The sequence below is a fragment of the Paenibacillus sp. 10L310 genome (genome assembly GCF_056395745.1).
This window is the reverse complement of record NZ_JBFTKC010000021.1, coordinates 1-82,817: the sequence shown is the minus strand read 5'-3', so window position 1 is coordinate 82,817 and position 82,817 is coordinate 1. Positions and strand designations below refer to the sequence as shown.

General features: G+C 46.6%; 70 protein-coding genes. 40 read left to right on the top strand and 30 right to left on the bottom strand.

Annotated features, from left to right (window positions below; genetic code table 11):
* Window positions 1-198: 198 nt before the first annotated feature.
* The 3 genes from AC1DE7_RS27670 to AC1DE7_RS27660 form a co-directional block, all read right to left on the bottom strand.
* Window positions 199-390: a hypothetical protein gene (locus AC1DE7_RS27670; RefSeq protein ID WP_076327356.1), complete on the bottom strand. Its 192-nt coding sequence runs from the start codon at window positions 388-390 to the stop codon at window positions 199-201.
* A gap of 39 nt (window positions 391-429) precedes the next feature.
* Window positions 430-801 (bottom strand): hypothetical protein, encoded by a 372-nt coding sequence (locus AC1DE7_RS27665; RefSeq protein WP_036611534.1) that lies wholly within the window; start codon window positions 799-801, stop codon window positions 430-432.
* Between the two features lie 121 nt (window positions 802-922).
* Window positions 923-1,084, bottom strand: a complete 162-nt coding sequence (locus AC1DE7_RS27660) for a hypothetical protein (RefSeq protein WP_017690239.1) — start codon at window positions 1,082-1,084, stop codon at window positions 923-925.
* A 144-nt stretch (window positions 1,085-1,228) separates the two neighbouring features.
* Here AC1DE7_RS27660 and AC1DE7_RS27655 point away from each other — a divergent pair, with 144 nt between their 5' ends.
* Both AC1DE7_RS27655 and AC1DE7_RS27650 read left to right on the top strand, forming a co-directional pair.
* A complete protein-coding gene (locus tag AC1DE7_RS27655) occupies window positions 1,229-1,510 on the top strand; it encodes a hypothetical protein (protein ID WP_282319167.1) in 282 nt (93 codons plus the stop codon).
* A gap of 153 nt (window positions 1,511-1,663) precedes the next feature.
* Window positions 1,664-3,562, top strand: coding sequence for a HAMP domain-containing sensor histidine kinase (locus AC1DE7_RS27650; protein WP_339285872.1), 1,899 nt, complete (start codon window positions 1,664-1,666; stop codon window positions 3,560-3,562).
* A 77-nt stretch (window positions 3,563-3,639) separates the two neighbouring features.
* Here AC1DE7_RS27650 and AC1DE7_RS27645 read toward each other — a convergent pair whose 3' ends face one another.
* Window positions 3,640-3,900, bottom strand: a complete 261-nt coding sequence (locus tag AC1DE7_RS27645; RefSeq protein WP_223199858.1) for an NHLP leader peptide family RiPP precursor — start codon at window positions 3,898-3,900, stop codon at window positions 3,640-3,642.
* A 36-nt stretch (window positions 3,901-3,936) separates the two neighbouring features.
* Window positions 3,937-4,884, bottom strand: coding sequence for a hypothetical protein (locus tag AC1DE7_RS27640; protein WP_340983249.1), 948 nt, complete (start codon window positions 4,882-4,884; stop codon window positions 3,937-3,939).
* A 219-nt stretch (window positions 4,885-5,103) separates the two neighbouring features.
* Here AC1DE7_RS27640 and AC1DE7_RS27635 point away from each other — a divergent pair, with 219 nt between their 5' ends.
* Window positions 5,104-5,841, top strand: coding sequence for a hypothetical protein (locus tag AC1DE7_RS27635; protein WP_315373220.1), 738 nt, complete (start codon window positions 5,104-5,106; stop codon window positions 5,839-5,841).
* Window positions 5,842-5,878: 37 nt separating this feature from the next.
* On the opposite strand, the gene AC1DE7_RS27630 is transcribed toward AC1DE7_RS27635, so the two are convergent.
* On the bottom strand, window positions 5,879-7,132 hold the full coding sequence (locus AC1DE7_RS27630; RefSeq protein ID WP_340983248.1) for an acyltransferase: 1,254 nt from the start codon (window positions 7,130-7,132) through the stop codon (window positions 5,879-5,881).
* Window positions 7,133-7,271: 139 nt separating this feature from the next.
* Window positions 7,272-8,267, bottom strand: coding sequence for an LCP family protein (locus tag AC1DE7_RS27625; RefSeq protein WP_340983247.1), 996 nt, complete (start codon window positions 8,265-8,267; stop codon window positions 7,272-7,274).
* 184 nt (window positions 8,268-8,451) lie between these two features.
* Between AC1DE7_RS27625 and AC1DE7_RS27620 the strand changes: the two genes are divergently transcribed.
* The 5 genes from AC1DE7_RS27620 to AC1DE7_RS27600 all read left to right on the top strand — a co-directional run bounded on the left by AC1DE7_RS27620 (window position 8,452) and on the right by AC1DE7_RS27600 (window position 18,963).
* Window positions 8,452-9,003, top strand: coding sequence for an undecaprenyl-diphosphatase (locus AC1DE7_RS27620; protein ID WP_076251333.1), 552 nt, complete (start codon window positions 8,452-8,454; stop codon window positions 9,001-9,003).
* 202 nt (window positions 9,004-9,205) lie between these two features.
* Window positions 9,206-10,942 (top strand): methyl-accepting chemotaxis protein, encoded by a 1,737-nt coding sequence (locus tag AC1DE7_RS27615; protein WP_340983245.1) that lies wholly within the window; start codon window positions 9,206-9,208, stop codon window positions 10,940-10,942.
* Between the two features lie 342 nt (window positions 10,943-11,284).
* Window positions 11,285-14,278 (top strand): glycoside hydrolase family 9 protein, encoded by a 2,994-nt coding sequence (locus AC1DE7_RS27610; protein ID WP_340984854.1) that lies wholly within the window; start codon window positions 11,285-11,287, stop codon window positions 14,276-14,278.
* Between the two features lie 88 nt (window positions 14,279-14,366).
* Entirely contained in the window at window positions 14,367-17,642 is a 3,276-nt protein-coding gene (locus AC1DE7_RS27605) for a glycoside hydrolase family 48 protein (RefSeq protein ID WP_315371322.1), read from the top strand.
* A 526-nt stretch (window positions 17,643-18,168) separates the two neighbouring features.
* On the top strand, window positions 18,169-18,963 hold the full coding sequence (locus tag AC1DE7_RS27600; RefSeq protein ID WP_047841902.1) for a C40 family peptidase: 795 nt from the start codon (window positions 18,169-18,171) through the stop codon (window positions 18,961-18,963).
* A gap of 120 nt (window positions 18,964-19,083) precedes the next feature.
* Here AC1DE7_RS27600 and AC1DE7_RS27595 read toward each other — a convergent pair whose 3' ends face one another.
* Window positions 19,084-19,989 (bottom strand): ArsR/SmtB family transcription factor, encoded by a 906-nt coding sequence (locus tag AC1DE7_RS27595; RefSeq protein WP_036611621.1) that lies wholly within the window; start codon window positions 19,987-19,989, stop codon window positions 19,084-19,086.
* A gap of 182 nt (window positions 19,990-20,171) precedes the next feature.
* On the opposite strand from AC1DE7_RS27595, the gene arfA reads away from it, so the two are divergent.
* Window positions 20,172-21,677, top strand: a complete 1,506-nt coding sequence (arfA, locus tag AC1DE7_RS27590; RefSeq protein WP_477535620.1) for an arabinosylfuranosidase ArfA — start codon at window positions 20,172-20,174, stop codon at window positions 21,675-21,677.
* 526 nt (window positions 21,678-22,203) lie between these two features.
* Here arfA and AC1DE7_RS27585 read toward each other — a convergent pair.
* The gene (locus AC1DE7_RS27585) at window positions 22,204-22,956 is read right to left on the bottom strand and encodes an MBL fold metallo-hydrolase (protein ID WP_477535619.1); all 753 of its coding nucleotides are present in this window, start codon (window positions 22,954-22,956) and stop codon (window positions 22,204-22,206) included.
* Between the two features lie 131 nt (window positions 22,957-23,087).
* On the opposite strand from AC1DE7_RS27585, the gene AC1DE7_RS27580 reads away from it, so the two are divergent.
* A complete protein-coding gene (locus AC1DE7_RS27580; RefSeq protein WP_036611514.1) occupies window positions 23,088-23,519 on the top strand; it encodes an Lrp/AsnC family transcriptional regulator in 432 nt (143 codons plus the stop codon).
* Between the two features lie 34 nt (window positions 23,520-23,553).
* On the opposite strand, the gene AC1DE7_RS27575 is transcribed toward AC1DE7_RS27580, so the two are convergent.
* From AC1DE7_RS27575 to AC1DE7_RS27565, 3 genes are all read right to left on the bottom strand, one after another.
* Window positions 23,554-24,054, bottom strand: a complete 501-nt coding sequence (locus AC1DE7_RS27575; RefSeq protein ID WP_340027279.1) for a hypothetical protein — start codon at window positions 24,052-24,054, stop codon at window positions 23,554-23,556.
* A gap of 104 nt (window positions 24,055-24,158) precedes the next feature.
* A complete protein-coding gene (locus tag AC1DE7_RS27570; protein ID WP_477535618.1) occupies window positions 24,159-25,976 on the bottom strand; it encodes an ABC transporter ATP-binding protein in 1,818 nt (605 codons plus the stop codon).
* A complete protein-coding gene (locus AC1DE7_RS27565; RefSeq protein WP_477535617.1) occupies window positions 25,969-27,711 on the bottom strand; it encodes an ABC transporter ATP-binding protein in 1,743 nt (580 codons plus the stop codon). The genes AC1DE7_RS27570 and AC1DE7_RS27565 overlap by 8 nt, the downstream gene beginning before the upstream one ends.
* 361 nt (window positions 27,712-28,072) lie before the next feature.
* Between AC1DE7_RS27565 and AC1DE7_RS27560 the strand changes: the two genes are divergently transcribed.
* The 8 genes from AC1DE7_RS27560 (at window position 28,073) to AC1DE7_RS27525 (ending at window position 39,642) form a co-directional block, all read left to right on the top strand.
* Complete coding sequence (locus AC1DE7_RS27560) at window positions 28,073-28,996, top strand: S-layer homology domain-containing protein (RefSeq protein ID WP_315371906.1); 924 nt, start codon at window positions 28,073-28,075, stop codon at window positions 28,994-28,996.
* A gap of 934 nt (window positions 28,997-29,930) precedes the next feature.
* The gene (locus AC1DE7_RS27555; RefSeq protein ID WP_047841910.1) at window positions 29,931-30,902 is read left to right on the top strand and encodes an ABC transporter permease; all 972 of its coding nucleotides are present in this window, start codon (window positions 29,931-29,933) and stop codon (window positions 30,900-30,902) included.
* Window positions 30,903-30,917: 15 nt separating this feature from the next.
* Window positions 30,918-31,826 (top strand): carbohydrate ABC transporter permease, encoded by a 909-nt coding sequence (locus AC1DE7_RS27550; protein WP_253506155.1) that lies wholly within the window; start codon window positions 30,918-30,920, stop codon window positions 31,824-31,826.
* Between the two features lie 41 nt (window positions 31,827-31,867).
* Entirely contained in the window at window positions 31,868-33,463 is a 1,596-nt protein-coding gene (locus AC1DE7_RS27545; protein ID WP_477535616.1) for an extracellular solute-binding protein, read from the top strand.
* Between the two features lie 107 nt (window positions 33,464-33,570).
* Complete coding sequence (locus AC1DE7_RS27540; RefSeq protein WP_340983237.1) at window positions 33,571-34,857, top strand: alpha-L-fucosidase; 1,287 nt, start codon at window positions 33,571-33,573, stop codon at window positions 34,855-34,857.
* A 63-nt stretch (window positions 34,858-34,920) separates the two neighbouring features.
* Window positions 34,921-35,943 carry a carbohydrate-binding family 9-like protein gene (locus AC1DE7_RS27535; protein ID WP_477535615.1) on the top strand — a complete coding sequence of 341 codons (1,023 nt, stop codon included), beginning with the start codon at window positions 34,921-34,923 and terminating at the stop codon, window positions 35,941-35,943.
* 7 nt (window positions 35,944-35,950) lie between these two features.
* The gene (locus AC1DE7_RS27530; RefSeq protein ID WP_477535614.1) at window positions 35,951-38,584 is read left to right on the top strand and encodes a transglutaminase-like domain-containing protein; all 2,634 of its coding nucleotides are present in this window, start codon (window positions 35,951-35,953) and stop codon (window positions 38,582-38,584) included.
* A 5-nt stretch (window positions 38,585-38,589) separates the two neighbouring features.
* Entirely contained in the window at window positions 38,590-39,642 is a 1,053-nt protein-coding gene (locus AC1DE7_RS27525; protein ID WP_477535613.1) for a glycoside hydrolase family 18 protein, read from the top strand.
* A 151-nt stretch (window positions 39,643-39,793) separates the two neighbouring features.
* On the opposite strand, the gene AC1DE7_RS27520 is transcribed toward AC1DE7_RS27525, so the two are convergent.
* Both AC1DE7_RS27520 and AC1DE7_RS27515 read right to left on the bottom strand, forming a co-directional pair.
* A complete protein-coding gene (locus tag AC1DE7_RS27520) occupies window positions 39,794-42,094 on the bottom strand; it encodes a helix-turn-helix domain-containing protein (protein ID WP_477535612.1) in 2,301 nt (766 codons plus the stop codon).
* A gap of 314 nt (window positions 42,095-42,408) precedes the next feature.
* Window positions 42,409-43,923: a glycoside hydrolase family 43 protein gene (locus tag AC1DE7_RS27515; protein ID WP_477535611.1), complete on the bottom strand. Its 1,515-nt coding sequence runs from the start codon at window positions 43,921-43,923 to the stop codon at window positions 42,409-42,411.
* 170 nt (window positions 43,924-44,093) lie between these two features.
* Here AC1DE7_RS27515 and AC1DE7_RS27510 point away from each other — a divergent pair, with 170 nt between their 5' ends.
* Entirely contained in the window at window positions 44,094-44,960 is an 867-nt protein-coding gene (locus AC1DE7_RS27510) for a helix-turn-helix domain-containing protein (protein ID WP_100528721.1), read from the top strand.
* A 78-nt stretch (window positions 44,961-45,038) separates the two neighbouring features.
* On the opposite strand, the gene AC1DE7_RS27505 is transcribed toward AC1DE7_RS27510, so the two are convergent.
* From AC1DE7_RS27505 to AC1DE7_RS27490, 4 genes are all read right to left on the bottom strand, one after another.
* Window positions 45,039-45,608 (bottom strand): YdeI/OmpD-associated family protein, encoded by a 570-nt coding sequence (locus AC1DE7_RS27505; protein ID WP_477535610.1) that lies wholly within the window; start codon window positions 45,606-45,608, stop codon window positions 45,039-45,041.
* An 11-nt stretch (window positions 45,609-45,619) separates the two neighbouring features.
* Window positions 45,620-46,129: a DinB family protein gene (locus tag AC1DE7_RS27500; protein WP_477535609.1), complete on the bottom strand. Its 510-nt coding sequence runs from the start codon at window positions 46,127-46,129 to the stop codon at window positions 45,620-45,622.
* Window positions 46,130-46,212: 83 nt separating this feature from the next.
* Window positions 46,213-47,130 (bottom strand): helix-turn-helix transcriptional regulator, encoded by a 918-nt coding sequence (locus AC1DE7_RS27495; RefSeq protein ID WP_477535608.1) that lies wholly within the window; start codon window positions 47,128-47,130, stop codon window positions 46,213-46,215.
* A 272-nt stretch (window positions 47,131-47,402) separates the two neighbouring features.
* Window positions 47,403-48,320: an ArsR/SmtB family transcription factor gene (locus AC1DE7_RS27490; RefSeq protein ID WP_036668788.1), complete on the bottom strand. Its 918-nt coding sequence runs from the start codon at window positions 48,318-48,320 to the stop codon at window positions 47,403-47,405.
* 397 nt (window positions 48,321-48,717) lie between these two features.
* On the opposite strand from AC1DE7_RS27490, the gene AC1DE7_RS27485 reads away from it, so the two are divergent.
* From AC1DE7_RS27485 to AC1DE7_RS27450, 8 genes are all read left to right on the top strand, one after another.
* Window positions 48,718-49,629, top strand: a complete 912-nt coding sequence (locus tag AC1DE7_RS27485; RefSeq protein WP_051154000.1) for an arabinan endo-1,5-alpha-L-arabinosidase AbnA — start codon at window positions 48,718-48,720, stop codon at window positions 49,627-49,629.
* A 132-nt stretch (window positions 49,630-49,761) separates the two neighbouring features.
* Window positions 49,762-51,102 (top strand): ABC transporter substrate-binding protein, encoded by a 1,341-nt coding sequence (locus AC1DE7_RS27480; protein ID WP_405143430.1) that lies wholly within the window; start codon window positions 49,762-49,764, stop codon window positions 51,100-51,102.
* A gap of 157 nt (window positions 51,103-51,259) precedes the next feature.
* Window positions 51,260-52,150, top strand: coding sequence for a carbohydrate ABC transporter permease (locus tag AC1DE7_RS27475; protein ID WP_036611613.1), 891 nt, complete (start codon window positions 51,260-51,262; stop codon window positions 52,148-52,150).
* A 26-nt stretch (window positions 52,151-52,176) separates the two neighbouring features.
* Window positions 52,177-53,019 carry a carbohydrate ABC transporter permease gene (locus tag AC1DE7_RS27470; RefSeq protein WP_036611483.1) on the top strand — a complete coding sequence of 281 codons (843 nt, stop codon included), beginning with the start codon at window positions 52,177-52,179 and terminating at the stop codon, window positions 53,017-53,019.
* Between the two features lie 56 nt (window positions 53,020-53,075).
* Entirely contained in the window at window positions 53,076-54,491 is a 1,416-nt protein-coding gene (locus AC1DE7_RS27465) for a family 43 glycosylhydrolase (RefSeq protein ID WP_477535621.1), read from the top strand.
* Between the two features lie 564 nt (window positions 54,492-55,055).
* Window positions 55,056-56,036 (top strand): glycoside hydrolase family 43 protein, encoded by a 981-nt coding sequence (locus AC1DE7_RS27460; RefSeq protein ID WP_047841921.1) that lies wholly within the window; start codon window positions 55,056-55,058, stop codon window positions 56,034-56,036.
* 193 nt (window positions 56,037-56,229) lie between these two features.
* Window positions 56,230-57,075, top strand: a complete 846-nt coding sequence (locus tag AC1DE7_RS27455; RefSeq protein WP_082218996.1) for an EcsC family protein — start codon at window positions 56,230-56,232, stop codon at window positions 57,073-57,075.
* A gap of 58 nt (window positions 57,076-57,133) precedes the next feature.
* Window positions 57,134-57,622 (top strand): prolyl-tRNA synthetase associated domain-containing protein, encoded by a 489-nt coding sequence (locus AC1DE7_RS27450; protein ID WP_282322223.1) that lies wholly within the window; start codon window positions 57,134-57,136, stop codon window positions 57,620-57,622.
* 421 nt (window positions 57,623-58,043) lie between these two features.
* Here AC1DE7_RS27450 and AC1DE7_RS27445 read toward each other — a convergent pair whose 3' ends face one another.
* Window positions 58,044-59,318, bottom strand: a complete 1,275-nt coding sequence (locus tag AC1DE7_RS27445; RefSeq protein WP_036668794.1) for an MFS transporter — start codon at window positions 59,316-59,318, stop codon at window positions 58,044-58,046.
* Between the two features lie 253 nt (window positions 59,319-59,571).
* Between AC1DE7_RS27445 and AC1DE7_RS27440 the strand changes: the two genes are divergently transcribed.
* Window positions 59,572-59,784 (top strand): hypothetical protein, encoded by a 213-nt coding sequence (locus AC1DE7_RS27440; RefSeq protein WP_036611471.1) that lies wholly within the window; start codon window positions 59,572-59,574, stop codon window positions 59,782-59,784.
* A gap of 154 nt (window positions 59,785-59,938) precedes the next feature.
* On the opposite strand, the gene queF is transcribed toward AC1DE7_RS27440, so the two are convergent.
* The 6 genes from queF to AC1DE7_RS27410 all read right to left on the bottom strand — a co-directional run bounded on the left by queF (window position 59,939) and on the right by AC1DE7_RS27410 (window position 64,066).
* Window positions 59,939-60,430, bottom strand: a complete 492-nt coding sequence (queF, locus tag AC1DE7_RS27435; RefSeq protein ID WP_036668798.1) for a preQ(1) synthase — start codon at window positions 60,428-60,430, stop codon at window positions 59,939-59,941.
* Between the two features lie 149 nt (window positions 60,431-60,579).
* The gene (gene queE, locus AC1DE7_RS27430) at window positions 60,580-61,353 is read right to left on the bottom strand and encodes a 7-carboxy-7-deazaguanine synthase QueE (RefSeq protein ID WP_477535607.1); all 774 of its coding nucleotides are present in this window, start codon (window positions 61,351-61,353) and stop codon (window positions 60,580-60,582) included.
* Complete coding sequence (gene queD / locus AC1DE7_RS27425; protein WP_036611465.1) at window positions 61,346-61,837, bottom strand: 6-carboxytetrahydropterin synthase QueD; 492 nt, start codon at window positions 61,835-61,837, stop codon at window positions 61,346-61,348. The genes queE and queD overlap by 8 nt, the downstream gene beginning before the upstream one ends.
* A complete protein-coding gene (gene queC, locus AC1DE7_RS27420) occupies window positions 61,834-62,514 on the bottom strand; it encodes a 7-cyano-7-deazaguanine synthase QueC (RefSeq protein ID WP_282322222.1) in 681 nt (226 codons plus the stop codon). The genes queD and queC overlap by 4 nt, the downstream gene beginning before the upstream one ends.
* A 373-nt stretch (window positions 62,515-62,887) precedes the next feature.
* Window positions 62,888-63,592 carry an AIM24 family protein gene (locus AC1DE7_RS27415; protein ID WP_282319147.1) on the bottom strand — a complete coding sequence of 235 codons (705 nt, stop codon included), beginning with the start codon at window positions 63,590-63,592 and terminating at the stop codon, window positions 62,888-62,890.
* 18 nt (window positions 63,593-63,610) lie between these two features.
* On the bottom strand, window positions 63,611-64,066 hold the full coding sequence (locus AC1DE7_RS27410) for a hypothetical protein (RefSeq protein WP_036611459.1): 456 nt from the start codon (window positions 64,064-64,066) through the stop codon (window positions 63,611-63,613).
* Between the two features lie 330 nt (window positions 64,067-64,396).
* Here AC1DE7_RS27410 and AC1DE7_RS27405 point away from each other — a divergent pair, with 330 nt between their 5' ends.
* From AC1DE7_RS27405 to AC1DE7_RS27395, 3 genes are all read left to right on the top strand, one after another.
* Window positions 64,397-64,564, top strand: coding sequence for a hypothetical protein (locus AC1DE7_RS27405; protein WP_164783260.1), 168 nt, complete (start codon window positions 64,397-64,399; stop codon window positions 64,562-64,564).
* A 207-nt stretch (window positions 64,565-64,771) separates the two neighbouring features.
* Window positions 64,772-65,476, top strand: a complete 705-nt coding sequence (locus AC1DE7_RS27400) for a hypothetical protein (RefSeq protein ID WP_017690195.1) — start codon at window positions 64,772-64,774, stop codon at window positions 65,474-65,476.
* Between the two features lie 151 nt (window positions 65,477-65,627).
* Window positions 65,628-66,599 carry a helix-turn-helix transcriptional regulator gene (locus AC1DE7_RS27395; RefSeq protein WP_036669185.1) on the top strand — a complete coding sequence of 324 codons (972 nt, stop codon included), beginning with the start codon at window positions 65,628-65,630 and terminating at the stop codon, window positions 66,597-66,599.
* A 57-nt stretch (window positions 66,600-66,656) separates the two neighbouring features.
* Here AC1DE7_RS27395 and AC1DE7_RS27390 read toward each other — a convergent pair whose 3' ends face one another.
* Window positions 66,657-67,328, bottom strand: coding sequence for a 3'-5' exonuclease (locus tag AC1DE7_RS27390; RefSeq protein ID WP_017690193.1), 672 nt, complete (start codon window positions 67,326-67,328; stop codon window positions 66,657-66,659).
* 435 nt (window positions 67,329-67,763) lie between these two features.
* Here AC1DE7_RS27390 and AC1DE7_RS27385 point away from each other — a divergent pair, with 435 nt between their 5' ends.
* Both AC1DE7_RS27385 and AC1DE7_RS27380 read left to right on the top strand, forming a co-directional pair.
* Window positions 67,764-69,710, top strand: a complete 1,947-nt coding sequence (locus AC1DE7_RS27385) for an FAD-dependent oxidoreductase (RefSeq protein WP_315373371.1) — start codon at window positions 67,764-67,766, stop codon at window positions 69,708-69,710.
* Between the two features lie 370 nt (window positions 69,711-70,080).
* A complete protein-coding gene (locus tag AC1DE7_RS27380; protein WP_282322221.1) occupies window positions 70,081-71,865 on the top strand; it encodes a proline--tRNA ligase in 1,785 nt (594 codons plus the stop codon).
* A 597-nt stretch (window positions 71,866-72,462) separates the two neighbouring features.
* Here AC1DE7_RS27380 and AC1DE7_RS27375 read toward each other — a convergent pair.
* The 3 genes from AC1DE7_RS27375 to AC1DE7_RS27365 all read right to left on the bottom strand — a co-directional run bounded on the left by AC1DE7_RS27375 (window position 72,463) and on the right by AC1DE7_RS27365 (window position 75,337).
* Window positions 72,463-74,262, bottom strand: coding sequence for a 5'-nucleotidase C-terminal domain-containing protein (locus tag AC1DE7_RS27375; protein WP_036611451.1), 1,800 nt, complete (start codon window positions 74,260-74,262; stop codon window positions 72,463-72,465).
* Window positions 74,263-74,434: 172 nt separating this feature from the next.
* Window positions 74,435-74,851 (bottom strand): ImmA/IrrE family metallo-endopeptidase, encoded by a 417-nt coding sequence (locus tag AC1DE7_RS27370; protein ID WP_017690190.1) that lies wholly within the window; start codon window positions 74,849-74,851, stop codon window positions 74,435-74,437.
* 42 nt (window positions 74,852-74,893) lie between these two features.
* Entirely contained in the window at window positions 74,894-75,337 is a 444-nt protein-coding gene (locus AC1DE7_RS27365; RefSeq protein ID WP_082219000.1) for a helix-turn-helix domain-containing protein, read from the bottom strand.
* Window positions 75,338-76,118: 781 nt separating this feature from the next.
* On the opposite strand from AC1DE7_RS27365, the gene AC1DE7_RS27360 reads away from it, so the two are divergent.
* The 7 genes from AC1DE7_RS27360 to AC1DE7_RS27330 all read left to right on the top strand — a co-directional run bounded on the left by AC1DE7_RS27360 (window position 76,119) and on the right by AC1DE7_RS27330 (window position 82,276).
* Window positions 76,119-76,601, top strand: coding sequence for an ArpU family phage packaging/lysis transcriptional regulator (locus AC1DE7_RS27360; RefSeq protein ID WP_017690187.1), 483 nt, complete (start codon window positions 76,119-76,121; stop codon window positions 76,599-76,601).
* 42 nt (window positions 76,602-76,643) lie between these two features.
* Window positions 76,644-78,368, top strand: coding sequence for a GAF domain-containing sensor histidine kinase (locus AC1DE7_RS27355; protein WP_477535606.1), 1,725 nt, complete (start codon window positions 76,644-76,646; stop codon window positions 78,366-78,368).
* 18 nt (window positions 78,369-78,386) lie between these two features.
* A complete protein-coding gene (locus AC1DE7_RS27350) occupies window positions 78,387-79,121 on the top strand; it encodes a response regulator (RefSeq protein ID WP_169480232.1) in 735 nt (244 codons plus the stop codon).
* Window positions 79,122-79,309: 188 nt separating this feature from the next.
* Window positions 79,310-79,885 (top strand): NADPH-dependent FMN reductase, encoded by a 576-nt coding sequence (locus AC1DE7_RS27345; RefSeq protein WP_076319051.1) that lies wholly within the window; start codon window positions 79,310-79,312, stop codon window positions 79,883-79,885.
* A gap of 47 nt (window positions 79,886-79,932) precedes the next feature.
* Window positions 79,933-80,391, top strand: a complete 459-nt coding sequence (locus AC1DE7_RS27340) for a VOC family protein (RefSeq protein ID WP_076327336.1) — start codon at window positions 79,933-79,935, stop codon at window positions 80,389-80,391.
* Window positions 80,388-81,023, top strand: coding sequence for a VOC family protein (locus AC1DE7_RS27335; RefSeq protein ID WP_477535605.1), 636 nt, complete (start codon window positions 80,388-80,390; stop codon window positions 81,021-81,023). The genes AC1DE7_RS27340 and AC1DE7_RS27335 overlap by 4 nt, the downstream gene beginning before the upstream one ends.
* 293 nt (window positions 81,024-81,316) lie before the next feature.
* Window positions 81,317-82,276 (top strand): hypothetical protein, encoded by a 960-nt coding sequence (locus AC1DE7_RS27330; protein WP_373865022.1) that lies wholly within the window; start codon window positions 81,317-81,319, stop codon window positions 82,274-82,276.
* A 129-nt stretch (window positions 82,277-82,405) separates the two neighbouring features.
* Here the strand turns inward: AC1DE7_RS27330 and AC1DE7_RS27325 are convergent.
* On the bottom strand, window positions 82,406-82,817 hold a 412-nt coding region (locus AC1DE7_RS27325), incomplete at its 5' end, for a hypothetical protein (protein ID WP_477535604.1).

Genomic DNA, 82,817 nt, shown 5'->3' with positions numbered 1-82,817 from the left:
TAATCTCAAGCGAATCATTACACTCATGAAAGACTCAAAGTAAAAGGATAGAGAAAAGGCTATATTCCGCTCCATTGTGAACGAAATATAGCCTTTTTGATTTAAAATAGATCTTAACAAATTAGAATCGTAAGTTTTTCAGTGGCCTCTGAAATTACAGACGTCATCTTTTTTAAGTCTACTACGGATCTATATAAGTTAGTCATCCGAAGAGGGTTTACGAGAAGCCTTCTCTTTGGGAATGGCATGTTCGACCGCATCACGTTGATCCTCATCCTCAAGTGCTTCGGGGAAGGAGTCCTCAGTGAACAGTCCGAAGCCCGGGTCAATATCCCGTTCGGTCACGAGATTATCCGGTTCATGCACATGCTTTTGGCGATCTTCCTTCATCGTGTATGCACCTCCTCATTCAGGATGTCATAACAGCTGTTAATGTCGCGGTGGAATGTCGTTCTCTGGTTTAGCATCCGCACCAGCACCATTAAGCAAGTCGGTACCATGCAACGCATCCGGATCGGGTGCAGCAGGATCAACCGGACTGTTCGGTTGCAGAAGATCTGCATCCGGTACAGATTCCAGCGGTGTCTCAGCCAAACGTGAATCCAATTCCGGCTCATCCACAGCGGTTGCGGCTACGGGTGCCAGATCCGAATCTTCCGTAACAATCCGTCTGCCGGAAACTTCATCAAAGGTGTCCATATCGCCTTCCGGGACTTCCGTCTCTGGTGGAATATCGCGGGACCTCTGATAACGGTCATAATAGCGGTCGCTCTCTTCGTTACTAATTGGTTTGTCAGACATGAGTAACACTTCCTTTCATTGTCGGTTGTCCAAAGCTTCTTACTCCGTAGTTACCCAAAGCGCTAGTGTTGTAATCTTGCACAGGTTATTATCTCCGGGTGTTCACTACGATATGAATGCCTTAGAATTTGGGGAATACATATTTAACCAAGAAGTATAAGAATCCGAAAAAGATAATGATATATGCGGCATATTTAATAAATGTGGAAGCGACCATACTTGAATCCGATTTATGCTGAACATCCTTATGTTCTACCTCAACCGTACGATGGGGCTCATTCATTGTAATCATCTCCTTAGCGTGTTTGTTTGCTTTGAGAAACCATTACACCCGGAGCAAAGGATTGAATCGCAGCCACCGTTTTTACAGCTTTTCCTGTTTTGCCTATGTTATGATGAAGCTTGAATATGTAAGGGAGGGATTCATGTGGACTGGTATACACTGGGTAATATGATCACACGCATCCGTATCGGGCAAAAGGCGTCCACACCCGGGTTCTCCCGTACCGTCATCCGTCGTCCGGATGGTTTGTTTTGGGTAGGCGGTATATGGTCCGGGCAAGTTGTCCAGTTACGGGATTTCCTTTTTTCCGACATATGGACCATCTATGATGATGAGGAGACAGAGCAGTGGCTTGAATTTCGCAGTCAAGTTGAACAGAAAGAACGGGAAATGATAGTGAACCAGTTCGAAGACTTGCATGATTAATCGGATAACTTTAACAATAAAATGGAAATAAGACTATAAATCGACTTAAATGTGAAATTTCATTTTATCTCAAGAAGGTGACGTGACAAACGGTGGCGAATGATAAATGAGAGAATCTAAGATAGGGAAAATTAGAACTTTGAGGTGCTGTGAATGAAAAATGTGCCCAAAGCTATCGTCATCTTATGGATGAGTGTATTGATTATTCTAGGCATGCCACATGGGATAGTCTTTGCAACTACAGGAGTGGTTCAGCAACCTGTATCCATTACAGGATGGGAAGTAAAATGGGGGAACGTTGACGATCAAGGATTCATCAGTGAGGTTAAGGGAGCAGACGAAATATGGGAAAAGCAGGGCAGTGATAAGTTAGAGTATAGCAATACGGATCGATCGAATTCTTTATGGACTCGCCTGACCATTCCTGAGTTGAGTGAGGAAAGTTCAGCCATTCGATTTGAGAACATTAAAGGCAATCATATTGTTGTTTATCTGGAAGACCGCAAGGTCTACGAGAACTATCATTACAATTATGATAATAATGCTGTGTTGCTGCCCTTATCCAGCGAAAATTCAGGTGACACGCTCTATGTATGGTCGCAAAATGAAAAAGGCCGTCTGGGGATACAAGGTATTGTTCAGGTTGGACCTTATGCCGCGTTACAGGAGAAATATATTCATAACGGACTTATTGATGTAATTTTGGGCGCGACCTTTGTGTTCACAGCGATTACGATGCTGAGTTGTACATTCTTCCTTGGCAAATTCCATAAGGGATTATGGATCTCGCTATGCATCGTGATGGGTTCCATCGGCACGATGATCATCACGTACTCGCAATTTTTGTATACGTTCTATCAGGTATATGGTGACCTGTATTCCGTAGTCTTTGATCTGGCGATGCTGCTGGGTATGCCAGCGCTATGTTATTTTTTTGAACAGATTATCGGGCCAGGACTGCATGGAATCTTCACCAAACTGCGAAAAATACTATTCATATATTCAGTTATCGCTGTATTCTCTCTATTTATCTATGTTACTTCAGGTGGGCAATGGGAGATCCTCTACAATCTGCTCGTACAGCGTGTGGTTGGCATTGTGCTGGTCATTCTGCTGACAATCCTGTTAGTTGGTACTATCGCCAAAGCGCTGCAACGAAATCGGGAAGCTATGCTGCTTGCAACGGGATTTGGTACATTTGCCTTGATCAGTGTGGCTGAACTGTTATGGTATTATCAGCGGAGTGGGACGTATCATCTGTTATGGTGGAAATGGTCCATGGTTGCATTTGTGATCTCGTTGATTGCCATTCTCGGAAGTCGTTTTGCCGAAAAACATACTAAAGTTCTAGAGTATTCCAAGGAACTGGAGCTGTTCAACAATGAGTTGCAGCGATCCGAAAAGATGGAGATTATTAGTGAATTGGCCGCTTCCGTTGCCCATGAAGTACGTAATCCACTTCAGGTGACAAGAGGGTTCTTGCAACTTATGACGGAACAGGAAGACAACAAAAATAAGGGGTATGTGCGAATTGCACTGGAAGAACTTGATCGGGCTTCGGGCATCATAACGGATTTTCTTACCTTTGCCAAACCTGAGTTTGATCATATTATCTCGCTCAATATCTCGGATGAGTTCAATCATATTGAAGGCATTCTTGTACCGATGGCTAATCTGGAAGGTGGTAAAATCACCACTGACATTCCGCCAGATCTATATATTCGAGGCAATTCCTCGAAGTTTAAGCAGGCTTTTATCAATATTATTAAGAACAGTATTGAAGCTCTGCAGGGACAAGGCCAGATTGATATCTGGGCGTACAAGCAGGACGGAATGATTAAGGTGCATGTCAGGGATAACGGAGAAGGAATGGACGAGGAAGCACTCTCCCGGTTGGGCGAGCCTTATTTCTCCAATAAAATCAAAGGCACAGGCCTCGGCATGATGGTGACATTCCGTATTGTTGAAGCGATGCAAGGACAGATCAGCTTTACAAGCACCAAAGGGGTAGGAACAGAAGCGGTTGTAACTTTTGTCGAGTTCGTCGATTGACGAACTCACAGAAGGATACAGCGGCTTTTTTTGTTCCTACCCCTAATTTCTTACACTACAAGATTAGCTCACCCGAATTAACTTCTCCAAGGTCCGCAATTCACATCATAATTTACTTTGGAAGGATTGGGAGGTATGACAAGTACATAGTCATTCTGCTGCTCCTCAACAGTACGGACCTGAATGTGCTCCGGAATTACGATGCCAAACGCTTCACGAAGCGCCTGCTTCGGATTGGAGTGCAATTGTTGTCTGAAGTGCTCGTCAGTCCAAGCCTTTTCAATAATATCCTCATGCAACGTTTTCTCTGATACCATCATCGTCAACATTCCCTTCATATTTAAAATTAAACTGAATCAGCTTAGTCGTTATGCTCAGAATCCCAACTGTTGCTCGCTAATCCAGTGATGAAACCCACCTTGGAGGAGCTGTTTCTTCCGTTGTGTAATGTCCTGAACAGCTTTTACTAAAGTGTTGCATAAATAAGAATTAAACGCCTCAAGATGCGATATTCCTAAGTTAGACGATGTTAGTGTACGATTATAGTGATAAGCAATGTCTACGTAAGAGTTCATGAGTTGTGTATTGTATACATTGTCATGTATACGGTCGCTTAGAGGATGAACTGGATAGTTATGATTCAATGCTGCGGATATGTGGGAGAGGTAGCTGTTGTAGTTTCCATGCACAGCATCTTGTTGCGTGTCTGTGAAGTCATCGGTCATCTGGAGTGTCATGAGTGTGATGTTGATGGCAGAACACACCGGGATGATCCGGTCGGACTGATTCAGCAGAAGCAGTGCACCAGTAGCTCCAATGAGGAGAGGGGCAGCCTTTTGCGCAATCAACAAGGGATTCTGTTGGAAATAATCAATGGAATGCTCACCCGTAACACTCACGGCCCAATCCACTACATATTGTCTGAAATAGACCCAGAACGTGGAGGAAGGATTGAATAATACCGAGTAAGATTGAAGTGCATCCATGTAATATAGATTACCAAGAGATAACTTCAATGTGGCATTCTCCGGTTGTTCATCCATCACGTCGTCCTGATTCAGAAAATATAACATATGGATGAGACAGGCTGTACTTAATTGGTGTGCTTTCTCTGGGGGTAGTTTATCTGAGTGTTGCATCCAAAGTGGAGTGATGTACCCGATGTAGCTGTGTCCCGAATCTCGTAACAGCGGATTAACCGAACGAAGCTGCTCTAATGCATGTCCTGACAAGGGTTCGGGATATTCCCGTACGAGTTGTTCCGCTGAAGCAAACACGACCTCCAGATCGGATCTAAACGGATCTAACCAATCTCTCAGCATTATTACATATCGTCCTTCCTGCGATAAGGTGACTAAGGACTGTTCGACTAGATCATGAAGTTACATTTAGTATAGCGGAAATAAACTGAAAAAAATAGGATTTTTTGTGATCAATTGTGAGAAAAATGATGACTTTTTGTATTTTATGGCATAAAAAAGTGGATTTTAGGCTCAAACTAGGAAGGCACAGGATTTCGACATCGGAAAGGCGGCAGAAAAATGAATTTGAAATGGAAAACATGGATGGCAGCCGGATTGGCGGCCGTAGTCATAACAGCAGCAACAGGACATGTAGCTTTTGCTGATTCAACGGTTCGGGCTGAGGAACATGACGATGCGTCAAAAGTTTCTTCCTCCGGTAAACCAGCGAAGCCATGCATGCAGGCAGGACACGGTCTGTTTATGATTGGTGAGACGGCAGACTTGCTTGGGATTGGACTTCGGGATCTGAAAGAACAGATGGAACTTGGCAAGACGTTGTCCCAGATTGCGAAAGAGCGTAAGGGACTTAGTGAGGAACAGTTATTGCAGAAGTTGAAGCCTACACTTGCACAGCGTCTGGATCAAGCTGTGGAAGAAGGTTGTCTCACCAAGGAACAAGCAGCAGCCACGAAGGCGGACATGGATACCAAGTTGAAAAAGGTCATTAATACCCCGCTGCGTGATTTGCGGCGTGAATTTGCCCACCATGGCAAACGTTCCATGGTAGATAAGGGCGAAATTGCCCGGTTTATTGGAGTGACCCCTGCTCAACTGCATGAGCAGCTTCAGGGAGGGAAATCCCTGGCTGAGATTGCTCAGGCAAAAGGCATTAGTGAAACGCAGCTGGTGGACAAGCTGAAGGAACAATTAACGGGTGATCTGAAGAGATTTGTGAATCAGAAGGGCAACGTACATCCAGCCCCGGGTCCCCAGGAACCTGTTCCTGGACGATCAACTTCGAGCGAAGTAAATTAAAGAAGAGCGTCTCCGTGAGGGGACGCTCTTCTTTATTCTAAAACGGCTCACTCGTTCCCGGACTGCGAGTTGAGCCGGGTGACGGAGTTCGCTCAGGTGAATTTCTTTTGTCCATAGCAGCTGATGGATTGGGAGTTAAACGTGGTTTGCGCATTAACCCTACGGTGAAACGTGAGCCAGGAAGCTTGGACAGCGCCCAACTGATTGCAAGAGCAATGCCAACGGTTACAAGGAACGATAGCAACGTTACAGGCAGATGCCATCCACTGAGTTGAAGCGGTCTGGTGACGTAAGCGATCGCGTAGATCACCAGTGCATGAACCAGATATCCACCAAATGAATAGCGGCCAATCCAGGCTAAGAGGCGCTGAAACCATGTATCTTTGCCCCGCATCAGTACAAGGAAACCATACATCATAAACATCTGAGCCATAATGATCAGGAATGTGGTTGGTTTCAGATAGGTGGAGATATTCAGATTAACAACATCCCCGGACCCACGCAGCACATCGTAACCAAGCCATATATACATCCCTATAAACAGACAGATCGTCCATGGCAGGATCTTTGTGGTCCAGCTCCTCCAGCTATCCACTGACCAGGCACATACGGCACCCAGTAAAAAGTAAAACCAGTACATCACCCATGAATAGGAGCGATATTGCAGCAACGTTGACCAAGGCTCAGACATGGATTCTGTCCAGCCCTCCATATTATAGTAGGACCATTGCATAAGCAGGGCATATAGTACTGCTGCAAAGAGAATTAGTCCGATAATGACTTGCATGGGCGTGAAACGTGAGGTGTTCTGGATACGTCTCTGAATGGCTTTTGCTCCTGTCCAGAACAGGGGGAACAGAATATAGAATTGAAACACCATAATGACAAACCAGAGATGATATCCCGTCTGTGGTATAAACAGTTCACGAATCAGACTGCGAAAATCCGGTATGCCTGCAAGCCAGAACGCGGGGGTGAAGATACGGACAGAAAGCCAGTAGATCAGTGTCCATACGACAAACGGCATATAGATATCGCCAAATCGCTTTCGAATGAAGCGAGGATATTCCGGTTTGGTGTTACGATGATGGTAAAACAACATTACACCCGATAGAAATACAAACGTTGGCGTACCAAATCGGGTCAGATGATAAATCATGGTCAGCATAATGGAATCCGGTTGTTCAATATCAGCGCGATAGATATACTCAGCGATACTATGCTGCATGACGATTGCCAGAAAGGCAATGCCCCGCAGTTCGGTCCATTCCGTTATTCGCGGTTTTTTCACATTGTAATCCTCCCTCCAGGAACCGGAGTTCATCATATAAGGGTACCCGTTAAACATTAAGACTGCATTAAATGGAGAAAATAGGTACAAAAAAAGACGGCTTTGGCCGTCTTTTCTATTGATATATCTCATGCTTGTTTTAGTTCTGTTCCTCTGATGATGGAGTCTCTGAGGACTCGGCATCTTCTTCAAACAGTTTCTGAATGTAGGACTGGAGTTTGGTTACATCAACACCCAGCACCTGAGCTGAGCCGACGAGTTCATTGGTGAGTAGTTTGTTCGGTGGAATCTGCTGCTGATCGATATCGTTCACATGGATATCGAAGCCAAGTGATGCGAGTTTTAACATCTGGGTTGGACTGAGGTCCGTCTCAATGTAGGGAGCGATCGCTTCCAGGATATCAGGGATTTTGAAGAGCGACGTAGTGCTCTGCATTTTCTTGGCCAGCTCGGTCATGAAGATCCGCTGCCGTTCGGTACGGGTGAAATCCGATGTGGCATCATGCCGGAACCGAACATATTGCAGGGCGGTTTTGCCGTCCATATGCTGCAATCCTTTTTTCAAGTCAATGTCGTACATATGTTTATCTGCTTTACTGGTGTAATACATGTCTTTCTCCACATCGATCTCAATGCCGCCTACCGCATCAACAAGTGCCATGAAACCTGTAAAGTCTGTGTAGACATAATGCTGAATGGGAATACCGAGCAGATCACTGACGGTTTGTTTGGTCAGCTCCGCACCCCCGTAGGAAAAGGCTGCATTAAGTCTGCTTTTGCCATGCCCGGGAATGGCGACATAGGTATCACGCAGTACGGAGAATAGATGGGCTTTCTTGGTGACCGGATCAATGGAAGCGACCATGACCGAGTCTGAGCGTCCTGCATCGTCGCCTCTCGAGTCTCCACCAAGGAGCAGAATGTTCACTCGTTCCTGGCCCTCCCATCTGGGAATCGTTGTTGTTGGTGTGTCTGAATCGCTGTCTGTGCCGGAAGAGGACGAGTTGGATGAAGTCCCGGAAGCCGTGGAGATGCTATTGGCAAAATGAACAATCGAATATCCGTAATATACAACGACACCTGTAATCGCAAGTGCCAGGGTCAGGGCTGTACCCCATAACCATTTTTTAAGCATAATCTTCACCTTTCTATGATTGAACTGATATGTAACCCAAACTAGTTTAACAAAAAGAAAGCAAAATGTCCTCTTTGATTTCGTAACTTCGGTCAATGTGAGGAATGTTTGACAAATAGTTAGTGTATATTTATTATGTAAAAAATAATCTTGTTTTGTGTAATGGGGGTATTAAAAGCCAGTTATGAATCAATCACTATTTAATTGGATTAATCAGTTTGCAGACCAAATACCGTTTCTGGACTGGTTTATGATCACATCATCCGAGTATGCGGTTTGGGTCATGATTGCACTGCTCGTTATCGTATGGTTTCTCGGCGATCCATCGAAACAACGAATTGTTTTTTATGCCTGTGTGGCTTCCATTGTAGCGCTAGTTCTGGCCAAATGGGGGATATCACCAGCGGTCGGTCATCCAAGACCTTTTGTGGAAGGGACTGTGCATCAGCTGGTTGCCCATGTACCTGATCCTTCTTTTCCAAGTAAACATGCTTCCTTTGTATTTGCTCTAGCGGCTGCTTCATTCTTTATTGGACGTCGCTTCGGGTCATGGATGTTGTTACTCGCTGTGTTGACAGGGGTGTCGCGTGTATATGTTGGTGTGCATTATCCAGGAGATATTCTGGGAGGATTCATTCTCGGAAGTCTGCTTAGTGTGGTTCTGATTACAACCCGCAATTATACCAAGTCGATTCCCGACTTCTTCATTAACATACACCGTCGTGTTTTTCGTTAGCTTTTGAAAGTAATGTCTAGTGAAGTTTTGGTAGTTTATTGAAAGAAGTCTCTTATCTCTGGTTCTGCCAAAGATGGGAGACTTTTTTTGTGTTATGTTCGAAGTTACATGAAATTTATAGAAATTGAATCCTAACATCTACAATTCATGACGATAGGTGACGATATATTATAAATATGTATTATTTTGAGGAGTGGGACACATGGAAGACACGCGGGGGAATAAGTTGGGGATATTGAAGTTAACGATTCGAGGCAAGTTACTGACTGGTTTTCTCATAGTCGTGGCTCTGTTGATTGTTGTAAGCGTTTATGCGTTAATACAGATCCATAATATGTCTGGTAAAGCCAATGATGTGGACCAGACCTGGATGCCGAGTGTAAGCCTGCTAGGTATGATAAATGGTGATGTTTCGGATGTAGAGCGGTTGGCGTTGGCGATTATCGTTGAACAAGACGAAGAAGAAAACGTCAAGGTGAATGAAGCGTTAAAGTTGCTCCTCACGAAGATTGAAGATGAGCGTAAACAGCTGCTAACGTTCATTGAGAGCAATGATGAAGCAATGAAGCTCTACAATGATTTCAGTACGAATTATGATGCTTATGTGGAGAAAATGCCTGCATTCATAGAATTCGGTATTGCAAATAACTATGAAGAAGCAAGTAGACTGCACACTGAAGCCTATCCATTGTGGTATACAGCTAACGACACGATTGCCAAGCTGATCGAATCTGGGAATAAAGGATCGGATGCAGCAACGAATGATTCTGTCGAGTTGGCTGAGAATACATTTAATGTGATTTTGGCCGTGACGATTTTTGCATTCCTGCTAGCTGTGTTCATTGCCTTCTTCATTGCAAGCATCATCTCACGTCCAATCAAAAAGATGAATGAAGCGGCCATGGCTATTGCCAATGGTGATCTGACGGGTGAGACGATTGTACTTAAGAACAAAGACGAATTGGGAACGCTGGCGGCTTCCTTCAATACCATGAGTGGTAATTTGCGCTCCATGATTGAATCGGTATCGATGACTTCTGAACAGGTAGCGGCTTCATCGGAAGAGCTTCTTGCAAGTGCAGAGCAAAATACTCAAGCCTCGGAACAGATTTCCGAAACGGTTGAGGAACTGGCCGTGGGCACGTCAGATCAAGTTGATATTGTGAAGCGCTCTTCACAGGCGATGAATGAGATGGCTCTGGGATCAGAGCAGATTGCCGAGCTTGCTCAGAGTGTATCCGTATCTGCTGTAGATGCGGCGAATCAATCTTCCGAAGGAAATATGATTATTCAGCAAGCGGTTGAACAGATGGGTTCTGTTCGAAATTCCATTGCTTCGCTTACTGAATTGGTTACAGGGCTGGGGGAACGTTCAGCAGAGATTGGAACCATTACCGAGGTAATCAACAACATTGCCCGGCAGACCAATCTGCTTGCACTGAATGCAGCCATTGAAGCCGCACGAGCAGGAGAGCACGGACGTGGTTTCGCCGTAGTTGCGGGAGAAGTGCGTAAGTTGGCTGAGGAATCTTCTACATCTGCGCAAAGAATTACGGATCTCGTTCAATTGATTCAGAAAGATACGGATCATGCTGTTCAGGCAGTGAAAGTGAACAGCAGTGAGACAGAAGCCGGAATCGAGATGGTTACTGCGGCAGGACAAGCCTTCGAGCAGATCTCGGATGCGGTCAACAAAGTAGCGGGGGAAATCCAGGAAGTATCTGCAGGTTCAGAGGAAATGTCGGCGAGTACAACTGAGGTTGTAGGATATGTAAGTCAAATCTCCAACATTGCTGGAGAGGCAGCGGGCGGGGTTCATAATGTATCTGCCGCAACTCAGCAGCAGTTGGCTTCGATGGAAGAGATTGCATCATCCGCAGGTTCATTATCCAAAATGGCCGAAGAACTGCAGGAGCAGATTAACAAGTTCAAAGTGTAACTAAGAGATGTTCTGTGATATCTAAGGTGTACAGAAACATACTGACAGGATGGTCAGAATGCCATTCGATTTGTACTGTTGATGATAACAAGGGCGAGAAGCTGTTTCTCTAACGCGCATATGCGTTAGAGAAACAGCTTTTTTTGTCGCATGACGCAGAGCAGGTCACAACAATGTTATTTCAGAAGTCACCAACGCTTATATAGCTGGTGAAACAAACGGCTATAATGGTAATTAATGGTGGAACTTACACTGAAATACACCATGGGAAGGAGCGATATAAACTTGCAGTCCAGAGTAATGCATACGGAATATTGATGAAGAGGAGATGAATAGTTGAACATGAAGGGGAGCTGGTGGAGACGAGTCGCTATGATCGCGTTATCGGCAGGATTACTGGCAGGGAGTTTATCGATGGGCACAGGAATTCGTAAGGCGGATGCGGCCGCCGGAAATCAGAACTATGCTGAAGCACTACAAAAGGCCATTTACTTCTATGAGGCACAGCGCTCGGGTCCGTTGCCAGCGAGTAATCGGGTCGAATGGCGTGGTAATTCGGGCATGCAGGATGGAGCTGATGTAGGTGTTGATCTGACCGGAGGATGGTATGATGCCGGAGATCACGTGAAGTTTGGTTTTCCGATGGCTGCTTCCGCAACGATGCTCGCCTGGTCTGTCGTGGAATACAGTGACGGATATGAACAGGCCGGACAACTGGAGGAGATCAAGGATAATATCCGATGGGCGACCGACTATTTTATGAAAGCGCATACGAAACCAAATGAATTATGGGGACAAGTGGGGGCAGGTAATACCGACCATGCCTGGTGGGGACCCGCAGAAGTCATGCAGATGAACCGTCCTTCGTTCAAGATTGATGCTTCATGCCCGGGCAGTGATCTGGCGGCAGAAACGGCTGCAGCGCTGGCAGCGTCATCGATTGTATTTGCAGATGATGATCCGGCATATTCGGCCAGACTGCTTCAACATGCGAAAGAGCTGTACAACTTCGCAGATACATATCGGGGGGAATACACCGATTGTATCACTGATGCTGCAGCGTTTTATAATTCGTGGACAGGATACGAAGACGAGTTGGCATGGGGTGGCGCATGGCTTTATTTAGCTACTAATGATAGCGCTTACTTGTCCAAAGCCATTGCAGCTACGGACCGGTGGTCTTCTAGCGGAGGCTCAGCCAATTGGCCCTATACCTGGACACAAGGTTGGGACAGTAAACATTATGGTGCCCAGATTCTGCTTGCCCGTATTACGTCCAGTTTGAACATGCCGGAGGCGACAAGATTTATTCAGTCGACTGAGCGCAATCTGGATTATTGGACGGTTGGAGTCAATGGGACACGAGTCAAGTATACGCCAGGAGGTCTGGCGTGGTTGGATCAGTGGGGATCGCTCCGATATGCAGCGAATGCATCCTTTATTTCTTTTGTATACTCCGACTGGGTCAGTGATCCTGTGAAAAAGTCAAGATATCAGGATTTTGCTGTCTCACAGATGAATTATATTCTGGGCGATAATCCGCGTCAGAGCAGTTATGTGGTCGGATATGGGCAAAATGCACCTCAACATCCGCATCATCGGACCGCTCACAGTTCATGGCTGAATAACGAAGATATCCCGGCTAACCATCGCCACATTCTGTATGGTGCCATGGTCGGTGGCCCGGATGCATCGGATGGATATACCGATGATATCGGGGATTACGTGAGTAATGAGGTCGCAACCGATTACAATGCTGGTTTTACCGGCGCACTGGCAAAGATGAATTTGCTGTTTGGTCAGAATCATCAGCCCCTGGCGAACTTCCCTGCACCTGAGGTGAAGGGAGATGAGTTCTTTGTGGAAGCTGCGATCAAATCATCAGGTGCCAATTATACGGAAATCAGGGCACAGCTTAATAATCGTTCCGCTTGGCCCGCCCGAATGGGAGATCAACTTTCTTTTAAGTATTTCCTGGATTTGAGTGAAGTGTATGCTGCCGGACGTACGGTATCGGACGTGCAAGTGACAACCTCCTATACGGAGGGGGCGACGGTATCTCAACCAGTTGTGGTGAATGCAGCTCAGCATATCTATGCCATTACGGCGAACTTCGGTAATACCAAGATCTATCCAGGTGGGGAAGGAAATTATCGTAAAGAAGTACAGTTCCGCATTACAGGCCCACAGGGTGCATGGAATGCCAGCAATGACCATTCGTTCCAGACGCTGACCACAGGCACTCCTGTGAAGAGCATATACCTTCCAGTCTATGATGCGGGGGTGAAGGTGTATGGACAGGAGCCTGGTGTTACACCAGTCACGGTTCCAGGCGCACCTGCTGGCGTGCAGGCTGTAGCGGGAAGTAGTCAGGTTAACCTGACCTGGGCCGCTGTATCCGGGGCCGAATCGTATACGGTGAAGCGTTCCGAGGTGAGTGGAGGACCATATACAACTGTTGCGACAGGGGTTAATGGATTGACCTACACAAACACGGGACTGACCAACGGGACGGCTTATTATTATGTAGTGACTGCTGTGAATTCAGCAGGGGAATCATCGGGTTCTGTGCAGGTGTCGGCTACCCCGCAAGTAGCTTCGACGGTGCCAGGAGCGCTGACTTTAAGTGGGACAGCTGGTGATGCGCAGTCGGTCCTGACCTGGACAGCAGCCTCGGGCGCTACTAGCTATAAGGTACAACGTTCGGTGGCAGGCGGGACATATGCAGATGTGGCAACCGGATTGTCCGTGTTGACTTACACCGACACAACAGCGCTGAATGGCACCACGTACAATTACCGGATTGCAGCTGTGAATGCGAACGGACAGACACTGTCCAATGTCCTGGCACTGACGCCTTCTGCACCTCCGGTGACGACGGGTACACTCGAAGTGCAGTACCGCAGCGGAGGGTCTGGGAATTCAAGTAATGCGGCGACTCCGCAGTTCAACGTGAAGAATACCGGAACACAGGCGATTGATCTCAGTACCGTGAAGATCCGATATTATTTCACCAAGGATGGTGCGGATCAAATGACCTTCTGGTGTGATTATGCCGAGATGGGCACGGCCAATGTTGAAGGTACATTTGTCGCAGTGAATCCGGCGAAGGGTACCGCAGATACGTATCTGGAGATTAGCTTTAAGCCTGGAGCAGGCAGTTTGGCCGCTGGAGCAGAGACCGGCGTGATTCAAGCACGCTTTTCCAAAAATAACTGGAGTAATTTCGATCAAAGTAATGATTATTCCTATGATGCTTCCAAGACGGCTTTTGCCGTATGGAACAAGGTAACAGGGTATCAGGGAAACACCAAAGTATGGGGCTTGGAGCCGTAACTAGCTCAAGATCATTGGCCGAATAGCAGCATGGGCAGACCAACAGCACTTATATTCAATTTCCACTATTCCAGGGAGGTATATATTAATGTTGAAATCAGCTGCGAAAAAAAGTTTAACAGCCATGCTGGCGGGAACCGTCATGTTGACCGGATACACCGGACTCTGGGCAGGGCCGCAAACAGCACATGCCGCAGATCAGGCCATCGAGATTCAGGCAGACGGCATTAATGAAGCCCGGTTTTTGCAATTATATGATCAGTTGAAAGATCCGGCGAACGGATATTTTTCGCCAGAGGGTCTACCGTATCATTCCATTGAGACCCTGTTGAGTGAGGCCCCGGATTATGGTCATATGACGACGTCAGAGGCATACAGTTACTGGCTGTGGTTGGAAACCATGTATGGTCACTACACTGGAGACTGGTCCCAACTGGAAGCAGCTTGGGACAGTATGGAGAAATACATTATCCCGGTCAACGAAGGTGACGGCAAGGAAGAACAGCCTACGATGAGCTCGTACAATCCGAACAGCCCTGCTACGTATGCAGCGGAAAAACCTTTTCCTGATCAATATCCATCGCCACTTAATGGTCAATATGCAGCGGGTAAAGACCCGATTGATGCCGAACTTAAGGCGACCTATGGTGACAATCAGACTTATCTCATGCACTGGCTGGTCGATGTGGATGACTGGTATGGATATGGAAACCTGTTGAATCCATCACATACGGCTACCTATGTGAACACGTTCCAGCGTGGGGAGCAGGAGTCTGTGTGGGAAGCCATTCCGCATCCATCTCAGGATGATAAATCTTTTGGTAAGGCAAACGAAGGCTTCATGAGCTTGTTCACAAAGGAAACTCAGGTACCGTCAGCGCAATGGCGTTATACAAACGCAACGGATGCGGATGCACGTGCAGTACAGGTGCTGTATTGGGCGAAGGAGATGGGATACAACAATCCGGAATATCTGGATAAAGCGAAGAAGATGGGGGACTATCTGCGCTACGGCATGTATGATAAATACTTCCAGAAAATTGGGAGTGCAAAGAGCGGTACACCAACTCCGGGTACAGGCAAGGATTCCAACATGTATCTCATGGCTTGGTATACGTCTTGGGGAGGTGGCTTGGGTCAAGGTGGGGATTGGGCTTGGCGCATTGGAGCGAGCCATACCCATCAGGCTTATCAAAACCCGGTTGCAGCGTATGCCTTGTCTGACCCGGCTGGCGGCTTGATTCCGGAATCAGCTACAGCGAAGGCAGATTGGAATGCGACGTTGAAACGTCAGTTGGAATTCTACACTTGGCTACAATCCCATGAAGGAGCCATCGGCGGGGGAGCAACGAACAGTCTGGATGGTTCATACAAAGCTTATCCAGCAGGGGTAAGTACATTCTATGACATGGCATATCAGGAGGCGCCTGTATATCGTGATCCGGATTCCAACACCTGGTTTGGATTCCAGGCATGGCCGCTGGAGCGTGTAGCCGAGATGTACTATATTCTTGCGGAGAGCGGGGATTTGACCTCTGAGAACTTCCAGATGGCCAAGAAGGTAATCACGAAGTGGATCGACTGGAGTAAGGATTATGTATTTGTAGGTGAGCGTCCGGTGACGGATGCGCAAGGGTATTATCTGAATTCGGCTGGACAGCGCATTTTGGGAGGAACTAATGTTCAGGTAGCAACAACGCCGGCGCCGGGAGAGTTCTGGATTCCGGGTGGTCAGGAATGGCAGGGTCAACCGGACAAGTGGAATGGATTCAGTTCGTTTACGGAAAATCCGAACTTCCGTGTAACGACCAAAGATCCAGTGCAGGACACAGGAGTTCTGGGAAGTTACGTTAAAGCTCTGACCTTCTTCGCAGCCGGAACACAGGCAGAGAACGGTACACTTAGCGCGGAAGGCCAAGAAGCCAAGGATTTGGCTGAGGCTTTGCTGGATACAGCTTGGGATTACAATGATGGTGTGGGGATTGTTACGGAAGAAGAACGTAAAGACTACTTCCGCTTCTTTGCCAAAGAGATCTATATCCCAGCGAACTGGTCTGGAACCTTTGGTCAAGGCAATACGATTCCAGGTACAGCAGGTGTACCTTCCGATCCGGCGAAAGGTGGCAATGGCGTATACATTGGATACTCCGATCTGCGTCCAGCCATCAAGCAAGATCCGGCATGGGCTTACCTGGATAATCTGTACAAAACGTCATATAACACAACCACGAAACAGTGGGAAAACGGCGCACCTACCTTTACGTATCACCGGTTCTGGTCACAAGTGGATATGGCTACAGCGTACGGCGAGTATGATCGTCTCCTCGGAGATTCGGATAGTCCGGAAGTGGAAGTACCCGATGCTCCTGCTGGCGTAACAGCAACTGGAGGAAGTGAGCAAGTGATTCTGAATTGGAACGCAGCCGCTGGTGCAGCCTCGTATACTGTGAAACGTGCAGCGGTGAATGGTGGTCCTTATACGTCTGTAGCGACAGGGGTCACAGGATCGACATTCACGGATACAGGCTTGACCAACGGCACAACGTATTATTATGTCATCACTGCGGTGAATGCCGTAGGTGAGTCTGCACCGTCGACACAGGCATCTGCAACACCACTCGCAGGTACCGTTGTGCCAGGCGTATTCAACCTTACTGGAACAGCTGGCAATGCCCAGGCGGTACTGACATGGACCGCATCAACTGGAGCAGCGAGTTATAAGGTACAACGTTCGGTTGGTACCGGAGCATATGCTGATCTGGCAACAGGTTTGACCGCACTGACGTATACCGACGCTACAGCGGTGAATGGTACGGCTTATAATTATAGAGTCGTAGCCATTAATACGAGTGGTCAGACGAATTCAAATGTATTGGTGTTGACCCCATTGGCACCTCCAGTTACAACAGGAACGCTTGAAGTACAATACCGTAATGGTAGTTCAGGGGCTTCGGTCAATGCGATTACTCCACAATTTAATGTGAAGAATACAGGTACAACTGCTGTGGACTTGAGCAAAGTGAAGGTCCGGTATTATTTCACCAAGGATAGTGCCGCTGATCTGAGTTTCTGGTGTGATTATGCGCAGATTGGCAGTGGTAACGTGGAAGGGCATTTTGTTTCGATAGATCCGGCCAAGGGCACGGCAGATACGTATCTGGAGATTGAATTCAAAGCAGGTGCTGGCAGTTTGGCCGCGGGTGCCGAAACCGGAATCATCCAGGGACGTTTCTCGAAAAACAACTGGACGAATTTTGATCAAACGAATGATTATTCCTTTGATTCCACCCAATCGGCCTTCAGTGCCTGGACAAAAGTGACAGCTTATCAGGATGGCGCCAAGGTATGGGGAATTGAACCTTAAATGAGTTGATCGACCGATTGTAGAGTGATGTTACTCATCATACAGGTTAAGCCGGGGAGAAATCCCTGGCTTTTCTTTTTTTATGGAAAGCATAAATGAAATACGAAATAATCAAACGGACACTGCTGATAAATCGATCCGTATTGGGGCTGGAGGCAAAAATGTGAATTCGGTGAACGGTAATCGGCAAATGAATCATAGTAATGTTTACCAAATTTGCGATTTTAAACATTAAAATCTAGGTCATATGGCATATAGCCTGAATGAGAAACGACCTAACTCTTTTATCGCGGTAAAATGAAGCATATCAAATAGTTACAATAATTTAACCTTTCAAAAAGAAGGGATCAGCAGTGAATTTTTCCAGTAGATTATGGACGCACCCTGATACTTAGTGCTCAAGTTCGCCTATATCAATACAGGACTTTTGACTGATGAACGTTATGGAGAGCCCGTTTACAATGGGGCAAGCCCGGGAGAACCAAGCCAGGTTAAAATTCTGTAACATCAGGGGGAACTCGACATCATGAACTGGAAAAAAACGATTATTACGGCAAGTGTCACAGCAACGATGCTGATGGGAAGTCTGACGACAGGAGCACTAACGGCACAGGTATCGGCAGCTGCTGTTAACAATTCACAAGTAAAAGTAATTTGGGGCGTAAACTTACGCACAACACCTTCTTCTTCTGCGAAGATTGTTCGCTTGGTCGCTAAAGGGGAAACGGTAACGGTGCTTCAGCAATCCGGTTCGGATTGGTATAAGATTAAGGATTCTGCTAACCGGACAGGCTACATATCTTCTTCATCCAAATACACACAAGCGATTAGTGGCGGCACAAGCGGATCGGGTTCGAATAGTGGTACATCGGTGACCGGCAATGCATCTGTAGAAAAAGTGATTGCAGCGGGAATGAAATATTTGGGAACACCTTATGAGTTCGGAGCCAGTCGTAACAGCACAGCTACTTTTGACTGTTCCAGCTTTGTACGCCAGGCCTTCATTGATGCACTGGGCATCAAGCTTCCAGCGGATTCCCGCAAACAGGGAGACTATGTAAAAGCCAAGGGTACAGTTCAGACGAACTGGAAAAACCTGAAACGCGGCGATCTGATGTATTTCATGTCGTATAAAGGCAGCTCTGCATCATCGTATTCGGGCGTGAATAAATCTAGCGCAACCATTACGCACACAGGGATTTACCTGGGCAACGGCAAGGTATTACATACGTATTCCAACGCTGGCGGTGGTGTAACAACTAGTGATATCTCCGGCAAACACTGGGAGTATCGCTTCCTGTTTGGTGGCAGTGCGCTGTAAGTTAGAACAAGAACTTTCTTAAATAACCTACGCATGTTCATATGCATACAAAACACCTCCCATTCTGCCTTTGACAGGCGACTGGGAGGTGTTTTGGTGTTATTTATTATTTTGAAGAACTCAATCGTGATAGTACAGCCGGAACAGGATATCCTGATTGTAGTTGCCGAATCCCTCGCCATATAAGGTAAGCCCGCCCACATGCTGAGCATCTTCCTCCACCGAAAGACGAAGAGTCCATTGGTTGCGTTCGACCGGGATATCTGCGAGTGTAATGTCGGATAGATGTTGTCCATCAATAAACGTACCCTCATTGGTAATTCGCAGTACCTTGAGCATGCCGTACTGATTGACACTGTCACTCCACCATTCCGGGGTGAACATGCCACGTCCGTTGCCTGAATCTCCAGGGCTTGTCCATTCCCCTAATCGGATGCCATTCAGCATGAATGTAATATCCGAGGGCCAATTTGGATTCACCGAAGGGGCTTCTGATCCGATCTCGAGGGCCAGTTCAATGGCATTGATCTGCTGTCCGGATAAAATATAGTTTGGAATTTTGTACTCCACAAATCCACGGCCAAACCACAGAATATGCGCATGCATCCGCTCGGGGTCGAGAAAATAACGAGGGTCATCATACTGTCCGATAACATGATTGGATGTAGCCAGACCACATGTCGGATAGACGTCAAAGTGAGTATAGTGTCCCACAGGGACGGAAACCTCGTGAAGCTTGCGGGCTGTCCCGCTTTCCTGCGGCATGGAGATGCCAATCCAGTCTACAGCAAGGCTGTTCATTTTATGTGTGCCGCCGTCTTTGCGTATCATTTTGGACTGAATAATGCCCACATCCTGAAGTTTGCGGACATGCATGGTCACGATGGCACTACTCAGACCCAGTGAAGCAGCAAGGTCTTTCACATTCATCGGAGTCTCTGCAACAAGGCGGATGATCTGTAGACGGACTTCACTGGCAAGTGCTTCATATAGGGGTAGCCATTCGGCATCGGTATTTGCTCTGATCACAGTTGTTCCTCCATTTTATCTGTATAGAATTAAGTTAAACATAAATTCAGTAAAAAGAATAACATTTTGCAAAATTCAGGTTGAAATTAAGGCTATAATCGATTTTAATATAAATATGAACGTTGATCCATAGAATATCAATTAATTTTTATATTAATCTTAGGGAGTTGAAATTCATTATGGAAAAAGCAAAAATGACGGTTGATAAAGATTTTACTATTGGTGTAGTGGATAAGCGCTTGTACGGATCATTTATTGAGCATCTGGGACGTGCCGTCTATGGAGGGATTTATGAGCCAGGGCATCCATCAGCGAACGAACAGGGTTTCCGCACGGATGTGCTGGAGATGGTCAAGGAGTTGAATGTACCGATTGTACGTTATCCTGGAGGTAATTTTGTATCCGGTTACAATTGGGAAGATTCGGTTGGACCTGTGTCAGAACGCAAACGCAGACTGGAACTGGCCTGGAGAACGATTGAGACGAATGAATTTGGCTTCAACGAATTCGTGGACTGGGCAAAACAGGCTAATTCTGAAGTGATGATGGCGGTCAATCTGGGAACACGGGGTACGGATGCAGCTCGCAACATTGTGGAGTACAGCAACCATCCGGAAGGTTCGTACTATAGTGATCTTCGCATCAAGCATGGATACAAGCAGCCACATGCGATCAAAACATGGTGTCTGGGCAACGAGATGGATGGTCCTTGGCAGATTGGTCACAAAACGGCAGAAGAGTATGGACGGTTAGCCGTTGAAGCGGCAAAAGTCATGAAGTGGACGGACCCGACGATTGAGCTGGTAGCCTGCGGAAGTTCGAATCTGAATATGCCATCGTTCCCGGAATGGGAAGCAACGGTGCTGGATCATACGTATGATCACGTGGAGTATCTGTCCTTGCATCAATACTACGGCAATCAAGAGCAAGATACGCCAACGTTCCTGGCACGCTCACTTGAAATGGATCGTTTTATCGATACCGTGAAGGCGACTTGTGATTATATCAAAGCGAAGAAACGTAGCAAAAAGACGATGTATCTGTCCTTTGATGAGTGGAATGTATGGTATCACTCCAATGAAAATGATTCGAAGATGGACCCTTGGCAGATTGCTCCGCCACAGCTGGAGGATATCTATAACCACGAGGATGCACTGCTTGTTGGTTGTATGTTGATCAGTATGCTCAAACATGCGGATCGGGTTAAAATGGCTTGTCTGGCACAACTCGTTAACGTAATTGCGCCGATCATGACAGATACGGGCGGTGGTTCATGGAGACAGACGATCTTCTATCCATTCATGCATACGTCTCTCTTCGGACGTGGAACAGCATTGGTGCCATTGATCCATTCTCCAAAATACGATACAAAACAAATCACAGATGTTCCTTATCTGGAAGCTATTGCGGTTCATAACGAAGAGCAGGGTGAAGTGACTGTATTCGCAGTCAACCGTCATCTGGAAGAATCCCTTCCGCTCGAAGTGGACCTGCGCAGCTTCGGGAAGTGTACCGTGATCGAGCATATCGTGCTGGAAAGTGATGATCTCAAAGCATCTAATACGGCAGCACAACCAAACCGCGTTGCTCCTCATAATCGCGGGGGTGCAGTTGTATCTGATACTCTGATTACGGCGAGTTTGGCGAAAGCATCATGGAACGTAATCCGTTTGAAAGTCCAGTAATGGATTAGCATAAAGGGATGGGACACGTGGGAGCGCAATGGCAGGCTTGATGCCTGAGAGGGAAGCCAGTGAACAGCGGATTAGCGTGTTCCTTCAATTAAAAAAGCTGGGTGCGAGTTCATCGCATCCAGCTTTTTTTTCGTTGTATTTTATAGGGAAAAGGAATGCATGGGAGGCATGAGTAATGATGTGGCAGACAAGATAGCATATAAGTTAGGTAACGGCGTGTGTTGAAAATGAAGTGCATGGTCCTGTGCATACGCGCTAACGAATCTAGGACACCTTATTGTGCCGACTATCGTTATAGTAGAAATTTAACGAATCGGAGACACGTTATCCTGGCAAAATGATGGATGAATCTCGGTAAAAGCATTCCCAGAGCGGAAATAAGGTGTCTAGGATTCGTTAGAATATTAGAGTATCCAAAAACAGACTAATAACGTGTGCTGAGTTCGTTACACTCCACCCACCTGTGTGAAAAGTTTATTTCTCTTCCGCTTTGATTCAGCGTAGCTTCCGCTCCAATTCAAAACTCAAAACTTTCGCCGTCACGTGGGATGAGCACCTGACCATCCATCTGCTCGGATGCCAGATAAGTCGCAAAATCCGTACGAGACATCACACAATGGTTAATCGCATCCATGTGCACAGCGATGACATGAGCAGATGGCGCATGGAGCTTCACGGCGACAACGTCAGGCCCGTCCATCGTAATGGGATCACCCTCTACGAAGCGTGCACCTCCGGCATTCACGACAATGACTTCAGGCATATATTGGCGGATGGCCTCAGCAGGTTCTTCACACCAGATGGTATCCCCCGCAATATAGGTGACAGGTTCTCCATCTGCTTCAAGTACGAAGCCGGACACCTTGCCCATACGTTCACCGATTTCACCTGTGCCATGATGCCCGGATGTGCGGGCGAATCGGACAGAGTGATGCTCATGTTTTTTATCTACAGCTGTTACATTCGTGAATCCGGCACCCAGAAATACATTCTCGTCCCCAGGCTGGCAGATCAGGGGAATGTCTTTGCCAAGTTGTTTTGCCGCGGCTTCGTCCCAGTGGTCCACATGGGTGTGTGTCACAATCAACAGATCCGGATTCAGATAATCCGTTTCGGTTTCGGGCAAACTCACTCTTGGATTACGTAGCTCATTCGGTGTGTTTGGAAAAGCGGGCATGACTTCGGCGTCCATCAGCATCGGATCAACGAGAATGTTCAGCCCTCCGTATTCCAGCCACAGTGTAGCATTGCGAATCAATTGAATTTTCATTATATTTGCACTCCTTCGAGTTGTTTAATAGTATTACCCTATATGGTATACAACCTGTTTAACGGCGTACATAACATGATGAATGGAATTAGGCCACGCTAATTTCACCGTGAAAGGATTGCTGAAGCAAGATGAATGAAATGATAGATGACACGGATATACGTATTTTGCAGATTCTGATTCAGGATGCCAAACGTTCTCACAAAGAGATCGGTGAAGAGGTTCATCTCACGGGACAGGCCGTTGGTGCAAGAGTGCGCAAGCTGCAAGATCTGGGTGTGATTGAAGGGTATACGGTAAAATGGAACCCGGAACGCCTTGGCCTTGGTCTACAGGCCTTTGTCACAGTTTTCTTGAACTCCGGCGACAGACATGCCGCCTTTCGTACATTCATTGCTGAACGTGAGGACATCGTTGAAGTCCATCGCGTCAGTGGAGAAGGCTGTTATCTGATGAGAGTGCAGACTGGCACCACAGAGCAGCTTGGCCAACTGCTTGAAGCGTTGTTGCCTTACGGCAATTACAAAGTCAGCCTGTCCATAGGTGTAGAGAAATCACAGTGATGTGTGGGGAGCTTGTCCTCATCCATCCCGGTACTCAACGATCCTGTTGCTGTTCCAGCAAAGTCTCCTGAAGTAAGGACACCGCCTGGTTCAGCTCTTTTTTGCTCAGCAGATGATCTGTCTGAATATGAGACCGTGTGCCGTCTTTTAAGTACAGGACAAACATGGGAGAAGCGGACAGGAGCCACTTGCTGCGGGCAGGTGAGGCGAGTTCGACTTTGCGAATCTGGCTCCAAGCAATCTTACGTTTGCCCGTGCTTAACGCATCATCATCCCAGGATAACAACACGGCAGGGGTTCTGGTTAGTCGTGACACAAACATGAAGAACAGCGGTCCGATCAACCACATACCCAGCACGGCTGCAATGGAATAGTATATGGTCTCCAGTCTTTCGGCTTGTCCGTCCACGATGATCCATAATAAGCTCACGCACAAGAGAAGGAACAGGAAGCATAAACTTCCCTTCCATAGAGCTGTGCTGCGTTGGTAACGAATCTGCTGATGGTCACGCTTGGGTGTTTCGGGTTGTTGCATAGATGTTCCTCCTAATTAACAATGCTGATCGATATGCCAAACGTGCCGCCTGCATGAGCAGAGCGGCATGTTCAACGTTCTGTATTTACTATAACTCAGGTTCATTACCCTGATATAGCTGAATTTTTACCTGCATCACGCGCATGGGTGTACAAGTCTGCATATACACCGTTGGCTGCGATTAGTTCCTGGTGCGGTCCTTCCTCCACAATCTCACCATTTTCCATCACCAGAATTCGATCGGCATGCATCACTGTGGACAGGCGATGAGCAATGACAATGGTGGTGCGTCCCTGGGATACCGATTCCAACGCCTGCTGCACAAGCTGTTCCGTGTGTGAGTCCAGATTGGCGGTTGCCTCATCCAGGATGAGTACTCGGGGCTGGAACACCACGATTCGGGCAAATGAAATCAACTGCCGCTCCCCAGCGGATAGTCCGCTTCCGCGTTCGGATAGATGTGTATCATATCCGTGAGGCAAACGTGAAATCATCGCATGTGCTCCGACAAACCGGCAGGCCTCAATCGCCTGCTCTCGCGTAATATCCTCACGAAACATCCTCACATTATCAATAATGGAACCGGAGAACAGGAAAGGTTCCTGTTGAATCAGACCCACGATCCGATGAAGCTTAGCCTGCGGCAGATGCCGGATATCAGTACCATCAATCTCGATACTGCCCTTGTCTACATCATAGAAGCGATTGAGCAGGGAGATCAGTGTGCTTTTGCCAGCGCCTGTTGTGCCTACAATACCTACCATTTCACCCGGATAGAGGTGCAGGTTCATCTGTTGGATCAAGGGCCGGTCTGCCCGATAACCAAACGACACATCGTTAAAATCAATCTGGCCCATCACATTTTGTGGTTCCAGCGAGGAGGCCATCACGGGTTTGGGATCGGCAACTTCAGGCCGTGTATTCAGAATGTTCCAGATGCGATCCATCGATACGGTCGTGGACTGGAATGTATTCCATTGCATCGTAATCTGGTTAATCGGTTGAAAGAACTGACGAATATAGCTGATAAACGCATACAATACCCCGACTTGCAGGGACTCACCCAGTACGGCGCGACCTCCAAGCCAGACCATCATAACCAGTGCCGCATTGCCAAGGATATCAAACGTCCGGTTGAAGATAACATTGGAGCGGGCTTGAGCAATGTTGGCTTTCAGGTGAAGTGCGTTCTGTTCCGAGAAACGTTTCTTCTGTTCTTCCTCTTGGTGAAAAGCCTGAATCAGAAACATACCGGACAGGTTCTCCGCCGTAAATGCGATCAGACGGGAAAGACGCGTACGGGCATTTTGATAAGCTTTTCGCAGTCGACTACGGAATAATACCGCAACCACCGCAATGACAGGCAGAACGATCAGTGAGTAACTCGCCAGCACAGGATCAAGTTGGAACATAAAGACGATAATGAGCACCAGCATCATACCATCCCGAATCAGACTGAGCAGTACTTGAGTGAAAAAGCTGCTGATGGTCTCCGTATCACTGGATACGTTTGTGACCAGACTGCCGATATGAAAACGGTCAAAGAAGGACATGGACATCTTGGAGATATGCTTGAACAGGTCCTTTCTGATCCGGGATACAATGTTCTGACCCACATGCTGCAACAGATTATTCTGGATATAGGTGAAAATAAAACTGATGACAGCCAGCCCAAGAAAGATGGCTGCGAGCTGAACGAGAAAGCCCACACTGGTCTGGCCCACGGCCAGATGATCATCGATGGCGATCTTCACCAGATAGGGTTGCAGCAGATCTGCCGATATGCCAAGCAGTGAGCAGAAAAAGATACCGGCAAAAGCCCATTTATGCGGTTTGGCGTATGCCATCATTGCCTTAAACGAAGTTCGTTTACTCTGATCGGCCTCTGCATCTGGGTGAAGTTCAGCGTTAGTGTTAGACATGGTGTAATCCCTCCTCCTGCAAACGGTAGGTGGCCGCATATAACCCCTTGGCAGCCATCAACTGCGCATGTGTTCCCTGTTCAGCGACTCGCCCTTCATCCAGAACGATAATATCGTCCGCATGACGGACCGCGCTGATGCGATGAGAGATAATTAATGTAGTCTTGCCCTTGCCGATCTCACGCAGGCTACGCAGAATACCACTCTCGGTGACAGCATCAACCGCGCTCATGCTGTCATCCAGAATAAGTAACTGTGCTTGTTTGATCAGTCCTCTTGCAAGACTGGTTCGCTGACGCTGTCCACCAGACAAGGTGAGTCCACGTTCGCCAAGCAGTGTATCAAAGCGATCAGGAAAACGGACAATATTATCATAGATCATGGCTTGCCGTGCACTATGTTCCACTGTATCCAGCGATACTTCTCGGTCGCTAAATGCGATGTTATCTCGGATGGTGGTACTAAACAGGAATCCATCCTGAGGGACATAGGCGATGCGCGATCTTAGACTTTCCAGCGACAACTGCCGAATATCGGTACCATTGATGCGAATCGTTCCTTCAGGTGGTTCATATGTACGCAGCAATAGCTTAATGAGGGTACTTTTACCTGAGCCGGTCTTGCCTACAATACCGACCGTTCGCCCGGCACGGATATTGAGTTGAATGTTTTGGAGAGCAGGAGATGAACTGCCAGGATAGGAGAAGGTTAGATTCTCCATGGTGATATCTTGTACGGTTTGGAGCGCTGTGGCTTCAGGAAGTTCACGTACATCTGCTACTTCGCTGAGCAGGTCATTCACCCGCTCCAGTGATGCGCCTGAGCGCTGAACGGTATTAATAACATTGCCGATCTGTTGAAGCGGTCCCATAATAATGCGCAGATATAAGGTTAAGGCGACAAAACTCCCGAGTGTAATAGAATTCTGCATGGTCATAATACCTCCGACAAGCAGAGAAACGACCAATGAGATGGCTCCCAGCAGCGGGAGCAATGCTTGAAACAACGAAGACAGACGAACGAGTCGAAGCTGTTTGCTCTTGATCTCATCGACGGTGGTTCCAAAGCGTGCACGAGCACTGTCTTCGATGGCAAACGTCTTGGTTACGCGAATGCCACCCAGCTGCTCTTCCGCCGATTCCGTCATGGTTGCAAGAGCTTCCTGCACGTCGCGAGAGCGCTTGCGAATCCGCGGACCAAAAAACACGACCAGAAATGGGATCGCCAGCAAAGGGACAACACTGATTAAAATGAGCGTCAACGGAATCCCGCTAAGTAGCATCATGACAATGCAGGACAACAGCAGGAAGGTGGCATTGGTCATGAGTGTCACACCATTGGATATCGCTTCACGTACGGAAGTAACGTCATTCATGACATAACTGAGGAGTTTTCCGTTCCCCTGTTTGGAGAAATAATGTTCGCTAAGTTCGGAAAACTTACTGAATATACGCTCACGCGTCATGAATTCGAAGCGTCGACCGAGCTTCATAATCATGAATTGCCCGGTACCGAACAGCAGATTATACCCGATGGCAATAGCTAGAAGGGACAGGCTGTACCTTACGACCGTCTGCATCTGAAGCGTGTTCTGCATCAACTGATCCGTGAAGCTGCCGAGTATGCGGGGCAAGGATGCTTGCCCGACATTGGAGGCAATAATCAGAAGAACAGCAACCAGATAAACAGGCCAGTTCGACACAACATAACCGCGAAGTAATCCTTTCTTGGACATAAGCGTTGTTCTCCTTTTGTTATAGGTGAAGTCAGTTCAGCAGGTGGAGTCAAGAAAAGGGCCGACACCTGTTATTAGCGCGTCGTGCCCTCTTACTGTATGCGATCCAGTTCGTTGTTTATCCGTCATCCGATAGATTTCTCTATTCTTATTTTTGCGCTAATCCGATGGGATGTCAACGAAGCCACTTAGCAAAAAGCAGGTGATTTAGATTATCGGCGTTGGAGAAGGGTTCTATGCCGTGTTCTCGTGTTGTATTCACCAGATGTCGAAATTACTGAAACATTTTCTAAGGATGCCCCGTCTGTAGGAATGAAGAGGTAAAAAATAGGCTTTACTAATCATATGGAGGTGCCAGGAAATGAAACATAAAAAAGGTTTGGCTGCAACACTTGCGCTCTGCGTTTCTTTGACAGCAGGAGGTGCATCGGTATTTGCTTTCACAGATGTGAAGGATGAAGGTCAGAAGTCGATTGTGGATTCATTGAAATCAAAAGGTATTGTTAGCGGAGTAACAGCGGATCTGTTCCGTCCAGATCTTGCATTGTCCGAGCCACAGGGTGTTCAACTGATTGTGAATGCATTTGGTCTGAAAAATGAATTTGCGGAAGCATCCGCTCAGAATAAAATCAGTCCGGATACGTGGTATGCCGATGCGGTGCAGGCCGCTACTCAGAATGGACTGTCCATTCCGGTTGAAGTGAACCCGCAGGGCAAGATGACACGTGAACTGTTTGTCATTTTGCTGAATGAAGGGATTAACACAACCGGGAATTATCCGGTCATCATGAAGTATAATCTTGTTAAGGACGAAAATAAAATCGGTAAGGACGCCATATCTGCAGTCCAGAACCTGCTGAACATGAACATCATTGAACTGGATAAGGACGGTAACTTCCGTCCAGATCAGTCGCTTACCCGTATGGAGGCTGCAAGCATGATCTTTAATGCACTTGAATTTGTGGATAAACACGGCAATGGCGGCTCAGCAGAGCCAACTCCAACCAATCCAGGTGAAGGCCAACAAGCGATTGTACCTGAAGTAACAACGACAAAGGTTGATGACAAAACAACCAAAGTTAAACTCAGTGCTGAAATGCCGCATCCTGGTTATGGATTGAAGATTGATGATGTGAAATTGGAGAAGGATGGACGCGCTATCGTGCTCTATTCCATTATTCAACCTGATCCAGACATGATGTATCCGATGGTTATCACCAATGTGACTGCAGAAACGGATATCCCAACAGGGTATACAGCAGAAGCTCAACCTTCTGGTAAGTAAATTCACTGCAAACCCTACAAACTGAACATGGTTAAAACGGATGTGTATCTTCAAAACCATTCTCCATACATGTATGGAGAGTGGTTTTTTATTTGAGTTGAAACTGTACACAGGTTTTCATATGATTATTTATATTACATTTAGTGTAATTAATCCTGTCGCTTTTTTATAAAGAAATGGATATCTACTTAGGATGTAAAGCCAGTTCGTGTTAGCGGAATGGCTTTTTTTAATGGTCTTTTCCGAAATATCTACTGTTTTCAGATTCCACACCTTGTGCAAAATTTACATATATGACTCCAAATTACTAGTGTTTATAAGCGTTTATGTATCCTGAAGGCAAAGATAAAAACAACATATATACGAAAGAGGGAGGAGAAATATAGAATAAAGGCAAGCCATTACAGGCTTGTAGTTTGTGAGAGATGTATGATAGATAATATTACATTTCATCACGTCGGTAAAACCTTGAAACCTGCAAACCTTAGAATTCAGTATGATGGCTGTAGACATCAATACCATGTCCCATGCGTATATGTGGGTTTTGACTTTAAGGTCTGTTTTCTAACCTAAGTTCGGATCTGACATCTTTCAAGTTCATGTGATGAAACTCTCAATGACAACTACAGGAGGGAAATAGGTCAAATTCTACATGTTTTATACCCGCGAAATGACAATGACAAGCTGGCAACAAAAGTGTAAACCCCTGTTGTAACAGTATATTCCGTGATTTTAGAAGTGAAGATGGAAATGGCATATTTACGGATTCGAAAATGATCCATAAACTCAGTATGTAAGCGTTACCAATTAAGAGGGGGAACAGAGCCGCTCGTTATGGAGACGCGGTTCGGAACTCCTTCTTATATTAAAACAGGAGTGCTTCGCTCTTCCTCACAAACGGCCGGATTTTCATTAGAAAAGGAGGAAACAACTGATGCAGCTAAATGGGGAGTCTCCCTCGACGCAAAACTTATCGGTATACACCAATCCGAGCAGTAAGAAAAATAAATTATGGAGAAGGACGATTCGGAACTGGGAGTTGTATCTGTTTATTGCGCCAGCCTTTTTATACTTTCTGATATTCCATTATGGTCCGATGTACGGCATACAAATTGCATTTAAAAACTTTATCCCAACGCTTGGTGTCACAGGAAGCCCATGGGTCGGATTCGATCATTTCATCCGTTTCTTCAATTCGTATTATTTCTGGGATTTACTATGGAATACCCTTAGCATCAGCTTGTATGAGCTGGCTATAGGTTTTCCACTGCCGATTATTCTGGCGTTAGCGTTCAATGAAGTGAAGGATTCCTTCTTCAAGCGTACTGTGCAGACCGTCACGTATGCACCGCATTTCATTTCGGTCGTGGTGATGTCGGGGATGATCATTACCTTTTTATCACCCTCGTCAGGCATGATTGTCAATTTGGTACAGGCTCTTGGATTCCAGGCACCTCAATTCCTGACGGACCCTGCGTGGTTCAAGACAGTGTATGTACTATCAGGAGTCTGGCAAAGTGCAGGCTGGGGCACCATTATATACCTTGCCGCTCTATCGGGTGTGGACCCGCAACTGCATGAAGCGGCTGTGGTGGATGGTGCGAGCCGTTTCAAACGGATTTTGCATATTAACATTCCAGCGATCATCCCTACGATCACCATCTTGTTAATTCTGAATATGGGCAGTATTCTGGGCGTCGGATTCGAGAAAATCCTGCTGCTGCAAAATCCGCTGAACATGGGCTCGTCCGATGTCATCTCAACATTTGTCTATCGGTCCGGTCTGGTTGATGCGCAGTACAGTTTCTCTACGGCGGTGGGATTGTTCAACTCCGTAGTGAATGCGATTCTGCTTATTACCGTGAATCAGATTGCACGCCGCACCAGTGAAAACAGCCTGTGGTAAAAGGAGGGAATACACATGTCATCCGCTGTGAAAGAAAGCAGAAGTGATAAATTGTTCTTATTGTGCAATTACATCTATCTGACGGTAGCGCTCGTCATTGTGCTGTATCCGCTGTTATACATCATCAGTGCTTCAATCAGTGATCCCAAATATGTAGCCTCTGGTGAGATGTGGCTACTGCCAAAAGGGATTACGTTTGAAGGTTACGCCCGGGTGTTTGAGAACACCAACATCTGGATGGGGTACAAAAATACGATTATCTATACCGTTGTAGGCACCATCGTTAACCTGATTGTTACACTACCGGCAGCCTATGCGCTCAGCCGCTCGGACTTTGTGGGACGTGGATTCTTCATGGCGATGTTTATGGTAACGATGTTCTTCGGCGGAGGGCTTGTCCCAAGTTACCTGCTGGTCAAGGATCTTGGTATGGTGAACAGCATGTGGGCACTTATTCTGCCCGGGGCTGCATCCATCTGGAATATTATCGTATGCCGGACGTTCTTCCAATCGACCATTCCCAAGGAGTTACAGGAAGCGGCGCATATTGATGGGTGTACCAACACCCGGTTGTTCATCAAGATTGTGCTCCCGCTTTCGATGCCAATCATTGCAGTGATGGCGCTCTTCTATGGAGTCGGACACTGGAACAGCTATTTTAGTGCCATGATCTATCTGAATGATTCTTCCAAGTACCCGCTGCAGCTCTTTCTGCGCCAGATTCTGGTGCTTCAAGAAATGGCGGCTCAAGGGGGAGGCGCTATCGATACGTCTTCAGCCACGGCGATGAATACCAAAGCGGAGATCGCTGCACTGGTTAAATATGCCGTCATTATTGTTGCCACCCTACCTGTCATTGCGGTGTATCCATTCCTCCAGCGTTACTTTGTACAGGGTGTTATGATCGGTTCCGTTAAGGGATGATCTTAATCCATATACCACATTAAACAAGGGGAGTTGTTGTTATGAAAAAGCTTCGCAAGGCTTCATCCATTACACTCTGTCTCACCTTATTCGCAACATTGCTTGCAGCTTGTGGTTCAACCAATGAAGATGGAGGCACGACCTCCAAAGTAGAGGGGGTCAAAAAGGAAGGTTTCCCCATTGTAGACAAAACGCTAACGTTGAAGGTCATGTCCCAGGATGCGGGCGTAGCCGATTGGAGCACCATGCCTGTGCTTCAAGAAATGGAGAAACTGTCGGGCATCAAGCTGGAGTACCAGCTCTCACCAATCGACAGCTTTGAAACGAAGAAAAATCTGGTTTTCGCGAGCGGAGACTTGCCGGATATGTTCTATGCTGCGGACCTCAAGCCAGCCGAGCAGGTGACTTATGGCAGCCAGGGCATCCTGATCCCGTTGGAAAAATACATTGACGAAGGTTACGCCCCAAATATCAAAAAGATTCTCGATGAGAACCCGGATGTCCGCAAATCATTTACAACACCTGATGGGCATATGTATGCACTCCCATTCATTGATAAAGCGGCCGTGTGGTATAGAGGCCCAATGTGGTATAACGGGGAATTCTTGAAGGCACTTAACGTAGAAGAGCCCAAGACTACGGAAGAATTGTATACGTATCTCAAGCGTGTAAAAGAAGAAGATCCCAATGGCAATGGCCAGCAAGATGAAATTCCGCTTACTTCTGTAAAACTTGATGATCTTCGCATGTTTTTCTTCGGCTTCTGGGGAATGTACAACGAAGGCATCTATTCCGATAAGGACGGTAAAGTTCACTATCCTTATCAAGAAGAAGGTTACAAAGGTTATCTTATATTCATGAACCGCTTGTGGAAGGAAGACTTGCTGGATCATGAGACCTTCTCTCAAACAGGTGATCAGAAAAAAGCTAAAGGTGAAAGCAACAAACTTGCACTGTTCAACGATTACCATCCATACTTCACACTCGGTGGTGAACCTAGCACGGATCATCCGCTAATGACACCCGTGAAGAGCGAGGTGGCAGACTCTCCAGTATATGGCAAGCATCCGGGCATGTCGGCTCGCGGTACCTTTGCTATTACAAGCAGCAACCCGTCACCCGAGGCGACGATGCGATGGATCGATTACTTATACAGTTATGACGGTGCGACACTGTTCAATCAAGGTCCGGAAGGTGTGCTGTGGAAATTCAAAGACAAGGAAAATCATGTTAAAGAGTGGCTCCCCGTTCCTGGCGGCGGGGATCGTGAGGAATACCGGGGTAAAATCACGCCGAACTTTGGTATCTTGACACCGGGTATTAATGATCCGGATGTAGCGAAGGGTCTTCGCACCGAATTTGATGAGTGGATTGACACGCAAAATCAAGAGAAGTTGGTACCTATCGGAAAAGCACCATTTCCTAACGTTTATTTGACAAATGAAGAGCAAAGCGAAGCAACCGCTCTATTGTCTGACTTGGATACGTACGTTAAACAGATGGAAGCGAAGTTTGTGACCAGCCAGGAACCACTTGAGAACTGGGATAAGTACATTGCACAGATGGAGAAAATGGGCAGTGACCGTATCATCGAACTGTATCAGGGGGCATATGACCGCTGGAATTCGGGGCAATAAAGCCTATCGAGGTACATCCCATGCAGAAAGAGAGCAGTTAGCTTCAATATTGTTAGCTGCATTAAATTTTTCGCATATAAGAATTCTCGCGGGAGGTGTGAACCGTTATGCAGAAATGGTTTGAAGAAGCCAAACTGGGGATATTCATCCACTATGGCATCTATGCGGTGGACGGGGTTGCGGAATCCTGGTCCTTCTATAATGGCAGGATATCCTATGAAGAATATATGAAACAGTTGGATGGTTTTACGGCATCGGAATTCAATGCGGAGAAGTGGGCGGAATTGATTGAGAAGTCTGGTGCCCGGTATGCCGTATTAACAACGAAGCATCATGACGGCGTTGCTCTATGGGATACGCAATATAGTGATCTCAATGTTGTCAAACAGACACCAGCGAATCGGGACATCGTGAAGGAATATGCGGAAGCGATTCGGGAAAAGGGCATTCATCTGGGGATGTATTACTCACTCATTGATTGGTCACACCCGGATTATCCTAGCGTGTATGAAGGTGGAAAAGTGCCTGAGGATCTCAGCAGTGTCAACCGGCACTCAAGTCCTGTGGACGGCGTTCAAGATCAGGAAAAGTGGCAGAAGTTCCTGCAATTCAATAACCATCAACTGGAAGAGGTTTTAACAAATTACGGAAAGGTGGATCTGCTGTGGTTTGATGGGGACTGGGAACGGAGTGCCGAGCAGTGGAATCTGCCGGAGTTCAAGCATTATCTGCAATCTTTTAACCCGGATATCATCATCAACTCCCGCCTTCAAGGTTATGGGGATTACAAAACGCCTGAGCAAGGCATTCCGATCACAAGACCGGAGGGACCCTGGGAATTCTGCACCACGATCAATAGATCTTGGGGTTATGTGCCAACAGATCATAAATACAAATCGTTAAATCAGATCATTCGAATGTTCTGTGACTGCATTTCGATGGGCGGTAATATGTTGCTGGATATCGGTCCGCGTGAAGATGGCACCATCGATCAGAGGCAGGAGGATATTCTGCTTGGACTGGGAGCTTGGATCCGAACCCATGAAGAGGCCGTCTTTGGTACGGGTGAAGGCATTATGCCTCGCTATTATCTGGGGGGAAGCACCGTATCCGAGGATCGAAAGACGCTGTACCTGTTTGTGTATGACGATCCAAAAGAGAATGTGTGCATCAAGGGTCTCTGCAATCCGATCAAGAAAATTACCGTGTTGCATTCGGGCAAAGAGCTGAATCATGAGATTCATGGGGGCGTGCCTTGGTTCAATATCCCGGGGACAACGTGGATCAAGATGACCCCGGAGGACACGCATGAACAGGTGACCGTTCTTAAGCTCGAATTCGATGAGGAGCTGGAAATGTACGGCGGCTCTGGAGCCGTTGTCACCCATAACTAACCATTACGGGGAGGGCGTGTGCTGGTAGATGCATGCCCTCCCTTACGAATTGGAGAGAGTGACATGAACAGAAGTGGAGTACCAGAACCCAGGATTGAGTATGCTCCCAAACATTATATATGCAAGCGTGCGCAGGAACCATTGGTGTTAGACGGTCGTGTGGATAAGGCATTTTGGAATGCGGCTCATTGGACGGAGGATTTCGTTGATATCGAAGGGGATCTTCGTCCGAAGCCAGAGAAACAGACACGGGTAAAAATGCTGTGGGATGACGACTATTTCTATTTTGCTGCCGAGCTGATTGAAGATCAGATCTGGGCTACCCTGACTGAACGTGATTCCGTTATTTTTTATGACAATGACTTCGAGATTTTTATTGATCCCGACGGGGATTCCCATCAATATTATGAGTTCGAGATCAATGCGCTCAATACGGTATGGGACCTGTTATTAGTGAAGCCTTATCGGGATGGTGGGCCTCCGGTTAACGGTTGGGACATCAGTGGTCTCAAGACGGCCGTATATATCGATGGGGAACTAAACAGACCTGGTGCAGAGAACCGGAAATGGAGCGTGGAAGTCGCGATTCCCTGGGCCAGTCTAAAGGAATGTGCCGAAGGAAACCGTCCACCTGAGCCGGGTGAGTTCTGGCGTGTCAACTTCTCGCGTGTGGAGTGGCAAACCGAGGTACAGGACGGTGAGTACCGCAAGGTGCTGAATCCAGATACGGGTAAACCTTATCCGGAGGACAACTGGGTTTGGTCACCTATGGGTATTATCAACATGCATTACCCGGAGTTATGGGGTTATGTTGTATTCTCGGATGACGGAACGGATCAGTCGTTTGAGTTGCCTGAAGACGAACGAATCAAATGGGAGCTTCGCAAGCTCTACTACCGTGAACGTAATTATTATGAAACCCATGGTGAATTTACACAGGATGTGAAGCTGCTTTTGGGTGAGGAATCGTTGAGCTGTGAGCCTGTTATTGAAACGACTCGCAGCCTGTTCCAGATTACTGCATCGTCTTCGGACGGAACGGCCTTGATCTGTATTCGGGAAGACGGAAAGCTGTGGAAGGAGTGATAACGCAATGACCAGCCAAACTTTGGTATTTTCCCTTGATGCACAGTTATTGGAGAGGATCGAGCAGAAGTTCCAGGAGAAGGTACGTTTTGCAGAGGCCCGCAAATCGGAGTTGTTTCATATTTTTCAGCAGGAGCTAACGCAAGAAGAGACATGGGCATTGAAGTATATATATGCCTATATGCCGGTAAACGACCTGGCTGATTATAACGGGGACCTGTTCTTGAGCCATGTACGCCGGGCTTTGGACACCCGTAAACGTGTGCCTTGGGGAGATCGCGTTCCGGATCATCTGTTCCTTCATTTTGTGCTACCTTATCGGATAAATACAGAAAATATTGAAGATTACCGCGGGTTGATGTATGACGAATTAGCCGAGCGGACAGCAAAGTTATCCATGGCGGATGCCATTTTGGAGACCAATTACTGGTGTCATGAGAAAGCGACCTATATTGGCAGCGATCTGCGCACGATATCACCGCTGACGATGATCCGGAATGCTCGTGGTCGATGCGGCGAAGAATCCACGCTGGCAGTGGCCGCTCTTCGCAGCATCGGCATACCAGCCCGCCAGGTCTACACGCCGCGCTGGGCTCACTGTGACAGCAATCATGCATGGGTAGAAGCCTGGGCAGATGGTCAATGGTATTACATCGGGGCATGCGAGCCTGAAGCCCGTCTGAACCAAGGGTGGTTCAGCCCGCCAGCCCGCAGGGCCATGCTGATTAATACGAGGATCTATGCCGACTATCCCGGACCAGAGGATATTACGCTCTCCGAAAAGGGATATACGGAAATTAATTTACTTGAGAACTATACGCCCACACGCAACATCTATGTGAAGGTGAAAAATGAGCAGGGAGCGCCCGTACCCGGAGCTAGCGTCCGCTTTGAGCTGTACAATACGGCTGAATTCTATCCTATTGCCGAGATTAGGACGGAAGCACAAGGGGAAGCGACCTTTAAGACTGGCTGTGGTGACCTTTTGATTCGTGCGGTCAGCGGCGGCAAGTGGAGTGAGATCCTATTCAAGGCTCAGGAAAACAAGGTTATAGAGCTTGTGCTGGACTCGTCAGAGCAGCCAACAGGGAGTGTAGATTTCGATATGGTTCCTCCTCCGGAAAGGGAGGGAGAGGTCGTGGTTGCATTACCGGAAGAGAAGATTGAGATTCATAATCGTCGTCTGGAGGAAGGTACGCAGACCCGGAGCGAGTATGAGGACACGTTCCTGAGTGAGGAGGAAGCTGTCTCGCTGGCTAAAAAGGTTGGACTGCCCTCGGTACGTGTATGGGATATTCTCCGCAAGGCACGGGGGAACAGCCGGGAGATTGCAGCTTTCCTGGAGGAACGTTCCAATCCATACGATGAGTGGCCGCTCCGGTTGCTGGAGTCGATGAATGAAAAAGATTTAATTGATACCTTTCGTCAGACGCTGGATGATCATCTGATTGGTGCGCTCTCGCAGCAAGGATCATGGGCGGAAGATACTTTTGTAAGATACATCCTGTGTCCGCGGATCTCCTATGAGATGCTGGTCCCTTATCGGGGTGTATTCCAGAATGCCTTTTCGGCAGATGAAGCGGCAACTTTCAGGGAGAATCCCTCGCAACTTGCCCGAATACTGGAACAGCAATATGAACACTATGAAGATCTTCCTAATCTAAAAGGCAAAGGGAATCCAATAGGGACGTTTAGTCTAATGAAGGGAGACTTTCAGTCCCTGGATATTTTGTTTGTGGCTGTATGTCGCAGTTTGGGTATTCCGGCCCGATTACATCCCAGCGCACAGAAACCACAGTATCTAAGTGATAGAGGCTGGGAGGATGCAGTGTTTAGTCTCACCTCACCTCTAACTCAGGAGAGCACAAGCTGGGGGATGCTCCAACTTCATAGGGATATAAAAGTTCCGCAGGATACACCTGAAGCATCTTATTTCGAAAATTTCTCGTTTGCCCGTCTGGAAGATGGCGTCTACAAGACGTTGATTTATCCTTATGGCAGTACGGATGTCTATAGTGAGCCATATGAGGTTGAGGCAGGAGCTTATCGCTTAACGACAGGCGTTAGGCTGAACGATGGAACGGCAAAAGTACGATTCGTTTACTTTACCGTGAACGCTGGAGATACCACTGAGGTTGTCTTGTCTTATCGCGAGACTGAGGTTGAGATTCCTGTACTGGGTAAACTGGCACCAGGAAGTATACTGACCCGTCTGGATGGTTCAGAGGTAGAACTGGAGGAACTTCTGGGATCGGAGGGTGCCATTGCTGCCTGGATTGAACCGGAGCGGGAACCGACCAAACATCTGATTCGTGAACTGTGCGAGCTGGCAGAGCCGCTGGATAAGCTGGGTATACCAATCGTACTCATGATTGGAGATATGGAATGGAACGCTTCTTTTGACCCTGTTGGTTATCCAAAACTGCCTGTACGCACGGTTTTTGTACGAGATTCCAGTTATGCTTCCTTGTCAGGCTTCAATTCGAAGCCTGCGGCTTATGAAGCAGGTTATCCACATCTGTTCGTGATGGATACTCAGCATCAAGTTCGTTATTCGGCTTCCGGGTACAAGATTGGTACCGGGAAGGAAGCCTTGCAGATTGCTGCTGCGATATCTCAATCATTGAGCAGATCGGAGTGAAGAGAGTGACGAAATATATCGCTGCGGGTTATGCTGTTGATTCAGTTCTTCCCGACATGACACATGAGGATCTCTTGAAGTTAACACATCTGAACGTAGCCTTTGGACATGTCAAGAATGATGCAATAACAACCGAGCATCTAAAAAACGGTCATGTTATCCAGAACATCAAGCGGGAGCATCCAAATCTTACAGTGCTTCTGTCTGTAGGCGGATGGAGCGCAGGCGGTTTTTCCGAAGCAGCCTCAACCCAGGCGGGGAGGGACAGCATGGCCGCATCGGCAATTCAAGTATTGGAGGAATATCCTTTTGACGGGATCGATCTGGACTGGGAATATCCTTGTTACGGTGAAGCTGGCATCGCATCCAGCCCAGATGATAAACGGAATTTCACCTTACTTCTCAAGACGATGCGGGAGGCACTGAGTACCAAGGGAGAAGCGGATGGCCGTCATTATCTGCTCACCATTGCGGCAGGGGCTGATCAATACTACGTTGATGGTACAGAGATGGCTGAGGTGCAGCAGTACCTAGACTACGTGCAGTTGATGACCTATGATATGCGTGGCGGTTTTCAAGTCCTGACCGGACATCATACGAATCTGTACACGCCAACAGGAGATCTGTTTCGAATCAGTACGGATGCTTCCGTGAACCTGTTTGTTCGCGCAGGCGTTCCGAAGGAGAAAATTGTGATCGGAGCTGCGTTCTATTCCCGGATCTGGAATGAGGTTCCTGACCGAAACCGCGGACTCCATCAAATGGCCGGGAGTACAGGCGGATATGGACCATCATTTGCCGAGCTGGAAGCGAAGTACATTAACAAGAATGGTTACACTCGTTATTGGGATGAAGAAGCCTGTGCACCGTTTCTGTTTAATGGGTCCAGCTTCATATCGTATGACGATGAAGAATCGATCCAATGCAAATGTGATTACGTAAAGGATCAAGGTCTGGCCGGAATCATGTTCTGGGAGTACGGCTGTGATCCAACTCACCGTTTGCTGAGTGCAGTGCATCAAGGGCTGAAGGAAATTTCGGCTGGGAAAATCGGATAAGGTCGCTGGCCGCGACGAATCAGATTATGTCTACGGAATAAAAACATACGAAGGGGCCGTCCTATACGTCATGCTCATGACGTATAGGACGGCCCCTTGTTTGCGTTATTTTGGTCTAATGAATCAGGCACATGTTAGACGATGTCTCCCTTTATCCAATACATTCCTCGTCATCATCATCAGGGGAATCGGCGGAGCCGTTGGGACGGTGCATTTTACGGTATTGCCCTGGGGTATAACCCGTCTCTTTTTTGAATTTACGGATGAAGTTTGGTGTATCCAGGTAACCGACACGCGTGATGATATCTTTTAACGGATCGGTAGTATGAAGCAGTAGTCGAATGACCTCATCCATCCGTTTCTGCCAGATATATTGGGTAAAGTTCATGCCGATCTTTTCTTTAAATGAACGACTGAAATAGGATGAAGAGATCGTGAATTTCGATGAAATCGTACCTAAACTGAGATCATAATCAGAGAAATTGGCATCGATATAAGCCACGATTTCATCCATAAGAGAGCTTTCTTCCGTCTCACTCTTCGCCTCGACATGGGCGCAGATTTCGGCGGCAAGGCCTGTCAGTTTTTTCTCCAAATCCTCTAACGAGTCGTAGGAAGTGATCCTTGGAAGTTGATCAACCACATGATGGATTCCAAGCTCCGAAGCGGTTTTGAGCATTGTATTCAGAATATCAAAGCAGATGCAACGCAGCAGCGGTACAGATGGCATTTCGGATTTCAGGGTATTCAACGCAGTTGACACCATCTGAACCGCCACATCATAGCTGCCTTGTTTTAAGCTCTGAACCAGCTTTAATAACACATCCTTAGGGACCCAGAAGGAAGAATCCTGTACATCGGAACCGGAAAGGTCGTTAAAGTATGTACTGCTGCCCTGTCCATGCAGCATCGATGCTTCCAGAGCGGTCGAGGCTTCAATGTAGGACTGATTCAGCTGTTTCGGATAAGTGTACCGATTGCCTATCCCGATTGCGGGCGCAACTCCGGTGTGTTCAATCACCATCCATTGCAGTTTTTCAACAATAGGCTCCATACGGGTATTCAGGCTACCTTCATGCCCAATTTCGGCATCGTATCCCACGATAAGGGCCAATTGGTCTGCCTGTGGCAGCTCCACGCCGTAAGCATATGCAGACAACTCCGGCAGGTCCACATCGTTCATCAGCTGCATGACAGTAAGTTGCTCGGGGTTATCACCGTTAGGAAAAGCATGCATTTCCCAACCCATGATCATGACAAAATAATGGGATCGGTTAAAACGTATGCCAAGCTTATCCGTAAACTCAGAGGGGAAATCTCCGGTGTGACCGTGCTTCAGCAACATGAGCAAAATATGATTGCGAGCATAGGGCTCCTGAAGATCTACGCGCTGACTATAATCATGCAGTGTTTTCTTGATCCATTCCAGCTCGTTGGTGGTTGAGGATGGATCAGGATCATTCTTCAACCGAATGAACTCCATTAAGTCTGAAATCGGATGGTACTGTCTTCGGGCCAACATAATGGCGAAGAATGTGCCCATCACCACCATGAAGGAGAAAACGAGAACAACAAAGGTGCGGATATGAACGATTCGGCTAAAAAATTGGTTGCTGGGCATAGCGGTTACATAAGTCCAACCCGCATCCGATTTAACGGATACAACCGAATGTGGTTCTTGATTTAAGGAGATGCTGTGCGTGCCGGATTCAAGAGCAAACAGAGCGTTAACTTCCTGTTCGGATATGATTTCTCCCTTGTAATTGGCTGCCAGGACTTGCCCGAAATTATCGAAAATATAAGTCATCCCGTGATAGTCGCTGAGGATGGAATCAATTAAGCCCGTCAGATTGGACTCATGTATCAAGTACATGACGGTTCCATGGGCGGGCGTATTGTTAGGTGCAATCGGTACAAGGTATGCCAGCATGGAATTGGGTATTCTGGTTCCTTGGACGACCTGCTCCGCTGGACGTATTGTGGGGGACTGTACGTTATTCAAATCCCGGATCATGTCTGTTTTGTTCCACGTAGTAAATTTGTAGCGGCCAGTGAATACATCCAGGTTCTCAGAACCTTGAGAAGAATAGATGTTATCATCTTCACGGAAGAACAGGAATAACTCATCGATAATGGAACTGGTGGCTTTGTATTTGACCAATGCGCCGATTGATTCCCGGCTATAGTACGGATGGTGGGTCCAATACCGCGTTAACTGCTCATCGTAGGCGATGCGAAAAGCGATGTCTTGGAGTTCTTTCATGCGATCATCAATGACAGTTTTGGCTTGAGTGAGCTGATTGACATTGGTCTGTTCAATCTCTGAACGGAGCGTGTCCACAGCGTTGTGATAAATAATGATGGTTAAAATAACAAGAGGGATAAGGAAAATGGAGATATAGGATAGGGTGTACTTAAACAGAAGCTTGGACTTGAAGTGATTCCATTTCATATCTGCAACCTCCCGTTTATCTTAGTGCTGCAGCGATAGCGCTCTCATATGGGCAGTGAAGTTATTGCCAAGATGGGAGCTGCTGGGGTGTTCCTTCTAAAAATACTAGGAGAACTTCTCTAATAAAGCAATGGTTCTTTTATAAATTCCAGTGCAATCCGTAAGAAAGATATAGCTATAGCAAAATCCCCTCAAAGTTCACTCATTTCCTTATGCTACCACACAAGGCTTTTCAAAGAGTAACTACTTTAAGGGGATAATTCTAGCTGATCATATATTATATTTTCTATTACTGAATATAGGAGTTACAACGATTATTCGTCCAGAGGTTCATAGTCAAACCAATCGAAACTTGCAGGCGTACACTCCCCCGATGGAGCATAAGCGTACATGGCGATCATCACACCTGTGAAACCACTTGCCACTTCGGTAGATAACAGATGTGTTTCTCCTGAACCCACTTCGATGGCATCGGATGAACCTTGCTGATAGAGGAACGTAAAGTGATTACGGTCAGCTTTGATTTGTAATACAACCGGCCCCGTGTCACAGTCAAGCACCTGTTCGGTTCGCAGAGAGCCGACGGTTCGCCGCAATACGATTTTCTTCTGACCGTCGATCTGTGTTACAGCCAAATCGTAATGATATTTATCATTCATAAATAAGGTTAATCCGGCTTCCTCACCGCTCGCATTTGGCTCATAACGTAGCTCGGTTGCCATATTGCATAAGAAATGGCTCAATCGACGCCCGACAAAGGCTGGATTTTGTCCGTCATCGAGTGAAACCGAATGACCACGGAGGATGAGCTGCCCGGGATTTTCAGTGAGCGTCCAACTACCTGGAGCCGGGTTACGTAAGAAGATCCAGTTCATGTCCAAAGTTGGTTCGTCAAAATGATCCCGTATAGCCCGAGGTGACCAAGGATGCTCAGGCAATGAAGGTCCGGTCATCTCTGGTTCAATATGTCCGTCCACACCGATCATCGGCCAACCAGTGTCCGTCCAAGTGACAGGGGCCAGGAACGTTTCGCGTCCCAGATGGTGTCGCATGGGGTAACCTGCTGGACGAAGGCCCAGACATAAGGCCCACCAGCTTCCATCCTGGATCTGGACAAGGTCTGCATGACCGGTTGCGTGAATGCTGGATTTCATGCTCCGATTGGACAGAATCGGATTATGAGGACACGGATCAAATGGTCCGTATGGCTCTGTGCTCCGAGCGATGGTCTCCATATGGCCATACTCGGTTCCACCTTCGGCGATCATCAGATAATAGAGTCCGTTTATTTTATACATGTGGGGAGCTTCGGGGGCTGCTCCTCCGGTTCCAGTCCAGATCAATCGACTATCGGTTAGTCTGGCTCCGGTCGTGATGTCTATCTCGCACTGATAGATGCCTTCGCCTTCATCGCCGTTACAGGCCGTTTGAAAATACACACGTCCATCATCATCAAAGAGAAAAGAGGGATCAATGCCGCCCTGATCAACAAAAATCGGAGCAGACCATGGTCCCTCGGGCTGGGCACTATGCACATAAAAATTTCCGCCGCCGCTGACATTGGTTGTTGTCATATAGAACCAGCCATCATGGTGCCGGAGTGTTGGGGCAAAAATACCGCCAGAGCTGCCTGCGTTCGCTAAAGGGAGTTGCTCAGTTGTTGTGAGGACATGGCTGATCTGTCGCCAGTTCACAAGGTCTTTGCTGTGGAAGATGGGCACACCTGGGAAATATTCAAAGGTACTGGTTACCAGATAATAGTCTTCATCTACACGGCAGATACTCGGATCTGGATAAAACCCCGGAATCACCGGATTGGTATATTTCATCATTTATGCTCCTATTCATTTCGAGAGTTTAGTATGAATCTGGACACATTGAAAATCCCTGCTACAAGGCGAATTATAACGCTTATAAGTATATGGAACCTTGATTTTTCGGTCTTGGAATAGCATGATATAGACATTCAACCCAACTATGTTCGCGGAGGGGAATGCTTTTGAGTAATGCATATTTGAGATGGTTTACCTCGGACCATCAACAATTTCCGTTTTTTATCCAGTACGGTGGACATGTTGAGGACATGGAGCTTCATAATCATGTGGACTTTACGGAACTTGTCATTGTTCTGAGTGGTCATGCAACCCATGTGGTGAACACCGAGGAATTTTTTATTAAAAAAGGGAACGCATTTGTGATTAATGGCGACACCCATCATGCGTATAAAGACCCTCATGATTTTAGGATCTGTAACATTATGTTCAGTCCCGAGATGCTTGCTTTGGCTGGGCCCGATCTGAGAAAATCTAACGGCTTCCAGGCGCTGTTTGTTTTGGAACCGTTTTATCGTAATATTCACTCCTTTCCGAGTAAATTGGCGTTATCCATTTCCAGTCTGGAGTATGTAGAATCGCTGATATCGTTCATGATTGAGGAGTATCAGAGTAAACAGCAAGGGTATCAGACGATGTTGATCTCACGTCTTACGGAGATGGTTGTTTATTTGTCGAGGCAATATGATACGCAGGAGAAAGGGATCGAAGGTAATAATCTGATGCATCTGGCAAATGCCATTTCATTTATCGAAGATCATTATCTGGAGCCACTGTCACTAGAGGATATTGCGGGGAAGTCGAATATCTCAATAAGGCATCTGAATCGGATTTTTCGATCCTATTATCAGATGACCCCGATCTCTTATCTGCAAAAGTTGCGTCTGGAGAAGGCATGTCATTTGTTGAAAAACGGGAATCTGTCCATCACGGAAATTTCGTATGAATGTGGATTTAACGACAGTAATTATTTCACCCGCCAGTTTAAGAAAGCCTTTGGCAAGTCTCCCAAAACATACAGGCAGACTCATTAATACATGACTGAATAAAAAACCAAAACAGGGCCTCCTCATATGGAGGTCCTGTCTGCTGTCTAGGGGAAAAGGGGGAATTTAATAGTCCAAAAGCCGTCTGTTGTCATGCCACTGACCGTACATTTTATTTTCCTTTGTGTGGGTTATGAACTTATCCAATCTGCTCTGGAATAATACTGGCTGATTCTTAACACTTTGGATCGTATCGATACGAACGTTTTGATACAGGACAGGGAAGGCCATGAAATTTGCATAAACCTGCTGGTCTTCTTTCAGCCTTTGTTCGATCACACCATCAATAATGAAAGCAGTCGGCTCCATAACAGGAAGAACCTTTCTACCCTCGTCATGCATGAAGCCCAACTTTTCAAGACGACGGACACGTTCCTTGTTCAATTCAGTCCATGAGCTACGTTTACTCCTAGGAGATAATCTTTGTGCTAATTGAGTCTCGGATATTTTCTTTTTGACTCCATCGATCCAGCCAAAGCACAGCGCCTCCTCAACCACGTCCAAATACAGCAGGTTATTTGGCACGGGTTTTATGCTTATCATTACCCAGCAAGATTTCTCGACTTTTCCATGCGTCTGCAACCAATTTCTCAATTCATCCCTCGACGTCACGGGGATACAATGTACATTTTCCATCCGATTGTCAACTATACTTGAGCCGGTTCCTGATACCAGAAGAGTGAATAGTCATTCATGATGGAGGCGTGCCCCAATTGACGCAGCATCGTAGAAACATTGCCTCGATGATAGGTTCCGTGGTTAACCACATGGATTACGATGTCCGATAAGCTGGTTTCGCGAACTCCTGCAAATGGATTATCGAGTAGAATGGTTTGCTCCAAATCAGCTTGGCCTCGTAACCACTCACTGTATTGTGCCGACAGGTCGGTAAAACATTGGATGTACTCATCCACAGAACCGTGAATTTCACTATTGAGTGGTATGCATGCTTGCAGTGCCTCGGGCATACCGGTGCCAGTTAACACCAGATACCACATCTTATCCACTGTATAGATATGGCTGAGTGCGTGAGCAATGGTTGGATATGAACTGTTCACTTCCTGACTCAGTACAGAAGAGGGCAATTCCTTGATTCTGCCCAGGATGGTTTGGTTGGCCCATGCGTGGTAGTTATACATTTGTTCCGGATGATTCATTGATGATCGTCTCCTTTAATTTGGCGATGGATTGGATGAACTTACTGAGATGATTATAAAAAAAGAAGTATGACAACAGCGTGTCATACTTCTTCATAGAGCTTAAGTGCGTTTCGAAGTTGTTCTTTCAGAATGCCTCGTAATTCAATCGGTTCGAGCACCTCGGCGCCACTGCCCAAACTAAGTAGAAACGACCATAACCACTTGGCTTGTAACGGTTGATAAACCGGGATACGCATCGTCATACTTCCATCCTCGTGAAATTGTTTATCTGCCTGTTGAAAATGATCCATGGCTTCCGCGAGCGCTTCCGGGTTCACCCGAAATACCACATCACTTACCTGATCTTGCCATGACAGATCTGACACAACCGTCTCTTGGGGAAGCTCAAGGTGGGGTTGGAAGTGTTCAGATGTCAGTTGCACGTTCATCATCCGGGACAGTCGGAACTCGCGATAATCCTGCCGTGTCTGGCAAAATCCATATACATACCAATTACGATATTTAAAATGTAATTTTACCGGTTCCAGATGGCGGGGTGTATGTTCATTCTTTGTATTGATGTAGTCAAAACGGACAACCTGATGATCCGTAATACCTTTACGCAGATGAGGAAGGGCATCAGGTTCTGTTCGGCGTGTCTCCAGATCCACCGATAGACTTGAGGTTTGATGCTCCGGTCCAATCGTTTGCAGACGTTCAATCGTGCCTTGTGCACGTGCATCTTCGAATACTGTGGATAGACTGCTCAGGATCGTGATCAGGGAATCCACATCATAAGAACCGAGCAAGCTTTTATCCATCTTGTATCCGTCCATCATGCCGTAGCCACCTTTGAGTCCCTGATGGGAGACGACCGGGAAGCCGGCGGCACAGATTACATCAATATCCCGATAGATCGTTCTTGGGGACACCTGAAACTCTTCAGCCAAGGTGGAAGCAGACAATACTTCGTGGTTCAGCAGTTTGTATATGATTGAGATTAATCGCTCCAATTTCAAAAGGTATCCCCGCCCGTTATTCCATTTTGTCATTACAGGCCATTATTATATCACGCCAGGGTAAACAACATGGAGGATTACACAGGGTCTATAGGAGGTCATATCATGCAGTAAGTTTTGTTCCAACATGATTGGACAAGTTATTCGGTGTGATGAAACAAAAAAAGAGTGCTGGATAGCACCCTCTCGAAGACACATGATTGTTGTTGTGTTGAACAGTTATGTTAGCAGATCGATCGAACTTCATATCGAGTGAATAGTCAGAGACGGCTCTACTCTTCTTGCACGTTATAGAGAACCCGAGCGAGCAGATTCTGTCCATAGTTTCCGAAGTTTTTACCAAAGATCGTTAAGCCCCGTTTGTTCAAAGGTTCGTCCGTAACGGCAATGCGGAAGTGAATATCGCTTTTGTAATCCAGCCCAATCTGGTCCAGCGTCACATCCGAGATGCGGCATCCGTCGATATAGCTGCCTTCTTGTGTAATCCGGATCAGCTTCAGCATGCCGTACTGATTCAAGTGCGGAGGCCACCATTCCGGATTAAAGGTACCGCGTGTATTGCCAAAATCCCCCGGACTTGTCCAGCAGCCAATCTCAATCCCATTGACATAGAAGTAAATATCCGAAGGGTAATTGTCACAAAAGCCAGGGGCCTCCGATCCCAGTTCCATCGACAACTGAATTTCGCTAAAGGACTGATTGGGTTTGAGATAGTTTGGAATCCGATATTCCAGATAACCTTCAGCCAGCCAGATCATCTCCGCATCAATTCGCAGTGGATCAGCAAAGTACCGCGGATCATCGAACTCTCCAACAATGCTGTCCCGGGTAGCGAGACCACATGTAGGTGCGGCCTGATAATCGCTGTAATGACCGACCTGAATTTCCACCTCATAACGATTGTTAATCTCTTGTGAACGCAGATCAACCATCAATTTTTCCTCATTGAGATAACATATCTTCTGAATTCCATGTTTGCCAACGGCGGTGTTGATCTCGATCAATCCGCTCTCTTCAAGCTTCTTGATATGCATCGTGATGGCGCCATTGCTCAGTCCCAGCTTGGTTGCAAGATCATTGAGATTAAGACTTTGGTTCTTGGCCAGCAGCTCGATGATCTGAATCCGGATTTCCGAACTAAGCGCTTTGAAGATATTCACACCCGACATCAGATCTTTAATATAAATCATAGGTGGATTTCCTTTCCCCGTTCTGAACAAAGTCTTCGACACAGACATTTGCACATTTATATGTTTTATTTCAGATAATTATAAATCATTCCCTCATGGAAGGGAAGGGTGGAGAAATAGAAGCCAAAACCCTTGTATATAGCGCAAATACGAGAATATAACCTATTTTTTGTCCACTATTCCGGTTAAAATAAGTGTTAATCAGTTCACATATATTTGAAATATACCATTGAAATGTAATGTAACCGCTTTTATAATCCTATTATACCTAAATTGATTCAATACTTCATGAACCTAATTAACCATTTGAACAGGAAAGGTGGAGTTTGGTTTGGAAAAGTTAAGCAATGTGAAGAGGTTTAAGTGGAAACGGTTAGCGTTACCGGCATTACTTGTGATGGTATTACTGCTGGCAGGTCAGTCAAAAGCTTTGGCGGCATTCTGGAATCTGACCGGAGATACCGCTGTTCATGATCCGTCGATTATCAAAGAGGGCAGTTCCTGGTACACCTTTTCAACCGGCCCGGGCATTCAAGTATTGAAATCCGATAATGGTTCGTCCTGGTATCGTGTTCCACAAATCTTCTTAAGTAAGCCATCCTGGTGGGCTTCTGCCGTTCCGGGACAAAGCGGATTGGATGTATGGGCACCGGATGTAGAGCAGTATAACGGAAAAGTATGGCTCTATTATTCAATCTCCACCTTTGGCTCCAATCGGTCTGCGATTGGTCTTGCTTCTGCGAACAGCATTGGGGCAGGGCAATGGAAGGATGAAGGATTGGTGCTTCAAACCACGACCGCCAATAATTATAATGCCATTGATCCAAATCTGGTCATTGATGCTTCAGGCAATCCATGGCTGGCCTTTGGTTCTTTCTGGAGTGGCCTGAAGATTGTCAAGCTGGACAAAAACACGATGAAACCGACGGGAAGTATAACTTCCATTGCTGCGCGCCCGAATAACGGAGGTGCTATTGAAGGACCAAGTATTGTATATCGTGGCGGCTACTATTACCTGTTTGCTTCCATCGATTCTTGCTGCCAAGGGGTGAACAGTACCTACAAAATGGTCTATGGACGTTCGACCAGTATAACAGGCCCTTATGTGGACAAAAACGGAGTTAATATGCTGAATGGTGGCGGAACGATATTGGATACAGGCAATGTGAAGTGGAAAGGTCCAGGTGGTCAGGACGTGTACAACGGCAATGTCATCGCAAGACATGCCTATGATGCAGAGGATAATGGCAATCCGAAATTGCTGATTAATGACTTGCTTTGGGACTCGAGTGGCTGGCCGAAATACTGATTTATTTTATATAAATATAAAATGTTTTATAAAAGTGTTGACTAAAGTGATCTGGATTTGATAAATTTAACAACAGAAATCTTATTTCATCCAATTGAATACGGTTACAAGTCCAGATCAGGAGGGGTTCAGATGGTAAAGAAAAAGAATTGGGTCACATTTATGCTTCTTATGCTGGTAAGTGCACTGGTACTTGCGGGGTGCGGAGGAGGCAGCGGTGCAAGTGGGGACAAGGAGTTAACATTTATGTTCCGCGGCGGTACTGATGAGCAGAAAGCATACCAAGCGGTGGTCAAGAAATTCGAAGAAGATCATCCGGGTGTGAAAGTCAAAATTATCGTAACGGCTGCGGATCAATATGCAACCAAGCTAAGAGCGGCAATTACAGGCAACAGCTTGCCTGACGTATTTTATATCAATCCGGGTGACGTGAAAGCGTATGTGAACAGCAATGTGCTGATGAACCTCACTTCGTATATTGAAAACAATCCGGATGTTGATCTCGATAATATCTGGAAATACGGCGTGGACCTGTATCGTTATGACGGCCAAATGGCAGGTCAAGGTGATATCTACGGTATGCCGAAGGATCTGGGGCCATTTGCACTGGGCTACAACAAAACGTTGTTTGAAAAAGAGGGCATCCCACTCCCTGACAAGGATAAACCATACACATGGGAAGAGTTCATCAAGGTGAACCAGCAAGCGACCAAGGATACCAATGGAGATGGTAAACCGGATGTATACGGTACTGGATTCAACGTACAGTGGGCACTGCAATCCTTTGTATGGAGCAACGGTGGGGATTGGTTGGATGAGACCAAAACAAAAGTAACGATTGATGATCCAAAATTCGCTGAAGCACTGCAATTCTTCGCGGATATGCAGAACGTATACAAAATTACACCTTCCATTGAGGAAGCGCAAACATTGGATACGTATCAACGCTGGATGAAAGGTGAAATGGCTTTCTTCCCTGTAGGACCATGGGATATGAGTACATTTGAGAAACTGCCTTTCGATTATGATTTGCTGCCTTTCCCTGCGGGGTCGACTGGCAAATCGGCAACGTGGATTGGATCTCTGGGAATCGGAGTGTCGGCGAAGACAAAACATCCGGAAGAAGCAGCAGCATTGGTGAATTACCTTACAGCTTCGAAGGAAGGTATGCAGCAACTGGTAGATGCCAAGGTACAGATTCCGAACTTGCTTGATATGGCAGACGAGTGGGCCAAAGATACATCCACGAAACCAGCCAACAAACAGGAATTCATTGATATCGTTGAAGATTACGGCCGGGCTCTGCCAGGTAACTACACGTACAATGCGGAATGGTATGACCTGTTCTTCACGGATATCCAGCCGGTATTGGATGGCAAGATTACAGCCGCAGACTATGTGAAGCAGCAACAACCGAAAATGCAAAAACTGCTCGACAAAGCGGTTGAACAAGAAAAGAAATCTCAGAAATAGTAGATAGGAAAGGGTGATGCCGGCAGCCTGCAATCATGCTGCTGGCATCATTCGTATTGGAACTTATTGGATTCCATACGGGCATGTGGCATTCGTTGATCGACAAGGTTCAATCGAAGAATGCCACATGCTGATACTAGAAACAGGGGTGAACGCCGTGATTACGAAATCGAGTTTGTATCGCAAAGAGATGCTGTACGGATATCTGTTTATTTTACCTCCGATTCTTGGATTGCTGATCTTTGTCATGTTCCCGTTCCTCTACTCCCTTTATGGTTCCTTTACGGATTGGGACGGACTGGGACAGATGAACTTTATCGGTTTGGCCAACTTCAAGGATTTGCTCACGGATGACCTTTTCTACAAAGCGATGTTTAATACATTCTTCCTGATGCTCGGTATCCCGATTGGTCTGCTGTTGGCGCTGTTGCTGGCAATGGGTCTAAATCGTAAAATTCCCGGCACCACAACATTCCGAGTAATCTATTACATCCCGGTCATTTCTTCTCTCGCTGCGGTGTCCATTATGTGGAACTGGGCGTACAACGGAGATTACGGTCTGGTGAACCAATTCCTTGACCTGTTTGGGATTAAAGGTCCTAACTGGCTCGCGAACAAAGACACGGTTAAACCGGCTTTGATTATTATGACGGTGTGGAAAGGCTTGGGATACACGATGTTGTTGTACCTGGCAGCACTGCAAAGTGTATCACGTACATACTACGAGGCGGCTGAGCTGGATGGAGCAAACGGGTTCCAAATCTTCCGCAATATCACCTGGCCTATGGTGAAGCCAGTTACCTTTTTCCTCATTGTTACAAATATCATTGGCGGTTCCCAGATCTTCACCGAGATGAACATTATGACACCTACGGGTGGTCCTGAATACTCTTCGGCATCAATCGTTTTCTACATCTGGCAGAAAGCCTTCAGTAACTTGCAGATGGGTTATGCCTCAGCGATGGCCATGATTCTTGGTATTTTCATTTTTGTCATTACCCTGGTGCAATTCAAAATGAACGAAAAATCAGCCTATGATGGGGATTGATTGTCAAGGAAAGGAGTGAACCGGAGATGTCTTACAGTCAAAAGAGGAAATTAACAAACTCGATCATCTTTATCGTACTCGCGATTGGGGCGATTGCGATGATTGCACCACTGATCTGGATGTTGTCCACGTCATTGAAGGAGAAGCAGGATGTGTTCGCGCTTCCGCCTGTATGGATACCTGAAGTATTCCAATTTGGTAAGTATAAAGAAATCTGGGAAGCCGGTCCCCTACTCAGCGGGATCAAAAACAGCCTCATCGTTGCGGTGAGTGTAACGGTGGTGGGTACGTTTACGTCCAGTATCGCAGCCTTTGCTTTTGCCAAGTTAAGATTCCCGCACAAAAACAAACTGTTTCTCGCGTTGCTGGCATCCATGATGATTCCTTATCCAACAGTCATGATCCCGCAATTCATCATGTTTGCAAAGCTGGGCTGGGTGGATACGCTGTTGCCACTGATCGTTCCAGGCCTGTTCGGTAACGTAATCATGATCTTTTTCCTGCGCCAATACCTGCTTAGTGTGCCTGATGCAATTATTGAGGCGGCAAAAATCGATGGAAGTTCTTACTTCCGGCTGTACTCCAGTATTACGTTTCCGCTTATCAAACCGGCGATTGCTGCACAGCTGATTCTCTGGTTCATGGGCATCTGGAACGATTATCTGGCACCGATTATTTATCTGAATTCACCGGAGAAGCAGACGTTACAGCTCGTTATAGCGAACTTTAATGCCACGTATGCGATTCAAACAGATTACCCGCTTATTATGGCGGCGTCGATTGTGGCTCTGTTACCTGTATTAATCATCTTCCTGATCTTCCAGAAACAGATTATTGAATCGGTTGCCATTTCGGGAGTGAAGGGATGAACCAGCGGAAGAAATTCCGACGGTGGTCGAATTCAGGAAAAGGAGTGGTTGCTTCCATGTTGTTATTGTTGGTTGTTGGAGCTACTGGTTGTTCTGGAGCAGTAGAAACGGTGTCCCGTCCCGTCTTTCCTGAAGCTCCTCAAGATACTCAGTTGTACGACACTTCCATTTTGGACGATGAATCACGCTGGACGGTTAACAATGCGCATGATCCGGCCATTATCAAAACAGACCAGGGATACTACGTCTATTCCACAGACGTTCGTGTAGCAGGAGAAGCGAAACCCGGCGTCATGGTACGCAAATCAGATGATCTGATCCACTGGACATGGGTAGGTCAGGCTCTGCCCGGGATTCCGCAAGAAGCGTTGGATTGGACAGGTGCGGTCAATCTGTGGGCACCGGATGTGATCCAGGCTGGTGATACCTATCGGATGTATTATTCGGCTTCTTCTTTTGGCAGTACACAGTCGGCTATTGGTCTTCAGACATCCTCATCTCCCGAAGGTCCATGGACAGATGAAGGACTCGTTGTGAAAACCTCTGCGAATGAACAAGACAAATTAAATGCCATTGATGCCAATCCCATTGTGGATGCCGAGGGTAATTCGTGGATGGTATACGGTTCATTCTTTGACGGAATCTACATTGCGCCACTTGATCCCGACGCTGGGAAATTCAAGGACGAGGGTTATGGTACTCGCATTGCCGCTCGGGATCGTGCAACTGAAGAGGGCGCAGTGGAAGGTCCATACATTGTGTATAACCCGGAGTTCAAAAAGTATTATCTGTTTGTCTCCTATGATTCTTTATTCGAGGACTATAACGTGCGGGTTGCGCGTGCTGATTCAATCACAGGACCGTACACGGACATAAACGGCAATAACATGCTGGATACGGAGCATCTGCCGCAATATGAGATCGGCACCAAAATTCTCGGCGGTTACCGCTTCACCGAAGGTGAGGGCTGGGTTGCGCCCGGACATAACTCCGTTCTGAAGGACGGAGACGATTATTACATCGTGCATCATGCACGGGGCGAGACGGATAAAAACTGGCCATATCTGCATGTACGCAAAATGTTATGGACGAAGGATGGCTGGCCTGTGGTTTCACCAGAACGGTACGCAGGTGAGAAAGCGCAGGACATTCCGAAATCCATGATTGCCGGGGAGTGGGAAGGCATGGCGCTTGATCCGTCGGTAGACGGGCAGATTCAAGCCGTGCCTTATACCCTAACAAGTAAAGGTAAGATTAAAAGTGAAAAAGGTTCAGGAACCTGGACATTTGATGGCAAACAAACACTGACGTTGAAGTGGAAAGAAAGCCCATGGGGCGGAGCTTCCACGGAAGAGCTGAAGCTACTCCCGTCCTGGGACTGGGAGCGAAGCCAGCCCGCGTTGATGGTAACAGGTCTTAATGACTGCGGTGTGGCGGTCTGGGGCAAGCAGATCAGCGCAGCGGAGGAGTAAGGGGGCGAGCAGCGAGCGCTGTAAGAGCGGGCTGCTGCGCCAAGGTGCGCAAGCAGTGAGGGGGAGGGAGGAGCCGCAGGAGCGAGTTTGGCATCCGATTTCAACCGCTAAGAGCGGTAGTAAAAGAAATCGGAGGACAAGAGAGCACCAAGGCCCTGCCACCCCCGAGCATCCGCTGTGCACCAAAAAGCTAGCCTGTAGCTCTGCGGCTAGCCCTACATTACATGGGGGAGAGTTGACCCTGCGAAGCGGTCGACCCCATAAGATCGAGCCAACAAAAAAGGCTCGAAGTGAGGTTGTAACCCAGCGAGCGCGGTAAGAGAGAGCTGTCGCTTCGATGGTGCACAAGCAGTGAGGGGGAGGAAGGAGCCGCAGGAGTGAGTTTGGCATCCGATTTCAACCGCCAAGAGCGGTGGGAAAAGAAATCGGAGGACAAGAGAGCACCAAGGCCCTGCCACCCCCGAACGTCCGCTGTGCACCACCCCAAAAGGGTTTTCGCTTTTTCGCAATTGGGTTACATCCCCAAACTTCGAGCCAAACAACATTTGAAAGGGGAGCATTCCCATGACTGATTCCATTACATTTACTAATCCTATCCTGGAGCAGCGTGCTGATCCGTGGGTGTACCGTCATACAGACGGTTACTATTATTTCTCCGCTTCCGTGCCAGCCTTTGACCGGATTGAAATCCGAAGAGCAGAGACGTTGGAAGAGTTAAGAGATGCTGAGCCGGTAACGGCTTGGACGAAGCGTGACACAGGGCCAATGAGTGCCAACATTTGGGCACCGGAGATTCATTTTATCGATGGCAAATGGTACATACACTACGCTGCCGCTCACACCAGTGAGACTAACGAAGGTCTGTTCGATCATCGGATGTATGTCCTGGAGAACGATTCCGCGAATCCACTCGAAGGAGAGTGGGTAGAGAAAGGGCAGATTCACACCCGGTGGGAATCATTTGCGCTGGATGCAACGACCTTTGAACATAAGGGAATCCGCTATCTGGTCTGGGCACAGAAAGATCCCGATATTGTGGGCAACTCCAACCTGTACATTGCCGAAATGGAGAACCCATGGACGCTACGCGGCGAACAGGTTATGATCTCTACGCCAGAGTATGATTGGGAGATCATCGGCTTTAAGGTCAATGAAGGAGCAGCCGTGATGCATCGGAATGGGCGTTTGTTCATTGGCTACTCGGCCAGCGCGACTGATTACAATTATTGTATGGGTCTGCTCACTGCAGATGAAAATGCCGACTTGCTTGATCCGGCCAGCTGGGTGAAATCACCCGAGCCGGTATTCCAGACTTGTGAAGCGAACGGCCAATACGGTCCGGGCCATAACAGCTTTACGGTGTCACCGGATGGCAAGACCGATATTCTGATTTATCATGCGCGTAATTACAAAGACATCGAGGGTGATCCCTTGTATGATCCGAACCGCCATGCCCGTGCTCAAGTGATTCATTGGCGTGAAGATGGCACACCTGATTTCGGTGTTCCGGTCCCAGATGGCAGCGCAGTAGCAGAAGCAAAATAAGAGGTAGTGAAACCTTATATGAGAGCCCTTAGTTAGCGAGTGATGCTGATTAAGGGCTCTTCTGTGTGTGAACGATAAGATAGAGTGGCCTGAACATAAGTGTCCTGGACACAAAACAAAGCAACCACAACGACGATCTCTGCGTATGAGAGAGAGACAGATTACGATGCAGAACCTATTAGGAGGATCATATATGGATTCACGCGAGACGTTGGACAAGGAACTTGAACAGATTTTGAAATGGGAGAAACAACAGAAAGACTTGTTTATTTGGGATAAAATAGGGCGTTTGCCCTTTGCGATGTTGGATAAAGTGATGCCTAAAGCGCTGAAACAGAAGATCGGAGATTCCCTGAACGACGTGGGTCAGTATGTGCAGAATGGGGGCAAGTTCCTCGTACAGAAGAAAAAAGTAGCCAAGCTGTTGCAAGAGGAAGCCGGGAGGTCAGGTTATTCCATGATGGATACGACCTATCGTCTGGAGCAGGAATCTGAAGCGGAGGGGACAGCAAAGATTCATAGTGTAGAGAATCTGCCACTTCAGGTGCTGGACCGGGTGGCCGATAACATCACAGAGAGTCGAACCAAGTTTGCCGCGGCTCAGGGAGCAGCTACAGGGTTTGGTGGCATTGTAACCATAGCAGCAGATATTCCGATGGTGATGGGGCTTTCTCTGAAGGTACTGCAAGAGATGGCTCTATGTTATGGTTATGATCCGGATGAACCGCTGGAGCGCATCTTCATTGTCAAATGTCTGCAATTCTCTTCCGCCGATATTGTAGGCAAGAAAGCGATCATTGAAGAACTGGCCGCCTACGACGATCCGGACAAGCCAATTGAAGTGGTATCGCAGATGCAGGGATGGCGGGAAGTGTTTAACTCCTACAGTGAATCCTTTGGTTGGAAGAAACTGTTCCAACTCGTGCCTATTGCCGGCATGGTGTTTGGTTCCGTGAGCAACAAAAATACAATTCGAGATGTAGCCGAAGCAGGCAAAATGTTGTACAAGAAACGGCTGATCCTTCAGCGTTTGAAGTAATATTACAGAAGAAGTAATATTAGAGAAGAATATTTATATTGAAAGAGATGAATTTGATATGTTAAACAAACAGGGTTTCTATGATCTTTTAGATCGCAATAATATCGTTTACGAAAGTATTGAACATCCCGCAGTATACACGATGGAGGAAATATTCTCTTATCAGATTCCACATACAGAACGTATCGTTAAAAATCTGTTTCTGCGTGATGACAAGAAGCGCAACTATTATCTGGTGACGATTGCTGGAACGAAGTCAGTTGATTTGAGAAGTTTAAGCGAAAAGATACCTAGCCGCAAATTAAGTTTTGCCAGTGAAAAGGATTTGTTGGAGTTCCTCGGATTGGAAAAAGGGCACGTCAACCCTATGGGGGTTCTCAATAATATTCAGAAAAACGTGACCGTAGTTTTTGACAAGGATTTAGTTGGTCAGAAAATTGGAATTCATCCCATGGAAAATACGGCAACGGTATTTCTTGAATTTGAAGATGTGAAGGAACTGATTACAGCTCAAGGTAGCAGCGTTGTCATGTGTGACGTGGAATAAACGGTTGAAGCTAAATACGAGAAAAACATATATAACAAAAGGGTTCCTACCGCTCTGTGATTACAGAGTTGGTGGGAACCCTTTTTGTTATGGCTAAACTTTTTATTTAGACTGCTAATGTAGGTGACTAAAGTGAAATCTAACGAACTCAGCAGACGCTATTGGGCGATATTTCACTAATCCCGATTTCTAAAGAACCTCAGACACGTTATTTCTGCATCTCACACGCACATTCCAAGGTTTTCGGCCTTTTTCTCAGGAATAGCGTTGCTCAGATTCTTTAGATTGCGAAACCGGCAGTATTCGTTCAAATAAGTGCTGTCAGGTTCGTTAGCGCAAGATAACGTCTTATAAGGCGATGCTGCCACGTAAGGAATGGATCTAATATAGAATAAAAAGTGGACACCTGTTGATGTATTCTTTATTCCTCACTACCATTTTCTTTCGCCCAGATATTGAGTAATTTATCGGATGGAAGCAGGAATGTGAAAATCCCGAGCAGGGGCAGGAAGCTGCACATCTGCATTACGGGTGATACGCCGAAGACGTCAATCCAGTTCCCCAGCACGAGTGCGCCCAGGCCTCCCATACCAAATGCCAGACCAGTAATTAGACCAGAAACCGTTCCGATTTTGCCTGGAATCAGCATTTGCGCGTATACAACCGTAACCGAGAAGCTGGATAACATGATAAAACCAATAATGGTTAGCAGTACGCCTGTCCAGAACAGATTCGCATAGGGCAACAACAGAGCCAGAGGAGCAGCTCCGGCCATGGACAGGAAGATCAGGTTACGTTTGCCGAATCGATCCGCCAAGGGGCCTCCGAAGAACGTACCCAGTGCTCCGGCAGCCAGGAACAAGAAGATATAGATCTGCGCGTCCTCTGTGGACAATCCAAAAGTATCTTTCAGATTAAATGCATAGAAGCTGCCAATGGAAGCGATATACCAGGAACGAACAAAGACGAGCAAGATCAATAGCGTAATGGCGGCAGTAATCTTTTTGCGCAAAGCAGGATTGGGTGCACGACGGGCAGCAGCCTGTCTACGCAGATATCCTCCCGATTGCAGCATACGTCCATACCAACGGGCTATGTAGATCTGAACTGCAATCCCCATGGCAGCAATGCCTGTAAATCCAATGGCACCGAACAGTCCAAACGGGATAAAGATCCAGCGTGTAAGCAATGGGGCAAGGGACTGCCCGGCGTTACCACCAACCTGGAAGATGGACTGTGCCAGTCCACGGCGTTGACCAGCAGCCATATGGGATACCCGTGAACCTTCCGGATGGAAAGCGGCGGAACCTAGACCGACAAAGATAACGGAGATCAGGACAGCCATATAACTGTCGGCGAAGGCCAACAGCAACATGCCGGTAAATGTAAAACCCATGCCAATGGGCAGGATAGATGGTGTCGGTTTTTTATCAGCAAACCAGCCTACGACAGGCTGCATAATGGATGCGGTAAAGTTAATAGCAAATGAGATCCATCCGATCTGAGTATACGTGAGATGCATGGAATCTTTTAGAATCGGAAAAATGGCTGGAATAACCGACTGGATCGAATCATTGAAGAGATGAACCAAACTGATCGCAATGAGTATCCGGTAAACGGTGCTTTGGGCATCCGATCCGGGTGGGGCTTTCGAACGCGCTGTGGCGTCCTTGGTTAAAGTGGATTGAGTAGACATGTACAATTCTCCTTTGGTCGCGGTCACGAGGGATCAGCGCCTGATGTTGTAATATATGCGTGTAAGCATATTGTTACATAATAGGATAGATTGATTGGACCGACAAGGGGAACAAGGGAAAACGTTGATGAATTGAACTCTATTTCCGAGGTGTTTATTAATAGCATTACATTTACAAAATAAACGTATTACTTTAGCATCTACTGTAAGAAGACCTATATTTATGTGTAATAAGGATGGAGGAGGGATGGATATGAAATCCTTATCACCTTATGAGTCCGCCAAACGTGAGTTGGTGATGACTATTTTGTATATGGTTGTAATAACGTTTCAGGCTGTCTATGTTGCACCAAAATCTCTATCTGCTGCCATCGTCATATTTATCATTTTTCAATCGATTGGTGTGCTGATGTTGAGACATTACGTCAAAAAAGTCAGAGAACTAAAGGAAGATCAGTCTACTTGAATGCGCTGCGATCCAATTGCGTTGAGACACTTAGTCTCATACAGGTGTATACTAACCAAAGAAAAAGCCGGATCTCTTCAGGTTTTGAAGAGTTCGGCTTTTTTGTGTCCTATAATTTGATTTTATTTATAGCAGAGTTTATTTACCCGCCAGTTTAACGATTATCAATCGTTTCCGGATACATATCATGATTCATCATACGATGGTCGGCCATCTGCTCGTACTTTGTTCCCGGCTTACCATAGTTCGTATACGGGTCAATGGAGATACCGCCGCGCGGTGTGAATTTGCCCCATACTTCGATGTAGCGGGGGTCCATCAGCTTGATCAGGTCGTTCATGATGATATTCACACAATCCTCGTGGAAATCACCATGGTTACGGAAGCTGAACAGGTATAGCTTGAGAGATTTACTCTCGACCATTTTCACATCCGGAATGTAACTGATATAGATCGTTGCAAAGTCCGGCTGACCCGTAATGGGGCACAGGCTGGTGAACTCCGGGCAGTTGAATTTCACAAAATAATCGCGGTACGGATGTTTGTTATCAAAGTTCTCCAGGATGCCCGGATCATATTCAAACGTATATTTTACATTCTGGTTGCCCAGCAACGTCACATCTTGCATCTCATCAGGTTGTCTCATCGGTTATTAAACGCTCCTTGTTTCCGTCAAAGCCGAAGCCTCGCGGTATATATGAATAGGCATTTTTTTGCCTGTTGAATTCTCTTATTTTCTAAGGACCTTTCGCCCTCATCCTTACATCATGCCGCCCATTCCACCCATACTGCCCATCACACGCCGCGTTTGTTGCCCCATACCAACGTATGAAGCTGTGGAAGCACACGAACATCATTCAGGTCATCGGAGGCACTGACTTGGTCAATCAGCCACTCATAACGAGCAAGCAGCGAGGACGCCAGATCTGGCGTATCGGCGGAAGTCACATCCGGATTCCCGGTTTGTAAAAATAAATCCGTGCCCGGATACCGCGCATGCACACGGCGGGCATAGTCCAGGTCTGTCTCATCGAAGATCACGATCTTCAGACTATGACTTCGTTCCACCGGACCAGCGGCCAACCGTTCGATCAGATCATCCAGCACGGCCCAATCGGTGTCCATGCCGGAGCTCGGTGGCTTAGGCGAGACAGTGACTTCGTCAATGTCCGCCAGCCAAGGCTGCCAGCGGGAGCCCTGCGTTTCCACCGCGGTGCGGATGCTGTTCTCCCGCAGCAAAGCAACCAACCCGCCCAGCGAAGCGAGCAGGGCGGGATTACCGCCAGAGATAGTCACATGGGAGAAACGCGTGCCGCCAACGCGGCGCAATTCTTCCCATACATCCTCTGGCGTAATCATCCGAATCTGGTCCTTGCCACTGCCGTCCCAGGTAAAGGCCGAGTCGCACCAGGAGCAGCGATAATCGCAGCCGGCGGTACGAACAAACATCGTTTTTTGTCCGATGACCATGCCTTCGCCTTGAACCGTCGGACCAAAAATCTCCATCACGGGAATACGAGCCTCTTTGCGAGAGCCCGTCTCATTCACCTGGTGTGTCACACTACTCATCGATCATCCACTCCCGTCTCGCTTCTGCGTAACTGGTGGGTGTCTCGAAGAGTCGGACAAACTCCGTCCGCCCACCATCGGTCAGCCCGGCATAGGGTTCCGTCTGGAGCGCATGTTCCATCTGTTCGAACAGCCAAACGACCATATTTTCAGCCGTTGTATTCATTAAAGGAAGTGTCTCGTTGAGGTACTGATGATCCAGATATCCTTCAATTTGAGTTTTCCATATATCTTTGATATGTCCAAAATCAACCGTCAGCCCGGTTTCACCCGGATAACCGCTGATACCAAAAATAACTTTATACGTATGACCGTGCAGGTTCTTGCACTTGCCTTCATAACAATGCAGGTGATGTGCTGCGTCAAAGGTGAATTCTTTGCTTACAAGCACACGTTTGCGGTGGTAGCGTAGCTGGGTGGGCAGAATATCTTCTCCGATGCGTTGCAGATGCTCTACAATACGGAATGTTCCAGGCTCTCTCATCGTACATCCACTCCCGCCGATTCAACAGCAGTACGTTGCTGTACATAACGATCCAGTCCGGCTTTGCGTAGTTTGCAAGCGGGGCAATCTCCGCATCCATCGCCGATCACGCCGTTATAACAGGTCAGAGTACGCTCACGGACATAATCAAAAGCACCAAGGTCATCGGCCATCTTCCACGTTTGGGCTTTGTCCAGCCACATGAGCGGGGTATGAATGACAAATGGATAGTCCATCGACAGGTTAAGTGTCACATTCATCGATTTCACAAATGAATCCCGGCAATCCGGGTATCCGCTGAAATCCGTCTCACATACACCTGTAACCAGGTGACGTGCTCCTTTTTGCTTGGCCATAATGGCCGCAAAACTGAGGAACAGCAAATTTCGTCCATCTACAAATGTACTCGGCAGTTCGCCTTCTTCATGTGTAATCTCCACATCCGTGCGAGTGAGCGCATTGGGGGCAAGCTGATTTAACAGGCTCATATCGAGTACCGTTTGCTGTACGCCCAGATCACGAGCGATCTCGGCTGCACATTCAATCTCCAGCTTGTGGCGCTGACCATAATCAAACGTAACAACCTCGACTTCGGCAAACTGTTGTTTGGCCCAGAACAGACACGTGGTACTATCCTGACCGCCGCTGAATACAACGACTGCTTTTTCTTCGTTCAACATAAAAAAACCTCTCTATCTTCTTGAGATCAAACCATGCACATAGGCATAGAGTGTCGGAAGAACAGAGAAGTTCATGAACTGGCATCCATCAAAAAACACACCTTCCCGATAACCGCTTCAAAAAAGCAGGCAAGAGTAAGTGTCCTTAGTTTTTTACGTACATGATTGCATGGTGACCGCAATGTGTACGCAAGACTTATACTGACCATCACATGGTCAAGTCTTATAGAGGGAGTTCGCGAACCTCTCCCATGCCACAGGCATGGATTTTCTTCTTCAATTGTCTGAACCATTATAACATGAAACGGTGTGGTGACCACCCCACTGGAGCATAGTGGAAGCTAATTGGTCGGCTCCATCAACTAACAGCTTATTTGATCAATACATTGCCGAAAGGGATCACTTCTTTCAGAATTCGTTTTAACAGTCCCTCATCGTTAAGATCCTGTTCCAAGCGGTGATTCTCACGTCCCGCCTGAAAGAGTACAGATCCATGTCCTGTCATCTTCCAATGATAATTCATATGCTGACTGGCAAGGTTGTTACCATATACGGTGAGTTCCAGATGTGCATTTTCGGGATAGGCAATAATGCTACCAGCATCCACATAGAGCGGCGCTGTTGGGTGAAGTTCCTGTTGGCAGACCTGACCTTGAGTGAGCAATCCGATTTTGCCTTTGCCGGAAAATTTCATTTTCACTGCATCACGGGTGATCAGCATGTTTTTGATTTTCTGAATTTTGGTATGCATGGTTACACCATCAGAGTAGAAGAACAGGTGGCGGAAGTCATAGAGCAGATCACTGTCCTCCGTGAGCTCCACTTCCTTCATCGTGAATCCGGGAGGCAGGGCAGCCACAAATTGGCAAGGTCCGGTGATTTCGGATTTAATCAGCTTTTTTTTGCGATATATGCCCGTGATATTCATGAATTTATCATTGCGACTCCCACTTGGACCGCGGAAGGCCACAATCTGCTGCGGATGCAAAATATGAAGGCGGTCATCTTTAATCAGTGAAAATGTGACGACTTGTCCTGCTCCGCTTGCTTCAGCATTGTTCAGGTGTATGTTCATGCAGTTGCTCCTGTTCTTTTATACTCGGCCCGAACGGCGACGCATTCCCCAGCGCATCACACGAATCAGAACAAAGTAACCCAATATGAGAGAAACGACAGTGATGATCGTCGTCTGAATTCGTTTGGTGGTAGCTGCTTTGGCATTCTGGTCGTCCTGTAATTTACTTACCATTTCAGTTAGTTTCTGGTTCTGAGCCAGTAGTTGTTCGTTCTGGGTCTTAAATGCTTCGACATTGGCCTGGGCTTGTCCCAACTGAGCAGACGTTTGATTTAATTGCTCCATCGTTTGCTTATAACTTTCCTGCAGAGCGTTCACTTCTCCGGGCAGTTCGGAGACTCGCTCCCATCCGCTGTATATATCCGTAAAAATATTGGCACTGGCTGCACTTACTGTCGAAGCGATCGAAACGGTAAATAGAATGCATGTGGTGAATAACACCCGAATGAAATAACCCTGAATGGATTTTGGCATCGTTAACACCTCTTTCTTCGGTTAGATAGATCAATCGCCGAATTCGTCGTCTATTGTTGAAATACGGCTCTTACATTATACGTCAAAACCGGGACGATGGGTTCAAGATGATATCGTTTTATTACCCGAAATATATAAAATTATTTAGGAACAGGGCTGTTTAGCTTACAAATCTGCGGGGTAATAGAACGATAGGCAAGCATACCGGACCGTTTTACAGATCTTTTACTTCAGTTCCGGGTGCATGCTATTCACAAATGCGCAATTTAATGAACGATACCAATATATCCGATTGAATATAAGATCGTGAACATGAAGGAGTAGAAACATATGTATACAGCAGATCAGAACACATCAACCAAAACAATTATGATCACTGTTAATGGAGAGCCAGTAGGGCGTAAGCTGGTCATTGACAGTGTCACCTATGCACCGGTAAACGAAGCAGATAGTGTACAATATTTACACAAAATGGGAATCGATCATCCTACTGTTTAATTTGGGACTTGTCATAGATAAGTGATTGATAAGCTTGGCATAATGCCAGGCTTTTTCGTCGTTTATTGTCGTATTGAGACGGATTTAGGGATATAAAACTAATATATTGGAAAAATTTAATGAGAACATGTGTTCCGTGACAATATAGTGTCCATTCACCCTGATAACTTAGAAGATAATACACATAAATCGGGGGAGAGACTACCAGTGAACTCAGTCTTTGAAGTATCTTATTCGTGGAATAAAGAGGCCATACCGACAGGGGGAGCCGACCCCGTATATATGATGGTAGAGTGGCGTAACGGTGCCCCTGCCAAAAGACTTAGGAAAATAGCACCCAAAATTGTATCAAGAGATTTGGAACTTTTGCTCAAACCGGAATATGGAGTACAGCTAAAAGGCATTTATGGATGTCGTTCCAAAGAAACGGATATTGGCTGGTTATTGAGGCTTGGGGATATGTACAAGGGAGAAAGTAAACAAATTTTGCTTGAATTCGTCATGGGACCCCGTGTATCAGGAAAAGCTGCCGTATGTTCAGCCTACTGGAGCACAAGGAAGTTGAAGCAAAGTCAACGTGTATTGTTACGAAGAGAACAGTTGTATATTCAGTACACCAGTCATCTGGGCATGCTGCGACAGCCAGAAGATCCCAAGGTGGAAAAGACGATCAAATTAAGTGAAACGGTACCCTTGATCAAACAAGCCCTGCGCGCCTACGAAAGAGGCCGGGTTCAAGAGGGAAGTAATATGTTACGTCGTCATGCTGATGCCTTGTTAATTGAAGCTGCGCGGAAGCAAGATCTGGACTATTACGCGGAAGCCGAGATCGTTGAAAAGTTGCGTTATCACTATGAGATCACGTTTACAACAGGATATCATGATCGTGAAAAAAAGATATTAGGGGAATAGGGTTGATTTCAGATGTTAACGGTATAGAGAGAGTCTACATATTTGAAGGTGAAGTTTAGGAGAAGGTCGAATGTATGTATCAATATCATATTAAATAATGGATGGAGTTGTATCAAATTTATTGAAACAACATCGTGGAGGGTCCGGCAAAATGACAGACCGACTAATCCGATTAATGCGCATTATAACGCTGGTGCAGGCGAAGCCAGGCATACTGGCACGTGAGCTCGCCCAGCGATGCGAGACGACGGAAAGGACGATATACCGCGACATGGAGGCCCTCAGTGCAATGCATATCCCGATCGCCAATATGGGACACGGGCAAGGGTACATGTTTATCAGCCAATTTGCCATGTATCCGCTAAATTGGTCTGATGAAGAAGCCCAAGCCTTCATGCATCTTGCTGAAGTTATGGAGAATATTCGTCCTTTGCTGAAACCTGCTTTTGAGAGCGCTTATGAGAAAGTGGTTGCTGCGAGTCAGAAAAACAAAACAGAACGAGTGGAATGGTCGGAGCAAATTAGTGGATTGTTCAAAGCGGGATTGCCCGCATGGCAAAATGAAAACAACGATTCGCAGAATCAATCCATGATTACCCTGCTTCAGGCTGGCATTTCACAGAACACCATTGAAGGGGAGTATCTGTCTCAAGGTAAAAAAGGGATCGTACGTATAGATCCTTACTGTCTTATCCCTCGTGAATACAGATTTGAGCTGTTAGGGTATTGTCACCTGTCGGAGAAACTTCGAATATTTCAGGTGAGCCGGCTGCAAAAGATACGAATATTGCCACGCACGTTTCGCAAAGAGGATTATCTGATGCAATCGCACTTCCGCATTCCTTGGGCATACGAGGGAAGTACGGAGTGGACTGCGTTCAAAATTCGATTTGCACCCCATGCTGTGGAGCGTGTGATGCAGGAGCAATTTTTTTTACGACCCATCCTAACCATTGAACCGGAAGGTAGCCTGTTATTTGAAGCCATATTAAGTGATGTTGACGAATTTCTTGTATGGATATCTAAATATGGACCTGATGCGGAAATTCTCGAACCGGAGATCTGCCGCATCAAGATGAAAGAACGTCTAAACTATTGGCAACAAATGTACAATAAAAGTTGAGATTAGAATGCCACCTATCCTAAGCCAAAACACGATTAAGTACTGTGCTGTGGACGGTTACTCTTTGGTTTTGAAAAGGCTTGCCAGATTGCCAAATGGAGATTCTTTCTCTTCATCTTCTGTGGAGCTGGAATAAACAACCTTGGATGTAATGCCCTCATCATCGGCTGCACAGTTGTTTTCCAGAGTGAAACGGTCAAATTGATGCATAAACACCTTGGCTGTATTGATGGCATCATCCAAGGCACGATGCTGGGTACCATCAAATTCAATTCCGCAGATTTCAAGAGCCTGAGCGAGTCCGAGTTGACGGAACTTACCTTCTTTACGAACGGTGCGGGACCATTGTTGCTGGAGATCGTTATGATTGGTGATCCAGGCCACATCAAGTTGATGGGTGCGACAATGAGAGATCAGTTTGCTGCGGTCATCGGGTCCCCAGGAACACATGTAATAGGGGTCACTTCCCATCCAGGCGATGAATTGATTCAGTGCTGCCGGAAAAAGAGGGGCTGCATCAATATCTTTCTGTGTGATACCTGTAAACTGAATCGTGTCAGTGGAAAGAACAGACTTATTGGAAGGACGAACATACGTATGGAACGTATCCGTTACGACCAATCCATCCGCACTTTCCGTAACTTTGACGGCACCGATATCAATAATTTCAGAAGAATAGCGAGTATTGCGGCTTACCGTGAATTCAAGATCATATATGATATATGGCATAGGACAAGCTCCTTTATCGATTAATACCTGTGATAGATTTCTATTTCTCTATATTACAGGGAACGTGCTGCCATGTCAGCCATCGCCAGAGAATTCATTGTAGTCAGGATGAACGGACAGTCTGAGTGTTTAATGATCTTTCTAATGCATTTCCGGTTTTGGTAAGTCTTTACTTCGCCAAAAGTGGTCGTTATAATGAGGAAAGTTAGGGACTTTCCTATGTTTTGTTTGTATTTATGGCAACATAAAAGTAGAATTTTACGTCTTATTATCAGAACTTCCTAACACGGTTTGAAGTGTTGGGGAGTTTTTTATTATTTATAGCATACTCATGTAGGAAAGGAGAAAAAGTTAGTCGGTTGTTGGTATAACATAGGAAAACTACTTCACGAGTTAGTATTATTGAATTTAAAGTACATATGGAGGTTTGTTTCTTTGATTAGTAGAAAATTGAAAATAACAGCAATTATAGCCAGTGTGTTTATTGTTTTAATGAGCGCTGCATATGGTGCATTCTATATTTGGAACAAGAATTATAAATTTAATAATAATTATGTATGGCAGCCTTTGGAGGACGTGCAATCTACACTAAACCTGAAAGATTCCTATAACGTTATTGTAGCCGGAACGGATCCGGAAGGTATTACTGCTGCCTTATCAGCTGCTCGTAATGGGATGCGTGTATTGCTGGTGGAAGCAAGAGATCGCAACATGTTGGGAGGATTGTTGACCGAGGGAGGTCTTAATACGCTGGATCTAAATTATTCCCCTGAACAACCGCAGTTATTGAGTAGTTTGCGGCAGCCTGACTTTTTGAACAAAGGTATCTTCCAGGAATGGTTCGACCAGATCGAGGGTAGTTCATTTGATACCAATACAGCGGCTAACATTTTCTATCGGATGGTTCGTTCTGAACCTAATATTGACCTGTTGATGAATGTTAAGGAATTAGTCCCCCTTACTGAACAATCTACGGGAGATCACACGACAATAACGGGTATGAGCATAACTAAAGAAGATGGAACAACTGTTCAGATTTCAACCCGCTCCATCATTGATGCAACGCAAGATGCGGATATTGCAGCCGCTGCAGGAGTTCCATACTCCATAGGTAGACAAGATATTGGAGATGGTAAATCCAAAATGGTCTCTACGCTTGTATTCAAGTTAAGCGGTGTTACTGATGAGGTATGGCAAAAGTTTAGGGAAAGAGAGGGAACCGGGGTTGATAAGATGAGTGCTTGGGGGTACGGTGATGCTAGAAAATATGAATCCTCCAATCCACAACATATTAAGATTCGAAGTCTGAATATCGGAAGACAAAATGATGATACAATCTTGATTAATACGATGCAAATCTTTGGGGTAGATCCGTTAGATCCGATATCTGTGAAAAAAGGTCTGGAAATCGGGCGTAAAGAAGCCCCACTAATTGTTGATTTTCTGAAGAAAAATTATGATGAATTTGCAGGGCTAAAATATGCTGGAACAGCAGACGAGCTTTACGTGAGAGAATCACGTCATATCTATGGCGAGTACCGATTAACATTAGCTGATGTCATGGAAAATCGTGATCATTGGGATGCCATTGGATACGGCTCATACGATATTGATATTCAGAGCACGAGTGTTGGAAATCCCGGCACGATTATGTTGAGTCCGATTCAATATGGTGTACCTTTTCGCTCGCTTGTACCGCTAAAGGTTGATGGTTTGCTCGTCGTTGGACGTGCAGCAAGTTTTGATACAATCCCACACGGTAGTGCAAGAGTTGTCCCACTGGGAATGGCAGAGGGAGAAGCAGCAGGAGCGGCGGTTAAGCTGGCATATATCCATAAGGAGTCCTTCCGCGAACTCTCAACTTCCGAAGAGCGAGCATCTGAATTACGTAAGATGCTGGAGAATCAGGGGATGGATCTGAAAGTACATCGTTTCGAACAGCCTGATTATATGGAGCATAAGGATTACAAGGGATTGCTGGCTGCAGCGAGTATGTATATGACTTCAGGCAATTATAATAACGATGGTTGGGAACTGGATAAAGGAATGAATCCAGAACGATTTTTAAGTAAATTGAAAAGAATGCAAGCGATGTTTCCAGAAGCCTACACAGGTAGTGCTGACCAAGCTCTAGCAAATATGGAGAATGCCGTAACCCTACCTTTAACGTTGGATCAGGCTGCGTATATGTTATGTCTGGCAATGGGATCTTCAGAAACGGAAACTTCACTTGAACAGGCACTTGCTCATTTGCAAACACAAAACTTTATAAGTGCCGACACGCTTGCTGGCATTGCTGACAAGAACAATCTTACAAATGGGGATGCGTTTATGCTCATTCGTGATGTAGTGGAGTATTATTCTGGAGTTGTATTCGACTAATTGGTTGACAATTACTTGTAAATGAACTAATGTGGTCAAAAATGATAACAGCGTTATAACGAGGACATGATTGTGCAAGCCAGCTTCAACAGAGAGGGAACAGTGTGGTGCAAGGTTCCTGTAGCTGCTTCATAAATTCCTACCTCGCGAGCTGCGGAAGAGAATGCCCATACAGGGTTGCAACCTCCGCCGGCAGGGCCCGTTATGCCCCGTAGGACTGCACGTTACAGATCGCATAGGTTGCGAACGGATTAATTTGCAGTTAAATAAGGGTGGTACCACGACACATTCGTCCCTTGACGGATGTGTCTTTTTGCTGTTTATGCGCCGTATTTGATGACAAAAAAAAGAAGATTAGGAGTGTGTTATGATGCGTCAAAGTGAAATGCTTGTCCCAACATTACGTGAAGCGCCAGCGGAGGCAGATGCAGCGGGACATCGCTGGTTACTGCGTTCCGGCATGATTCGCCAACTGGCAGCAGGGATATACAGTTACCTGCCCCTTGGACGGCGTATATTGTTAAATGTTGAACAGATCGTTCGTGAAGAGATGGATCGTGCTGGATGTCAGGAAGTGTTACTGCCGATTATGCAGCCTGCGGAGTTGTGGGAAGAATCCGGAAGATACACACAGTATGGTCCCGAATTGATGCGTCTGAAGGATCGTCATGCACGGGAATTTGCTCTTGGACCAACACATGAGGAAGTCGTAACCGCTTTAGCGCGGGACGAGGTGAGCTCGTATCGTAAGTTGCCATTCACCCTGTACCAGATCGGAACCAAGTTCCGGGATGAGCGCCGTCCTCGATTTGGATTGCTGCGTGGTCGTGAGTTCATCATGAAGGATGCGTACTCTTTTGCTTCGGACTGGGAAGAGCTTGATCGGACTTATCAGGCTATGAACACGGCGTATAGTCGCATTCTGGAGCGTTGTGGTCTGGACTATATCCGTGTTGAGGCGGACGCAGGAACGATTGGCGGTCAAGGAGAAACACATGAGTTCATGGCTCTTGCTGATGTGGGTGAGGACACAATTGTAACCTGCAAACATTGTGGATATGCTGCAAATCTGGAGAAAGCGGATTATCAGACTTCTGGAGATATGGAGAAAAAAGAAGGAAGCTTGGAAGTTCCAGCTGATTCTGCGAATGCAGACTCCGCGCTTCAAACGGATCAACATTCAGGAGTGGAAACCGTAGTACGTATCTCGACACCTGGCGTTCGTACGATCGCAGAGTTAACCACTTTTGTGGGCGAAGGGGCTGAAAATATGATCAAAACGCTGGTTTATGTGGCGGATGGTCAGCTCGTCGCTGCGCTTGTGCGTGGAGATCATGAATTGAATGACATCGCATTGAAGCAGGTGTTGGGGGCAGAGGAACTGATCCTTGCAGACGATGCAGCCATTGCGGCACATCCAAATCTGAAGGTAGGATTCCTGGGTCCGATTGGACTAAATCTGCCGATGGTGGTGGACGCTGACGTGGCAGTGATGAAGAGTGCAATTACAGGAGCCAATGAAGTGGATGTGCATGTTTCCGGTGTACGCCCAGGGGTTGATTTTGCATTGGAGCGAGTAGAACGAATCCGCTTTGCTGCGGAAGGGGATGCTTGTCCAACATGTGGATCGCCACTTGTGTTTACCAAAGGTATTGAGGTTGGACACATATTCAAATTGGGAACGAAATATAGTGATGCCATGGGTGCTTCATTCCTGGATCGTAATGGTCGCCAGTGTGCGCCAGTCATGGGATGTTACGGCATTGGCGTATCCCGCCTGATGGCTGCGATAGCTGAACAGTATGCAGGAGATGAAGGCATAAGATGGCCTGCCGCTGTTGCGCCTTATGATGTGCATCTGATTACAGTAAGTTGGAAGGATGAGCAGCAGCGTCAGCTCACCCTCGAACTGGAACAACAATTGATCGATGGCGGTTACACGGTATTGGTTGATGACCGGGATGAACGTCCAGGTGTGAAATTCAAGGATGCGGAGCTGATTGGATTGCCTGTGCAGATCGTTATTGGCCGAGGAGCAGCCGAAGGACAGGTCGAACTGGGGTCACACGCACTTGCAGCAACAGGTGAATCGAAACGAATCGGGTTGACTGCACAGGAAGCTGTGCTTTATGTGAAGGAACAGCTCACTTCCTAAATTCAGGGGAATCGCTAATTATATGAGTTCATATAATAGTACCGAATATGATGCGGTAGCTGATTTTGATTGCTAAAATTTCAATGTGAGCATGAAAAAGAGGGCTATAGGCATAAAATTTGGTAGGATTTTATGAGTGATATCATACGAAATAACTATATTTGGATAGTTGTATTTAGTATACAAATGATTTTATGATTAAGGATTTGAAGATGATCATACCCAGGCGGATTTATGTGCAAGTATGCAATGTTGAGAAGATAGAGATGTCGAAATAAAAGTACAATAACCGCATGAACACGGTCATTCCGGAGAGTTTTTATATAGTTCGGTGTGGAAGGCACATGATGAAGTTGGTCCGTAAAGGCCAGGCTGGGATTTATTTTTGCCTCAGATGATTGTCAGGATCAGCAGGATATGTCCACAGGAAATGTTCAAGTATCTGATATGGATTGATGTTTAAGAACGGAGATACAAAAGGGTGTCCCCTTAACCAGTAATCTGGCTTTGGGGACACCCTTTTAGTTATGACAAGATAGATCGGTATGCTGATGCACTATAAGCGGTCATGCCTATATGCACTTTGCTTTGCTGAGCTTAAGAAGCTGCAGGCAATTTCAATTGTTGACCTGGATAAATCCAGTGTGGATTTTTGATATTGTTCAGCTTTTGCAATGCCTGCCAAGTTGTGCCGTATTGTTTGGAGATAGAGTACAGGGAATCTCCGGATTTCACAACATGCAGTTTGGCTGGAGCTGGTTTGCTCGGCGTTGGTTTAGACGGTTTTTCCGGTTTTGGTGTTTCTGGTTTTGGCTTGGTTGGAGCTGGTGTTTCTGTTGCCGGAGTTTCCGGCTCTACTGCAGGTTTTACCGCTTCACTGATCCGACCATCTGTTTTGATGTCTACAGCGCCAAGCTTCTGCATGTAATTGATCAATGCTTCGTCCAGCGCGCCATACATACCCGTAGTTGGATATTTGGCAAACATGGTATATTCGTCACCACCAACAGCTGTGAAATCATTCGTTGCCAGTGTATACGTTGCTTCCGGATCAAGGGCTTTATCGCCCACGGTTACGGAATGTACACGGCTACCTTCTGCAGCGGAAGTGTCGATTTTGAACTTGATACCAGATACTTGCGGGAATCCACCGCTTGGTTCAGGGTAGGAAGCTACACCGACTTCAAGGGCTGCCAGAATATCGGACCCTTTCACTTCAAGGGTTACTACTTGATTACCAAAAGGAAGCACTGTGATGATATCACCTTTGGTTACGATCCCTTTTTCGATGGAAGCACGGATACCACCACCGTTAGTCAGTGCAATATCGGCTTTGCTGACATCACGAATGGCATCTGCAAGCAGGTCACCCAGGTTAGTTTCACCTGCACGTACCTGTTCACGTTTACCATCCAGCAGAATAGCTGTATTGGCTACTTCTTCTTTCAAAATAGGTTCTTGTTCTTTTTGAATGGAGTTCACGAGAGTCGCGACTTTCTCATTTGGTTTGATGTCTTTTGCTTCCGTTTCATCAATTAATGTTGCTTGTTTCTTTGTTACTTTACCACCGTCTACCCATAGATCGATGACACCTACATAGTTGGTGTATTCTCCTGCACTTGCTATCAATGTTCCGTTATCGGATACAAGGCCATCTTGCAGTACAGTGTGACTGTGACCATCGATGAATACGTCGATGCCAGGGACTTCTTTAACAACTTTAAAGCTAGTATCGGTGCTGGACGCGTCTTGTCCAAGGTGTCCCAGTACAACAACAACATCTACTTTGCTGCGGATTTCGTTTACCAGAACTTTAGCTTCCGCAGATGGATCTGTAATATCAAGACCTTCTACGTTTTTTGGATTCGTTTTGTATAACGTTTCCGGTGTAGTCAAAGCGATGATACCGATCTTCACGCCATCTACTTCTTTAATGAGATAAGGATCGAAGAGACGTGTTCCGTCTTTTTTCTTCACATTGGCACTCAGCATGGGAAAGTTCATCATGTCTGCCAGTTCGATCAGACGATCTGAACCATAGTTGAATTCGTGGTTACCCGGTACGATGGCTTGGTACCCCATTTCATTCATGACTTTCACGATGCTCTCACCATTCACAAGAGTGGCAAATGTTGTACCATGCACAGCATCTCCAGCATCGAGCAAGAGTGTGTTCGGGTTTTCGCTACGATATTTGTCAGCGATTCCAGCTACTTTGGCAAAACCCATAGCAGGTGAAGATTCAACTGCACGGGCATGCGTATCATTCGTATGTAGAATGGTAATGTGTTTACCTGTGCCCGGAGTGGTATCCGTTGCAGCTGCGGCAATACCTACACTGCCAAACAGCAAACAGACCGTTAGCAGAAGTGAAACGTAATTCTTCCAGATTTTCATATGATTCCGAAACCTCCCAAAATAATAATCTACTTGAGCATTTACACAGCTCAAATAGTATTTTAACAGACTATTATTAGGAAATCTCGCGAATTACGTAAAAATAAGTAACCTGAAAGTGACATGTAAATCTGCTGTTGGAAAATATAATCTTCGGAAAGAACATATGTTCTTAAAGAGTGTAAAAAAAATGCTGCGCTTCACGTGGCAGTCCGGTACGCAAACAAAATTTCTCCAAAGATTCATCCGGTTCAGGCATCACTCCGGAGGTCAGCAATTGAATGGCAAAACGGTTAGCCTGTCTTTCCAGCTTGCCTGGAGCAAAATAGGAATGTTCCTCCAGAAAGAATCGATTAATACCTTTATGAAGTCGGTCGTGTCCAAGCTCATGGGCGCACACGAACCGTTGCCACTCCGGCGGCAAATCATTGTGTATGACGATAAACCTGCGCCGGAGCTTGCGAAAGTACAGTCCCTTGGTGGACTTCCCCAAATTGGTGAAACGAATCTGTATTCCAACCGCGCGGGCAATGCTGAACGGGCAGTTGGTCCGGTGTTTTCGAATCAGCTTTGTTACGATGTCATCCATATGATCTCACCTGCTGCCTCATTAAATTCAGTGGGTCATGCCTCATGGGCGATTGTCCGATTCGTCTGTCTTTTTGCGTTTGTTCATCTGTTTCGCTTCCCAGAACAGACCTGTCAGCACATCCTTGATTCGTTTCTTGTCCTCTTCATCGAGTGGAATACCGTCAAACATCAGATCATCATCGTCCTCCAGCATCTTTTTGAAATCACGACGGTCTTTGTATGTAGCCCATTCCGGTACGTCCTGAAGTTCAGCAGCACTCCCTGGTTCAATATAACCGGCCTGCTTCATCATCTCTGTATAGGGCACCGAGAGTGCATCTGAAATCTTGCGGATGGTCGCTGGTTTCGGCACACCCCGGACCCCATTCTCAATACGTGAAATCTGTGAGTTGCTTATTCCGGCTGCTTCGGCGAGCTGATTGATGCTGTATCCCTGTTGCTCGCGCAGTTGTTTCATATAAGGACCAAAAGCGTGCTCCACAATTATGCCAACTCCTTCGATTCGTACAAGTGCTTGAGTTATAAAGAAGGCAGTTGGATGGGGGAGGTAGGTGTGCGTTCAATGCCCGTTTCGGATTCGGATCGTTCTTTTGATCGCTGTTATCCCCAGATTTCCTATTTTCCTCTCTAAAGGGAGAAATCCGGGGATAGCGTATGCTTCCGATGTAGCTTTCTTGCAGAAAGCTTTTAGGCGAACGCTTCGCTTCTTCAGAATCGATTCCGTCTCCTTCACTGCGTATGCGCGTGATACACACCTAAGTCCCTTCCCTAAAAATCTCAGTGGCTTCTTTATAAAAATCAAATGACTTGTACGGAAGTTCATTAATTAAACAGTACTATATCGTATATATACCATTAGGTAAAGAGATATGAAACAATTATGCCAAAAGGCATAGGAAATGAGAGCGAAGGTTTTATTTTATCGTTAAAACGAACCAAAATGAAGGTTTACTCCGATCTCCAGAAAGTGGTATCCTCAAATAGAAATACGAACAATATACGAACAAAATGTAACAACGACACAGGTTGGATTTTAGAAATGACTCTTTGAAGAAGGTAATTCCCCGGATTATACCGATTTGGAGTGATTCCAAAAGGCAACAGCGGGAAATTGAAGACATGTCGTTATTTATTTAGGAAAATGGACAACTCTATGAATAAGAGCGTTTTTCCATCGTGCAAAGAATGATGACAAAACAATATGACGTGAACGATAGAGTGAGAGATATGAATGGAGTAAAAAATATTAGAGGAGGAAGATAAATATGGAATTGATGCTGCCCGAATTGGACCGACGCAAAACGCAAACAGCTGTTGAAGCTGCGCTGGAAAAATACCGAATCTATAAAACCATTGCATTTGAAGAACGAGAGGTTATGGTGACGGCAAGTTACGCCGAGCGTTTCCACGGTGCAACCAATGTGACGGGGGATTCTACGGCGAGAACGGCAATCTACAATGTGGACGTGCAGCGTGCGCGTCAGGCATATTGCGATACGATTGATTTTGTTGTATCCCGGCTGAGTGAAAAGGAACGTGTACTCGTCTGTGAACGATATCTGAAAGACGATGATGTGTTTGACTATAAAGTGTATAACCATGTGTTTGATCCGCCTGTCAGCAAGGATACGTATACGAAGATTCGTACACGTGCTTTCTATAAAATGGCACTGGCTCTGTCAGATCGAGGTCTGATTAATATGGAGCCTTTGTCTGTGTCCCGCAAAGAGCGACAGAAGCTTGGCTGAGTGAGCGATTGAAGAAGTTGATCCTTTAATATCCAAGGTGGATTGGTTACAATAGTTGAACAAACCACAGTTGGTACAGCCAAAGGAGAGAAGTCTGCGATGTCGGAAGAAGTCGGAATGCAGGAAATGATCACGTTGAAGACAATCGCGGAAACGCTCAATACGTCCAATAATCTGAACTTAATGCTGGATACCGTGGTCGGCAAATTACTGGAGTTGACCGGATTAACGGCAGGCTGGATGTTTCTGATTAATGAACGTGGAGACTATACCTGTGTTTCGGATTACAATCTGCCCCCGGCATTACTGCGTGAAGATAAAGAGCCCATGCGAACGGGTACCTGCTGGTGTGTGAACCGCTTTAAGGACGGTCAACTCAATCATGCGGTCAACATCATTAACTGTAAACGGCTGGAGGATGCGGTGGAATTCCAATGGGGAGATACCCATGATATTACCCACCATGCAACCGTCCCGTTAAGGTCAGGTGAGAAGATGCTCGGCCTGCTCAACGTGGCTGCACCAGCCAAGAAACATTTCAGCGACAGTGAACTGGCGCTGTTACAGGGCGTGGCGTACCAGATTGGTAGTGCGGTAGAGCGGATGAGATTGTATCGCACGGAGCAGCGACGAGCTGATCTGTATGCCAAGCTGGGGGAGTTCAGCACGGCCTTGGGTCTTGCAGTGAACGAATGCACCAATTCTGAGGCTTTTTGTTTAAAAGTTGTACAGCTGCTTGGGCAGCATTATGATTGGCCTTTTGCTACAATCATTCAGCAGAAAAACGGAATGTTCGTTTTGCAGGCAGCCTATGCAGATGATAAGGTTCGAACGTTATCAAGTACTCCGTTATCTTCCGAAGTGACGAGCCAGATTAACCATGTAATCAATAGTCATCGTGTAACATCTCTGTCTGGGACAGAGATCGCTGAAATATTTACCCTGTTCAAGCCTGACCAGACTACGAATTCCATTGCCTCGGGAATTGCTGCTCCCCTTCCGTACCATGCGCCAGGGGAAAAGGGAATTCTGGTGATCGGAATAGGAACATCAGGTCCTGCGCAGGCGGACCGTGAAGTGCTGGAGGCATTGGCCGAACATATTGCGGCCTCATGGGAGAGTCTGAAGCTGGCGGAGAATCGCCGCGAACTTGCACGAATGGAAGAGAGAAACCGGTTGGCTCGCGATCTGCATGATTCGGTTAATCAGATTTTATTTTCACTATCGTTAACGGCTAAAGGTGCGGAAAGTATGTTATCCGGCTCCGAGCAGTTGCACCCGGCAACGGAAGCGTTGAAGGATATTCGGGCTTTGTCTCAGGAGGCTCTCAAGGAAATGCGCGCATTGATTATGCAGCTCCGTCCCGCGGGACTGGAAGCAGGTCTGCTCCATGCACTACAGGAATACGGCACAAGCCAGGGGCTTCAAGTGGTGACGAATCGGACGGGAATGCGGTCTTTACCACGTAATATAGAAGAAGCATTGTGGCGAATCGGACAGGAAGCGCTGAATAATGTACGGAAACACGCGGATGTTCCTTCTGCTGAGGTCACCCTCAAGTTAAGTAATCATGAAGTGGTGCTCACTGTCACAGATCAGGGAAAAGGTGGTGCGAACAGGCCAAAAGCGTCGTCTGGAAGCTCCCTTGGCCTGTCCATTATGAAGGAACGGGCTCAATCGCTCGGAGGCAACTTAGAAATAGTGAGTTCTTCCCGCAAGGGAACGATAGTAACGGCAGTCATTCCACTTCCGTTCGAATCTGTATAAAGTCAGGGGGAAGAAGAGATGCCGATTACGATTTTGCTCGCAGATGATCATGCGATGGTGAGACGGGGGCTGCACGTTTTTTTGACGACACAGCAAGACATGAAGGTTGTGGGCGAAGCATCGAACGGACAGGAAGCACTGGCTCAGGCGGAAGCGTTAAAACCTGACGTGGTATTAATGGATCTGCATATGCCGGTCATGGACGGAATCGAAACAGCCAGAAGGCTGCGCACGTTATTGCCAGCAACGCGAATCATTGTGCTCACCTCGTTTTCGGATCAGGATCATGTCGTTCCTGCTGTTCGCGCAGGAGTTAAAGGATATCTACTCAAGGATATTGAACCGGAGGATCTGGCTGTAGCCATTCGCAATGTGCATGCAGGTCAGGTGGAATTGCATCCTGCCGCAGCAGGTCAATTGATGCATGTGATGGCTTCATCCGATTGGTCCATAAATGAACAGCAACCACAGCATATACTGACAGATCGGTCAGCAGACAATCAACATCAGGAGCCAAAGCAGAAGGGGAAATCAACTGAAGCGTCTCTTGGCGGACTGGATATGCTCACTCGCCGTGAACAAGAAGTCTTGGGGCTGATTGCTCAAGGATTGAGCAACAAGGAAATTGCAGTTCAATTGGTCATCACCGAAAAAACGGTCAAAACCCATGTCAGTCATCTGCTCGACAAACTGGGACTGGCAGATCGGACGCAAGCGGCTCTTCATGCCGTAAGAAATGGCTGGGTCGTGTGACCAATTCCGACATATGTTCATACTTAAGTCGTATAAACTCAACCTAAAGGTTGAGTTTTTTGGTATTTCAAGTTAAGTCTATCTGCTGACGATTTGGATGCAAAAGAAAGGTAAGATAAGAGTAGAAATAACAGATCGGTTGAAACATGAGAGTTTGAATTATTAAAAAACCAAGGAGAGTGACATGAATGAATATTGTTATTTTGGCAGGAAGCAATCGGAACAATGCAACCAGTACACGTCTGGGAGAGTATGCTGTGGAGATTATTCGCGGTCAGGGACATCAGGCCAGCCTGTTTGATCTGTATCAGACACCACTTCCATTCTACGCACCAGATGAAAAACAAGCGGATCATGAACATCTGGCAGACCTGAATACACGTATGCTCGCGGCCGATGCGATCATCCTGTCTACACCAGAGTATCACGGCAGTATTAGCGGTGTGCTCAAAAATGCACTGGATCACCTGAGCCAGGCTCATTTCAGTGGCAAGACCGTCCTGTCCATCAGCTCCTCTGGCGGAGCGGTGGGGGTAAGTTCGCTTTTACAACTGCAAGCGATTGTTCGCAATCTGCATGGCATCAATGCCCAGGAGTGGATATCCATTGGTGGTGCGCAGCGCAGACGATTCGAAGCGACATTTGACGGATATGAAGAGTACGAAGGCAGTCAGGATATAGAGGACCGGGTGCAGCGGGTTATTGGATCGTTTTTAAATCTGGCACAGACGTTAACGAATGCGCGGAATTCAACCATGAGTTGAGAACCAAGGAAGATGAAAAATCGGAAAAGGAAAAGAGGTTGAGCATTATGATTACTGGCATATTTGAAACACATCTAAACGTGACGGATCTGGAGAGATCCCATCATTTCTATGAAACGGTCCTTGGTTTACCTCATGCCTACGGGCAGAAAGAACGTGGGAACTCCTTCTACTGGATTGGTGGAAAAGGCAAAGCCATGCTGGGATTGTGGCAAAAGGAATCTTCCGAGGTGAAACGTCAGCACTTTGCTTTTCATGTATCTCTGGAGGATATGAAACACGCGGTGGCTCACTTGGAGAACAAAGGGATCAAGACACAGAACTTCCTGAATGATGATATCGGTGAACTGTACGTCTTCGGCTGGATGCCTGCGGTATCTGTATATTTTAAGGATCCAGATGGTCATTTGCTTGAATTCATCGCCATGCTCCCGGATGAAGCGAAGCCTGAACTCGGCATGGTGCCGTGGAGTCAGTGGGAGGAGATGCAGGAGAAGACCGTATGATGATTGAAGAATTACAGTTATATACAACACGGATGGAGGACCTCAAGCATTTTTATCGTGATACGTTGGGAATGGAGGTGTCCAATGCGACGGATCAGGCCTTCAACCTGCAGGTTGGAAGGACAAAGATGATTTTCAAACCGTGTGAAACAGATCGTGAGCCCTTTTATCATGTGGCCTGGTCGATTCCTACGAATCGGTTCAAGGAAGCGAAGCAGTGGGCTGCATCACGTGTTGTTTTAAGCAGAGAAGGAGATCGGGATGAGACGTACTCTACTAACTGGAACTCTCATTCTCTCTATTTCGAAGATCCAGCAGGCAATATTATTGAGCTGATTGCTCATCATCGTATTCAGAACGAGAGTGACCATGACTTCTCGACTCAAGATATATTACAGGTGTGTGAGATTGGCCTAGTGACGGATGATGTTCTGTCTGTGGTGAATGAGCTTCAGCAGATTGGACTCACGCGATGGGGTGAGGTTAGTGATACCTTTGCTCCTGTAGGAGATGTACATGGTTTATTTATTGTGGTGAAGAAGGATCGAACATGGTTTTTCTCCAAGCAAAAAGCAAAGATCTATCCCCTGGAAGTATCCATCCGTGGCGTGGGCAAGCTTCGAATTGGCTAAACTTTGTATTCCGGGGCAAAACGGGCATATGTGGAGCATTTCCATCATGTTATAGAAGTAAACGCTTTATTTATTAATTAGGATATATAAGTTGAACTAAATTTACACGATAACGGAGAGGACAGAAAAAACCTGAAAAAGCGAAGCTGAAAGCTTTCTGAAAGAAAGCTACTTCGTAAGCATAATCTCACATTTATCACCGGATTTTCCCTTAGGAAAGGGGATCGAAAAAAAATCTGGGGATAACAGTGATTGGAAGGTTGTTCTGTCAGGCTTACAGATGATGAAGGGTGGTGGCAAGCTTGGATCGACGTTTGTTGGAAGATGGACTAGCGATTATCGTTTCCAGTCGGGAACGTACAGGAGATCTGTGGCACGCCCATTATGGGGCGGGTGCGATTGCGGCATATTTTTGGTTGCGGGAAAATCGTCTCACTGCCCTTGCCGCCGGCAGTGTTACCGCCGAAGCAAAAGCCATGCTTCGCCAGCATGGAATCAGCCCTGGTCAGACCTCTCCGATTGGTGAGATGATGCCCAGGGAAGATGCCGAGGCGTGTATTACGGACGCATTGGATCGAACGATTGGAGAACTGCACTGGGTTGGACACCAGGCCATCTACGGGGCAATCAGTCTGAAAGCTATTCGCGAACTGGATGGATGGGGTACTGCGGAGGATATTGGTCGGCTGGTTGAACTGATCGATTCATTCGATCGAACAATCCCGGGAAGATCCTGGATGAACACAACGATGAAAGAAATTCGCAGTCTGAAGCCGGAAAACAGCGATGGTTTCCCCGAGATCGAAGATCCAACGCAGTTGTCACGCCTGATTCTGGATGAGCTTGGTGCGTTCCAGACTATCTATCACGCGGAAGCGCATCATGATCTGATCGGTCATATGCTGACCTATGGACATGCGCTTAACATATTATATGAATTGGGTTATCCGGCATTATTCCACAAAGGCATTCCGCCTTTCCTTACCATGGTGAAGGCACTACGCTTAAGCCGAGATGTGGATATTGAACAGGAGATGCCGACATTGCAATCACCCGTAGACCTGCTGCCACTAGAACGGGCGGAACGATCAGTGGCGCTCCCTCATGAACTGGAATATTGGCTCACCGACAGACGTTCCCGTGACTGGAACGGAGGTCATGTATTCAAATTCCCGTTCAGTTTCTATCATCATGCCAAGAACGGGGAACCTATACCGGAAACATGGGAGAATTTTCGTTATATCATCGCGTGAGATAAAGCCAACAATATGGAACAAACGATATAAAACGAAGGATATGGAACCAACGATATAGAATCAAAATGAAGAGCACTTGCCAAAGCTGGCAGGTGCTTTTTGGTGTTCTAGCGTTAATATTCCAAGCTACTGAAAGCCGAAGCGGATCCGAATGTGTCCGGAGTTGGCAAGCTCACTGTATTCTGAATCTGCGAGACTAAGCTTTTCATGTCCGAGAATGCACCCTTCATTTACGAGCCCATGTCCTTTATGTGCGATAAACGCTCGTAATATCGTAAAAGGCGGATTGTCTCCCTTCTCATGCAGAGCTCTGCTCCAGACGGATTCGAGGTCTTCCCTCCGGTTTGCGGTTGGAGCAAAGCTTAGAGGAGTGAGAGCTAACGAATCGGATGGAGCTAGAATAAAAAGTGGACACCCGTTAACGGACGGAAGGATAATAAGACTAACGGAGGTGTCCACATGGGAGAACAGCGGCAACGATATAACGAAGAATTCAAGAAACAAACGGTCAAATTCATTCAAGAGCAGACGAAGACAC

What these genes read in the sequence shown, in the direction of transcription:
- AC1DE7_RS27350 (WP_169480232.1), top strand. Translation starts at nt 78,387, where the DNA reads ATGCCGATTACGATTTTGCTCGCAGATGATCATGCGATGGTGAGACGG.
- AC1DE7_RS27530 (WP_477535614.1), top strand. Translation starts at nt 35,951, where the DNA reads ATGACCAGCCAAACTTTGGTATTTTCCCTTGATGCACAGTTATTGGAG.
- queF (WP_036668798.1), bottom strand. Translation starts at nt 60,430, where the DNA reads ATGAGACAACCTGATGAGATGCAAGATGTGACGTTGCTGGGCAACCAG.
- AC1DE7_RS27620 (WP_076251333.1), top strand. Translation starts at nt 8,452, where the DNA reads ATGAATCAATCACTATTTAATTGGATTAATCAGTTTGCAGACCAAATA.
- AC1DE7_RS27560 (WP_315371906.1), top strand. Translation starts at nt 28,073, where the DNA reads ATGAAACATAAAAAAGGTTTGGCTGCAACACTTGCGCTCTGCGTTTCT.
- AC1DE7_RS27650 (WP_339285872.1), top strand. Translation starts at nt 1,664, where the DNA reads ATGAAAAATGTGCCCAAAGCTATCGTCATCTTATGGATGAGTGTATTG.
- AC1DE7_RS27450 (WP_282322223.1), top strand. Translation starts at nt 57,134, where the DNA reads ATGTTAAACAAACAGGGTTTCTATGATCTTTTAGATCGCAATAATATC.
- AC1DE7_RS27370 (WP_017690190.1), bottom strand. Translation starts at nt 74,851, where the DNA reads ATGGATGACATCGTAACAAAGCTGATTCGAAAACACCGGACCAACTGC.
- AC1DE7_RS27485 (WP_051154000.1), top strand. Translation starts at nt 48,718, where the DNA reads ATGGTATTACTGCTGGCAGGTCAGTCAAAAGCTTTGGCGGCATTCTGG.
- AC1DE7_RS27340 (WP_076327336.1), top strand. Translation starts at nt 79,933, where the DNA reads ATGATTACTGGCATATTTGAAACACATCTAAACGTGACGGATCTGGAG.
- AC1DE7_RS27610 (WP_340984854.1), top strand. Translation starts at nt 11,285, where the DNA reads ATGAAGGGGAGCTGGTGGAGACGAGTCGCTATGATCGCGTTATCGGCA.
- AC1DE7_RS27585 (WP_477535619.1), bottom strand. Translation starts at nt 22,956, where the DNA reads ATGAAAATTCAATTGATTCGCAATGCTACACTGTGGCTGGAATACGGA.
- AC1DE7_RS27480 (WP_405143430.1), top strand. Translation starts at nt 49,762, where the DNA reads ATGGTAAAGAAAAAGAATTGGGTCACATTTATGCTTCTTATGCTGGTA.
- queD (WP_036611465.1), bottom strand. Translation starts at nt 61,837, where the DNA reads ATGAGAGAGCCTGGAACATTCCGTATTGTAGAGCATCTGCAACGCATC.
- AC1DE7_RS27465 (WP_477535621.1), top strand. Translation starts at nt 53,076, where the DNA reads ATGTTGTTATTGTTGGTTGTTGGAGCTACTGGTTGTTCTGGAGCAGTA.
- AC1DE7_RS27635 (WP_315373220.1), top strand. Translation starts at nt 5,104, where the DNA reads ATGAATTTGAAATGGAAAACATGGATGGCAGCCGGATTGGCGGCCGTA.
- AC1DE7_RS27625 (WP_340983247.1), bottom strand. Translation starts at nt 8,267, where the DNA reads ATGCTTAAAAAATGGTTATGGGGTACAGCCCTGACCCTGGCACTTGCG.
- AC1DE7_RS27575 (WP_340027279.1), bottom strand. Translation starts at nt 24,054, where the DNA reads ATGCAACAACCCGAAACACCCAAGCGTGACCATCAGCAGATTCGTTAC.
- AC1DE7_RS27540 (WP_340983237.1), top strand. Translation starts at nt 33,571, where the DNA reads ATGCAGAAATGGTTTGAAGAAGCCAAACTGGGGATATTCATCCACTAT.
- AC1DE7_RS27660 (WP_017690239.1), bottom strand. Translation starts at nt 1,084, where the DNA reads ATGAATGAGCCCCATCGTACGGTTGAGGTAGAACATAAGGATGTTCAG.
- AC1DE7_RS27345 (WP_076319051.1), top strand. Translation starts at nt 79,310, where the DNA reads ATGAATATTGTTATTTTGGCAGGAAGCAATCGGAACAATGCAACCAGT.
- AC1DE7_RS27615 (WP_340983245.1), top strand. Translation starts at nt 9,206, where the DNA reads ATGGAAGACACGCGGGGGAATAAGTTGGGGATATTGAAGTTAACGATT.
- AC1DE7_RS27405 (WP_164783260.1), top strand. Translation starts at nt 64,397, where the DNA reads ATGTATACAGCAGATCAGAACACATCAACCAAAACAATTATGATCACT.
- AC1DE7_RS27600 (WP_047841902.1), top strand. Translation starts at nt 18,169, where the DNA reads ATGAACTGGAAAAAAACGATTATTACGGCAAGTGTCACAGCAACGATG.
- AC1DE7_RS27335 (WP_477535605.1), top strand. Translation starts at nt 80,388, where the DNA reads ATGATGATTGAAGAATTACAGTTATATACAACACGGATGGAGGACCTC.
- AC1DE7_RS27570 (WP_477535618.1), bottom strand. Translation starts at nt 25,976, where the DNA reads ATGTCTAACACTAACGCTGAACTTCACCCAGATGCAGAGGCCGATCAG.
- AC1DE7_RS27390 (WP_017690193.1), bottom strand. Translation starts at nt 67,328, where the DNA reads ATGCCATATATCATATATGATCTTGAATTCACGGTAAGCCGCAATACT.
- AC1DE7_RS27375 (WP_036611451.1), bottom strand. Translation starts at nt 74,262, where the DNA reads ATGAAAATCTGGAAGAATTACGTTTCACTTCTGCTAACGGTCTGTTTG.
- AC1DE7_RS27645 (WP_223199858.1), bottom strand. Translation starts at nt 3,900, where the DNA reads ATGAAGGGAATGTTGACGATGATGGTATCAGAGAAAACGTTGCATGAG.
- AC1DE7_RS27505 (WP_477535610.1), bottom strand. Translation starts at nt 45,608, where the DNA reads ATGGAAAATGTACATTGTATCCCCGTGACGTCGAGGGATGAATTGAGA.
- AC1DE7_RS27580 (WP_036611514.1), top strand. Translation starts at nt 23,088, where the DNA reads ATGAATGAAATGATAGATGACACGGATATACGTATTTTGCAGATTCTG.
- AC1DE7_RS27360 (WP_017690187.1), top strand. Translation starts at nt 76,119, where the DNA reads ATGGAATTGATGCTGCCCGAATTGGACCGACGCAAAACGCAAACAGCT.
- AC1DE7_RS27415 (WP_282319147.1), bottom strand. Translation starts at nt 63,592, where the DNA reads ATGAACATACACCTGAACAATGCTGAAGCAAGCGGAGCAGGACAAGTC.
- AC1DE7_RS27460 (WP_047841921.1), top strand. Translation starts at nt 55,056, where the DNA reads ATGACTGATTCCATTACATTTACTAATCCTATCCTGGAGCAGCGTGCT.
- AC1DE7_RS27605 (WP_315371322.1), top strand. Translation starts at nt 14,367, where the DNA reads ATGTTGAAATCAGCTGCGAAAAAAAGTTTAACAGCCATGCTGGCGGGA.
- AC1DE7_RS27520 (WP_477535612.1), bottom strand. Translation starts at nt 42,094, where the DNA reads ATGAAATGGAATCACTTCAAGTCCAAGCTTCTGTTTAAGTACACCCTA.
- AC1DE7_RS27550 (WP_253506155.1), top strand. Translation starts at nt 30,918, where the DNA reads ATGTCATCCGCTGTGAAAGAAAGCAGAAGTGATAAATTGTTCTTATTG.
- arfA (WP_477535620.1), top strand. Translation starts at nt 20,172, where the DNA reads ATGGAAAAAGCAAAAATGACGGTTGATAAAGATTTTACTATTGGTGTA.
- queE (WP_477535607.1), bottom strand. Translation starts at nt 61,353, where the DNA reads ATGAGTAGTGTGACACACCAGGTGAATGAGACGGGCTCTCGCAAAGAG.
- AC1DE7_RS27515 (WP_477535611.1), bottom strand. Translation starts at nt 43,923, where the DNA reads ATGAAATATACCAATCCGGTGATTCCGGGGTTTTATCCAGATCCGAGT.
- AC1DE7_RS27555 (WP_047841910.1), top strand. Translation starts at nt 29,931, where the DNA reads ATGCAGCTAAATGGGGAGTCTCCCTCGACGCAAAACTTATCGGTATAC.
- AC1DE7_RS27470 (WP_036611483.1), top strand. Translation starts at nt 52,177, where the DNA reads ATGTCTTACAGTCAAAAGAGGAAATTAACAAACTCGATCATCTTTATC.
- AC1DE7_RS27445 (WP_036668794.1), bottom strand. Translation starts at nt 59,318, where the DNA reads ATGTCTACTCAATCCACTTTAACCAAGGACGCCACAGCGCGTTCGAAA.
- AC1DE7_RS27440 (WP_036611471.1), top strand. Translation starts at nt 59,572, where the DNA reads ATGAAATCCTTATCACCTTATGAGTCCGCCAAACGTGAGTTGGTGATG.
- AC1DE7_RS27535 (WP_477535615.1), top strand. Translation starts at nt 34,921, where the DNA reads ATGAACAGAAGTGGAGTACCAGAACCCAGGATTGAGTATGCTCCCAAA.
- AC1DE7_RS27395 (WP_036669185.1), top strand. Translation starts at nt 65,628, where the DNA reads ATGACAGACCGACTAATCCGATTAATGCGCATTATAACGCTGGTGCAG.
- AC1DE7_RS27490 (WP_036668788.1), bottom strand. Translation starts at nt 48,320, where the DNA reads ATGATTTATATTAAAGATCTGATGTCGGGTGTGAATATCTTCAAAGCG.
- AC1DE7_RS27670 (WP_076327356.1), bottom strand. Translation starts at nt 390, where the DNA reads ATGAAGGAAGATCGCCAAAAGCATGTGCATGAACCGGATAATCTCGTG.
- AC1DE7_RS27545 (WP_477535616.1), top strand. Translation starts at nt 31,868, where the DNA reads ATGAAAAAGCTTCGCAAGGCTTCATCCATTACACTCTGTCTCACCTTA.
- AC1DE7_RS27640 (WP_340983249.1), bottom strand. Translation starts at nt 4,884, where the DNA reads ATGCTGAGAGATTGGTTAGATCCGTTTAGATCCGATCTGGAGGTCGTG.
- AC1DE7_RS27410 (WP_036611459.1), bottom strand. Translation starts at nt 64,066, where the DNA reads ATGCCAAAATCCATTCAGGGTTATTTCATTCGGGTGTTATTCACCACA.
- AC1DE7_RS27455 (WP_082218996.1), top strand. Translation starts at nt 56,230, where the DNA reads ATGGATTCACGCGAGACGTTGGACAAGGAACTTGAACAGATTTTGAAA.
- AC1DE7_RS27665 (WP_036611534.1), bottom strand. Translation starts at nt 801, where the DNA reads ATGTCTGACAAACCAATTAGTAACGAAGAGAGCGACCGCTATTATGAC.
- AC1DE7_RS27500 (WP_477535609.1), bottom strand. Translation starts at nt 46,129, where the DNA reads ATGAATCATCCGGAACAAATGTATAACTACCACGCATGGGCCAACCAA.
- AC1DE7_RS27380 (WP_282322221.1), top strand. Translation starts at nt 70,081, where the DNA reads ATGCGTCAAAGTGAAATGCTTGTCCCAACATTACGTGAAGCGCCAGCG.
- AC1DE7_RS27565 (WP_477535617.1), bottom strand. Translation starts at nt 27,711, where the DNA reads ATGTCCAAGAAAGGATTACTTCGCGGTTATGTTGTGTCGAACTGGCCT.